Source organism: Streptomyces sp. NPDC054783 (assembly GCF_053611725.1).
The window spans coordinates 193,822-306,385 of record NZ_JBSHAY010000007.1; the positions used below are offsets into that span (position 1 = coordinate 193,822).

Sequence of the window (112,564 nt, forward strand, 5' to 3'; positions counted from 1 at the left end):
CGGTCACACCCGCCGGGCGAGCACCTGCCCCGGCCAGTCGTTCCGCTCGCCGGCGGTGTACGTCTCCGTCGGGACGAACCCGTTGGCCTCGTAGAAGGCGACCAGCCTGCGGTCGCCACCCGCGTAGCAGTCCACCCGGAGCAGGCGGACACCGGCCCGCCGGGTCACCTCGGCCGCGTGGGCGAGCAGGGCGGCGCCGGCGCCGTGGCCCTTGAAGCGGCGGTCGGAGGCGAGCCAGTGGATGTACCGCTCGGGCTCGCCGGGCGGCGGAAGATGCGCCAGGTAGTCGCCCGGCGCGTCGCTGAGCGTGAGCGTGGCGGCCGGCACGCCGTCGACCTCGGCGACGTACGCGCTGCCCTCGTCCATGTACCCGGCGACCGATTCGGCCACCCTCGGGTTCTCCGACAGCGGCTTGCTTCCCCACTGGCCGGTGCGGCCCTGTGAGACCAGCCACTCCACACTGCTGTCGAGCATGGCGAGTATCACGGGGATGTCGCCGGGGCCGCCTTCGCGGATGGTGATCGTCATTGACCCATCATGCCCACCGCCGTCTGCCAAGGTGAAGGCATGAGACTCTTCGCCGCGGTGCTCCCCCCGGAGCCCGTCGTCCATGAACTCGCCCTCGAGGTCGCCAAGTTGAAGCGGCTGCCCGGCGCGGAGCGGCTGCGCTGGACCAACCGGCCGGGCTGGCACTTCACCCTGGCCTTCTACGGCGAGGTCGCCGACGACCTCGTACCGGACCTGTCGGACCGCCTGGCCCGTGCGGCCGGCCGTACTGCGCCCTTCGACCTGGCCCTCTCCGGCGGCGGCCAGTTCGGGCACGGCAAGGCCCTGTGGACCGGCGCCTACGGCGAGGTGGAGGGGATGCGGCTGCTGGCCGACCGGGCGGAGTCGGCGGCGCGGAAGGCGGGCCTGCCGATGTCGGAGCACCGGCGGTACAAGGCCCACCTGACGGTGGCGCGGAGCCGGGACTCGGTGGACGTACGGCCGTATGTCGATCTGCTGCGCGAGTTCACCAGCCGGACCTGGACGGTGAACGAGCTGGTGCTGGTGCGCAGCAACCTGCCGCGGTCCGGGGTGGTGGGGGAGCAGCCGCGGTACGAGGCGGTCGCGCGCTGGGCACTGGGGGCGTCCGGTTAGGCTCGATGGCGTGGACCCGAAAACCCGGAACCGGATCATGGCCGGTGCGCTTGTTCTGATGTTTGTGGTGGTGGCCTTGGCTGCGGCCCTCAGGTAGATCCCGGCCGGGCCGGGGAACCGCGGCCGGTTCGTCGACTGCGCGGCCGATGTGGCTGGTCGCGCCCGCGCGGCGGAGCCGCACATCAAGTGCAGCCCCGCCGCCCTGCACGGGGCGCTCACCAGGCGAAGGCCTCCGGGGACGGGCCCGGGCCCGGGAAGACCTCGTCCAGGCCCGCCAGCAGCTCCTCGCTCAGCTTCAGCTCACAAGCCCTGATCGCCGACTCCAGCTGTTCGGCCGTGCGCGGGCCGACGATGGGACCCGTCACACCCGGCCGGGTGAGCAGCCAGGCCAGGGCTGCCTCGCCGGGCTCCAGGCCGTGCTTGTCGACCAGGTCCTCGTACGCCTGGATCTGGGCGCGGGCGGCCGGATCCTTCAGGGTGTCGGCGGCCCGGCCGGTGGCGCGGCGCCCGCCCTGGACCTCCTTCTTGATGACCCCGCCGAGCAGACCGCCGTGCAGCGGCGACCACGGGATGACCCCGAGGCCGTACTCCTGCGCGGCCGGGATGACCTCCATCTCGGCGCGCCGCTCGGCCAGGTTGTACAGGCACTGCTCGCTGACCAGGCCGATGGTGCCGCCGCGCCGGGCGGCGATCTCGTTGGCCTGGGCGATCTTGTAGCCGGGGAAGTTGGAGGAGCCGGCGTAGAGGATCTTGCCCTGCTGGACCAGGGTGTCGATCGCCTGCCAGATCTCCTCGAACGGGGTGCTGCGGTCGATGTGGTGGAACTGGTAGAGGTCGATGTAGTCGGTCTGCAGCCGCTTGAGGCTGGCATCCACGGCTCGGCGGATGTTCAGCGCGGAGAGTTTGTCGTGGTTGGGCCAGACGGCGGCGCCGTCGGGGGCCATGTTGCCGTAGACCTTGGTGGCGAGGACGACCTTGTCGCGGCGCTCGCCGCCCTTGGCGAACCAGTTGCCGATGATGGCCTCGGTGCGCCCCTTGTTCTCACCCCACCCGTACACGTTGGCGGTGTCGAAGAAGTTGATGCCCGCGTCCAGCGCCGCGTCCATGATGGCGTGGCTGTCGGCCTCGTCGGTCTGCGGCCCGAAGTTCATCGTCCCGAGGACGAGTCGGCTGACCTTGAGGCCCGTGCGTCCAAGCTGCGTGTACTTCATGGTCCTCTAGCCAACGGCTTCGAGTGCGCTCGATGCAAGGGCTTTCGGGGCCTGGAGGGTTTCCCGTCTCAGAGCCCGAGTCCGCCCGCGACCGCCAGCTCCTGCTTGGTGAACTCGCCCGTCAGCATGGGCATGGCCTTTGCGATCGCCGCCCTGGCCTCCGGCAGTTGCAGCGAGGCGTCGTGGTGCTCCTTGCTGCGCCAGACCTCGGTCACCCGGACCGTCACGTCGTCCTCGTCGGCGAGGCCCACGATGTACGCGTGGCAGCCGGCCGCGCGGAGGCCTCCGGCGGCGCCGAGGAGGATGGCCACGACCTCGTCACGGGAGCCGGGGGTGGTCTTCAGTGATGTGATGCAGCCGTATGTCATGGGCGGTCGCGGGGGAACTCGTCGGTCCCGAGGACGAGGTCGACGACGGTGCCGGTCAGGTCGATGTCGGTGCCGAAGTCCACAGGTGTCCTGTTCTCATAGTCGCCGTCCTTGGGGTCGGTGTAGACGTAGCACCGTCCCTGGTACGGGTCGGCGACGATGTAGAGGGGGACCTCGGCGACCGCGTAGGCGATCTTCTTGGGTCCGTAATCGTTCTGGGCCGTTCCCTCGGAGATGACCTCGGCGACGAACTCGACGTCCTGGTAGCGCCAGTGGCCCGTGTCGTCTTTCTTCGCCGAGTCCTTGAGCAGGGCGACGTCCGGGCAGAAGCCGTTCTCGTGGCCCGGGAAGTCGATGCGGACGTCCGAGAACACCTTCTCCATTCCGAACTTGGCCGCGACAGCCCCCGCGATCCGGAAGATGATGTTCCAGTGAGTGTCCCGCTGCGGCGTCATATGGACGTTGCCCCCGACGATCTCGACCCTGTATCCCTCGGGGACGGGCATACGCTCAAGACGCTCGAACCACTCGTCCAAACGCTCGGTGTTTGCGTCGGCGTCGGCCATCTCGATCCTGTCTTCAAGGACGGTCATCGTGGCGCTCCTCCCCGGCTGCCCCACGCACCGGTGCAGCCGCGCACTTCAACGATACGCACGGTGACGAGGAGACGCTGGAAATCGGTCAACCTGTTCCGGCCGCGTACGGCTGTCCGACTCCCCACGCCTCCCACATCGCCCCCGCGAACGCCGCCGCGATCCGGTGCTCCCCGCTCGCGTTGGGGTGCGTGCCGTCGTAGGTGTCGGCGTGGATGCCGTACGACTCCGGCCGCGAGGCCAGCAGGACGGGCGAGCGGGGCTCGTCCAGGTCGGCGACCGCCTTCGCCAGCAGGACGTTGAAGAGGTCCACCTGCGCGGCGAAGGGCGCGTCGACCTCGGCCCGGATGTTCGGGATCACCGGCAGCAGCACCATGCGGATGCGCGGGTTCGCCGCCCGGGCGCCCGCGACGAAGGCCCGTACGTTCTCCGCGGTCTGCTCGGCGTTGGTGTAGAAGCCCAGGTCGATCAGCCCGAGGGAGACCAGCAGCACGTCGGCCCGCTGCTTCCGCACCGCCTCGCCGATCAGCGGGGCCATGTGCAGCCAGCCCTCGCCCCAGCCGGCCAGGTGGCGGCGGGGGAAGCCGGGTTCGGCGTAGGCGTGGGACGTCGGGGCGTCGGCCGCCTTGTCGTACAGCTCCTCGCGGGGGCCGACGAAGGTGAACGGGCCGTCATGCGTGTCACGCAGATGCCGCCACAGCCGGTAACGCCACGTGTGTTCGCCCGCGCTCCCGATCGTCATGGAGTCACCTACGGGCATGAACCTGAGCATCCGCTCATGATGGACGATCGTGCGCACCGATGGGATGTGAGGCCCACCACGTCCGGCGAGTCCCGCCAGGCAGCCGACCGCTGAACCCCCTGAGCGAATGGCAGTCTTGGGGCATGCGTCGATCGTCCGCCGTCCTCGCCCAGTTGCTGCTCGCCGGCGCCTGCGCACTGCCCGCCTCCGCCGCCGGGAGCACGGGCGGGGCCGGCGACCACGGGTTCACCATCAAGGACCCGCGGATCGCCGAGTCCAGCGGGCTCGCCGCCTCCCGCCTCCACCCCGGCATCTACTGGACGCACAACGACAGCGGCGACGGGCCGTACGTCTACGCCGTGGACAGCGCGACCGGGAGGACCGTCGCCCGGATCACCCTGCGCGGCATCGGCGCCCCGCGCGACGTCGAGGCCATCTCCATCGGCCCGCACGACGAGATGTACCTGGGCGACATCGGCGACAACCTCGGCGGCAAGTGGCCGTACGTGTGGATCTACCGGCTGCCCGAGCCGAAGGAGCTGAAGGACCAGACGGTCACCGCCACGCAGTACGTCGTGAAGTACGCGAACGGGCCGCGCGACGCCGAGTCGCTGATCGTCCACCCGAAGACCGGGCGGGTCTACATCATCGACAAGAAGCAGGACGGCGGGCACCTGTACGAGGGCCCGCCCACCCTGTCCACCTCCGGCGCGAACGTCTTCCGGCCGATCGCCCCCGTCGACCTCTGGGCCACGGACGCGGCCTTCTCCCCGGACGGGCGGCAACTCGTCGTACGCGGGTACATCGGGGGGATCTCCTACGACTGGAACGGCGGCCGCATCAAGCGCGAGGGCCAGCTGGACGTGCCCCTGCAGGATCAGGGCGAGGGAGTCACCTACTCCGTCGACGGGACCAAGCTGCTGTACAGCAGCGAGGGGGCGGACAGCGAGGTCGTGGCGAAGGACGCGCCGGACTCCCCGGCGTCCAAGTCGCCTTCGGCGAGCGGTGGTTCGGCCTCGACCTCGGCCGGGGGCGGGATCGGGAGCGGGATCGGTGGCAGTGGTCTGAAGGTCGGTGCCGCCGTCGTCGCCGTCGGGCTGGCGGCCCTGTTCGGGTTGCGGCGGCTGCGGCGGCGCAACGCGAAGGGCGCCCGGTGATGTTCCGCCGGGCGCCCTTCGTTGCCGCAGGTGATGCCGTTACAGCTTCTCGATGACGTAGTCGACGCATTTCGTCAGCGCTTCGACGTCGGCGGGGTCGATGGCGGGGAACATGGCGATGCGGAGCTGGTTGCGGCCGAGTTTGCGGTAGGGCTCGGTGTCGACGATGCCGTTGGCGCGCAGGGTCTTGGCGACGGTGGTGGCGTCGATCTCGTCGGAGAAGTCGATGGTGCCGATGACCTGGGAGCGCTTGGCGGGGTCGGTGACGAAGGGGGTGGCGTACTTGGACTCTTGCGCCCAGGTGTACAGGCGGGTGGCGGAGTCCTTGGTGCGGGCGGTGGAGAAGGCGAGCCCGCCTTGGCCGTTGAGCCACTGCAGCTGCTGGTCGAGCAGGAAGAGGGTGGCGAGGGCGGGGGTGTTGTAGGTCTGGTTCTTGCGGGAGTTGTCGATCGCCGTGGGGAGGCTGAAGAACTCGGGGATGTGGCGGCCGCTTGTGTGGATGCGTTCGGCGCGCTCGATGGCGGTGGGGGAGAAGATGCCGATCCACAGGCCGCCGTCGGAGGCGAAGGACTTCTGCGGGGCGAAGTAGTAGACGTCGGTCTCGGCGATGTCGACGGGGAGGCCGCCGGCGCCGGAGGTGGCGTCCACGAGGACGAGGGCGTCCTGGTCGGCGCCGGTCACCCGGGTGATGGGCATGGCGACGCCGGTGGAGGTCTCGTTGTGGGTGAGGGCGTAGACGTCGACGCCGGTTTCGGCCTGTGCCTGGGGGTGGGTGCCGGGGTCGGTGGTGATGACGGTGGGGTCGGCCAGCCAGGGGGCGAGCTTTGCGGCTTTGGCGAACTTGGAGGAGAACTCGCCGAAGCTGAGGTGCTGGGACTTGTTCTCGATCAGTCCGTGGGTGGCGATGTCCCAGAAGGCGGTGGAGCCGCCGTTGCCGAGGATGACTTCGTAGCCCTCGGGCAGGGAGAACAGTTCGGAGATGCCCTCGCGGACCTTGCCGACCAGGTTCTTGACGGGGGCCTGGCGGTGGGAGGTGCCGAGCAGGGAGCTTCCGGTGGCGGCGAGGGCGTCCAGCGCCTCGGTGCGCACCTTGGAGGGGCCCGCGCCGAAGCGTCCGTCGGCGGGCTTGATGTCAGCGGGAATCTGGATGTCGGCCACGAGTCGGAGAGTATCGCGGTGGGCGAACCGGGACTGAGCCGTGTCCGTCCGATGAGACAAGATCGTCGAAGCGTGGACTTGTGAACTAGTACGACGATATGCGTGGGGCTGTGGAAAACTTTCGGTGACCGTCCGTGAGCGGATGCATCCTGGACGCATGACGGATCACTCGGGTCTCGAAGCGGAGCTGCGCGGCGCCGTCCGGGGAGAGGTCGGTTTCGACACCACCTCCCGGGCGCTGGTCACCATGGACGCGTCCAACTACCGGCGTGTCCCGGCGGGCGTCGTCGCCCCCGCAGACGCCGACGACGTGGCCGCCGTGCTGGAGGTCTGCCGGGCGCGCGGGGTGCCGGTGGTGGCGCGCGGCGGAGGCACGTCGATCGCCGGGCAGGCGACCGGCACCGGCGTGGTGCTGGACTTCACCCGGCACATGAACGGCCTGCTGGAGCTGGACACCGGCACCCGTACGGCCGTCGTCCAACCGGGGCTCGTCCTCGACCGCCTCCAGGAGGCCGCCGCACCGCACGGCCTGCGCTTCGGCCCCGACCCGTCCACACACAGCCGGTGCACGATCGGCGGCATGATCGGCAACAACTCCTGCGGCTCGCACTCGGTCGCCTGGGGGACGACCGCGGACAGCGTGCGTGAGCTGTCCGTCGTCACCGCACGCGGGCGCCGGCTGCGGCCCGGGCCGGGCTGGTCGGGCGCCCCGGACGGGCTGCGCGAGCTCGCGGAAGGGGAGCTGGCGCGGCTGCGCACCGGCTTCCCGGAGCTGCCCCGCCGCATCTCCGGGTACGCGCTGGACGCGCTGCTGCCCGAGAAGGGCGCCGACGTCGCCCGCTCCTTCTGCGGTTCCGAGGGCACCCTCGGAATCCTCACCGAGGCCGTCGTCCAGCTGGTCGAGGCCCCACGCACGCGTGCCCTGGCCGTGCTGGCGTACGGCGACGAGAGCGCCGCCGCCGAGGCCGCCGCCGGACTCCTCCCGTTCGGCCCGCTGACGGTGGAGGGCATGGCGGCAGACCTGGTGCGCGCGCCGGCCGGGCTGCCCAAGGGCGGTGCCTGGCTGTTCGTGGAGACCGGCGGGGAGTCGGCGGCCGAGGCACGCGCACGTGCCGAGGACATGGTCCGCGCGGCCGACGTGACCGACTCCCTGGTGGTGACCGACCCGGCCGCCCAGCGCACCCTGTGGCGCATCCGCGAGGACGCGAGCGGCACGGCCACCCGTATGCCCGACGGCAGTGAGGCCTGGCCCGGCTGGGAGGACTGCGCGGTGCCGCCCGCGCGGCTCGGCGCCTATCTGCGGGACTTCCGCGCCCTGCTGTCGGCACACGGCCTGCGCGGCACGCCCTACGGCCACTTCGGCGACGGCTGCATCCACGTCCGTATCGACTTCGACCTGCTCACCGAGACCGGTATCGGCCGCTTCCGCTGCTTCTCCGAGGAACTGGCCGACCTGGTGGTGGAACACGGCGGCTCCCTGTCCGGGGAGCACGGCGACGGACAGGCCCGCGCGGAGCTGCTGCCGCGCATGTACGGCGAGGAGACGGTGCGGCTCTTCGAGCGGGCCAAGGCGGTCTGGGACCCCGACGACCTGCTCAACCCCGGCATGCTGGTCCGCCCGGCGCGGTTGGACGAAGACCTCCGCTTCTCCGTCCTCCCGGTGAAGCCCGTCGACGTGGCCTTCGGCTACCCGGCCGACGAAGGCGACTTCCGCGCCGCCGTCCGCCGCTGCGTCGGCGTCGCCAAGTGCCGCACGACCACGGCGTCCGGCCCCGCCGTGATGTGCCCGTCCTTCCGGGCGACCGGCGAGGAGGAACACTCCACGCGCGGCCGGGCCCGGCTGCTGCACGAGATGCTGGCCGGTGAACTCGTCACCGACGGCTGGCGCTCGACGGAGGTCCGCGACGCCCTCGACCTGTGCCTGTCCTGCAAGGGCTGCCGCTCCGACTGCCCGGTCGGCGTCGACATGGCCACCTACAAGGCCGAGTTCCTGCACCACCACTACGCCGGCCGGCGCCGTCCCGCCGCGCACCTCAGCATGGGCCGGCTCCCGCAGTGGCTGCGCTGGGTCGCCGCCAGCCGCACGGCCCCGCTGCTCAACGCCCTCGCCTCGGTACGGCCGTTGGCCCAGATCGGCAAACGCCTGGGCGGGATCGCGGCCGAGCGGGAGATTCCCCGGCTGGCGACGCGGACGTTCACCGGCTGGTGGCGCGGCAGGAAGCCCGCCCACGGCGGCACCGCGGGGCCGGTGCCGGGGAGCTCTGGCCCGGGAGACCTGGTCGTGCTCTGGCCGGACACCTTCACCGAGCATCTGTCGCCGGACGTCGGCCGGGCCGCCGTCCGGGTGCTGGAGGCCGCCGGGCTGCGGGTGGCGCTGCCGCCGACGCTGCTGCCGCGCGGGCGGAGGATCGGCGAGGGCGGGATCGGTGACGGGCGGACCAGGTCGGCCGCCGCGCTGCTCATCGCCCACCGGGCCCGGGTCTGCTGCGGCCTCACCTATCTCTCCACCGGCCAGCTCGACCGCGCCCGCACGGTCCTGCGGCGCACGCTCGACCTGATGGAGCCGGTGCTGCGGGCCGGGGCCCCGGTCGTCGTCCTGGAACCGAGCTGTGCCGCGGCCCTGCGCACCGACCTGCCCGAGCTGCTCCACGACGACCCGCGCGCGGCCCGGCTCGCCTCCGCCGTCGTCACCTTCGCCGAGGCCCTTCAGCGGCACGCCCCGCACTGGACCCCGCCCGTCGTGGACCGCCCCGTCGCCGGCCAGACCCACTGCCACCAGCACGCGGTGCTCGGCGACACCCCCGACCGCCGGCTGCGCGAGGCCGCGGGCCTCACCGGCGAGCTCAGCGGCGGCTGCTGCGGCCTCGCGGGCAACTTCGGCTTCGAGAAAGGCCACTTCGAGGTGTCGAGGGCCTGCGCGGAGGAGCAGCTCCTGCCCTCGGTCCGTGCGGCCCCCGAGCGGACGGTGATCCTGGCCGACGGCTTCTCCTGCCGCACCCAGCTGGACCAGCTGGCCGGGGTCCGGGGCCGCCATCTGGCGGAGGTGCTGGCGGAGGCGCTGGACCAGGAGACCGGGGGCGCGGAGTGACCGTGCGGGGCCGGCATCGGGCGGGGGCACTGGACACGGCGACGGGGTCTGAAGCGACTGGGGAAACGGGGGGTTCGAAGTGACGGAGGAAACGGGGGGCTCGAAGTGACGGAGGAAACGGGGGGCTCGAAGTGACCGAGGAATACGGCAGGTTGGCCGTGCTGTCCGACATCCACGGCGTGCTGCCCGCCCTGGAGGCGGTCCTGGCGGAACCGGAGGTGGCGGCGGCCGACCGGATCGTCCTGACCGGCGACATCACGGCGGGCCCGCAGCCGGCCCAGGTGCTGGACCTGCTGCGGGAGCAGGGCGAGAGAGTGCTCTGGCTCGCGGGGAACGCCGACCGGGAGCTGGTGGAGTACCGGCGCGGCGAGCGCACGGACATCCCCGACCCGATCGGCCCGCATGCGGCCCGGGCCCTCCGCGAGGACCAGATCGACTTCCTCGCCGCCCTGCCCCGGGCGCTCACCTTGCGCGTCCGCGGCCTCGGCACGGTCCTGTTCTGCCATGCCACCCCGCGCGACGACGAGGAACTGGTGCTGGTGGACTCCCGCCCCGCCCGCTGGGCAGAAGTCTTCAGCGGCCTCGCCCCCGGCATCGGCACGGTCGTCTGCGGCCACACCCACATGCCTTACGTTCGTCTGGCGCACGGCCGTCTGGTCGTCAACCCCGGCAGCGTCGGCATGCCCTACGGCCGCCCCGGCGCCCACTGGTGCCTGCTGGGCCCCGGCATCGACCTGCGCGTGACGTCGTACGACATACCGGCCGCGGTCGCCCGGCTCGTGGCGGAGTGCGCCTACCCGGAGATCGCCGAGTGGGCCGACTACTTCCTGTACGCCCGGGCGACGGACACGGAAGTGCTGACGGCATGGGGACCGAAGGACGGGCGGGGTGCTTCGTAGGGTGAGGCGAACTGCGTTCTCGCGATGCTCAAGGAGCGCGCATGATCCTCACCCTCCGGACCATCAGCCGTGCTGAGCATCTCGCCTTCGTGACGGGCCGCCCCTCCGTCAGCCATGTGCAGGTGCCGTCGTGGGTGGATGCGAAGGCCGTCCGGGGCGGCTACGAGGACCTGCCGGCCTTTTACGAGCTCTAAGCCGGGACCGCCCGGCGCGACCGGTTCATCCCCTCCCCACTGCCGTACTTCCGGCGCATGTGGACCGCGCTCACCGCCGAGGACCCCGACCGGATGCGGCTGTACCTCGCCCAGCACGACGGCGATGTGCTCGCCGCGGCCACGATGCCGATCGTCGGCGGGCACGTCCGGTACTCCTACGGCGCCTCCACCGCCCGCAGGCGCGAGGTGTAGCCCAGCAACGCGATGCAGTGGCGCATGATGTGCGACGCCCACGAACTCGGTGCGCACGTCTACGACTTCCGGGGCATCACCGACACCCTCCAGCAGTCCGACCACCTCTTCGGCCTGCTCCGCTTCAAGGTGGGCGCGGGCGGCGAGGCCGTGGAGTACGTGGGCGAGTGGGACTTCCCGCTGAACCGCCTGCTGCACAAGGCACTTGACCTCTGCATGGCCCGGCGCTGAGGGCGCTCTCAGCTTCGCAAAGCAACACCCAGCATTTCCAAGGGGATTCACAGCGCCCCTTTGCCTTTTTTGCCGTTCGGGAAGATGGCGGGCGTGTAGTTTCTTGGGTGTCGGGTTCCGGACGCGGAATTCGGCACCCACACGTACAGTGCGACATTAGGAGTCGGAATGAGCCTGAAGAAGCTCGCCCCGCTGCCCCCGAAGCCGAAGAAGCATCTGCCGCCCCCGCCCCCGCCGAAGCACAAGAAGAAGCACGCTCCGAAGCCGCTGCCCAAGCCGCTTCCTGGCCAGGACCACTGATCCGGCGCTGAGCTGAAAGGGGCCGATGGTGCACCGTCGGCCCCTTTTTGTTTTCTTCAGGACGGTGATTCAGAAGGGAATATGTCGTGGATGAAGAGGGTGACGAATTCGGGTACGGCACCCCGGCCATTCCGGCCCGTACCGCATTCCGTCGTTTCTGGCCGCTGACCAAGGGGCTCAGAAAGTGGCTGCTGCTGGTCTGGCTGTGCACGGTCCTCGCCGCGCTCGCCGAGACCGAGACCATCCTGCTGTTCGGCGACCTCACCGACCACGCCCTGCAGAAGGGTTCACCGGCCGCGTTCTGGAGCCCGGCGGGCATGTGGCTGGGCGTCGCGGTGGTCGGCGCCGTCGTCGCCTACGCCGGCAACTCCCTTGCCGCCTGGGTGACCGAACGGTTCGTGATGCGGCTGCGCGAGCATGTCTTCGACCACGTACAGCAGTTGCCGCCGCACTTCTTCCAGCGCCACCGCCAGGGCGATCTGCTCTCCCGGCTGACCGGTGACGTCGAGGCGATCGAGACGATGGTCGTGTCCGGGCTGGTCGGCGCCGCCTCGGCCGCCTTCTCCGCCCTCTTCTACGCGGCTGCCGCGTTCTGGCTGCGCTGGGACCTGGCCGCCGCCACGTTCGTCCTCGCGCCCCTGTTCTGGCTGGCCGCGCGCCGCTTCTCCGGTGCCATCAAGGACGTCTCCCGCGCGGGCCGGGTCGCCGACGGCGCGATCACCTCCGTGGTGGAGGAGTCCCTCGGCAACATCGTGCTCACCCAGGCCTACGACCGCCGGGACGCCGAGCGCCGCCGGCTGCGCGAGGAGGCGAACGCCTGGTTCCGCGCCTCGGTCCGCTCCACCCGCCTGAACGAGGCCTACGAGCAGCTCGTCCAGGTCATCGAGACGGTGTGCGTCCTCGCCGTGATCGGCATCGGTGCCTGGGAGATCTCCACCGGCCGGATGACCCTCGGCCGGCTCCTCGCCTTCGCCGCCTTCCTCGGCTACCTCTATCCACCGGTGCGCGGCCTGGCCCAGCTCGGCCTCACCGTCACCGCCGCCACGGCCGGCGCCGAGCGGCTCATCGAGATCCTGGACGTCCGCCCCTCGGTCACCGACCCGCGTCGCCCTGCGGACACCGGCCGGCCGGACGGCACCATGGAGGTCAGAAACATCTCCTTCCGCTACCCCGGCGCCGAGAAGGCCGCCCTCGAAGACCTCTCCTTCACGGTCAGCCCCGGCGAGCTGGTGATCGTGACCGGCCCGAGCGGCGCCGGCAAGTCCACGGTCTCCAAGCTCCTGCTGCGCTTCTACGACCCGGACTGCGGAGACGTCCTCCTGGACGGCACACCGCTCCGGGACTTCCCGCTGGCCCGCCTGCGTGAGTACGTCACACTGCTGCCCCAGGAGACCCTGGTGCTGCACGACACGGTGCGCGCCAACATAGCCTGCGGCCGGCCCGGCGCCAGCGACCGCGCCATCGAGGAGGCGGCGAGGGCGGCCGACGCGCACGAGTTCATCTCGCGGTTGCCGGACGGGTACGACACCCGGGTCGACCCCAACTCGGCCCGCCTGTCCGGCGGCCAGCTCCAGCGCCTGGCCATCGCCCGCGCCATCCTGCGCGACGCCCCCGTCCTGGTCCTGGACGAGCCGACGACGGGCCTGGACGCGATGGCCGCCCGCCGCGTCGTCAAACCCCTGCGCCGCCTGATGACCGGCCGTACGACGATCATGATCACCCACGACCTCAACCTCGCCCCCGACGCCGACCGCATCCTGGTGGTCGACCGGGGCCGGATCGTCGAGACCGGCCGCCATGACGAACTCCTCGCCCGCGGCGGGGCGTACGCCCGGCTGCACCGCTCGCAGAACAACGCGGTGACGGACACGGGCGAGCTGCGCATGCCGCTGTGGGAGGAGGCGCGGACACCGGCGCCGGCGCACGGGCACGCACCGGCGTACCAGCAGCAGTACGGCTACGCCCCCTACACGGCCACCCCCATGCCCACCACCCACCCCACCACCCACCCCACCACCCACCCCTCCCCCCTCCCCGACGGCCGTCCCCTCTTCCGCGACGAGGAGGCGTGGCCGGGGGTCTGACTTCCAGCATCCGGGACAGTTCCTTAAAGGGTTCACGCACCTGTCAAAGTCCACTACCCTGGACCCAGTAGTACATCTAGATGAACGAACCCGATCAAGCACAGGATCGCCCGTGACCGCCACCTCCAGCACCGCAGCGCCGACACCGGTCACTCCCGCCGGAAGGCGCCGCCGCTTCGGCTCGTTCGGCTCGCTCGGCCCGGTCGGCCTGGTGCTGGCCGGCGGCATCTCGGTCCAGTTCGGCGGGGCCCTGGCGGTGACCCTGATACCGAGGGCCGGCGCGCCGGGCGTCGTCACCCTCCGCCTCCTCGCGGCGGCCGTGGTCCTCCTCCTCGTCTGCCGCCCCCGGCTGCGCGGCCACTCCCGCACCGACTGGGGCACGGTGATCGCGTTCGGTATCGCCATGGGCGCGATGAACGGCCTCTTCTACGAGGCGGTCGCCCGTATCCCGCTGGGCCCGGCGGTCACCCTGGAGGTGCTCGGCCCCCTGACCCTCTCGGTCCTGGCCTCCCGCCGCGCGATCAACGCACTGTGGGCGGGCCTGGCCCTGCTCGGCGTCTTCCTGCTGGGCGGCGGAGGCTTCGGCGACCTCGACCCCACAGGTGTCGCCTTCGCTCTGGGCGCCGGCGCCATGTGGGCGGTCTACATACTCTTCAGCGCCCGTACGGGCCGCCGCTTCCCCCAGGCGGACGGCCTGGCCCTGGCCATGGCGGTGGCGGCCCTCCTCTTCCTCCCCATCGGCATCACCTCGGCCGGCACCCGCCTCCTGAACCCCACCACCGTGGCCCTCGGGTCGGCGGTCGCCCTGCTCTCCTCGGTCCTGCCCTACACCCTCGAACTCCTCGCCCTGCGCCGCCTGCCCGCCTCCACCTTCGCGATCCTGATGAGCCTCGAACCGGCGATCGCCGCGACGGCCGGCTTCCTGATCCTCGGCCAGTCCCTGTCCCTGACGGAGGCCGCCGCGATCGCCCTGGTCATCGCGGCGAGCATTGGCGCGGTCCGCACCCAGGTGGGCCGAGGCAGGGCCAAGGTGGAACCGGTCCCGGAGGCCTGAGGGGCCGCCCTGGCGCAGTGCGGCCCCCAGGCCTGCCGGTGACGCAGAGTAACCTCCGGTGTGCGCAGCGGAGTTTGCTCTGTGCAAGAGTGGACGGTGTGACCGGCAACAGCGACACCAGCCCCCGCCCGCTGAAGATCACCTCCCGTGGCCGTGCCGTACTGGCCGACCCCCGGATCAACCGCGGCACGGCGTTCACCGAGGCCGAGCGGCGGGCCCTGGATCTCGTCGGACTGGTCCCGCCCCATGTGCTCACCCAGGACGAACAGGTCGAGCGCGCCTACGCCCAGTACCGGACACAGCCCAGCGACCTGGCGAAGAACGTCAATCTGACCGCCCTGCACGACCGCAACGAGGCGCTGTTCTACCGGCTCGTCGGCGACCACCTCGAAGAGATGCTGCCCATCGTCTACACGCCGACCGTGGGCACGGCCATCCGCCGCTACAGCAACGAGTACCGCCGCCCGCGCGGCATCTACCTCTCCGTGGACGCCCCCGGCGACATCGAGCGCTCCCTGCGCGCGAGCGGCCGCGGCGCCGACGACGTCGACCTGATCGTGGCCACCGACGGCGAGGGCATCCTCGGCATCGGCGACTGGGGCGTCGGCGGCATCGACATCGCGGTCGGCAAACTCGCCGTCTACACCGCCGCCGCCGGCATCGACCCGCGCCGCACCCTGCCGGTCATGCTCGACGTCGGCACCAACCGCAAGGAACTCCTCGACAACCCCCTCTACCTCGGAAATCGCCACCCCCGCGCCGACCGGGAGACGTACGACGCCTTCATCGACGCCTACGTCACAGCCGCCACCAGGCTCTTCCCGAACGCCCTGCTGCACTGGGAGGACTTCGGCACCGCCAACGCCCGTCGCATCCTGAACCGCTACCGCGACCAGGTGTGCACCTTCAACGACGACATCCAGGGCACGGGTGCCGTCAACCTCGCCGCCGTCCTGTCCGGCGTGCGCGCCGTCGGCGTGCCCCTGCCGCGGCACCGGATCGTCGTCTTCGGCGCGGGCACCGCCGGCATCGGCGTCGCCGACCAGCTGCGGGACGCCCTGGTCGCCGAGGGTCTGTCCCCGGCCGAGGCCACCGCCCGGTTCTGGTGCGTCGACCGGTACGGGCTGCTCACCGCCGACCAGGGCGACAAGCTCCGCGACTTCCAGCAGCCCTACGCCCGCCCCGCCGACGAGGTGGACGGCTGGCGGCGCGACGACAGCCTGCCCGGCATCCCCCTCGACGAGGTGGTCCGGCGGGTCCGGCCGACCATCCTCATCGGCACCTCCGGACAGAGCGGCGCCTTCACCGAGGCGCTCGTCCGCGAGCTGGCCCGGCACACCGAACGCCCCATCATCCTGCCCATGTCCAACCCCACCGACCTCGCCGAGGCGACTCCCGCCGACCTGCTCGACTGGACGGACGGCAAGGCGCTGGTGGCCACGGGCAGCCCGTTCGCGCCGGTCGAGCGGGACGGGAGGACGTACGAGATCGGCCAGGCCAACAACGCCCTGGTCTTCCCCGGCCTCGGCCTCGGCGTGATCGTCGCCCGCGCCTCCCGGGTCACCGACCGCATGCTCCGCGCGGCGGCGGACGCGGTCGCCCGCCGCACCGGCGGCGACACGGACGCCACCCGGCTGAACGCACCGGTCCTCCCGCCCATCCGGGACCTGCGCGGCACGTCGGAGGCGGTCGCCGTGGCCGTGGTCCGCGCGGCGACGGCGGACGGCGTCGCCCGGGCCGACCTGGACGGCGACGACATCGAGGCGGCGGTGCGCGCGGCACGCTGGGAACCGGTGTATCCGCCGGTGGAAGCGGTGTGAGGGGGCGGTCCCCGACCCCTGTGAAAACCAGCCGGCCAAATTAATGCAAGCACGCTTGATTGTTTCTGCGGCCACTGCCATGCTCCCCCCATGGCCGACCCGACGCCCGTCATCGACGACCTGCGTGCCGAGAGCGAGGAACTCGACCTGCTCGTGGCCGAGCTGAGCTCCGAGCAGTGGGCGCTGCCCACCCCCGCGCCCGGCTGGACCCTCGCCCACCAGATCGCCCACCTCGCCTGGACCGACCGCTCGGCCCTGCTGGCCGTCACCGACGCCGGCGCCTTCCAGGCGCTGGTCGAGAAGGCGCTCGCCGCCCCCGGCTCCTTCGTGGACGAGGGCGCGGAGGAGGGCGCTCGGCTCGCGCCCGCCGAGCTGCTGTCGACCTGGCGCGAGGGGCGCGCCGCCCTCGACCAGGCCCTGCGCAACGCCCCACCCGGCGCCCGATTCCCCTGGTACGGCCCGCCCATGTCGGCCGCCTCCATGGCCACGGCCCGCCTTATGGAGACCTGGGCCCACGGTCTGGACATCGCCGACGCCCTGGGTGTGGTGCTCCCACCCACCGACCGGCTCAAGCATGTGGTGCGACTCGGGGTACGCACCCGGGACTTCGCCCACACGGTCCACGGACTCACCCCTCCCGCCGAAGAGTTCCGCGTGGAACTGACCGCGCCGGACGGCGCGGTGTGGGCGTACGGCCCGGAGAGCGCCCCACAGCGCGTCACCGGCCCCGCCCTCGACTTCTGCCTCCTCGTCACCCAGCGCGCCCACCGCGCCGACCTCGCCCTGACCGCCGTCGGCCCGGACGCCGACCGCTGGCTGGACATCGCCCAGGCCTTCGCGGGCCCGCCCGGCGGCGGCCGCCCGCCGAAGGAGGATCCGGCGTGACCGGCCTGCGCATCGGCAACTTCTCCGGCTTCTACGGCGACCGCTTCGACGCCCTGCGCGAGATGCTCACCGGTGGCGAGGTCGACGTCCTCACCGGCGACTACCTCGCCGAACTCACCATGCTGATCCTGGCCCGCGACCGGCTGAAGGAACCCGGCGCCGGTTACGCCCGCACCTTCCCGCGCCAGCTGGAGGACTGCCTCGGCCTCGCCCACGAGCGCGGGGTGAAGATCGTCACCAACGCGGGCGGGCTCAATCCGGCCGGACTGGCGGGAGCCGTCGGGCAGTTGGCCGAGCGGCTGGGCATCGGTGTGCGGGTCGCACATGTCGAGGGCGACGACCTCACCGCCTCCCACCCCGGCGCGCTCGCCGCGCACGCCTACCTGGGCGGCTTCGGTATCGCCGCGTGCCTGCGGGCGGGTGCGGACATCGTCGTCACCGGGCGGGTGACCGACGCGGCCCTCGTCACCGGGCCCGCCGCCGCCCACTTCGGGTGGGGCCCCACGGACCACGACCGGCTCGCGGGCGCCGTCGTCGCCGGACACGTGCTGGAGTGCGGGACGCAGGCCACCGGCGGGAACTACGCGTTCTTCCGGGAGGGGGACGTACGCCGGCCCGGCTTCCCGCTCGCCGAGATCCACGCCGACGGCAGCAGCGTCATCACCAAGCACGCCGGCACCGGCGGCCTGGTCGACGTCGGCACGGTCACCGCGCAGCTGCTGTACGAGACCGGTGGCGGCCGGTACGCCGGACCCGACGTCACCGCCCGGCTGGACACCGTACGGCTGAGCCAGGACGGGCCGGACCGGGTGCGGATCGAGGGCGTGCGGGGCGAGGCACCGCCGCCGGCCCTGAAAGTCGGGCTCAACCGGCTCGGCGGCTTCCGCAACGAGGTCGTCTTCGTCCTCACCGGACTGGACATCGAGGAAAAGGCCGAGCTGGTGCGGGCGCAGCTCACCGACGCCCTCGCCAAGTCGCCGCCCACCGAGGTCCGCTGGGAACTCGTGCGCACCGACCGGTCCGACGCCGGTACCGAGGAGACCGCGAGCGCCCTGCTGCGGCTCGTCGTACGGGACCCGGACGAGCGGGTCGTCGGACGGGCGTTGAGCGGTGCCGCCGTGGAGCTCGCGCTGGCCAGCTACCCGGGCTTCCATGTGCTCTCCCCACCGGGGAAGGGCTCGCCTTATGGAGTCTTCGAGGATGTGTACGTCCCCCATGGCGCCGTAGACCATATGGCCGTCCTCCACGACGGACGCCGTATCCCTGTGCCGGTGCCCCAGGACACTCAGCCCCTGGACGACGTACCGGCCGCGCCGCTCCCCGACCCCCTGCCACCCGGTCCGACCCGCCGCGCACCCCTCGGCCTGGTCGCCGGGGCCCGCAGCGGGGACAAGGGCGGGAACGCCAACGTCGGCGTGTGGGCCCGCAGTGACGAGGCCTGGCGGTGGCTCGCGCACGAGCTGACCGCCGAAAGGTTCCGGCAGCTGATCCCCGAGAGCCGGGACCTGCCCGTCACCCGGCACCTGCTGCCGAACCTCCGCGCGGTCAACTTCGTCGTCGAGGGCATCCTCGGCGCCGGCGTTGCCGCGCAGGCCCGCTTCGATCCGCAGGCCAAGGCCCTCGGCGAATGGCTGCGCTCCCGCCACCTGGACATCCCGGAGGCCCTGCTGTGACCACCCTGACCTCGGCCCTGGACCCGGCCGGTCCCGACTACCGGGCCCACCGCGAGGCCATGCTCGCCAACCTCGCCGAACTCGACGCCGAGCACGCCAAGGCGCTCGCGGGCGGCGGTGAGAAGTACGTCCAACGGCACCGGAAGCGCGGCAAGTTGCTCGCACGGGAGCGGATCGAGCTGCTGCTCGACCCGGACACGCCCTTCCTGGAGCTGTCCCCGCTGGCCGCCTGGGGCAGTGACTACACGGTCGGCGCCTCGCTCGTCACCGGCATCGGTGTGGTCGAGGGCGTGGAGTGCCTGATCACCGCCAACGACCCGACCGTGCGTGGCGGTGCGAGCAACCCGTGGAGCCTGAAGAAGGCCCTCCGTGCGAATGACATCGCGCTCGCCAACCGGCTGCCCTGCATCAGCCTGGTGGAGTCGGGAGGGGCCGATCTGCCGTCCCAGAAGGAGATCTTCATCCCGGGCGGCGCCATCTTCCGCGACCTCACCCGCCTCTCCGCCGCCGGGATCCCGACCGTCGCGGTCGTCTTCGGCAACTCCACCGCCGGCGGCGCCTACGTCCCCGGCATGTCCGACCACGTGATCATGGTCAAGGAGCGGGCGAAGGTCTTCCTCGGCGGTCCGCCGCTGGTGAAGATGGCCACCGGCGAGGAGAGCGACGACGAGTCCCTGGGCGGCGCCGAGATGCACGCGCGCGTGTCGGGCCTCGCCGACTACTTCGCCGTCGACGAGCCGGACGCGCTGCGCCAGGCCCGCCGTGTCGTGGCCCGGCTCAACCACCGCAAGGCGTACCCGGATCCCGGTCCGGCGGCCCCTCCCAAGTACGACCCGGAGGAACTGCTGGGCATCGTCCCGGGCGATCTGAAGACCCCCTTCGACCCGCGCGAGGTCATCGCCCGGATCGTCGACGCCTCCGACTTCGACGAGTTCAAGCCGCTGTACGGGACCAGCCTGGTCACCGGCTGGGCCGCCCTGCACGGATATCCGGTGGGGGTGCTGGCCAACGCCCAGGGCGTCCTGTTCAGCGCGGAGTCGCAGAAGGCCGCCCAGTTCATCCAGCTCGCCAACCAGCGCGACATCCCGCTGCTCTTCCTGCACAACACCACCGGCTACATGGTCGGCAGGGAGTACGAGCAGGGCGGGATCATCAAACACGGCTCGATGATGATCAATGCGGTCAGCAACAGCAGGGTCCCGCACCTGTCCGTGCTCATGGGGGCGTCGTACGGCGCCGGCCACTACGGCATGTGCGGGCGGGCGTACGACCCCCGGTTCCTGTTCGCCTGGCCGAGTGCCAAGTCCGCCGTCATGGGCCCGCAGCAGCTCGCCGGCGTGCTGTCGATCGTCGCCCGGCAGTCGGCGGCGGCGAAGGGGCAGCCGTACGACGAGGACGCGGACGCCGCCCTGCGCGCCATGGTGGAGCAGCAGATCGAGTCCGAGTCGCTGCCGATGTTCCTGTCCGGGCGGCTGTACGACGACGGCGTCATCGACCCGCGCGACACCCGCACCGTCCTCGGCCTGTGCCTGTCCGCCATCCACACCGCGCCCTACGAGGGCGCGCGCGGCGGCTTCGGCGTCTTCCGGATGTGAGGCATCACGTGATTACGACACTGCTCGTCGCCAACCGGGGCGAGATCGCCTGCCGGATCTTCCGCACCTGCCGTGAGCTGGGAATCCGGACGGTCGCCGTGCACTCGGACGCCGACGAGAACGCGCTCCACACGCGCGTGGCCGACACGGCGGTACGGCTGCCGGGCGCGGCGCCCGCCGAGACGTATCTGCGCGGCGACCTCATCGTGAAGGCGGCCCTCGCCGCCGGCGCGGACGCCGTGCACCCCGGCTACGGCTTTCTCTCCGAGAACCCCGACTTCGCCCGCGCCGTCCTCGACGCCGGCCTGACCTGGATCGGCCCACCGCCGGAGGCCATCGAGGCGATGGCGTCCAAGACCCGCGCGAAGGAGCTGATGGGCCTCGCGCCCCTCGACGCGGCGCAGGTCACGGAGGCCGACCTGCCGGTGCTGGTGAAGGCGGCCGCCGGCGGCGGGGGGCGCGGGATGCGGATCGTGCGCCGGCTGGAGGAGCTGAGCGCCGCACTGCAGGCCGCACGCGCCGAGGCGGCGAGTGCCTTCGGCGACGGCGAGGTGTTCATCGAGCCCTACCTGGAGCACGGCCGCCACGTCGAGGTGCAGATCCTCGCCGACACCCACGGCACGATCTGGCCCCTCGGCACCCGCGACTGCTCCCTCCAGCGCCGCCACCAGAAGGTCATCGAGGAGGCCCCGGCACCCGGCCTCTCCGAGCAGCTCACGCAGGACCTGTACGCGCTGGCCGTACAGGCCGCCTGCGCCGTCGCCTACGAGGGCGCAGGCACCGTCGAGTTCCTGGTCGCCGACGGCCGCGCGCACTTCCTGGAGATGAACACCCGCCTCCAGGTCGAACACCCCGTCACGGAGGAGGTGTTCGGCATCGACCTGGTCGCGGAACAGATCCGCATCGCGGAGGGCGGGGCCCTCGAGAAGGACCCGCCACGCGCGCGTGGCCACGCGATCGAGGCCCGCCTGTACGCCGAGGACCCCGCCCACGACTGGACCCCCCAGACCGGCACCCTGCACCACCTCGCCGTACCGCCCGGCGTCCGCCTGGACACCGGCTGCACCGACGGCGACACCATCGGCGTCCACTACGACCCGATGCTCGCCAAGGTCGTCGCCCACGCACCCACGCGCGCGGAGGCGGTCCGCAGGCTCGCCGGAGCACTGGAGCGCGCCGAGCTCCACGGCCCGGTCACCAACCGCGACCTGCTGGTCCGTTCCCTGCGCCACGAGGAGTTCACCAGCGGGCGCATGGACACCGGCTTCTACGACCGCCACCTCACCGCACTGACCGAGTCCGCCCCCGACCCGTACGCCCCGCTCGCCGCCGCCCTCGCCGACGCCCACGGCCGCTCCCGCTTCGGCGGCTGGCGCAACCTGCCCGCACAGCCGCAGGTGAAGCGGTACGCGGTGGCGGGGGAGGAGCACGAGGTCCGCTACTGGCACGCGAGGCAGGGGCCTGCGGCCGACGGGGTGCGCGTCGTGCACGCCGACGCGCGACTGGTCGTACTCGAAGTCGACGGCGTGGAGCGCCGGTTCACGGTGGCGGCGTACGGCGACGAGGTCCACGTCGGCTCCACCCGCCTCACCGCCCTGCCCCGCTTCCCCGACCCCACCGCCCAGCTCGCCCCCGGTTCGCTGCTCGCACCGATGCCGGGCACGGTCGTCCGCATCGCCGAGGGCCTGGCGGAAGGGGCAACGGTTCAGGCCGGTCAAGGCCTCATATGGCTGGAGGCGATGAAGATGCAGCACCAGATCTCGGCGCCGGTCACAGGAACGCTGACCGCGCTGCATGCCAGGACCGGCCAGCAGGTGGAACCAGGAATGTTGCTCGCCGTAGTGCAGGAAACCTCTTCTTAGGAGCCTCATGTCTCCCGTCATCGAAACCGAAGAGCACAAAGCCCTCCGCTCAGCGGTGGCCGCCCTCGGCAAACGCTACGGCCGTGACTACCTCGTCCAGACCGTCGCCGCGGGCAAACCCCTCACCGAACTCTGGACCGAGGCCGGCAAACTCGGCTACCTCGGCGTCAGCCTCCCCGAGGAGTACGGCGGCGGTGGGGGCGGCGTCGCCGAACTGTCCATCGTGCTCGAAGAGCTGGGGGCAGCAGGCTCCCCCCTGCTCATGCTGGTGGTCTCCCCGGCCATCTGCGGCACGGTGATCTCCCGCTTCGGCACAGAGGCCCAGAAACGGCAGTGGCTGCCCGGAATCGCCGACGGCACCCGCCTCATGGCCTTCGGCATCACCGAACCCGACGCCGGCTCCAACTCCCACCGCATCACCACCACGGCCCGCCGTGACGGTACCGACTGGCTCCTCACCGGCCGCAAGGTCTTCATCTCCGGCGTGGACATGGCCGACGCCGTCCTGATCGTCGGCCGTACCGAGGACGCCCGCACCGGACGCCTCAAGCCCTGCCTGTTCATCGTCCCGACGGACGCCGAGGGCTTCCAGAAGCGGCCGATCGACATGGAGCTCAACGCCGCCGAGAAGCAGTTCGAGCTGGTCCTGGACGGCGTACGGCTGCCCGCCGACGCCCTCGTCGGCGACGAGGACGCCGGTCTGCTGCAACTGTTCGCCGGTCTGAACCCCGAGCGGATCATGACCGCCGCGTTCGCCATCGGGATGGGCCGGTACGCGCTGTCCAAGGCCATCGAGTACGCCCGCGACCGTACCGTCTGGAAGTCCCCGATCGGCGCCCACCAGGCCATCGCCCACCCCCTGGCGCAGGCGCACATCGACCTGGAACTGGCCCGGCTGATGATGCAGAAGGCGGCCCACCTCTACGACGCCGGTGACGACGTCGGCGCGGGCGAGGCCGCCAACATGGCCAAGTACGCGGCCGGGGAGGCCTGCGTGAAGGCCGTCGACCAGGCCGTGCACACCCTCGGCGGCAACGGGCTCACCCGCGAGTTCGGGCTCGCCTCGTTGATAACGGCCGCACGCGTGGCTCGTATTGCTCCGGTGAGCCGGGAGATGATTCTCAACTACGTCTCCCATCAGAGCCTCGGCCTGCCCAAGTCGTACTAGGCCGCCGCATCCGCCTGGAGGAACCGTGTTCCGCAGCGAGTACGCAGACGTTCCGCCCGTAGCCCTCCCCATCCACGAGGCCGTCCTGGGGCGCGCCGCCGAGTTCGGCGAGCGACCCGCCCTGATCGACGGCACGGACGGCACCACGCTCACGTACAAGCAGGTGGACCGGTTCCACCGGCGCGTCGCCGCCGGTCTCGCCGACGCGGGCGTCCGCAAGGGCGACGTCCTCGCCCTGCACAGCCCCAACACCATCGCCTTCCCGACCGCCTTCTACGCCGCCACGCGCGCGGGTGCCTCCGTCACCACCGTGCACCCGCTCGCCACGCCCGAGGAGTTCGCGAGGCAGCTCGGCGACAGCGGCGCGCGCTGGATCGTCACCGTCTCGCCCCTGCTGGAGACGGCCCGCCGCGCCGCCGAACTCGCGGGCGGCATACGGGAGATCTTCGTGTGCGACAGCGCGTCCGGGCACCGCTCCCTGATCGACATGCTCGCCACCACCGCCCCCGAGCCGCGGCCCGCCCTCGACCCGGCCGAGGACATCGCCGCGCTGCCGTACTCCTCCGGCACCACCGGCGTCCCCAAGGGCGTGATGCTCACCCACCGGCAGATCGCCACCAACCTCGCCCAGCTGGAACCCGCCGTTCCGGCCGCCCCCGGCGACCGCATCCTGGCCGTCCTGCCCTTCTTCCACATCTACGGCCTCACCGCCCTGATGAACGCGCCCCTGCGCAAGGGCGCCACGGTCGTCGTCCTGCCCCGCTTCGACCTGGAGACCTTCCTCGCGGCCATCGAAACGCACCGCATCACCGGCCTGTACGTCGCCCCGCCCATCGTCCTCGCCCTCGCCAAGCACCCGGCCGTCGCCCGCTACGACCTCTCCTCCCTGAAGTACGTCATCAGCGCCGCCGCCCCACTGGACGCCACCCTCGCCCGCGCCTGCTCGCAGCGGCTCGGCCTGCCCCCGATCGGCCAGGCCTACGGCATGACCGAACTGTCCCCCGGCACCCACGTCGTCCCCCTCGACCGGCTGCACGACGCCCCCGCCGGCACGGTCGGCAGGCTCATCGCCGGCACCGAGATGCGCATCGTCTCCCTGGACGACCCCGACAAGGACCTCGGCACCGGCGAGCCCGGCGAGATCCTCATCCGCGGCCCCCAGGTGATGAAGGGCTACCTCGGCCGCCCCGACGCCACCGCCGCGCTGATCGACGCCGACGGCTGGCTGCACACCGGGGACGTGGGACACGTCGACGAGGACGGCTGGCTGTTCGTCGTGGACCGGGTGAAGGAACTCATCAAGTACAAGGGCTTCCAGGTGGCCCCCGCCGAACTGGAGGCCCTGCTGCTCACCCACCCAGGCATCGCCGACGCCGCCGTCATCGGCTCCTACAACGACGACGGCAACGAAGTCCCGCACGCCTTCGTCGTCCGCAGGCCCGACGCCGAGGAGCTCACGGAGAACGAGATCATGCTGTACGTCGCCGAACGGGTCGCACCCTACAAACGGATCCGCCAGGTCACCTTCATCCACACCGTCCCCCGCGCCGCCTCCGGCAAGATACTGCGCCGGGAACTGAGGGAGCTGCCGTGACAATGATCAGCCGTACACGCGCGCGTGCCGTCGAAACCCTCAGCCTCGACGCCACCGGCACCCGCAACGCCCTCTCGGCGGCGCTCGTCTCCGACCTCGTGAACGCGCTCACCGACTGCGGCAAGGACCCGGACGTACGCGCCGTCGTCCTCACCCACACCGGCACCACCTTCTGCGCCGGCGCCGACCTGCGCGACCCGCCCCACCCGGATGCCCTCACCGGCCTGCTCCGGCAGATCCTCGAACTGCGCAAACCCGTCGTCGCACGCGTCACCGGCCACGTCCGCGCGGGCGGCCTCGGCCTGCTCGCCGCCTGCGACATCGCCGCCGCCTCCACCGAAGCCACCTTCGCCTTCACCGAGGTCCGCATCGGCGTCGCCCCCGCGGTGATCTCCCTCCCCGTGATCCCGCGCGCCGACCCCCGCGCCCTCGCCCGCTACTTCCTCACCGGCGAACGCTTCGACGCACCCGAGGCCGTACGCGTCGGACTCCTCACCGTCACCGGCGACGACGTGGACGACGCCCTCGCTCCGATCCTCGACGGCCTGCGCCGCTCCTCACCCCAGGGCCTGGCCGAGACGAAACAGCTGCTCACGGCTAGGGTGCTGGAAACATTCGACCGGGACGCGGCGGATCTGACCGCGCTCTCGGCCCGGCTGTTCTCCTCCGCCCAGGCCCGGGAGGGGATGACGGCCTTCCTGGAAAGACGGGACGCGGCATGGGTGGTGTGACCGGATGAGCACGACGGCGCAACGCGACGGCCTGCCCAAGGAGCGCGACCGCGCCCCCAAGCAGGACCGCAGCCGGGCCACCCGGCAGCGGCTCCTGGAGGCCGCCGTGGCCTGCCTGGCCGAACACGGCTGGGCGGGCTCCACCGTCGCCGTCGTCGCCGAACGCGCCGGAGTCTCCCGCGGCGCCGCCCAGCACCACTTCCCCACCCGCGAGGACCTGTTCACGGCCGCCGTCGAATACGTCGCCGAGGAGCGCTCCACCGCCCTCCGGGAACTCTTCCCGGCCGGCCCCGCCGACCGCCGCGCCGTCGTCGCCGCCCTCGTCGACCTCTACACCGGCCCCCTCTTCCGCGCCGCCCTGCACCTGTGGGTCGCCGCCTCCAACGAGGACCAGCTGGGCAGCCGCGTGACCGAGCTGGAGGCCCGCGTCGGCCGCGAGACCCACCGCATCGCCGTCGATCTCCTCGGCGCCGACGAGTGCCGCCCCGGCGTCCGCGAAACCGTCCAGGGCCTGCTGGACATGGCCCGCGGCCTCGGTCTGGCCAACCTCCTGACCGACGACACCACCCGCCGCACACGCGTCGTCGCCCAGTGGGCCGATCTGCTGGACCAGGCCCTCGGCCGAGCCGACGGACCGGACCCGCAGTGAAGCGGGCCACACCCGTATCCGGCACGGAGCGTTACCCTTGCCCCATGCTTCCGATGCTCGTCCGCCGCCGCCACGTGGACTACGTGCGCGTCACGAGCATGGGCTGTCGGCCTTCGGCCTGATTCAGCCTCTTTTCTTCCGCCTTCTTACGGCATCTTCTTACGGCACCCGGGGCGACGCCGCCCACACCCTCGGCGGCCTGCCCGTGGCCCACACAACCCTGTGGACGCACCCATGACGACGCACACCACGACGCACACCACGACGCACACTGCGATGCACACCACGACGGCGACCCCGTCGTACGACCAGCTCCCCATCATCGACCTGTCGGCCGCCGGCCAAGGCCCCCAGGCCCGCGCCAGGCTCCACGCCCAGCTGCACAGCGCCGCCCACGACGTCGGCTTCTTCCAGCTCGTCGGACACGGTGTGACCCGGGCCGAGACCGACGCGCTGCTCACCGCCATGCGCGCCTTCTTCGCCCTCCCCGAGGCCGACCGGCTCGCCCTGGACAACGTGAACTCTCCGCACTTCCGCGGCTACACCCGCACCGGCGACGAACGTACCGCCGGCGCCCGCGACTGGCGCGACCAGCTCGACATAGGCGCCGAACGCCCCGCCCGCGTCCCCGCCCCCGGCGAACCCCCGTACTGGTGGCTCCAGGGCCCCAACCAGTGGCCCACCGCCCTCCCCGAGCTGCGCACCGCCGCCCTGGCCTGGATCGACAAGCTGAGCTCGGTCGCGGACCGCCTCCTGCACGAACTCCTCGCCGCCATCGGCGCCCCCGCCGACTTCTACGACCCGGTCTTCGGCGACCGTGCCCACCCCCACCTCAAGCTCGTCCGCTACCCCGGCAGCGCGGGCGACGGCACCGACCAGGGCGTCGGCGCCCACAAGGACTACGGCTTCCTGACCCTGCTCCTGCAGGACACCGTCGGCGGCCTCCAGGTCCAGCGCGAGGACGGCCTCTTCCACGACGTCCCGGCCCTCGACGGTGCCTTCGTCGTCAACCTCGGCGAACTCCTGGAAGTCGCCACCAACGGCTACCTCCTCGCCACCAACCACCGCGTGGTCAGCCCGCCCGGAGCCACGGAACGCTTCTCGGTCCCGTTCTTCTACAACCCCCGCCTGGACGCAAAGGTCGAGCTCCTGCCGTTCCCGCACGCCTCCGAGGCACCGGGCATCACCACCGACCCCTCCAACCCGCTGTACGCCGAGTACGGCTACAACGAACTCAAGGGCAAGCTGAGGGCACATCCGCTGGTGGCGGAGAAACACCATGCGAGTCTGCTTGCGGCAGCATGAAAATCAGGGCCCTCAGGGCCCTGGTTTTCAAGGGGGGCGGGGCCGTGCCGGCATGCGGCTCCGCCGCGCGGGCGCGACAGGCCACGACCGGCCCGCGGCGCCCGCGCTCCGTGGCGCCCCTCTCAGTGGGCGATGTCCGCATACCCCTCGATGTCCTGCGGACTGCGCGGCCCGGGACCCACGTACCTCGCCGAAGGCCGCACCAGCCTCCCCGTCCGCTTCTGCTCCAGAATGTGCGCCGACCACCCGGCAGTACGGGCGCACGTGAACATCGACGTGAACATGTGCGCCGGCACCTCCGCGAAGTCCAGCGTGATCGCGGCCCAGAACTCCACGTTGGTGGCCAGCACCCGATCCGGCCGACGGTTGTGAAGCTCCTCCAGCGCGGCCTTCTCCAACGCCTCGGCGACCTCGAACCGCGGCGCGCCCAGCTCCCGCGCCGTACGCCGCAGCACCCGCGCCCGCGGATCCTCGGCCCGGTACACCCGGTGCCCGAACCCCATCAGCCGCTCACCCCGGTCCAGGGCCTGCCGGACGTACGCCTCCGCGTCCCCCGTCCGCTCGATCTCCTCGATCATCCCGAGCACACGCGAGGGCGCACCCCCGTGCAGCGGCCCGGACATCGCCCCGACCGCCCCCGACAGCGCGGCGGCGACATCGGCCCCGGTGGAGGCGATGACCCGCGCGGTGAAGGTCGAGGCGTTCATCCCGTGCTCGGCCGCGGACGTCCAGTAGGCATCCACAGCGGCGACATGCTTGGGATCCGGCTCACCCCGCCAGCGGATCATGAACCGCTCCACGACCGACTTCGCCTTGTCGATCTCCCGCTGCGGCACCATCGGCAGCGTCTGCCCGCGCGCCGACTGGGCGACGTACGACAACGCCATCACGGCGGCCCGCGCCAGATCGTCCCGCGCCTGGCGCTCGTCGATGTCGAGCAGCGGTTTCAGCCCCCACGCCGGCGCCAGCATTGCGAGCGCCGACTGCACGTCCACGCGGATGTCACCGGAGTGCACCGGGATCGGGAACGGCTCGGCGGGCGGCAGCCCCGGATTGAACGCCCCGTCGACCAGCAGCCCCCACACGTTCCCGAACGAGACATGACCGACCAGATCCTCGATGTCGACGCCCCGGTACCGCAGGGCGCCGCCCTCCTTGTCCGGCTCGGCGATCTCCGTCTCGAACGCTACGACTCCCTCGAGTCCGGGTACGAAATCGGACATCAGGCGGCTCCTCGTGATGTGATCGGCGGCGGTCACCCCGGTGATGCCCCGTTCAGCCGGTGGTCACCCAACCGCAAGGGGACCAGCACGATAACCCCCGGTGCCAGACTTGGGGAGTCCGTACGACACTGAGTGCCAGTGGCGTTCGATACGGCAAGATGACCGCGTGACCGACCGCGACCCGCTCCTGGATCCCGCCCTCGACCCCGCCGCCATGCGCAAGCAGTACCGGGCCGAGGGCCTCGCCGAACAGGATCTCGCCACGCACCCCATGGACCAGTTCGCCCGCTGGTTCGAGGACGCCGCCCGGGCGGCGCTGCACGGCACCATCTACGAGCCCAACGCGATGGTCGTCTCCACGGCGGACGCGGCCGGCCGCATCAGCTCGCGCACGGTCCTGATGAAGCAGTTCGACACCGAGGGCTTCGTCTTCTACACCAACTACGACTCCCGCAAGGCCCACGACCTCGCGGAGAACCCGCACGTCTCCCTGCTCTTCCCCTGGCACCCGCTGGCCCGCCAGGTCATCGTCGCCGGCACCGCCCACCGCACCGGCCGCGACGAGACCGCCGCCTACTTCCGCACCCGCCCGCACGGCTCCCGGCTCGGCGCCTGGGCCAGCGCCCAGTCCACGGTGATCGCCTCGCGCACCGAACTGGACACCGCCTACGCCGACCTTCAGGCCCGCTACCCCGAGGACGAACAGGTCCCGGTCCCACCGCACTGGGGCGGCTTCCGCATCACCCCGGAAACCATCGAGTTCTGGCAGGGCCGCGTGAACCGCCTCCACGACCGCCTGCGCTACGTCGCCCAGCCGGGCGGCACCTGGAAGGTCGAGCGCCTCGCCCCCTGAAGGCACGGGGCACGTGAACGCAGACGACCCGCGGGCTGGGTTCCTCGAGGAGGAGCCGGCCGGACGTACCGGCAGCCCGCGGGTCGGGTGACTGCGTTGGATTAGGGCCGGCTGCGTGTTTCGCACACACGCTGGTCCGGCACCGCACTGGGTGTGGTGGCGAGCCGCTAGCCCGCAGCCACCTCGCGCGTCCGGGTTTCACTCATTTACCCGATCACCTCCTTTCCGCTTGGGACACAGCCTAGGAAGCGGCTGGGGAGAGCTCAACTGTTTTTCGGAGATCCTGACGGAGGGGCTTCCGGCCGCGTCGGGTGGCCGTGGCCGTCGCCGCGCTGGAGCCGTCCTCGCTGCCCGGGCAGCGCTCTTGGCGTGACGACGACGGGTTCCGTTGCCGTGCCCGTCGGATGGTGAGCGGCCGTATTGACACCACACTGGTCCAGACCGCACGGTGATCCGCGACACAGACGCTGCGAAGGGGTACCGCATGAGCGACGGCACGCCTGCCGACCTGTTCTTCGACGCCGCGATCGGCCTGCTGCAACGGGTCCGTGAGGAGGAGGCCGAGCCGATCGCCGCGGCCGGCACCCTGCTCGCCGACACCGTCGCCGCCGGCGGCCGCCTGTTCGCCTTCGGCGCCGGGCACTCCTCCCTGGCCGCCCAGGACGTCGTCTACCGTGCCGGCGGACTCGCCCTGATGAACCTGCTCGCCGTCCCCGGCGTCGTCGGCGTCGACGTCATCCCGGCCACCCTCGGCTCCGCCCTCGAACGCGTCGACGGCCTCGCGAGTGCCGTCCTCGGTACCTCACCGCTCCGCTCCGGCGACGCCCTCGTGATCATCTCCCTCTCCGGCCGCAACGCCCTCCCCGTGGAGATGGCCCAGCACGCCCGCGCCCTCGGCGTGAAGGTCATCGGCGTCACCTCGGTCGCGTACGCCGCGCAGACCACGTCCCGGCACGCCTCCGGCACCTTCCTGAAGGACCACTGCGACATCGTCCTGGACTCGAAGATCGCCGTCGGTGACGCGGAGCTCACCCTGGACACCATCCCGGCGCCCTTCGCCCCCGCCTCCACGGTCGTCACCACCGCGCTGATGCAGGCGGTCATGGCGACCACCGCCGCCACCCTCGCCGACCGGGGCATCGAACCCCCGCTCCTGCGCTCGGGCAACGTCGACGGCGGCCACGAGTGGAACGGCCGTGTGCTGCGGGAGTACGGCGACCGGATCTTCTACCGGCGCTGAGACCGCGCGGGAGCCCCCGGAGGCCTACTTCCCCGCCACCGCGCCCGCCAGGTCCAGCGCCGCCGCGATGCGGACCGCCACGTCCTCCGCGTAGGCCGTGTCGGACCGCTCGAAGCGGCTGCGGCCGGAGCCGCGCAGGAAGGTCACCACGCCCAGCGTCCGCCCCCGGCTGCGCAGCACCGCGCACAGGGCGTGCACCGCGTCGCCGGGCCACTGCCGGGACAGCGCCCACTCCTGCGCCCGCTGCGCCGGGACCGACCCGGCGTCCGCGCGCACGACCCCGCACCGCTCCACGCACTGCAGCGCCGGATGGCCCGGCTCGTAGCGCACGGGCAGCCCGGCCGCGCCGGTGAGCAGGCTCGGTCCCGGCGCTCCGGCGGGCGTCGCGGCGAGGCGTACGAGCCGTACGGCCGCCTCCCCGCCCTCCGTGCGCGGGGCAGGCACCGCCCGGTCGATCAACGCGTGGTCGGCGAAGCCGGCGAGGGCGAAGTCCAGGTGGACGGTGGCCGCCTCGGCAGGGTCCTCGCACTCGGCGGCGGCACGCGCGGCGCGGTGCAGCTGGTTGGTGCGGAAGCGCAGCAGGGCCGCCTCCTGTTCGCCCTGCTTGGCCTCGGTGACGTCCTGGAACAGCCAGCCGACGCCGAGCGGCACCGGTTCCTCCGCGAGCGGCGAGGCCAGCCGCACGAACCCGCTCCGCCAGCAGCGCCGCTTCTCGCCCTCCCCGGTGCGCACGCTGACCCACATCTCGGCGGGCGCGGGCGGCGCGCCCTCGGCCAGCACATGGGTGAGCGCGGCCTCCAGTTCCTCCACGCCCTGCGCGAGCAGTTCACCGAGCGGCCGGCCGAGCGCGGAGGTACGTCCGATGCCGAGCGCACGGGCCGCGTGCGCGTTGACGACGGCGGGCCGCAGATCGGCGTCGATGAGTACGACCCCCCAGGCGGCGTCCTCGAACAGTGCCTCACTCAGCGCGATCGACCGCTCCAGATCGATCTGCGCGTGGACCTCGCTGAACGCGCAGTACACCCCGGCGGGCTCTCCGTCGGGCCCGCGCACGGCGGCCGACTGGGTCCGTACGAGCACCCGTCCGCCGTCCTTCGTGACGAGCGCGAACTCGTGCACCTGCCGCCCGGGGGCGTGCATCGCCGACATCAGCCGGGCCTGCACCTCCTCGGCGTCGGCACTGCGCACCGCCCATCCGGCGAACCCGTGCCGCCCGACCGCCTCGGCGGCCGTCCAGCCGAGGATCCGCTCGGCCTCCCGGTTCCAGTGCGTGACGACCCCGTCGGCGTCGAAGGCGCACAGTGCCGCGTCCATGCCGTCGAGCAGTGCGGCGAGCAGATCGGATCCCCCTGACTCACCGGGCTCGTCCGGCCCCAGCTCATCGGTGGTCCCACTCCGCCGGGAAGCACTCACCTGGACCCCCTGGAGGCTGCGTCGGCGCACATACGGCGCACGGTTCGCTCAGTGCCCATCATTCAACTGGAACGTGACCCAGCACACATCCTGTTCCCGCAAGATTGGTCCCACAAGATTGGACGCATCGGCCACCCACGGACCCGCACCCGTCAACGGCCGGAGCTCCACGGCTGCCCCCGTTTCCCGCGCGGCCCCCGCTTGTCAGTCCGATCCGGCAGAATTGGTGACAGGGCCAGCGCACGCGCCGGGGTGCCGGCAGAGGTAATCGAGGGGCACGTATGTCCGGACTGATCGACACCACGGAGATGTATCTCCGCACCATCCTCGAGCTCGAAGAGGAAGGCGTCGTCCCCATGCGCGCCCGCATCGCGGAGCGGCTCGACCAGAGCGGGCCGACGGTGAGCCAGACGGTGGCGCGCATGGAGCGCGACGGGCTCGTCTCCGTCGCCAGCGACCGGCATCTGGAGCTGACCGACGAGGGGCGCAGGCTCGCCACGCGCGTGATGCGCAAGCACCGGCTGGCCGAGTGTCTCCTCGTCGACGTGATCGGCCTGGAGTGGGAGCAGGTGCACGCGGAGGCCTGCCGCTGGGAGCACGTGATGAGCGAGGCGGTGGAGCGGCGCGTGCTGGAGCTGCTGCGGCACCCGACCGAGTCGCCGTACGGAAACCCGATCCCGGGCCTGGAGGAGCTGGGCGAGAAGGACGGCGCCGACCCGTTCCTGGACGAGGGCATGGTCTCGCTGGCAGACCTGGACGCGGGTACGGACGGCAAGACGGTCGTCGTCCGCCGTATCGGCGAGCCGATCCAGACGGATGCACAGCTGATGTACACGCTGCGGCGCGCGGGTGTGCAGCCCGGTTCCGTGGTGAGCGTGACGGAGTCGGCCGGCGGCGTGCTGGTGGGCAGTGGCGGCGAGGCGGCCGAGCTGGAGGCGGACGTCGCCTCGCACGTGTTCGTCGCCAAGCGCTGAACAGGAGAGGGCCCCGGCGCCTTGTGGCGCCGGGGCCTGTCCTCCCCTGTGCTGACCCGGAGCCCCGAGCTCTCAGGGTCATCCCCCTCGGACCGTTTTTCCCCGAGCGGTCCGCCTCCCGCCAGAAGAGATCCCCTCGATGGCGGCGATCATTCCTTGAGGGGTGTCACTCGAATGAGGGGTGTTGTCCGCAGAGACGGATTTTTCGAATGGGCATTCGATAGTCTGCGGCGGCAGGACGAGCACGACGACAAGCACGACGACAGCACGACAGCGACAGCAGCGAGTACGAGCGAGTACGGCAGTACACCGGTACGAGGCAGGCGGAGCTGGGGGGTGCCAGACCCATGGCACGGCGTATCGACGTGACGGGAGCGGGTGGCGTGCGCCTGGCCGCCTGGGAGTTCGCCGACCCTCCCAAGACGGGGCTCGACCCGTCGGAAAACCATACGGACCATCAGGTGGACGGCCGGCCGGACACGGCGTCCGGCGCTCCGGGCGTGCTGTTACTTCACGGCCTGATGGGCCGTGCCTCCCACTGGGCCTCCACCGCCCGCTGGCTCACCGCACGCCACCGTGCCGTGGCCCTCGACCAGCGCGGACACGGCCAGAGCGAGAAGCCGCCGCGGGCCGCCTACACCCGCGAGGCCTACGTCGAGGACGCCGAGGCCGCCCTGGAACAGCTCGGTCTCGCCCCGGCGCTTCTGATCGGCCATGCCATGGGCGCGCTGACCGCCTGGCAGCTCGCCGCCAAGCGCCCCGAACTGGTCGGGGGTCTGATCATCTGCGACATGCGGGCCTCCGCCCTGGGGGCCGCCTCGCAGCGGGAGTGGGCGGAGTGGTTCAGGGCCTGGCCCGTTCCCTTCGCCACACTGGCGGACGTACGCAAGTGGTTCGGCGAGGACGATCCGTGGGTGGAGCGGCCGAACCCGGCCCGCGGGGAGTTCTACGCCGAGGTGATGCACGAGGCCGCCGACGGCTGGCGGCCGGTGTTCGAGCCGGAGCAGATGCTCAGGTCCCGGGAGACCTGGGTGTACGACGCGCACTGGGAGGAGCTGGCCCAGGTGCGGTGCCCGACGCTGGTGGTGCGTGGGGTGGACGGGGAGCTGGGGCGGGCGGAGGCCCAGGAGATGGTGCGGGTGCTGCCGGCCGGTGAGTACGCGGAGGTTTCCGACGCCGGGCACCTCGCTCATTACGACATGCCGGGGGCTTGGCGGGGGGCTGTCTCGCCGTTTCTTGATCGGGTGTTCGGGGATTGAGCCCCCTACCCCTTGCTGACAGCCGTGAGGATCTCCGGCAGCCGTGCCGCCGTTCTCGGAGCCGCCAGGCGGAGGCCCGCAAACGTGAGCCCGGCCCCGTACGCCGCCCCCACCGGCAGCAGCAGCCACCTCCAGTCCGCCCCGCCCGTGCTCACGTGGAGCCAGATGGTCAGGGCGATGACGGGGGAGCAGAGCAGGGCCGCCGAGACCATGCCGCCGAAGATCGAGATCCAGGCGAGGCCCGCCTGGCCGGGGACGACGTTCTTGTGGCCCTCCTGGGGGATGGAGTAGGGGAAGCGGGCCGAGGTCCAGGCGCCGGTCGCGAGCATCGCTCCGAGTAGGGCGAAGGACAGCCCCAGCACCTCCGGCAGCCGGGTCCAGGCGCCGAGCAGGGCCGTCGTCGTCACCGTCACGAGCACGGCGTAGGGGAGGGTGATCAGCAGCAGGGCCAGGGCGCGGCCGCGCAGTTCCTCGTATGCGTCCCGGGGCGAGGAGACGGTCATGGCCACCATCCAGAACGCGGAGGTGTCCTGCCCGAACTGGTTGTACATCTGGATGCCGAGCATCCCGGCGGCGAAGCACGCGAAGTAGATCGACCCCGTGCCCTGCACCGCGTTGAACACCGGCACGATCAGTCCGATCGCCAGCGAGGTCACCCAGGCGGCCTTGGTCTTCGGGTCCCGCCAGATGTAGCGCAGGCTGCGTTCCATGACCGTGCCCGTGCGGCCCTGCGGCAGCAGGCGGCCGAGTCCGGTGGTCGAGCGTCCGTGGTCGCCGGCGTCGGCCGGCTGCAGTGTGGAGGCGTCGGGCGCGGTCATCAGCCGGGTCAGGCTCCGCGCCCACGCGGCGATCAGGGCCGCCAACCCGGCTGCCGTGACGGCGAGTTGGGTGGCCGCGATGCCGTACGAGCCCTGGCTCGCCGCGTGCACCGCCGCCACCGCCGAGGCCGGCGGCACCCAGGAGAGCACGTCCGCGGCGGGCTGCAACTGGCCGAGCCCGGCCGAACCCAGCTGCCGTGCACCGAAGTTGACCAGCTGCGCCCCGACGGCGATCACCAGACCGCTCAGCACGGCCAGATCGCGGCCCTTCCTGCTGGTCAGCAGCTGTACGTTGGCCGTGGCGACGGCCCGGGCCAGGGCCACGCAGACGAGCAGGGCGAGGGCTACGGCGACGACGGTGACGACGTACCCGGCCGCGCCCTGGGCCAGCGACAGCGTGCAGCCCGCCAGTACCAGCAGGGTGAACAGAGGGCCGATGCCGACCAGGGAGGCCGTGAGCAGTGCACGGACCAGCGGGCGGGGGCGCAGCGGGAGCATCACCAGCCGGGTCGGGTCGAGTGTCTCGTCGCCGGTCGGGAAGAACAGCGGCAGCACCGCCCAGCCCAGTGCCAGCACGGCCGTGCCCGGTACGGCGACGGCGTCGGCGTGCGCGTGTCCGTGCAGTGCGAGCAGGCCCAGCAGTTGCAGCAGGGCGAACAGGACCGCGATGACCGCGGAGACGACGAACGCGGCCCGCCGGCCCCCGGACTGCCGTAGTCCGCCCCGCAGCAGCGACAGTTTCAGCCGTACGACGGTGGAGGTGAGGTTCGTCATCGGGCCGCCCCGCCGCCCAGCCAGTCCAGATCGGACCCGGTGTCCCGGCCGCTCGCCCCGACCAGTTCCAGGAACGCCCCCTGGAGGGTGGGATGGGTGCCGCGCACGTCTGCCAGCGGGCCGGTCGCGCGGATGCGTCCGGCGGCCATCACGGCGACCCAGTCGCACAACGACTCGACCAGCTCCATGACGTGGGAGGAGAAGACGACGGTGGCGCCGGAGGCGGTGTACCGCTCGAGGACGCCGCGGATGCTCTGCGCGGACACCGGGTCGACGCCCTCGAAGGGTTCGTCCAGGAAGAGCACCTCGGGGTTGTGCAGCAGCGCGGCGGCGAGCCCGATCTTCTTGCGCATGCCGGTCGAGTAGTCGACGACGAGCTTGTGCTGGGCGCCGGCCAGGTCGAGGACGTCCAGCAGCTGCGTGGCCCGCTTGTCGACCTCGGTCCCCGGCAGTCCGCGCAGCCGCCCCGAGTACCCGAGCAGCTCCCGCCCCGACAGCCGCTCGAACAGCCGCAGCCCTTCGGGAAGGACGCCGATCCTCGCTTTGACGGCCACGGGATCCCGCCACACGTCATGACCGACGACCTCGACGGTCCCGCCGTCCGGCCGCAGCAGCCCGGTCACCATGGAGAGGGTGGTGGTCTTCCCGGCTCCGTTGGGCCCGACCAGCCCGATGAACTTGCCGGCGGGCAGATCCAGGTCGATCCCCCCGACGGCAACCTGCTGCCCGAACTGCTTCCAGAGCCCCCGCACCCGCACTGCGACCTCGGTCATGCATGAAGGTTACGGCCAGTGCGGAGCCCCGAAGGGCGCGGGGCCGTGAACGGCTACCGGTCCCGCCCGCACGCGTAGGCAAGCGGCGAGATCAACTCCTCCGCGTCCGGCAACCACCGATTGGCGGGAGTCGGCCGGCAGGCCCACTGCACGGCACCACGAGACCCGAACCGAGTGGGAGGAGCGGCCACATACGCCCCCTCGCCCAGTGCCATCAGGTCGAGAGACGACAACGTCCACCCGAGCTTGCGCACCAGGTCCGGCACCTTCGCGGCACCCCCCGGCAGCACGAAGAACTGCATGCGCCGGTCGGGAGACAAGGTGACCGGGCCCAGCATCAGCTCCATCCGCTCCATACGGGCCAGAGCCAGGAACCCCGCGCTCTCCGGGACGGACAACGCGTCGAACGTCCGCCCCGTCGGCAGCAGAATCGAAGCCGTCGGCTGCTTCTGCCACATCCGGCGCGCGACGGTCGCGCTGCCGGTCGCCAGGGTCGCCCAGTCGGGGCGCGCGGGGTGCGCACCCGGCGCAGGGCAGGAGGCGTCGGCGCAGGAGCAGCGCTGCACTCCGTCGACGGCTTCCAGCCAGGTGCCCGGGAACACGTCCCAGTGTCGCTCCTCGGCGTAGCGTACGGCGGTCTCCAGCAGCGATTCCCCGCGTTGCTGCGGAATCTGACCGGTCATCTGAGTGTTCTGGGCGCCCGCGATCGTCTCTTCCACGCTCCACTCAACTCTCGCGCCCACCTGGAGTTACGGCCATGGCGTGCGCGGGGGAGGAGCATCGATTCGGCAATCGGGGCGCATGGATGCACGGGTGGGGGCGCGCGGGGGGATCCGGGGCGTGGGCTGGGTAGCCAGGGGTGGGGTTGGCATCCGTCGTTACCCCGGCAAACGGCACATGTCGCGCATTGACGGTATGTCAGCTGGGCAGTGATCTTCCCGGAACGGTTACGCCCAGGGGACCGCAACGCAGGGGGTAGCACATGGCCGCAAGGCCTCTCGTGGCGAGGCAGCCGAACGAACGGCTGCAGGCACTCATCCAGGAAGCGGGGTGTTCGAACGCCGGGCTGGCCCGGCGGGTCAACATGTGCGGCGCCGAGCACGGCCTCGACCTGCGCTACGACAAGACGTCCGTGGCCCGGTGGCTGCGCGGACAGCAGCCCCGGGGCCGCGCCCCGGCGATCATCGCGGAGGCGCTCGGGCGCAAGCTCGGCCGTACGGTCACGATCGACGAGATCGGCATGGCCAACGGCAAGAACCTCGCCTCGGGGGTCGGTCTCCAGTTCTCGCCGACGGTACTGGGGGCCATCGAGCAGGTCTGCGAGCTGTGGCGCAGCGACGTGGGGCGCCGGGACTTCCTGTCCGGCTCCTCCGTCGCCGCCTCCGCGCTGGTCGAGCCCAGCCGGGACTGGCTGATCTCGGCGCCGGACGCCCAGGTGGCCCGGCAGGCCGGCCCGCGCGTGGGACAGGCCGACGTGGCGGCCGTACGGTCCATGACGCAGGCGCTGACCGATCTGGACCACCAGTTCGGCAGCGGGCATGTGCGCCCGGTCGTCGTGCACTACCTCAACAGCGTCGTCTCCGGGCTGCTCGCCGGCTCCTACCGGGAGACGGTCGGCCGGGAACTCTTCGCGGCGGTCGCCCGGTTGACCGAGCTGGCCGGGTACATGGCCGTCGACACCGGGCAACCGGGGCTGGCCCAGCGGTACTACATCCAGTCGCTGCGGCTCGCGCAGGCCGCCGGGGACCGCGGGTACGGCGGTTACGTCCTGGCCGCGTCCATGAGCCACCTCGCCGCCCAGCTCGGAAACCCGCGCGAGATCGCCCAGTTGGCGCGGGCGGCGCAGGAGGGGGCGCGCGGGCAGGTGACCCCGCGCGCGGAGGCGATGTTCCAGGCGGCCGAGGCGCGCGGGCACGCCCTGCTCGGCGACGTCCGCGCGGCGCAGGCGTCCATCGGGCGGGCGGTGACGGCGATGGAGCAGGCGGACGGCTCCTCCGGTGACGACCCGGTGTGGATCCGGCACTTCGACGAGGCGTATCTCGCCGACGAGTTGGCGCACTGCCACCGCGATCTCGGCCAGAGCGGTCAGGCGGCCCGATGCGCCGAGCAGTCGCTGGCCGGGCACCCCGAGACCCGGGCCCGGCGGCGCGCCATCGGCTATGTGCTGCTCGCCACGGCCCAGGTGCAGCAGCGGGAGGTCGAACAGGCCTGCAGCACCGGCCTGAAGGCGGTGGAGCTGCTGGAGACGCTCCGCTCCAACCGGGGCGCCGAGTATCTGGAGGACCTCCAGCAGCGCCTGGAACCCTTCCGGGAGGAGGCGGTGGTACGGGAGTTCGGGGCGCGCCTCGATCTCCAGCAGGCCGCGTGAACCTCGGCCCCGCGGTCGTGTGAACGCACGGCGAACGGCACCCGGATGCGTGCGGGTGCCAGGGTCGGCGTACTGCGGGGCAGTTGTGTTACCGCCGTCACAGGTAAGAAGATCACGACCTGAGCTGCATGGCACCCGGCTCGGGGGACCCGGTAGCGTGAGCCCGATTCACAAGGTCCCCCATTAGTAGGAGTCCCGGTGACGCAGAGTGGACAGGGCGAGGAGCCCTCGGCGCGGCCCGCGCGCGAAGGCATCGTGCTGCCCTCCGACGGAGGCGAGCCCGTGCTGCCGGGCATGACCGCCGCGCCCGCCCCCGCGGCCCCGGCAGGCGGGCAGGCCTGGGGCGGCTCCTGGGGGCCCGAGCAGCGGGCGCCCCAGCCGGGCGAGGGCTGGCCCCCGGCGGCGGCCCAGCAGTGGCACACGCCGGACGCCCCGGCCCAGCAGCCGCCCGCCGCGAACCCCGGCGCGCTGCCCCCGGAGGGCGCCCCGTCGTACGGCCACACGCCGTCGTACGACCACCCCGGCGCGCAGGGCGGTGGCTACGGCGCCGGTCAGCAGCCCGGGTACGGTGCGGCACCCGAGCCGTACCACCACCAGCCGCAGCAGCCTCTGCCGCTGCCCCACCAGCAGCCGTACCCGCAGCAGCCCGCCGGTGCCGCGCCGCTTCCGCCGGCCGCGCCCGACGCCTACGCGGGCGCCGGTGCCCCGCTGCCCGCGGCGGACGACGGCGCGACGCAGTACATACCGCCGGTGCAGGCGGCGGCACCCGCCGAGGGCGCCACCCAGTACCTGCCGCCGGTGCCGGCCGCTTCCGCCGACGAGGGCGCGACCCAGTACATCCCGCCGGTGACGCCCGGCGCGCTGCCGCCCGAGTCGAGCGGCGAGGAGACGCGCTACCTCGGCCGCGCCCGGCAGGCGCCCGCCCCGGCCTCGCCCGACGCGGAGGCCACCCAGTACATCCCGCCGTACGCCGCGCAGGCGCAGGCGCAGGGCGGCGCGGAGCGGCAGCCGCCGGCCGAGTTCGACAGCCTCTTCCGCGGCGGCCCGGCGGGCGGTGACGGCCCGGCCGGGGCCACCCAGCAGCTGCCGCGCGTCCAGCAGCCGGACGCCCACCCCGGCCCGGCGTCGTACGGCGCCACGCAGCCCTCCTACGGCGCCCAGCAGCCGTCGTACGCCCCCGCGCACGACGACGACCGGCCGCGCGGCCGGTCGCGCGTGCCGCTGATCGCCGCGATCGGTGTCGGCATCGTCGTCATCGGTGTGGGCGCCGGCGCTCTGCTCAGCGGCGGCGGCAAGGACCAGGGCGCCGACGGCAAGACGGTCGCGGCCACTTCCCCCGCTCCGTCCGGCTCGGCTGCCGCCGATCCGGCCCGGCAGCAGGCGGTCGAGCTGGACAAGCTGCTCGCCGACAGCGGCAGCAGCCGTGCCTCGGTGATCAAGGCGGTGGCCAACGTCAAGAACTGCGACAACCTCGACGGGGCCGCCACCGACCTGCGCAACGCGGCCGGGCAGCGCAACCAGCTGGTCACCCGGCTCGGCAAGCTGTCCGTGGACAAGCTGCCGGGCAACGGGGCGCTCACCGCGGCGCTGACCCAGGCCTGGCAGGCGTCCGCCGCGGCCGACAACCACTACGCGGCCTGGGCCGGCCAGGCCAAGAACCACAAGGTCTGCCGCAAGGGCCACGCCCGCGTCACGGGCGAGACCCAGGCCGGCAACCGGGCGAGCGGCACCGCCAGCGCGCAGAAGGCGAAGGCGGCGGCGCTGTGGAACGCGATCGCGCAGAAGTACGGCCTGACCCAGCGCCGGCCCACCCAGCTGTGAGGGACGCGCCGACGGGCGTCACTGCACGTCGGCGTTCTCCAGCGTCCGCGTCATGTCGGTGGTGCCGTCGAACCCGCCGACCCCCTTGCGGGCGGCGACCAGCTTGCCGTCCTGGACCACCTGCAGGGTGACGTCGGCGTTGACCATCCGCGGGAAGCCGACCGAGGCGAGCCGGCTCGAGTAGGACCACCGCAGGGGCGGGGTGAGACCGCCGGTGGAGACCTGCGGGCCGTCGTCGAGGGTGCGGCGCACGGAGTCGGCGCTCACCTCGCCGCCGCCGATCTTGTCCAGGACGGCCTTCAGCACGGTGTAGGCGATCCAGGTGGTCTGCACTCCGGCGTCCGCGGGGTCGATGCGGGTGTCGCCGAAGGCCTCCTCGTTGATCACCTTCTTCATCGGGTCCCACCGCGAGTCCGAAGCCGGCGGATACCAGCCGGTGATGTACGCCCCCTCGTACGGGCCGGACGCCCCGCCGGTGGCGTTGATCACGGTCTGGTCGACACTGCCGAGCACGGTCGCGAGCCGTACCGGGGGGAAGCTCCCGCGGTCCCGTCGGAAGGAGTCCAGGAAGGTGTCGGTGCGGTCCCCGAGCGCGGGGACCACGCAGCCCTTGCGGGCGGGGTCCTTGGTGGCGTACCGCAGCGCCTGGTCGGCCTGGTCGCCGTACTCGGTGGCGTCCTCCTCGGCGAGCTGGTCCCCCGCCTTGCTGTGCCCGCCCGCCTGCAGCCCGGAGTCGAGCAGCACCGGTAGCTCGTCGCCGGCGATGCTGTCGGGGCGGACCAGTGCGATGTTGCCGCAGGCGGCCGCGAGGGCCTTGCCGAGACCGGCGAGCAGGGCGGGCTGGCCGCCGTTGACCGGGTAGGACATCTGGCCGGTGAACTCGTCGTTGGTGACGCCGTAGCCGCCTATGTAGGGGATGCCGGCGCCTTCCAGCGGGGCTGAGTAGGAGTCGGTGAACTGGCTGTAGGAGCCGACGACCGCGACCACGTCCTCGTCGGCCGCGTACCGGGCGCACTTCGCGGCGCCCACGCTGTCGTTGTGGTCGTTGCAGGTCAGGACCTTCAGCTTGCGGCCGTTGATGCCGCCGTGCGCGTTGATCCACTTGGCGTAGGCGAGGGCCATCGCTGGCATGCCGGGCTTGTTGGTGGCGTCGGTGTCCTGCGGCGCCCAGGTCATGACCTTGATCGGGTCATCCCCGGAGCCCCCCGTGGCACCGGGGATGACCCCGCATCCGGTGGTGAGCGACGCACAGAGGGCCACGGCGCCCACGGTCAGCGCGGTGGCTCTGCCGGGGCGGAAGGACGAATGGAGGAAAGTACTAAAAGTGCGTCGCCTGCCGGTCATGTGCACGCACGATTCCCTCACACGACGAACCGGCGAGTGACCCTGAGTCAACGAGGGGTGACATCGAGGTGAATTGCAGGGGCCGGTGAGGCTGGTGTGACGGGGAACGTACGATCGATGACCGTGCAAGGTTCGGAGAACTCTTCCCGTCATGGCCGTCGCTCCTCCACCATGGGCGGCATGCCCCTAAGCGACATGCCGTGGTGGCGCTGGCGCAGCAATGTGCGCTCGGCGCTGCACATGCTCTCCGACCAGGCGTTCCAGCGGGACGTCTGGCTGGCCGGCGTGGACGGTTACGGCGACGTCACGGACGCCGTCTACCGGCTGGTGGAGGACACCTGGCTGGACAACTGGTCCGCGGAGAAGTACGTCGGCACGATATTCCGGGACTCACAGGAGGCGGCGCTCGTGGACACCGCCGTGCTGCGGGTGCTGCGGATCATGCACCAGGTCGGCCCGGACGCGCCGGTCGCCGCCTATCTCGACCACCAGGGGTGGCCGGAGGCGGTGCGGGCGGCGCGGGACGCCCACGTCCGGATGGCGGCGAGTGACGGGGAGGACCCGGACACGCCGCCGAAGAGTCTGGAAGTGCTGCGGATCCTGACCCGGACCGCGTAGACGTCCCGCACTGCGGGACAAACGCCCACGGCGCGCGGCCGACGTGAGAACCTGTAGTGCATGAATCAGCAGTCCGCGCCCGCCGCCGCCCCGGCCGACCAGTACGTCCTCACCCTCTCCTGCCCGGACAAGAAGGGCATCGTGCACGCCGTGTCGAGCTACCTCTTCATGACCGGCTGCAACATCGAGGACAGCCAGCAGTTCGGCGACCACGACACGGGTCTGTTCTTCATGCGCGTCCACTTCTCGGCCGATGCGCCGGTGACGGTGGAGAAGCTGCGGGCGAGCTTCGCGGCGGTCGGTGACTCCTTCCACATGGACTGGCAGATCAACCGGGCCGACGAGAAGATGCGGATCCTGCTCATGGTCAGCAAGTTCGGGCACTGCCTGAACGACCTGCTGTTCCGGGCGCGGATCGGGGCGCTGCCGGTGGAGATCGTGGGCGTGGTCTCGAACCACACCGACTTCGAGGAGCTGGTGGGCTCCTACAACATCCCCTTCCATCACATTCCGGTGACGAAGGACTCGAAGTCGCAGGCCGAGGCGAAGCTGCTGGAGATCGTGCGCGAGGAGGACGTCGAGCTGGTCGTCCTCGCCCGCTACATGCAGGTCATCTCGGACGACCTGTGCAAGCAGCTCAGCGGCCGGATCATCAACATCCACCACTCCTTCCTGCCGAGCTTCAAGGGCGCGAAGCCCTATCACCAGGCGCACGCGCGGGGTGTGAAGCTGATCGGGGCGACGGCGCACTATGTGACCGCCGACCTGGACGAGGGCCCGATCATCGAGCAGGAGGTCGAGCGGGTCGGTCACGGTGTGACGCCGGATCAGCTCGTTGCCGTCGGCCGCGACGTGGAGTGCCAGGCGCTGGCGCGGGCGGTGAAGTGGCACGCGGAGCGGAGGATTCTGCTCAACGGGCGCCGTACGGTGGTGTTCGCCTAGGAGCTCGGAGGCCTCGCGTCGTTCGGCGGCTGCGTGACAAGCCACAACGCACCCGCAGCCGCCCACGAAACCGCGACCCGCTCCTACAGCCGGCTCAACCCCGCCGTCGCGAACAGCACATCCCTGATCGCCTCCCGGTCGCCGGCCTGCCCCACCGCGGCCTCCTCCGGAGGAATGCGGCCGGCGGCCAGGCGGCAGAACTCCACGCCGTCCAGCGCCACGTGGGCCACCTCGAGGTCCGCCGAGGCCACCGCCGCCGGTGAGTCCAGCGGAATCAGCCACTCGCCGCCCGCCGCGCCCTCGATCTCCAGCCGCAGGCTGCGGCCGGGCTCGCCGGCGAGGCCGAGGTGGCGGCCGCGGGCGGGGGAGCCCAGGCCGGTCTGCCGGCGCCGGGCCAGCGCAGCGGGGAGCATCCGGGCCGCGAGGTCGATCATCTTGTTCAGATGGCGCGGCGCGGGCGGCTGGTACGGGTAGTCCACCGCCTCGGCGATGTCCTCGGCGTGCACCCAGCACTCGAAGGCCCGGTCCAGCATCGCGTCGTGCAGCGGCAGCTCGAAGTCGCCGTACGACACCGCCAGCCCGCCCGCGTGCCCGCCGGTGAAGGCCGCCGTCCGCACCAGACCGTGGCTCTGCTCCCGCCAGGGCCCCCGCACCGAGCGGGTGGGCGGGAAGTGGGAGTTCCGCCAGAACGCCTCGGTGCGCCCCTCCGGGCCCACCGCCTGCTGCCCGGCCGCGCCGGCGACCTCGGCCAGCGGGTCCTCCAGGCCGAGCCCGAGGGCGATCAGCCCGTCCACGGACAGCAGGTGCGCGATCACCCCGGCCACGGTCGTACGACGGCTCTGCGCCGCGTCGGACTCGAACCACCGCAGCCGCACCGGCGCGTGCCACTCCGCGTCCCCGAAGTCCTGCAGCAGGGCGTCCAGGCGGGCGGTCTCGGCGTCGTACGGCGCCGCCCACCCGGGGACCGGGATGCGCGGCGGGCGGCGTTCCAGACAGCTCGCCAGGACGCGGGCCCGCAGTCCCGGGTCCAGGTCGAGGCTCTCGGGCTGGTGCAGCAGGCCGACCGCCTCGCGCAGCCGGCGGGCCTCGTCGGCGCAGCTTCCGCAGGAGCCCAGGTGGTCCTCGACTGCGGCGGTCTCCGCCGCCGAGCAGGCGGCCAGCGCCCAGGCGCCGAGGAGCGATTTCAGGACGTCGTGCGGCAGGTCGAGCGGCACGGGTGCGGGGTCCCCCAGATCGGCGAGGTCGGGCAGCGCGCGCCCGCCGTCCTCGACGGAGGCGCGGGGCGTGGGTATGCGCGCCGGCCGGTCCGGCTCGGGACCGCCGGCCTGGCGCGGGTCCTGCCCCGAGCCGCCGCCGGCGCCCTTGCCCGTGTGGCCGTTCTCACCCCGGCCGCCGCCGTCCTCGTACGGCGGCACCGCGCGCTGCTCCTCGTCTCCGGGCCCCTCGTGCTCGTCGGCCGCCCCGAACCCTTCCGCTCCGCTCACACCGCACCCCCGGCTCCCGGTGGTGTCCCGGCGTCATGGGCGGTGGAGAGCAGTTGCAGGCCGAGGCGGAGCCGGCGGCGGGCCTCGTCCTCGGTGACGCCGAGGTCGACGGCGGTCTGGCGGTAGTCGCGGCGCTGGAAGTAGGCCAGGTCGAGGGCGGCGCGCAGCGGGGCGGGCATGGAGTGGACGATGTAGTCGGCGCGGGCGGCGACCGAGGCGCGGCGCACCCTGCGCTCCAGTTCGGCCAGGGAGCCGCCGCTGCTCTGCGGCAGTGCGGCGGCCTCGCTGTCGCGCAGCCGCTGCACGGCGAGCCGGTGGGTGACCCCGGCCACCCAGGTGCGCAGCGGGCCCTTCTTGGGGTCGTAGGTCTCGGGGTGTTCCCAGAGGTGGGCGAAGACCTCGCGGGTGAGGGTGTCGGCGGCCTTCTCGTCGCCGAGGACGCGGTGGGCGAGGCCGTGCACGAGCGAGGCGAAGCGGTCGTACAGCTCGCCCAGGGCGGCCGCCTCACCGCGGGCGAGCCGTTGCTGCATCTTGCGGTCCCAGCGGGGTGGTACGTCCTTCGTGGCCATGCGGTCCCCTCCCCTCACCCGTGTCCGGCCCGTCCAGCCTGTCTGCACCGTCTTCCCGAATGTAGTCGGCACGTCTGACACTGCACGCCCCTTTGTGTCAACGCGCGCCCCCGGAAGGGCTGCAGGTGATAGTGCCCTCTTCACATAATCCTCACACAAGGTGCGCACATCTCTGATCGAACAGGATCGATAGTGACCGAAACAAGCCCCTTGTCGATCACGTCTAGTTTGTGGCTCCACGTTTCAGGGAACGGCCGCTGGGCAGCCGCGCGGAAGGCAAGCGTAGGAACTGCTTCCGTTTCCGGGCGGTTCCGGGAGTTCCGGCGAGCGGAGGGGCAGGGACGTGGCATTCAAGGTGACCGGCGCCGAACAGGGCGATTGGTCCGTGCTCCGGGTGTCCGGGGAGCTGGACCTGATGACCTCGCCGATATTGCGTCAACGTGTGCACGACGTCGTCGCCGAGGGCCACCACAGCCTCGTCGTGGACCTCTCCGACGTGTTCTTCTGTGACTCCAGCGGGGTCGGCGTCCTCGTCGCCGCCCGCAGGCTGATCCGCTCCTGTCAGGGCCGGCTCCGGCTCATCCTGCCCGACCGGGGTGCCGACGACGGCTCGCACGTCAACCGGGTCCTCGGCGCGCTCGGCGTGCGCCGGCTCTTCGACGTCCACCCCGACCTCGAGACCGCGACGACGGACGAGGCGGGCCCGCTCTCGGCCTGACCCCCCGCCCGCGCCGCCTTTTCTCTGCGGCAAGGCCACACTGTTGTCGCAGAATTCCCCCGGTCTTGGCACAACCACCGGATTTCCGCCATCCGACGGCCACCCGCGTCATACGCTCCGTGCCAGGTCACCAACGCACCCGTAGGACGACTCGAACGACGCATACGTAAGGCGGCCCGAAAGACATGGTCAGTACCGACTACGAACGCAGGATCGCAGCCCGGTTCGCCACCTTCGACCAGGACGGCAACGGCTGGATCGACCGCGAGGACTTCAGCGCGGCGGCCAAGGCGCTCCTCGCCGAGTTCGCCGTGCCCGCACGCTCCGACAAGGGGCAGGCGCTGTACGCCGGCGCGGAGGCGTTCTGGCAGGGCATGGCCGGCATCGCCGACCGGGACGGCGACCAGCGCATCACCCGCGAGGAGTTCGTCACCGGCGCGGTCAAGCGCCTGCGCGACAACCCCGAACGCTTCGCCGAGATCGCCCGCCCCTTCCTGCACGCGGCGCTGGCGGTGGCCGACACGGACGCCGACGGCCGCCTCACGGTCGCCGACACCGCCCGCGTCCTGCGCGTCCTCCATGTCCCGGCCGACCTCGCCGACACCGTCGCCCACGCCCTCGACACCGACTCCGACGGCACCATCGCCGAACCGGACATCGTCCCGGCGTTCGCCCGGTACTTCACGGTCGCGGAGTAACGCGCGCACCGGACGGCGCCCGGCCGTCACCGTCACGGCCGTGATCAGTCGGACAGTGACGCCGGCCGGCCGGCGAACCGCTCCCGCAGCTTGTACTTCAGCACCTTCCGCAGGGTGTCGTTCCGAGGCAGCGCCTCCACGACCTCCAGCCGCTCCGGCAGCTTGTGCACGGACAGGCCCGAGGAGCGCAGGTAGGAGACGACCTCCGGCAAGGTCAACCCGCCCGCACCCGGCGGCTGTTCGACCACCGCGCAGACCAGCTCGCCCCGTTCCGTGTCCGGCAGGCCGATGACCGCCGCGTCCGCCACCAAGGGGTGTGCGGCGAGGAGGTCCTCGATCTCCCTGGCCGAGATGTTCTCGCCCTTGCGGATGATCACGTCCTTCAGACGGCCGGTGAGGACGAGATGGCCGGAGTCGGTGACATGGCCCAGGTCGCCGGTGCGCAGGAAGCCGTCGGGGTCGAAGGCGGCGGCCGTCTGGGCGGGGTCCAGATAGCCCTGGCAGACGGCCTCGCCGCGCAGCCGTATCTCGCCGTCGGCGACCCGGATCTCCATCCCGGCCGGCGGACGGCCCTCGGTCGCGGCCAGGTTCTGCGGGGTGTCCTCGGGGTCGCCCATGGTGATCATCGGGACCTCGGTCATGCCGTAGCCGTGGGTGAGCCGGACGCCCATCTCGCGGACCACGGCGTGGTACAGCTCGGGGGGCCTGGGTGCGCCGCCGCCCGCGAGCAGGCGCAGGGTCGGGATCAGCTTCTCGTCCGGCTGCCTGCGCTGCTCGGCGAGGAAGAGGGAGTAGAAGGCCGTGGAGCCGCCGGCCACCGTCACCTTGTGCCGCCGGTACTCCGCCAGCGCCTCCGGCAGCGCGAAGTGCTCGAACATCACCGCCGGGAAGCCGTACAGCAGCAGCATCACCAGGTAGTCGGGGCCGCCTATGTGGGCGTACGGGAAGGCGATCGAACCGACGTCGTCCGGCGCCAGGCGCAGGGCGTGGGCGAGGCAGGAGCCGCCGGCGATCAGGGAGCGGTCGGTGTGCAGCACGCCCTTGGGGTCGGAGGTGGTGCCGGAGGTCCAGTAGATCCAGCGGACCGAGGTGCCCTCGGCGGGCGGGGCGGGGAGCGCCGCCGGGTCGCCCTCGGGGAGGTCGTCGTACGCCTCGAAGACCCCCTTCGCGCCGAGCCGCCGCGCCATCTCCGTGTGGTCGTGGCCCCGCCACACACCAGGGACCGCGAAGAACTCCGCCTTCGACCCGCGCAGCGCGAAGCCGACCTCCCGGTCCCGGTAGAAGGGGATCACCGGGGACTGTACGGCGCCCAGGCGGGCCAGGGCGAAGGACAGTACGGCGGTCTCGACGCGGGTGGGCAGCTGCCAGGCGACCACCGTGCCGGGCCGCACGCCCATGTCGTACAGGCCCGCCGCCACCCGCTCGGCACGCGCGCGCAGTCCGCCGAAGGTCAGCCGGCGGTCGCCCTGGAGGAGGACGGGACGGTCGGGAGTGAGATCGGCACGGCGGGCGAGCAGGTCCCACAGCGTGCGGGAGGAACTCAGGGAGTGCGGGGTGTCGTTCACGTTGGCCCCCTCCTTGGCTGACGGCACGTCAGGTAGCATGCTATCTGACGGACCATCAGATAAGTACCGTCCGGCGGAGGGGACCCATGACCGAACTGCCCCGCATCATCAGCGTCGACGACCATGTGATCGAGCCCGCCCACCTCTTCGAGACCTGGCTGCCGGCCAGGTACCGCGAGCGTGGACCCAAGCCGCTGACCGCCGGGATCGGGGAACTGGCCTATGTCGGCGGCAAGTACCAGATCACCATGGACCCGGCCGGCCAGCCGACCGACTGGTGGATCTACGAGGACCTGAAGTTCCCGTACAAGCGCAACATCGCCGCCGTCGGCTTCGACCGGGACGAGATGACCCTGGAGGGGATCACCCGGGAACAGATGCGCCCGGGGTGCTGGGACCCCGCCGAACGCCTGAAGGACATGGACCTCAACCACGTCGAGGCCAGCCTCTGCTTCCCGACCTTCCCCCGCTTCTGCGGGCAGACCTTCGCCGAGGCCCACGACAAGGAGGTCGCCCTCGCCTGCGTGCGCGCCTACAACGACTGGATGGTGGAGGAGTGGTGCGGGGACAGCGGCGGCCGGCTGATCCCGCTGTGCCTGATCCCGCTGTGGGACGTCGAACTGGCCGTAGCCGAGATCCGGCGCAACGCCGAGCGCGGGGTGCGGGCGGTGACCTTCTCCGAGATCCCCACCCACCTCGGGCTGCCCTCCATCCACTCCGGCCACTGGGACCCGTTCTTCGCCGTCTGCCAGGAGACGGGGACGGTCGTCAACATGCACATCGGCAGCAGCTCCCAGATGCCGGCCGCATCCCCCGACGCCCCGCCCGCCGTCCAGGCCTCGCTGAGCTTCAACAACGCGATGGCCTCGATGATGGACTACCTCTTCAGCGGGGTCCTGGTGAAGTTCCCGCAGCTCAAACTCGCCTACTCCGAGGGGCAGATGGGCTGGATCCCGTACGCCCTGGAGCGTGCCGACGACGTGTGGGAGGAGCACCGCGCCTGGGGCGGGGTCCGGGACCTGATCCCCGAGCCGCCGTCGACGTACTACTACCGGCAGATCTTCTGCTGCTTCTTCCGCGACAAGCACGGCGTCGCCTCGCTGGACGTGGTGGGCAGGGACAACGCCACCTTCGAGACCGACTACCCCCACGTCGACTCGACCTTCCCGCACACCAAGGAGGTCGCCCTCGAGCATGTGAAGGGCCTGGACGACGAGACCGTCCACAAGCTGATGCGGGGCAACGCCATCCGCATGCTGGACCTGGACTTCGACAAGTAATGGACCTGTCGTACACGCCCGAGGAGGAGGACTTCCGCGCCCGGCTGCGCGAGTGGCTCGCCAAGGTGCTGCCGACGCTGCCGCCGAAGCCGTCCCCGGACGACTGGCCCGCGCGCAGGGCGTACGACCTGGGCTGGCAGCGGACGCTGTACGAGGCCGGGTACGCCGACGTCCACTGGGACGCCTCGCCGACGCTCCGGCTGATCTTCCTGGAGGAAACGGAGAGGGCGGGCGCGCCCTATGTGGGGGCGAACTTCGTCGGCCTGCTGCACGCCGGACCGACCATCGCCGCCGAGGGCACCCCCGCTCAGCGGGCGCGCTGGCTGCCGCCGGTCCTGCGCGGCGAGGAGGTGTGGTGCCAGGGGTTCAGCGAGCCGGACGCGGGATCGGATCTGGCGTCGCTGCGCACGCGCGCGTGGCGCGACGGCGACGACTACGTGGTCACCGGGTCCAAGATCTGGACCTCCCACGCCGAGGTCGCCGACTGGTGCGAACTGCTGGTCCGCACCGACCCGGACGCGCCGAAGCACCGGGGCATCACCTGGCTCGCGATGCCCATGGACGCCACCGGCATCACCGTACGGCCCCTGCGTACGCTCGCGGGGTCGGCGGAGTTCGCGGAAGTGTTCCTGGACGAGGTGCGGGTGCCGGTGGCGAACCGGGTCGGCGCGGAGAACGACGGCTGGCGCGTGACCATGGTGACCCTGTCCTTCGAGCGCGGCACGGCGTTCGTCGGCGAGGTGGTGGCCTGCCGCCGGGTCCTGGCCGAGCTCGCGGCCGGGGCCCGGCAGAACGGCCGCTGGGACGACCCGGTCCTACGGCGCCGGCTCGGCCGCCTGGAGGCGGAGTTCCGGGCGCTGTGGCGGCTGACCCAGTGGAACGTGAGCGAGGCGGAGGCGAGCGGCGGGGTGCCGGGCGTCGGCGGCTCGGTCTTCAAGCTCCGCTACTCGCACGCCCGCCAGGAGCTGTACGACACCGCCGCCGAGGTCCTGGGCCCCGACTGCCTCGACATGAACCGGCCCTGGGTCCTGGACCGCCTGTCCTCCCTGTCCTACACCATCGCCGCCGGCACCTCACAGATCCAGCGCAACATCGTGGCCGAACGGCTCCTGGACCTGCCGAAGGGGAGGTGAACGCGCGCTTGGCGGTGGGGCGGGGCCGGGGGTTCGTCGCCGGTGGCGGGCGGGGGCGGCGTGGCGAGGGCACGGCGGGGCGGTCCAGGGGCTGGTGGAGAGGGGGCGGTGTGGCCGGGTGCCGTCGGGTGCGGTGTCGGTCCGGTGCGGTGTCGGTCCGGTCGGAGGGAGATGAGCGTGCGTTTCCAACTCACTGAGGACCAGCGTGCGTTGAAAGCAGGCGTACGGGAGCTGCTGGACCGGCGGTTCGGGCGGGAAGCGCTGCGGGCGGCCGTGGACGCGCAGGGGCGGCTCGACCGCGAGCTGTGGCGGGCGCTCGGCGACGCGGGTTTCTTCGCCCTGCGGCTGCCGGAGGCGGACGGCGGGGTCGGGCTGGGACTGCCGGAGGCGGTGCTGGTCTTCGAGGAGGCCGGACGAGCCCTGCTGCCCGGACCGCTCGTGGCGACCCACCTGGCCGCCGGCAGCGTACCGGGCGCGGCCACCGGGGAGACGGTGGTCACGGCGGTGGACGGGCAGCTGGTGGAGTGGCTGGAGGCGGCGGACGTAGTACGGGGGGAGGCGGCGGAGGCCGTACCGCTGCGTTCCGTTGACCCGCTGACCCCGCTGCACCGGATTCCCGCACCCACCCGCAGCGAAGCCGCCGCAGGCCGGCGCCCACCTGGCGGCGGCGAGACGCACGCTGCTGCGGGCGGTCGTGCCGCTGGGGCGGCACGGGTGGGCGCTGGGGGTCCCCCCGCTCGAGCGAAGCCGGGAGTGGGGGAGGCACCTGGTGTGCGCCGGCAAGCGACCCAACCCTCGGCGGGCACCGGCACCGGCACCGACGCCGTAGGAACCGACGGCACCGGCGCGCCCGACACCGACGGCACCCCCGGCCCCGTGGCCACCCTCCTCACCGCAGCCGAACAGCTCGGTACCGCCGTGCGGGTGCAGCAGCTGGCCGTGCAACACGCCCGTACGCGGGAGCAGTTCGGGCAGCCGGTCGGTGCCTTCCAGGCCGTCAAGCACCTGTGCGCGGACCTGCTGGTGCGCACCGAGACCGCGCGCGTCGCCGTCTACGCGGCCGCCGTCACCGGCGACCCGGCCGACATCGCCGCCGCCCGGCTGCTCGCCGACGAGGCCGCCGTACGCGGGGCCCGTGACTGTCTCCAGGTGCACGGGGGCATGGGGTTCACCTGGGAGGCGGACGTGCATCTGCATCTGAAGCGGGCCTGGGTGCGGGCCCGGCGTGGTGGCGGGAGCACGGAGAGTGAGGAACTGCTCGCCGCGCGGCTGGCAGCCTGAGGAGGGCGCGGCTCCCTGGGCTGCACGGGCGACAAAGCCTTGGCCCAGGATGTCGCGGATTGTGGCACACCGGTATCACGGAGCGTCGATACCTGGTTGTGTCCTTCAACAGGCTCGTCACGACCCGGAGTCGGGCGTCCCCTCCGGTACCTTGTGTGGGATGCGAGTGGCTGCGAGCACGAGCCGAGCCGGCGGCGCCCCTGGGGCGGTACCGGGTCGCGCGGTGCGCATCGCTGCTCGCGGGGCGGTAGCGGCTTCGGCCGACGCCTGTTCGACTCCCCGGCACGCGCGTCGCACAGTATGCCGCACGCGTACTCCTTCACGCTGGAATATGCCCGAAGCGCTTGTTGGGGTGACTGTACGTCAACCATGCTGTCTACAAAGGGAATCACGTTCCGTGACCCTTGCTCGGGCCGTTGTTCTGAGCATGCAGAAAATGGCTACGATCGTGGCCCTCGTCATCGTCGTCGCGGCCGCTGCGGCCGGGCGGCGCGGGGTCATGTGTCCGCCGGTTCGGATGGTGTGAGCGGTGCAGGTGCTTCAAGTGCAGCTGGAGATCCGGCCCGACCCCACAGAGGTGGGGCGGGCGAGGAGGTGGGCCCGCTCGCGGCTTCCCGGGCTGGGCATAACGGCCGACGAGCCGCTGGCCGAGACCCTGATCCTGCTCGTCTCCGAACTGGTGACCAACGCGGTCGTGCACACCGGCCACGCGGCCGTGCTCCGGCTCTCCCTGCCCGGCGCGGCGGCCGAGACGGTCGGTGTGGCGGCCGAGACGGCCGACGTGGTGGTCGAGGCGGTCGGCGTGGTGGATGCGGCCGAGATGGCGGAGGCACCCGTGGCGGACACCGTGCGCGTCGAGGTCGCCGACAGCAGCTCCCGCGCTCCCGTGCCGCGTTGCGCCGCCGGTGATGCCACCGGCGGCCGGGGCCTGGCCCTGGTGGACTGTCTGGCCGATCGCTGGGGCTGGAGCCCGGAAGGCGCCGGCAAGAGCATCTGGTGCGAACTGGACCGCTGTTCACAGCCCAGGGAGAGCGCGGCGATGGCGTACGGGAGCGGACTGTCCGCGTACGAGGGTCTCGCCTTCGAAGCGGTGTAGTGCCCGGCGCGGCGGTGCGCCGGGGGTGCATCCGTGCGCGGGTGCCGCGAACAGGGCGTACGTAACAAATCCCCGTACCGGCGTTGACGACGCGTGACCGCCTGAACACGCTTGTGGGCGACGATTCGCCGCGAGGGGACGACGAGGGCCGGGGTGACGGCAGCCCTCGTCGAGTGTGGGTCGCATCCGGTGGGCGGCGCGTGTGCGCGACGGTGGGGGGAGGCGCGCCGCCGGCCGGTCAAGGTCTCACGTCTGGTTCTCAGAGGACGGCCACGGGTGCCACGGGTGTTCCCGTCGCGCCGACGAACGGCTCGGGCATCGCCGACAGCAGGAACGTGTACCGTCCCTCTTGTCCACAGGCTGTGGACAACTCTTCGAGATTCCAGTTCTGGCCCTGGAGCATCCCCATCTCCACCAGGTCCAGGGCGTGCACGGGCAGCCACAGATTCTCCGACTCGGGCGGAAATATCTCAAAAGTGAGGGTGTCGTTCGCGACCGCCGCCGCATCGCGCGCGTGGAACCACTCCGGCGTACGGATCGACAGCCCCGGCGACGGATAGCCGTACCCGTGCTTGTCCCCGGCCAGATACACCTGTACCTGCCCGGTGCGGACCAGCACGATGTCGCCGGCCTGCACCCGGGCCCCGCCGAACTCCTCGGCCCGCTCCAGATCCTCCGGCGTCACCGCGTGACCCCCCGCCAGCCGGTCCACGCCACGCGCGCGTGCCACGTCCAGCAGCACCCCGCGCGAGACGATGTGCCGCGCCTTGTCGATCCCGCCGAACCCGGCACCACCATGCGCGGTGACCGTGTGTGCCGGGCGGCCGTTGTAGAGCTTCCCGGAGTGCGAGACATGGGTGAGCGCGTCCCAGTGGGTGCCCGCCTGCAGCCCCATGGTCACCGCGTCGTCGCTGCACGCCACCGTGCCGGGGCCGAAGAGCTCCTGGTTGATCTGCACCATGGTGTGGAGGGGGTTGACGCGGCCGGGGATCATCCCGGTCTGCACGCCGTCCTGCTGGAGGGGGAGGGCGAGGGGAACGCGGCGGCCGGTCCGGATCGTGGCGGCCGCCGCGCGCACCACCTCGTCGGTGATCAGGTTCAGCGTGCCGATCTCGTCGTCCGCCCCCCAGCGCCCCCAGTTGTTCACCCGCTTGGCGATCTCGTGGAACTCCTCCGGCAGTGCCATTCGGTGCCTCCCCGGGGCTTGTGTCCGCGCATCCGGCGCGCCATAAAATCTAACGGTCCGTCAGAAACCGCGGGAAGGGGCCGGGCGTGGGGAACTTCTTGGCAGGAAAGGTCGTCGCCGTGACGGGCGCCGGGCGGGGCATCGGCCGGGCGGTCGCACGCGCGGCTGCCGCCGAGGGGGCGAAGGTCGTCGTCAACGACTACGGCGTCGCCGTGGACGGGGCCTCGCCCACGAGCGAGGTCGCCGAGGCCGTCGTCAAGGAGATCGAGGCCGCGGGCGGGGAGGCGGTGGCGGTCGCCGACGACATCTCCACGATGGCGGGCGGACAGCGGGTGGTCGACGTGGCGCTGGCCTCGTACGGCCGTCTCGACGGGGTCGTGTGCGTCGCCGGCATCCTGCGCGAGCGGATGCTGTTCAACATGAGCGAGGAGGAGTGGGACCCCGTGGTCGCCACCCACCTCAAGGGCACGTTCACCGTCTTCCGGGCGGCGTCCGCGGTGATGCGCAAGCAGCGCTCCGGCACGCTGATCGGCTTCACCAGCGGCAACCACCAGGGCTCCGTGTCCCAGGCCAACTACAGCGCGGCCAAGGGCGGGATCATCTCGCTGGTCCGCAGCGCGGCCCTCGGCCTGCACAAGTACGGGGTGACCGCGAACGCGGTGGCCCCGGTGGCTCGTACGCGGATGTCGGCGAACGTTCCCATGGAGCTCGCGGAGATCGGCGAGCCGGAGGACGTGGCCGCGCTGGTGGTGTACCTGCTGTCCGACGGGGCTGCCGCGCAGGGCATCACCGGGCAGGTGTACACCATCGCGGGGCCGAAGATCGCGGTGTGGGCCCAGCCGAGGGAACTCCGTTCCGTCTACGGGGAGGGGCCCTGGACTCCGGAGCGGATCGCGGAGTCTCTGCCGGGGTCGGTGGGGGTGGATCCGATGCCGATGCTGTCCCAGCTCCTGGCGATGGAGGAGGCGGCGCGGGGTTCTTCCCGGCCGAACGCCTGACGGCTCGGGGTGCGTTGTGGTTCGGCGGCCGCGGGCCGTGGGTGGCTTGTCGCGCCCACGCGGCGGAGCCGCATATCGATACAGCCCCGCGCCCCTTCGGGCGCGTCGATCTAAGGCGGTCTTCAATGGATTTCGGGTTCAGCCAAGAGGACGAGACGTTCCGTGCGGAGGTCCGCGCCTGGCTGGCCGCCCATGCCGACCCGGACATGGACAGACGCACTTGGGAGCGCACACTCGGCAAGGCCGGCTGGACAGGGCTCGGCTGGCCCGAGTCGGGATACGGCAACCGCACGGCCACCCTCACCCAGCAGGTCGTCTGGGCCGAGGAGTACGCCCGGTCGGCCGCGCCCCCGCGCTCCGGCCACATCGGGGAGAACCTGCTCGCCCCCACCCTCATCGCCCACGGTACCGAGGAACAGAAGTCCCGCTTCCTGCCTCCGGTCGCGGCCGGAGAGGAGCTGTGGTGCCAGGGGTACAGCGAGCCGGGGGCCGGGTCGGACCTGGCCGGGGTGCGGACGGTGGCGGTCCGGGAAGGGGACCGTTACCGGATCAGCGGGCAGAAGATCTGGACCTCGCTCGCCCGTGAGGCCGACTGGTGCTTCGTGCTGGCCCGTACCGACCCGGAGTCCCGGCGCCACCACGGGCTCAGCTTCCTGCTCGTGCCGATGGACCAGCCCGGCCGTGTCGAGGTCCGCCCCATCCGGCAGATGACCGGCACCAGCGACTTCAACGAGGTCTTCTTCGACGGGGCGCACGCGCGTGTGGAGCACGTCGTGGGAGGCGAGGGGCGGGGGTGGCCGGTGGCCATGAGCCTGCTCGGGTTCGAGCGCGGGGTGTCCACGCTCGCCCAACAGGTCGGGTTCGCCACGGAGTTGGCCCAGGTCGTGCAGGTGGCCGTGGAGACGGGTGCGGCGGCGGATCCCGTCGTACGGGAGCGGCTCGTGCGGCAGTGGGCCGAGCTGCGGACCATGCGCCGGCACGCCCTGCGCACCCTCGGCGGCTCGGCCGACCCGGGCGCGCCCAGCGTGGCCAAGCTGCTGTGGGCCGGCTGGCACCAGCGGCTCGGCGAGCTGGCGATGCAGGTCAGGGGCGCGGTGGCCACCGTCGGCCCCACGGACTGGTCCGCCTCCGCGCCGTACGAACTCGACGCCGGCCAGCACCTGTTCCTCTTCTCCCGGGCCGACACCATCTACGGCGGCTCGGACCAGGTCCAGCGCACGATCATCGCCGAGCGCGTGCTCGGCCTGCCCAGAGAGCCCAAGGGGGCCGTGTGATGCGTGGAGTGGTGTTCGACGGCAAGCAGGTGCAGGTGGTCGACGATCTCGCGGTGCGCGAGCCGGGGCCCGGTGAGGTGCTGGTGGCGATCGCGGCGGCCGGGCTGTGCCACAGCGACCTGTCCGTGGTGGACGGCACCATTCCCTTCCCGGTACCGGTGGTGCTGGGGCACGAGGGCGCCGGGATCGCGGAAGCGGTCGGTGCCGGCGTCACCCATGTCGCGCCCGGCGACCATGTGGCGCTGTCCACGCTCGCCAACTGCGGCACGTGCGCGGAGTGCGACCGGGGCCGGCCGACGATGTGCCGTCAGGCCATCGGGCGGCCGCAGAAGCCGTTCACCCGCGGCCCGGCGGGGCTGGTGCACCAGTTCGCCGCCAACTCCGCCTTCGCCGAGCGTACGGTCGTCAAGGCCGTACAGGCCGTGCGGATCCCCGAGGACATCCCCCTGGAGTCGGCCGCGCTGATCGGGTGCGGGGTGCTCACGGGCGTGGGCGCCGTGCTGAACCGGGCCCGGGTGGACCGCGGGGACAGCGTCGTCGTCATCGGGACCGGCGGGATCGGGCTGAACGTGCTGCAGGGCGCGCGGCTCGCGGGCGCGCTCAGGATCGTCGCCGTGGACGCCAACCCGGCCAAGGAGGAGGCGGCCCGACAGTTCGGCGCGACCGACTTCCTGACCTCGGCGGAGGGCGTGAAGGACATCCTGCCCACGGGGGCCGACCATGCCTTCGAGTGCGTGGGCCGGGTGGAGCTGATCCGGCAGGCGATCGACCTCCTCGACCGGCACGGCCAGGCCGTCCTGCTGGGTGTGCCTCCTGCCACCGCCGAGGCGTCCTTCCTCGTCTCCTCCCTCTACCTGGACAAGTCCGTCCTGGGCTGCCGCTACGGCTCCTCGCGCCCCCAGCGGGACATCGCCCTGTACGCCGAGCTGTACCGCCAAGGCCGCCTGCTGCTGGACGAGTTGGTGACGGCCGTGTACCCGGTGGAGGACTTCGCCAAGGCCCGCGCGGACGCCGAGGCGGGGCGGGTGGCCCGGGCGGTGCTCACGTTCTGACGCACGTTCCGACTCACGTTCCGACGCCGGTGCGGAAGGTCCGCCGGTACGCCGTCGGGGTCACCCCGAGCGCCTGCTGGAGGTGCTGGCGCATCGACTGGGCCGTGCCGAAGCCCGCCTCGCGGGCCACCTGGTCGATGGACAGGTCGGTGGTCTCCAGCAGATGGCGGGCGCGTTCCACGCGCTGCTGGGTGAGCCATTGTCCGGGGCTGATCCCGGCCTCCTCGCGGAAGCGGCGGGTGAAGGTGCGGACCGACATGGCCTCCTGCTCGGCCATGTCCCGCAGCTGGATCGGCTCGTGCAGGCGGCCCAGCGCCCAGGCGCGGGCGGCGGTCGTCGTGGCCAGCTGCGGGTCCGGGACCGGGCGCTCGATGTACTGCGCCTGGCCGCCGTCGCGGTGCGGCGGTACGACCGTGCGCCGGGCCACCTCGTTGGCGACCGCCGCACCGAAGTCGCGGCGCACCATGTGCAGGCACAGGTCGATCCCGGCGGCCACGCCGGCCGAGGTGAGCACGTCGCCGTCGTCGATGAACAGCACGTCCGCGTCCACCCTGATCCGCGGGAACATGCGCTGGAAACGCTCGGCGTCGGCCCAGTGCGTGGTCGCGGGGCGGCCGTCGAGGTGTCCGGCGGCGGCGAGGACGTAGACGCCGGTGCAGATGGAGGCGAGCCGGGTGCCCGGGCGGATGCGGGCGAGGGCGGCGGCCAGCTCGTCGGTCAGCCGGCCCTCCTCGAAGACCGGGCCGAGCTCGTAGGAGGCCGGCACGATCACCGTGTCGGCGTCGGCCAGCGCCTCCGGGCCGTTCGGGACGTGCACGGCGAAGTCGGCGTCGGTCAGGACCGGGCCGGGCGGCCGTACCGAGCAGGTCACGACCTCGTACAGGTGCCGGCCGTGCCGGTCCTTGGGGCGGCCGAAGATGCGGTGCGGGATGCCCAGCTCGAAGGGCAGCAACCCGTCGAGGGCGAGGACGACGATCCGATGCGGACGGAAAGAACCGGCGGTGGTGGCCGTGGCCCGATCGCTACTCATGGCCCGATCATAACGAATACTGTCCTCCGGGCCACTCGTTGTGCGGTCATGAAAAAAGCACGCTGTATGACGTGACTCAGACAAGCCCAGCCGCAGCCCCCGTCCAGGCCGTCCCGCCCGTCCGGCGCCGCCGAGTGCACCGGGCGTGGTTCGTCGCCGCCGTCACCTTCGTCACGATCATCGGCGCGGCCGCCTTCCGCTCCCTGCCCGGCCTGCTCATCGACCCGCTGCACCAGGAGTTCGGCTGGTCGCGCGGCACGATCGGCGCGGCCGTCTCCGTCAACCTCGCGCTCTACGGCCTCACCGCGCCCTTCGCCGCCGCACTGATGGACCGCTTCGGCATCCGCCGGGTGGTCGCCGTGGCGCTGACCGTGATCGCGGCCGGGTCGGGCCTGACCGTGTGGATGACGGCGGCCTGGCAGCTGTGGCTGTGCTGGGGTCTGCTGGTAGGCCTCGGCTCCGGCTCGATGGCCCTCGCGTTCGCCGCGACGGTCACCAACCGGTGGTTCACCGAGCGACGCGGACTGGTCAGCGGCATCCTGACCGCCGCGTCCGCCTCCGGCCAGCTGATCTTCCTGCCGGTGCTGTCCTGGCTGACCGAACACCACGGCTGGCGCCCGGCCGCCGTGACGGTCTCCCTGGCCGCCCTGGCCGTCGTCCCCTTCGTGTGGATCCTGCTGCGCGACCACCCCGCCGACGTCGGCCAGAGGCCCTACGGCGCCCGGGAGTTCGTTCCCAAGCCCCCGCCGGTCACCGGCGCCGCCCGCCGCACGCTGAAGGTCCTCTCGACCTCCGTCCGCACGGGCACCTTCTGGCTGCTCGCCGGCACCTTCGCGATCTGCGGCGCCTCCACCAACGGCCTGATCCAGACCCACTTCGTGCCCGCCGAGCACGACCACGGCATGCCGGTCACGACGGCGGCCTCGCTGCTCGCGGTCATCGGCGTGTTCGACGTGGCCGGCACGATCGCCTCCGGCTGGTTCACCGACCGCTTCGAACCACGCCGCCTGCTCGCGGTGTACTACGCCCTGCGCGGCCTGTCGCTCCTCTTCCTCCCCATGCTGCTGGGCCCGGCGGTCCATCCCCCGATGCTCTTCTTCATCGTCTTCTACGGCCTGGACTGGGTGGCCACCGTCCCGCCGACCCTCGCCCTGTGCCGCGAGCAGTACGGCGAGGACAGCGCCATCGTCTTCGGCTGGGTGCTCGCCTCCCACCAGGTCGGCGCGGCCCTCGTCGCCTACCTCGGCGGCGTCGTCCGCGACGTCTTCGGCACCTACGACCTCATGTGGTACGTCTCGGGCACGCTGTGCGCGGCGGCGGCGCTGATGTCCCTGGTGATCCGGCGGGCCCCGGCGCCCGCGCTGCCCGCCGTGTCCTGACCGCGTCGACGGGAAGCCGACGGGAAAGGGAAGCCGCGTCCGGGTCCCGGGGCGGGGCCCGGACGGGTCGATGGCTGATCGTGGTGTGAGTTCCTAGGAGCCGAGCCGGGCGAACCGCCCCCGGTGGAACAGCAGTGGCTCGCCCGGATCCTCCGTGCCGAGGGCGTCCACCCGGCCCACGACGATCAGGTGGTCGCCCCCGGTGTGCACGGCGTGGACGGTGCAGTCGATCCAGGCGGCGGTGCCGGCGAGGCGCGGGGAGCCGGAGGCGGGGGCCGGGTCGTACGCCACCCCGGCGAACTTGTCCGCGCCGCTCACCGCGAAGGCCCGGCACAGTTCGTCCTGGCCGGCGCTGAGGACGTTGACGCAGAAGACGCCCGCGCGGGCGATGCGGGGCCAGGTGGTCGACGTACGGCCCACCATGAAGCAGACCAGGGGCGGGTCGAGGGAGAGCGAGGCGAAGCTCTGGCAGGCGAAACCCGCGGGGTCGCCCTCTGCGTCGGCGGCCGGTGCCGTGATCACGGTCACCCCGCTGGCGAAGCTTCCCAGCACCCGCCGGAACTCCGCCTGGTCCACCGGCGCCCGCTCGTCCTCCCGCACGCACCGCAACTCCGGCCGCGGCAACGGCTCCACGGGCCCGCGCCCCAGATACCGGACGGCGGCGGCCGCCGCCCCTGCGTGTCCCATCACGCCAACCATTGAAGCTGACGGAGCGTCAGATGGGAAGGCCGGTGGCCGGGCCTCGTACGGGTACTTCGTAGGGTGCGGCCATGGGGTGGGAGAAGACGCGTGAGCGGGTCCGGGCGGCCCGCAGCGACCTGGCCGCGGCGGTCCCGGTGAACGCGGCGCAGCTGCCGGCCGCCGGCCTGCTGTGGTGGATCTGGAGCGCGAGCCGGGACCAGTACGAGACCGGCTACGGCGGCGCCTTCGGGATCCTCTGCCTGCTCGTGTTCGCCCCGCTGCTGCTGCCGCTCCTCGGCCTGCTGCTCTCCGCCGTGCTGACGCTGCCCGCGATCCTGCTCGCCCGCCCCGTGCTCCGCCGGTTCGGCGGGCCGGAGTGGGCATGCCGCACGGTCGCGGCAGCCGCCACGGCCGTCGGATGGGGTGCGGTGACGACGGCACTCTTCCGGTGGCCGTTCGTCGCCACGGCCTCGGTCCTCACCGTCCTGGGACTGTTGCCCGCGCTCGGCATCGCGTACGTCCGCACGCGTTCCTGGTCGCAGTGGGGCCTTTGGTGGCGCTCGGCACTCGCCTGCGTCGGCCTCTTCGCCCTGACCCTCGGCGGCGGGCTCGCGGCCTCCGCGGCCGGCCTGATCCCGCAGTACGAGCCGCCCGAGCTGACCCGCGACCAGCTCACCGGCGTCTGGCGCGGCGACAACGGCGCCGAGCTCCGCCTCACCCGCGACGGGCGGGCCGAGGCCCACGGCCTCCCCACCGAACCCGTCGACCGCGACTGGACGGCCCCGCACTACCTGGACCACGTCGTCTGCGCGGGCGCCGGCACCTGGAAGCCCGACCCCGGCACGGACGACAACGACCGCGCCGGCATCCTCCTGCACCTCCACACCGACTGCGGCCGGGACACCCGCTGGTCCGTCAGCGGCACCGAGTCCGCTCCCCAGTTGTACGTGCTCTTCGGCGACCCGGACGCAGGCACCCTCCGGACCCCGGACCGCGCCGGGGACTGACCCTCACCGCCCCCGGAACTCCGCCCCCCGCCGCTCCGCGAACGCCCGCAGGCCCTCCCGGGCGTCCTCGGTCGTCAGGTTGAGCTCCTGGGCCCAGGCCTCCGCGGTGAAGGCGGTGGCCCGGTCCGACTCCAGGGAGGTGTTGACCAGGTGCTTGGTCAGGGCCAGGGACCGGGTGGGGCCGGACGCGAGGCGGGTCGCCCACTCGCGGGCCGCCTTCTCCAGCTCACCGTCCGGTACGACCCGGTTGACCAGCCCCAGCCGCTGCGCGTCCGCCGCCGGCACCGCGTCGCCGAAGAACATCAGCTCCTTGGCCCGCTGGGGGCCCACCAGGCGGGGCAGCAGGTACGCCCCGCCCGCGTCCGGTACCAGCCCGCGCCGTACGAACACCTCGATGAAGCGGGCCGACTCGGCGGCCAGGACCAGATCGCAGGCGAACGCCAGGTGCGCGCCGAGGCCCGCCGCCGTGCCGTTCACGGCGGCGATCACCGGCTTCTCGCAGTCCAGGACGGCCGCGATCAGGCGTTGGGCGCCTCGGCGCAGCATCCGGGCCACGTCGCCGGGCTGCCGGTCGCCGCGGTCGGTGCCGCCCCGCAGGTCCGCGCCCGCGCAGAAGCCCCGGCCCGTGCCGGTCAGGACCACCGCCCGGACGTCAGGGGCGGAGGACGCCTCGGAAAGGCGGTCGGTCAACTCGTCCCTCATCGCGGGAGTCAGGGCGTTCAACGCCTCGGGGCGGTTCAGGGTGAGGTGGACGACCTGGCCGCTGCGCTCGGTCTGCAGCTCGCTCATCGGCACACCACCAGTGCGTCCAGTGCGACGGCGCCCTGGCCCCGGGGCAGCACCATCAGGGGGTTGATGTCCAACTCCGAGACGGACTCGCCCAGTTCCAGCGCCATGCGCTGGACCCGAAGGATCACCTCGACCAGCGCCTCCCGGTCGGCCGGCGGGCGGCCCCGGACGCCGTCCAGCAGGGCCCGGCCGCGGAGCTCGGTGAGCATGGCGCGGGCCTGGTCCTCGCCGAACGGGGGGACGCGGACGGCGGCGTCGTGCAGGACCTCCACCAGAACTCCGCCGAGGCCCACCGTCACCGTCGGGCCGAACAGGTCGTCGTGGGTCATCCCGAGCACCATCTCCACGCCCTGCTCGACCATCTGGCACACCAGGATCCCGTCCAGCGCGACGCCCTCGTAGCGGGCGATGTCGGTCAGCTCGCGGTAGGCCTCCCGGACCTGGCTGGCCGACGTCAGGCCGATCTTCACCAGGCCCAGTTCGGTCTTGTGGGCGATCCGGGCGCCGGAGGCCTTCATCACCACCGGGTAGCCGACCTGGGCCGCCGCCCGTACGGCCGCCGCCGCGCTGGTCACCAGCTGCTCGCGCGGCACCCGGATGCCGTAGGCGCGCAGCAGTTGCTTCGCCCCGTGCTCGCTGAGCTGCTGGCCGGGGTGCATCAGGGCCTCGGCCTTGCGGAAGGAGAGGGAGGGGGTGCGCGGGGCCTCGTCGAAGGGGGAGCGGTAGTCGCTCACGAAACGGTGGTGGTCCAGCCAGGCGCGGACGGCCTTCAGGCAGTTGCCCAGCGTGCGGAAGGTGGCCACGCGGGAGGAGCCGAGCAGGACCTCGCGGTACGCCGCCTCCGTGCCGACCGGCGAGCCCCACACCACGCACACCAGCTTGTCCGTCTCCTCCGCCGCCTCGACCAGGTCCGCCACGAGCTTGTCGCTGAGCGGCGGGAACGGGCCGGTGACCGGGCAGATCAGGACGCCGATCGACGGGTCGGCGAGGATCGCGTCGATGATCTTCCGGCCGCGCCGGTCGCCCACCGGATGCCCGCCGTTGTCCACCGGGTTGGCCACGCTCAGGTACTCCGGAATCCACTGGTGCAGCTCGGCCTGCTTGGCCTCCGGCAGGCGGGGCAGCGGTAGCCCGGCCGCCGTGGCCAGGTCGGCGGCATGCGCGCCGGTGCCACCGGAGATCGAGTACACCGCGACCCCGTCCGCCAGCGGCGCCCGGGCCCGCGCCAACAGGGCCGCGGTGTCCTGGAGTTCGTCGAGACCGTCGACCCGTACGACCCCGAACTGGCGCATCGCCGCGTCCACCACGTCGTCGGCGCCCGTGAGCTTGCCGGTGTGCGAGGCCGCCGTACGCGCGCCGGCCTCCGTGCGGCCCACCTTCACCGCGACCACCGGCACCCCGCGGCGGGCGGCGCGGTCGGCGGCCAGCAGGAAGGCACGGCCGTCCTTCAGGCCCTCCACGTAAGCGGCGATGGCGCCGACCTCGGGCTGCTCGGCGAACCAGGACAGGAAGTCGGCGGTCTCCAGGTCGGCCTCGTTGCCGGTGGGTGCCCAGTGGGAGAGGCGGATGCCCAGCTCCTGGAGCGAGAACACGGGGCGGCCCTGGTGGCCGGACTGGGTGATCAGGGCGATCGCGGGGCCGGTCAGGTCCTCGCGGAAGTGCTCGAAGGCGTTGAGGTTGGTGTTCGGGCCGAGGAGCCGGATCCCCGAGCGGCGTACGGCGTCCGCGAGCCGCTCCTGCGCCTCGGCACCGGCCTCGCCGGTCTCGGCGAATCCGGAGGCGAAGGCGACCGCGAACCTGACCTTTGCGTCGGCCAGTTCCCCGATCACCGGCAGCGGGTCGGCCACCAGCAGCACGGCCAGGTCGACCTGTCCGGGCGGCAGTTCGGCGACGGAGGCGGCGCAGGGGATGCCGAAGACCGAGGGGCGGGTCGGATGCACCGGATACACCTGCGCCCCCACCCGCTCGGCCCAGGCCAGCAGCTGCCGCGTGATCCCGGTGTTCGGGCGTCCCTCCGCGTCCGAGGCGCCGATCACGGCGACCGACCCGGGCCGGAAGAAGCGGGTCAGGTCCGGTACGTCCGCGTACAGCGGCCGCCCGCTGACGTCGAGGTCGTCGACCCGGTCGTGGACGACGGGTCCGGGCCGCTGCTCGCCGCACGCGATGACCCGGGCCCGGCGGGAGTCGGTGGTGAGGGTGCCGTGGGTTGATCCAAGCATCGGTCCGCCCGCTCCTGTGAGACAGCACAAGTAAACTGACGCACAGTCAGATTACTGAACTGACGCAATGTCAGGAACTGGTCGGACCCGCAAAGTTACCGACGGGTGCGCGGGTGGTGCCGCGCGCCACCAGGGCCGTGGTCGGCCCCGAAGGCAGACGGCGGCGGTAGTTCTGCAGGGACGGCACATCACCGGAGTGTCCGAACCGGCACTCCTCCTGTGCGGCTGCGCGGGTACCGCGCCTGACCCATGGCCGGATGACGTGGCGCCGTCACCTCGGTAGCCGGGACGGTCCTGTGCCGGTGTCCCGGGCGATGGCCTTCGCGATTTTGCGTGCGTCGATGGCCAGTTCGCGGAACATGCCGCTGATGGGGTTGGTGTAACCCTGGAAGTAGAGGCCTGGCGCATTGGCCGGCGTGCGGGCGCCGTGGACGACCGGCTTGCCGTGTGCGTCGAGCACGCTGAGGTGGCCGACGAGGTCTTCCAGGGCGCGGACGTAGCCGGTGGCTGCGATGGTGACGTCCGGCCCGACGCGGCTGCCGTCGGTGAGGAGGACGTTGTCGTCCTCGAAGCCCTCGACCGCGGGCACGATCTCGATCCGGCCTGTGCGGACGGCGTCGATGATGCCGACGTCCTGCACCGGGATCGACCCCTCGTTGACCCGGCTGTAGAGACCGGTGTCGGGGCGGGGCAGGCCGTGGCCGGAGAGGTCCGGGACGCTCAGCCTGGCCATCGGCTTCGCCAGCCGGTCGACGAGACCGGTCGGCAGCCGTCGTACCAGCACGCCCGTGTACTGGGCAGCCCAGCCTGCGGTCGAGCGGCGCACGATGTGCGGGGCGGTGCGCACGGCCAGCCGCACGCGTGAGGCCCCGCCCTCCACCAGGTCGACGGCGATCTCGGCGCCCGTGTTGCCGACGCCGACAACGAGGACGTCGCGGTCGGCGAACGGCTTCGCGTTGCGGTACTCGGAGGCGTGCAGGAACTCGCCGCCGTACTCCGCGAGGCCCGGCCAGTCGGGGACGCGGGGGGTGTGGTTGTAGCCGGTGGCGACGACCACCGCGCTGCCGGTCAGTTCGCGCCCGCCGGAGGCGTGCAGCAGCCAGCCGGTGCCGTCCGCGGCCCGCTCGACGCGGAAGACCTCCACACCGGTGACGATCTCCAGCTCGTGGTGCTCGGCGTACTTCTCCAGGTAGCGCACCACGTTGTCGCGGGACACCCAGCGCCCGAACTTCCGGGGGATCCTCAGGCCCGGCAGCGCGGACAGCGGCCGGGTGGTGTGCAGGTGCAGGCGGTCGTAGTGGCGGTGCCAGGAGGCGCCCACGTGGTCGGCCTTCTCCAGCACCACGGCCCGTATGCCCCGTGCCCGCAGCGCGTACGCGGCGGCCAGGCCGCCCGGACCGGCGCCGATGACGTACACCGGGCGGTCGGCGGGCGTGGCGGAGAGCTGTACGGAAGCGGAACGGGAGTCGGTCATGCTCGGGAGCGTAATCACGCACCCGATTGATGGGTCTCGGTCAAGACCGGAATTGGTTGCGGATTGATCACGGGTGTACGGAAAGCGGGAACGGCTGGTGAAGAAAAGGCCGCCGGGCCCGGGTGCGTGGGGGCCCGGCGGCGCACGCCGTGCCGGGTCACCGCACTCGCGGGTGTGTCTCACGGGTGGGCTTCGCCGAATATCTGACGTACCGTCAGATACCATGGACTCGATATGGCTCGGCGGTGCGGAGTGGCTGGCGGTGCTGCGGATCGGTCTCGGTCTGTGGTGGCTGGAGAGCTGGCGGCACAAGGACAAGAAGGCCTGGTTCGAGCGGGGTACCGGCATCGCGTGGGCGGCGGAGATCGCGGAGAAACACCGCTGGGCGCCGGTGCGGACGGGGTTCGGGACGGTGGTCGAGCCGCACCCGAAGCTGATGGCGTACGTCGTCGCCTACGCCGAACTCTCCCTGGGCCTCGGCCTGATCCTCGGCTTTCTGACCCCGATCGCGTTGCTGGGCGGACTGCTGCTGAACGCGATCTACTTAGTGCTGATGATCCACGACTGGGCCGAACAGGGCCAGAACTCGATGATGGCGCTGGTCTCGCTCGTCGGGTTCTTCGCGATGGCCTGGCAGACCTGGTCGGTCGACGCGTGGCTGGGGTGGTTCCGATGAGGTCGACGGCTCTCTTGGGCGGGTGGTCCTGATGGCCGCGGTCCGCCACGACCTTCCGGAGCCCGACGCCTTCACGCGCCCCTACTGGGAGGCGGCCGCGCGGGGCCGGCTGCTGGTCCGCCGCTGCGGGGCCTGCGGCCGGGCCCACCACTACCCGCGCGAGTTCTGCCCGCACTGCTGGAGCGAGGAGGTGACCTGGGAGGAGGCGAGCGGCCGGGCCGTGCTCTACACCTGGTCCACGGTCCACCGCAACGACCTTCCACCCTTCGGCGAACGCACGCCGTACGTGGCCGCGGTGGTCGATCTGGCGGAGGGCCCACGGATGATGACGCGGGTGGTGGAGTGCGCGGGGGACGACCTGCGTGCCGGGCTGCGGCTACGGGTGACGTTCGCGGAGGGGATGCCGGTGTTCCGCCCGGAGGGCTGAGGTTCCCCAGGGAAAGTCGGCGTGCCGCCCGGAGGGCTGAGATCCCGGGGAAAATCGGTGTGCCGCCTGCAAGTCCGCGCCGATCATGGCCGTATGCGCCCTGAGAACTGGTATCTCACCGAAGACCTGGACGAGTTCCTCTCCCGCGCGGGCGACTTCCTGCGCTCCCGACCCGCCCTGCACACGGTGCCGCTGACGGTGACGGACGCGCTGCGCCGCCGCGGGCTGCACCTCTACGGCGAGGAAGCCCCCCTCTTCGGCCTGCTGGAAGCAGACGACGGTACCGTACGGGCCGTCCTGCTCCACACCCCGCCCTTCCAGATCAACGTCACCACGCTCACCCCGCGCGAGGCCGACGCCCTGGCGGTCCGGTTCGCCGAGCTGGGCCTCTCACTCCCCGGAGTGTCCGGGCCGAAGGACGCGACGGAGGCCTTCGCGGCGGCCTGGCAGCGGCGCACCGGTACGGCGGCCGCCGTCGACAAGCGGCAACGGCTCTACCGGCTGGGCGAGTTGACCGTACCCGAGCCCCGGCCGCAGGGGCGGGCGCGGATCGCCGGGCGGGCGGACCGGGATCTGCTGATCCGTTGGTTCGAGGAGTTCAAGGAGATCACGAGCGGCGTCGGCCAGGACCCGGGCAACTGGGCCGACGCCCGTATCTCCTACGGCGGCGTCACCCTCTGGGAAACCCACGACGGCACCCCGCTCGCCATGGCCGGAGCCACCCCCGAGACGGCCGGCCAGGTCCGTATCGCCCCCGTCTACACCCCCGCCGACCTGCGCGGACGCGGATACGCCGGTGCGGCCACGGCGGAGGTGAGCCGGGCCGCGCGCGAGGCCGGGGTTTCGGAGATCCTTCTCTTCACCGACCTCGACAACCCGACGAGCAACGGGCTGTACCAGCGGATCGGCTACCGGCCGGTGGCGGAGTTCACGGTGTGGAGGTTCGGGGCCTGACGCGGCAGCACCGCCCGGGCGCCGCTAGCCGCGCCCTGCCCCTACCGCACCCGCGCTCGGCGTCACGACCAGGGCGATGGCCAGGCGCTGGGTGGCCGACAGGCTCTGGTCGAGGACCAGGAAGCCGGCCAGGGCCGCGATCGCCGGGGCGAGGCTCATCAGGATCGCGAAGGTCGGGTCGGGCAGCCGGCGCAGGGCCAGCAGTTCCAGGGTGTACGGCACGCCGGAGGACAGCAGGGCCACGGCCGGCCCGAGCCCCAGCGTCCCCGGCCGCAGCAGCGCGGTGCCGGCCGAGGCGATGCCCAGTGGCAGGCTCGGCAGCGCGGCCACGGCCATCGCCACGGCCGGCCCGTCGAGCCGCGGAAAGCGGGCGCCGGTCCGGGCCGGCGCACCGGCTCAAGGCCAGAGCAGCGCCTTGCTCCAGCCGAACTCCGTGCTCCGGTACTCCAGCCGCACGTGCCGCCTGTCCGCATCCCCCTGGAAGAACTCCACCGTCTCGGGGCGAAGCCGGTAGAGGGTCCAGGTGGGAGACGGTTCGGTCGGGTTCTCGCGGGCCCGCTCCCACGCGGCCTGCGACGCCCGCCGCAGCTCCTCCAGAGAGGACAGCTCCTCGCTCTGCCGCCCGGTGAGCGCCGCGGCCAGCGCCCCCGTCGAGCGGGCCTGCAGGTCGGCCTGGCTCTCCGGGGACGGCGCCGCGGTCACCGGCCCGCGCACCCGGACCTGGCGGCCCAGCACCGGCCAGTAGAAGGCCAGGGCCGCGTACGGGTGCGCGCTCAGGGCGCGGCCCTTGCGGCTCGTGGCGTGCGTGCCGAAGGACCAGCCGTCCGGGTCGGCGCCGTGCAGCATCACGATCCGTACGTCCGGCCTCCCCTCCTCGTCCACCGTCGCCAGCGACATCGTGTGCGGCTCCGGCTGCCCGGCCTCGACCGCCTCCGCGAGCCAGCTCGTGAACAGGGGCAGCGGGGTCGGCGGGGCGGTGTCCGGGGCGAAGGGGCGCAGGTCCGTGACGTCCGGGTCCCATACCCGCAGCGACCTCAGAGTTGCGTGGAGATCCGTTTCCATGTGCCGAGTATCGCCACGGGCCCCGTCATCCGTTCGGCAGGCGTCCCGCGACGCACACGAGTGCCTCCGCGTGCGGGAACGGCGCGGGCCGGGAACGCTCGGAGCCACGGGCTCCGGGAATGACGGTGAGGGGCGATGATCGTTACGGTGGTGTCGATGCCTGAAGGGACCATCACCCGTACGGATATCCCGGAGGCGCGTGAGCGGCTGGCCGCCGACTCCTTCCTGCTCGTCGACGTCGAGCTGCCGGAGGAAGCGCCGGCGCCGGGGGAAGCACCGGCGCAGGGCACGCCGATCGCCGGTCAGCTGGGCCTGGATGGTGAGGAACTGGACTGGTTCGGCAGGAAAGGTGAGCCCCCGCGCGCCGAGTTCCTGGGGGACCGGGCCGCTTTCGTGGTGCCGGTGGTCCACGGGGAGGAGATCACCCACGTCCACGTGGTGGCGACCGAGCGGTTCCTGGTCGTCGTGCACCGGGGGCAGGCCGGGCTGGCGAAGAGCATCGCCGCGGCGCTGCGGCACGAGCGGCCCGACGACTCCGTGGCCGTGCTCTTCCTCCTGCTCCAGGAGGCTCTGGACACCTTCCGCCGGGCGGCCGTGCGGGCTCTGCTGCAGACCGAGGAACTCGAGGACGACATGTTCGAGAACCGGCGCACCGAGCACGTCTACCGTCTGGCGCAGCTGCGGCGGCGCTCCGCGCTCCTGCACCACACCCTGCTGCCCTACCTCCAGGCGACCGACGAGATCCTCACCCGCCGGATGATGAGCCCCGCCTTCCCCGAGGACCGGCAACGGCGTGCCCAGGGGTTCCAGAACGCCGGAAGGCTGCTGCTCGCCGACATCGAGTCCCTTCAGGACGCCACCCGCCGGGCCTTCGCCAGCTACTCCTCGCTCGTCGCGGGTGAGCAGAACGGCGTGATCAACCGGCTGGCCATCGTGTCCGTGATCTTCCTGCCGTTGTCGTTCCTGACCGGGTTCTTCGGCATGAACTTCACGTTCCTGACGAACAGGCTGGAGACCAAGGACGAATTCTGGCTGCTCGCCGTGGGGCTGCAGATCCTCGCCCTGATCGGGTCCTTCTACCTCCTGCACCGCACCCGCATCTGGCGCACGTTGCGGGACGACGACTGAAGGGGACCGCTCACCGGCCCAGAACCACCGTCCCCGAGGAGCAGAACCAGCCCCCCGTCCCGGAAGCCACCCCCAGCCTCGGCAGCTGCCCGTCCCGCGTCCGCACCTGCCGCTCCCCGGCCTCCCCGCGCAGTTGCCGTACCGCCTCCACCAGCAGGAACAGCCCCCGCATGCCGGGGTGTTGGGCCGAGAGGCCACCTCCGTCCGTGTTCACCGGCAGCTCCCCGCCCCGCACCAACAGCCGGCCCTTCTCCACGAACGCCCCGCCCTCGCCCTTCCCGCAGAAGCCCAGGTCCTCCAGGGTCACCAGGGTCATGTAGGTGAAGGCGTCGTAGATCTCGGCGAAGTCCATCTCGGCCGGTCCCACGCCCGCCCGTCCGAAGGCCAGCCGGCCGCTCACCGCCGCCGGGGACACGGTGAAGTCCGTCCACTCGGACATGGCCGCGTGCGAGACGTGCTCCCCGGTGCCGAGGATCCAGACGGGGGCCGTACGGCAGTCCCGCACGTACTCCTCGGCCGCCAGCAGGACCGCCGCGCCGCCGTCCGAGCGCAGGCAGCAGTGCAGCCTGGAGAAGGGGTCGGCGATCATCGGGCCGGCCAGGACGTCGTCGACCGTGATCGGGTCGCGGAACATCGCCTCCGGGTTCAGTGCGGCGTTGGCCCGGGCCTGGACCGCGACCTCGGCCAGCTGCTCGACGGTCGTGCCGTGTTCGATCATGTGGCGGCGGGCGGCCATCGCGTACTTGGCGATCAGGGTGTGGCCGTAGGGGACCTCGAACTGCAGGGGTCCGCGGGCGCCGAAGGAGAGGTCGCCCGTCCTGCGGCCCGCCCTGATGTCGGCGCGTGCCGTCGAGCCGTAGACGAGGAGGACGGCGTTCGCGTGGCCCGCCGCTATCGCGTCCGCCGCGTGTGCCGCCATGACCTCCCAGGTCGAGCCGCCGACCGAGGTGGAGTCCACCCAGGTGGGGCGCAGGCCCAGATACTCGGCCACCTCCACCGGGGCCAGGGTGCCCAGGCCCGCTGAGGCGAGGCCGTCGACCCGGGTGCGGTCGAGCCCCGCGTCCGCGAGGGCGCGGCGGGCCGCCTGCGCGTGCAGGGCGTACGGGGTGGCGTCGTCCACGCGTCCGCAGTCGGAGAGGGCCACACCGACCACGGCTGCCTTCCTGTTCCCAGCCGTCATGAATCTGACGGTACATCAGATGTGGCGGCCCGCGGCAGGTGCCGGGACCCTGGGCATCCGCGCGCCCGCGCCCTAATATGACGGCCCGTCAGATCGGCTCGGGAGGGATGAGGGACCCGCCATGGACACGCGCCTGACCGCCGAGCAGGACGAGATCCGCCGCACCCTGCGCGAGCTGCTGCACAAGCGGTGCGGCCCGCCCGAGCTGCGGACCGCCGTCGACAGCCCGGCCGGACACGACCCCCTCCTGTGGTCGGCCCTGGCCGACCGGCTCGGCCTGCCCGGTCTCGCCCTGCCCGAGCGCTACGGCGGTGTCGGCTGCTCCCTCACCGAACTGGCCCTCGCCGCCGAGGAGACCGGCCGGGCGCTCGCCCCCTCCCCGCTGCTCGCCACCTCCGTCCTCGCCGCCCCGCTGGTCCTCGCCCTCGGTACCGGGGCCCAGCGCGCCGAGCTGCTGCCCCGCCTGGCCGCCGGAACCCTCACCGCCACGCTCGCCGTGCCCGGCCCGGCCCTGACCACGGCCCTCGCCCTGACCTGCGACAACGACACCTTCGCCGCCGGCGGCGGACGGGCCGGGGGCGTCCAGGCCCGGCGGGGCGACGGCGACTGGCGGCTGTACGGGCAGGTCGACCAGGTGCTGTACGGGCACAGCGCGGGGCTGCTGGTCGTCGCCGCGCACACCGGGGGCTTCGCGCGGTCGCGGACCCTGCTGTTCCTGGTCGCCGGGAACGCGCCCGGCGTCGTACGGGCCCGGCAGACCGCGCTCGACGCCACCCGGCCGCAGGGCCGCGTCCAACTGCGCGAGGTCCGTGCGGAGTTGCTCGGCGAGGAGGGTGTGGACGTGTTGCCCGCCCTGGCGGTGCTCGGTGACGGGGTCGCCGCGGTGCTCGCCTGTGAGGCAGTCGGGGCGGCGGAACGGGTGCTGGAGCGGACCGTGGAGTACGTCGGGCAGCGCGAGCAGTTCGGTCGGCCCGTGGGATCCTTCCAGGCGGTGAAGCATCGGCTGGCCGACGTGTACGTGGGGGTGCAGGCGGCTCGGTCGGCCGCGTACCACGCCGCGTGGGCCTGCGGCGCTGGTGCCGGGTCCGCCTCGGCTGCGCCTTCGGCGTCCGGGCCCCCGGGCGCTCAGGGCGAACGAAGTGGTGGGCTCGCGCTCGCCCAGGCCCTGGAGGCGCTGCGGGGGGCAGCCGCCGAGGGGATCCAGTTGCACGGCGGGATCGGGTTCACCTGGGAGCACGACGCACAGCTGTACTTCAAGCGGGCCGCCGGGGACGAGCTGCTGTTCGGGCCGGTGCACCGGCTGCGGGACCGGGCCGCCGTGGCCGCCGGTCTCTTCGCGGGCGGGGAGGTGACGGTGTGATCGGCGTCCGGCTGGTGCAGAAGGTGTCCTCGACGCGCGGGTTCGCGAAGGTCGCGCCCCATGTGATCCCGGCGCTCGACCGGGCGGTCCACCGGCTGACCCGGGGGCGGTACCTGCTCAGCACCCGGATGCTGCCCGGGGTGATCCTCACCACCACCGGTGCCCGCAGCGGCCTGCCCCGCCGCACCCCGCTGGCCTGCATGCCGGAGGAGGACGGCAAGAGCTGGCTGCTCGTCGGCTCCAACTTCGGGCGGCCCGGGCATCCCGCCTGGAGCCACAACCTGCTCGCCCGCCCGGACGCCGTGATCAGCTGGAAGGGCCGGGACATCCCCGTCATCGCCCGGCTGCTGGAGGGGGAGGAGCGGGCGCAGGCCTGGACGGCACTCCTGGAGTTCTGGCCGCCGTACGCCACCTATCAGGCGCGGGTCGCGCGGGAGATCCGCCTGTTCCGGCTCACGGTCCGCTAGCGCCCCCGCAAGGGGCGCGGGGCTGTGTCGGGTGATGCGGCTCCGCCGCGTGGGCGCGAACAACCACGACGAACCCGCACCCGAAAGACGGCCGAACCTACAGCGTGGCCAGGCGCTCCGCCAGGAGGACCGCGCCGATCCCCAGCATCGCCGCTCCCGAAGTCCGCGTCACCGCCCGGGCCGCCGCCGGCCTCGCGGAGAGCAGCGCACGCGACAACGTGCCGACGGTGAGGTAGACGGCGGCGCAGCAGGCCATGTGGAGCAGGCCGAGGACCGCCGTCTGGGCGGGGACGGGCAGGTGGGTGCCGCGCAGGGTGAGGAACTGGGGGAGGACGGAGAGGTAGAGCAGCAGGCCCTTGGGGTTGAGGCCGCTGATCGTGGCGCCGCGCAGGAAGAGACGCCCGTCGGGGGAGGCCTCCTCCGTGGCCCCGGGCACCGCAGGGCGGCGCAGCACACCCCAGCCGAGCCACAGCAGGTAGCCCGCGCCCGCCACCGTCAGGGCCGTCAGCAGCCTCGGCGAGCCCGCCACCAGGACCGCGAGGCCCGCCGTCGCCAGGGCCGTGTGCAGGGCGTAGCCGCAGACCAGGCCGGCCACCGCGCGCGGCACCGAGCCCCGGCGCACGGCGGTCGCGATCACGTACGCCCAGTCGGCGCCCGGCACGCACACCAGCAGCAGGTCCACGGCGAGGAAGGAGAAGAGCAGTCCCGAGTCCATGTCGGCGACATTAGGCGTGAATGGCCCGAAAGTGTTCCCGAAGTTTGCCCGCTGCCAGCGGTTCTGGGGGAAGATCTGCCTCATGGACGACGTGGACCGGAAAATCCTTGCCGAGCTGCAGCAGGACGGGCGACTGACCGTGACCGAGCTGGCCGCACGGGTGCGCCTCAGCGTCACGCCCTGCCACCGCCGGCTGCGCGAGCTGGAGCGCTCCGGTGCCATCCAGGGCTACCGTGCGGTGGTGGACGCGGCGGCGCTCGGGCTGAACTTCGAGGCGCTGGTCTTCGTGTCGATGCGGCAGGAGGACCGGGACACGGTCGCCGAGTTCGAGCGGGCGGTCGGCGAGCTGGAGTACGTGCTCGACGCCCAGCGGCTGTTCGGCGAGCCCGACTATCTGCTCCGGGTGGCGACCGCCGACCTCGCGGCCTTCCAGCGGCTGTACGACGAGCGGCTGGCGACCCTGCCGGGAGTGCAGCGGCTGACCTCGACGCTGGTGATGAAGCACGTCGTACGGGACCGTCCGCTGCCCGCATAGCAGTGCAGGCGGTGGCTCACCGCGAGCGAGACGCGAGTGAACCACCGCCTGCCAGACAGGACTTGGGTACGAAAAAGGGTGCAATAAGGGTTGCGGCAGCGGCCGTTGTTACTTGCTCGGCTTCTTTCCCGTCACGCCCAGGTGCACCAACAGCGCCAGGTTCGGCTTGAGTTCGGCCTGTTTCACGCCCCAGGACTGGAAACCCTTCTGGTGTGCCGCCACCGCCGCGAGCATCGCGACCAGCGAGCCGGCCACCGCCGCCGGGTTCACGTCCTTGTCGACCCTGCCCTTGGACTGCAGCTCGGCGATGGAGTCCACGAGGGAGTTGTTCACCGAGTTGAGGATCTTCATGCGGATCTTGTAGAACCGTTTGTCCCCCTCTGCCGCGCCGAGGTCGACGACCCGCAGGATCGCGTCGTTCTTGCGCCAGAACTCCAGGAATCCGTCCACGAGTTCCTGCGCCGTCTGCCATCCCGACTTGCCGACCCAGGACCGCCCCTGGAGCAGTTCGGTCAATCCGGCGCCCTCGGCCGCCATTTGTTCGGCGATCTCCAGGACGGCGCCTTCGACGTCCGGGAAGTACTGGTAGAAGGTCGCGGGCGAAGTACCCGCCTTCCGGGCGACATCGATGACCTTGACGTCCCGGTAGGGGGAGGAGCTGAGCATCTCGCTGAGGCAGTCGAGCAGCTTCTGCCGGGTCGCCTGCCCACGCCGGCCGGCCACACGGCCGTCGACGGTACGCACTTGTCCTGTCATGCCGTCAGCTTACCGAGGGGTGATCGGAGCGCGATTCGGCCGACTGCAAATGGGGTGCACGGGTGCTCTGAGGGTGGTGTGCCTGGTCTGCGCGGTGCGTGCGGCCCGGTTACTTTGACGGCATGGCCGAAAACAGGGCATCCGGGAACGAAGAGGCGGAAGAGGCCTCAGAGTCCGAAGAGGTATTTGACGCAGAAGTCGTGGAAGAGGCATACGGGGAAGGTGTGCCCTGCTGGGTGGACGCCCAGCTCGCCGACGTCGAGGCGGGCAAACGGTTCTACGGTGAGCTCTTCGGATGGACCTTCGAGGCCGCGTACGGCTCCTCGGTGTGGGCCCGGCTGACGGGGGAGCTCGTCGCCTCGCTGGCCCCCAAGATCGACGGCCGGATGCCCACCGTCTGGACGGTGTCCTTCGCGACCCCGGACGCCGAGGCCCTCGGCCGGCGGATCACCGCGGCCGGCGGACAGGTGGTCATGGCCCCGTTCCCGGTGGGCGACCTCGGGGTGGCCGCCCTCGCCGCCGATCCGGACGGTGCGGTGTTCGGTCTGTGGCAGGCGGGTCGCCACCGGGGCTTCGGGCGGCGGCACGAGCCCGGCACCTTCGCCTGGGCCCAGCTGTACACGCGGGACACGACCGCCGCCAACGCCTTCTACGGCGGCCTCTTCCACGACGCCCTGTTCGGCGCCGAGGCCCGGCCCGACTTCGGCCGTGCCGAGGTCACCGAGGTCTTCCCGGCCGAGATGCCGCCGCACTTCCTCACCCACTTCCGCGTCACGGACCTGGACGACGCCCTGGGGGCCGTGCAGCGGCTCGGCGGCCGGGTACAGGCGCCACCCTTCGAGACGTCGTACGGACGAGTGGCCGTCGTCACCGACAATCAGGGGGCGTCGTTCGCACTGCTGCACCGCTGATCCGTCCGCTTTGGGATGATTGGTAAGGAGACACCCCGAATGTCACCGGGTTCGCAACCAGCCGCCCGGCCAGGAAGAATCGGGGTGCGTGCCGCCACGGCGGTGCGGTGGTGAGACGCTGCACTTCGGTCGCGTACATATGGAGAGTGGCGCGGCTCGTACGGGGAGGTGGCAGGCAAGTGGTGGATCAGCTGACGCAGCACGATCCGCGGCGGATCGGGCCGTTCGAGGTGCTGGGCCGGCTGGGCGCCGGCGGCATGGGGCTGGTCTATCTCGCGCGCTCGGCGTCCGGCCGGCGCGTGGCGATCAAGACGGTGCGCACCGAACTGGCCGAGGACCAGCTCTTCCGGGTCCGCTTCACCCGTGAGGTGGAGGCGGCCCGCGCGGTGTCCGGCTTCTACACGGCGGCCGTGGTCGACGCCGACCCGCGCGCCGCCGTGCCGTGGCTGGCGACCGCGTACGTCCCGGCGCCCTCCCTCGAGGAGATAGTGAACGACTGCGGGCCGCTCCCGGCCCAGGCCGTGCGCTGGCTCGCGGCGGGCGTCGCCGAAGCCCTCCAGTCCATCCACGGCGCGGGGCTGGTCCACCGGGACCTCAAGCCGTCCAACGTGCTCGTGGTCGAGGACGGCCCCCGGGTGATCGACTTCGGCATCGCCTCCGGGGTCTCCAACACCCGGCTGACCATGACGAACGTCGCCGTCGGCACCCCCGCCTACATGTCCCCCGAGCAGGCCAAGGACTCCCGCAGCGTCACCGGCGCCAGCGACGTCTTCTCGCTCGGCTCCATGCTGGTGTTCGCGGCCACCGGTCACCCGCCCTTCCACGGCGCCAACCCGGTCGAGACGGTCTTCATGCTGCTGCGCGAGGGCCCGGACCTCACCGGGCTGCCCGACGAGCTGCGCCCGCTCATGGAGGTCTGCATGCAGATGGAGGCCTCCGCCCGGCCCACCCCGGCCGACCTCCAGGCCCAGCTCGCGCCCCATCTCTTCGGCTCGGGCTCCGACGACAGCGGCACCGCCTCCGCCTGGCTGCCCGAGAAGGCGGTCGCCCTGATCGAGGCCCGCCGCGGCGGCCGCCCCGCCGCCAAGCCCTCCCCGGCACCGACCGGCGGCCCCAGGAGCGGCGGCCGCGCGGCCGTACCCCCGCCGCCGCCGTACGACCCGCCCGCCCCGGCCCCTGTCGGCGCCCCCGACACCGGCCCGGTCCGGCTGGCCGGCGCCCAGGTCCCCATCGGCCCCGGCCCGCGCGTCGCCGACGCCCGCGCGGCCGCCGTCAAGGCGCCCCCGCCGGAGGCCGGCCTGGTCGCCAGCTGGTCCCGCCCGCGCCCCGGCGTCGCCGGCGTCGACCCCGCCGTACCGGCCGTCCCGCCCCAGCCCCCGGAGACCGCGAGCGGCTGGCGGCCCTGGCGGTTCCGCATGTCGAACGAGGTCTGGGGCACCCCCTCGGTCGACGGCGACCTGGTCTACGTCACCTCCTTCGAGGTGCACGCCCTGGACGTGGCCACCGGCCGGCGCCGCTTCAAGACGCGGGACGTCGCCTGGTCCATGGCGGTGGCGGACGGCCGTATCCACGCCTCCGACGGCCCGACCCTGTTCGCCCTGGACGCCCGCGAGGGCACCGACCTGTGGCGGCTGTCCACGGACGCCTGGGTGTACTCCCTGCACGCCGACCACGGCACGGTCGTCACCGGCACCCGGGGCGGCGGCGTGCAGGCCTGGGAGGCCGCGCACGGGCAGAAGCTGTGGGAGATCAGCGGCTGCCAGACCGACTTCGAGTCCCCCGAGGCGGGCCCGCTCGTCCACGACGGCACGGTCTACGTCTGGCAGGACGCCCGGCTGCGCGCCCTGGAAGCCCGCACCGGCGAGGAGCGCTGGTCGTACCCGGTCGGTGATGCGGCCGCCTGCGGCGGCGTGCCGGTCCGCCTGACCCCCGCCGCAGACGGGTACGTCTACGTCTCCGCCGGCACCCGCGTCCTCGCCATCGAGGCGGCGAGCGGGATGGTCCGCTGGCACTTCGAGGCCCCCGCGGTCTTCCTCTGCCCGCCGGCCTTCACTCCCGGCCCGGCGGTGACCGGCGGCGGCGTCTACCTGGCGGACTACCTGGGCACCGTCTACGCCCTCGACGCCACCGACGGCCGCGACCGCTGGCGCATCGCCACGGAGGCCCGCTCCTCCATCGAGCCGGTCCTCGTCGCGGCCGGCCATGTCCACGTCGGCAGCGGCAAGGGCCTGTACACCCTGGACGCGGTCACCGGCACGCCCAAGTGGCGCTTCCAGGCGGGCGGCGACGTCGTGGGCGCTCCCGCGGTGGCGGAGGGCCGTATCCACTTCGGCTCGACGGACCACCTGCTGTACACCCTGAAGTCCGACGACGGCCGCCTGCGCTGGAAGCTCGCGACCGGCGGCGAGATCACCGGCTCCCCGGTGGTCAAGGACGGCGTGGTGTACGCCTGCAGCAAGGACCGGTGCGTGTACGCGCTGGACGCGGAGAAGGGAACGGGCACGGCCCGCACGGCGTGAGGGGCGCCGGGACTGAGTGACGGCCGTCGTACCGGTGTGTCACGGAAGGGCTCCAGACGGCGGCCGTCCCAGGGCTGACGCTACCGCGGGTGCGGGTTCCGCGCCATGCGGTCACTCACCGTATCCGCGGCTCGGTACGGTCCCTGTTCCTGAACAGCTGTGCCTGCCGTTCGGCCGGCAGGCTGCCGAGGGCGATGAGAGACGGGGCCTGGGCGAACGCCTGGGCCAGGGCCGCCTCCCTGGCCGCCCACAGCGCCCGCACCGTCCCCTGCACGCCCTCCGGTGGATGCCCGGCCAAGACGGCGGCACAGCGCACGGCGCCCGCCAACGCCCCGCCCTCCTCCGTGACCTCCGACACGAGCCCGATCTCATGGGCCCGCCGGGCGGAGATCCGCTCGGCGTTCCCCATGAGCGCCATCCGGGCCGCCTCCCCGTACGGCATCCGCGCGGCCATCAGCATCGACTCGTAGGCGCTGACCATGCCGTACGAGGTGTGCGGATCGAAGAAGACGGCCGTCGGATCGGCGACGACGAACTCGCACTCGCCCAGCAGATAGAAGGCACCCCCGCAGGCCAACCCGCGCACGGCGGCCACGACCGGCTTCCACAGGTCGTTCGCCTTGGGCCCGACCGTCAGCAACGGATCGTCCTGCATGTACGGCGACGAGGGCTGCGGCACGACGGCGTCCCGGTCGATCCCGGTACAGAACGCCCGCTCCCCGCCCCCGGTGAGCACCACGGCCCGCACGGAGTCGTCGAACCGCAACGCCCGCCACACACCGGTGAGTTCGCGAGCCATGTCCAGGTCGACGGCGTTGAGCCGGTGCGGCCGGTCGAGGGTGACGACGGCGACCCCGCTGTCCTTGTCGGCGTCGACCCGTACGGCGCTCACGCCGGCACCCACTGCGGCAGCCCGCCGTCACCGAAGACGACGTGTACCCGGGCGCCGATCCTGGGGCTCTGCGGATCAACGGAGTTGAGAGGCGCGCCCGCGTGGGCGACCAGATTCCCGGCCAGCCGGATCCGCGGGCAGTCCTCCAACTCCACCACGACGACGTTGTACGGCGCCTGTTCCGCGTAGTCGGGCAGCAGGGGTGGATGTGGCACGACGTACGACCAGATCCGTCCGCGCCCGCTGGTGAGCCGCCACTCGCTCGCGAAGGACTGGCAGTGCGGGCAGCACGGGCGGGGCGGGAAGCGGGGTTCGTGGCAGTCGTCGCAGGCCTGGACGCGCAGTTCACCACGGGCGGCGTACTCCCAGAAGGGCGCGCCGTCGGTGTCGGTGACGGGGTTCAGCATGATCAACTCCTGAGCAGGAGAGCGGAGGTGGGCACGCCTTCGCCGGCCGTGACCAGGCAGGTGGCGGCGCCGGGCACCTGGGCGGTGCTGGTCCCGCGCAGTTGCCTCACCCCTTCGTTGATGAGGTTGAAGCCGTGGACGTAGGCCTCGGAGAGCCCGCCGCCGCCGGTGTTGAGGGGCAGCCGCCCGCCGATCTCCAGGGCGCCTTGCTCGGTGAAGGCGCCCCCTTCCCCGCGCCCGCAGAAGCCGTACCCCTCCAGCGAGAGCGGTATGAGGACGCTGAAGGCGTCGTAGATCTGCGCCACGTCCACGTCCTGCGGCGTGAGGTCGGCGTGCTTCCACAGATGCCGGGCGGCGGTCCAGGCGGGGCCGGTGAGGGGGTCGTCGTTCCAGTAGTTGACCATGCCGTGGTGCTGGGCGGGCAGCCCCTGGGCGGCGGAGTGGACGTACACGGGCCTGGTACGGCAGTCCCGGGCACGCTCTTTGGACACGAGGACACAGGCGAGGGCTCCGTCCGTCTCCAGACAGTTGTCGAAGAGGCACAGCGGCTCGCTGATCCAGCGCGAGGTCATGTACATCTCGCGGGTCAGCGGCCGTTCGTACATCACGGCGGCCGGGTTCTGGTTGGCCCGGTTCCGGCAGGCGAGGGCGACGTTGAAGAGGTGATCGCGGGTGGCGCCGTACTCGTGCATGTACCGCCGCGCCAGCATGGCGATCTCGTCGACGGGCCGCAGGAGCCCGAAGGGCCGCGTCCACTGGGCCGGAGTCGGGAGCTGTACGGCGGTGTTGGTCCACGGCCGTGGCCCGCTGCCCCGCTTCCGCGACCGCCAGGCGACGCCGACGCCGGCCTGTCCGGCGGCGATGGCGGCGGCGAGGTGCGCGACGGTCGCACAGGAGCCGCCCCCGCCGTACCCCACCTTGCTGAAGAAGGTCAGGTCCCCGAACCCCACGGCCTTGGCGAGCTCGACCTCGTCGGTCTCCTCCATGGTGTAGGAGGCGAGTCCGTCGACCTCGCTGGGCGCGATCCCCGCGTCCTCCAGCGCGGCGAGCACGGCCCGGCAGGCGAGCGTCTTCTCGTCCTCCGGAAGATGCCGGGCGAACGGGGTCTGCCCGATCCCGACGATGGCGGTGGCGTCCTTGAGCCCGGTTGCGGCTACTGCCATGGCGTCCCCCTCACAGCGTCCTGACAGTGCGTCAGATTACAGCTAATCTGACGGTCAGTCAGCTATGCCGGTACAGGGGGCCTGTGATGAGCGACTGCGACTGGGACACCATCCCCGATCTGGTCCGGTGGTCGGCCGAGCGGTACGCGGACACGGAGGCGGTGGTCGAGGGCCGCACCAGGATCACCTACGCCGAACTGGGCGCCCGGGTCGAGCGCGCGGCGGCGGCCTGCCTGGCCGGCGGGGTGCGCGTCGGCGACCGGGTGGCGGTCTGGGCCCCCAACTCCCTGGACTGGATCGTGTCGGCCCTCGGCGCGGTGACGGCGGGCGCGGTCCTGGTCCCGCTGAACACCCGCTTCAAGGGCACGGAGGCGGCGGACGTACTGCGGCGCAGCGGGGCCCGGCTGCTGTTCGTGACGGGCACGTTCCTCGGCACGTCGTACGTGGCGAGCCTGCGCCGGGCGGCGGGGGAGGGGGTGGCGGACGGCCGGGCGCCGCTGCCCGGGCTGCCGGAACTGGAGGAGGTGGTGGTCCTGTCGGAGGACGCGCCGCCGGACTTCCGGACCTGGAAGGACTTCCTGGCGGGCGGCGAGGGGGTGGGGCTGCTGGAAGTGGCGTCACGGAGACGGGAGTTGGACGGCTCGGCCCTGTCGGACATCATCTACACGTCGGGCACGACGGGCCGCCCGAAGGGCGCGGTGATCACGCACACCCAGACCCTCCGGGCGTACGAGATCTGGGCGGACCTGGCCGGACTGCGGGCGGGCGACCGCTACCTGATCATCAACCCCTTCTTCCACACCTTCGGCTACAAGGCCGGGGTGATCGCCTGCCTGATGCGCGGGGCGACGATGATCCCGCAGCCGGTGTTCAGCGTGGCGACGGCACTGGCGAACATCGCGGCGGAACGCATCTCGGTCCTGCCCGGCCCGCCCACGCTCCACCAGTCGCTGCTGGACCACCCGTCCCGGGACGCGTACGACCTCTCGGCGCTGCGCCTGGTGGTGACCGGCGCCGCGGTCGTGCCGTTGCGCCTGGTGGAACGCCTGCGCGGCGAACTGGGCGTGGACACGGTCCTCACGGCGTACGGCCTTTCGGAGGCGAGCGGCATCGTCACGATGTGCCGGCGCGGCGACGCCCCGTCGGTCATCGCTTCCACCTCCGGCCGGGCGATCCCGGGGACGGAGCTACGGCTCGTGGACGCGACGGGCACGCCGGTACGGCCCGGTGAGGCGGGCGAGGTGCTGGTCCGGGGGTTCAACGTCATGCGCTGCTACTACGACGATCCCCAGGCCACCTCCGAGGTGATCTCGGCGGACGGCTGGCTGCACACGGGTGACGTGGGCGTCCTGGACGAGGCGGGCAACCTGCGCATCACCGACCGCATCAAGGACATGTTCATCGTCGGCGGCTTCAACGCCTACCCGGCGGAGATAGAGCAACTGCTGGGCACCCACCCGGATGTGGCCGACGTCGCGGTGATCGGCGTGCCCGACGCCCGGCTGGGCGAGGTCGCCAAGGCGTACGTGGTGCGCAGACCCGGCTCGCCCCTGACCTCCGACGACCTGATCGCCTGGTCCCGCCGCGAGATGGCGAACTACAAGGTGCCGAGGTCGGTGGAGTTCGTGCGCGAACTCCCGCGGAACGCGAGCGGGAAGGTGGTGAAGGGGGTTCTGCGGGGGCGGGATGAGGGGTGGGTTGCACTCAGGGAGCCGTGAGGTTGCCGTGGGGCCGCCCGCTTCTGTGGCTCACGATCAGCCGGGGTTCGCGGAGCAGCACGGCCCGGAGGTGAGTGAGCAGGTCCGGGTCCCGCCCCGGCTCGGCCCAGGCGCCCTGCCGCAGCCGGGTCCAGCCCTCTGCCCGCAGCGCAGGCGTGAGACTGCGCCGGGGTCAGCCGGCCTCCACGGCACGCGAGGTGAGCAGGACGCTCCCGCCCGCCAGCACCCTCAACGCCATCCGCTCCACCCCGGCAAGATCGCAGAATCCGCGACTAGCCGCGTGGCCTGTGGATGACCGGGCGGGTCAGCCCTTCAGCGAGTCGAGGAAGACGCTCCAGGCGAGGGGGCGGAAGAGGAGTACGGGGCCGTCCTGGGCCTTCTTCGAGTCGCGGACGGGGACTGCGCCGGGCTGAGCGTCCGAGACTTCGACGCACTCGCCGCCGCTGCCGTTGCTGTAGCTGCTCTTGCGCCACAGGGCGGTGCTCAGGTCAATCCCGGTGTCTGCCATCTCGGTAGTCCTCTGCCGCTTGTTCGACCATGGCCAGGGACGCCTCTGGCGGGAGTGCCGCGGCCCTGAGCAGATCGTACGACCGTCGGTAGTCCTTCACGAGCGCCGGATAGTCGATGAGTTGGCCATTGTGGAGCCCCTCGGTGTAGGCCACAGGAGGGGCATCCGGGAAGGTCATCACCCTCATCATGCCCATCATGAACGGGTGAGCGTGAGCCGTTTCCGGGAGGATCTGCAGAACACCCTGCGTGGAGCGGATCACGTGAGCGATGTGCTCCAGCTGTTCGGACATCCCCGTCGGAGACAGAAGCGGTTTGCGGACGAGTGACTCGTGCAGCACTGCCCAGAACGAAGGCCGATCTTCACGTTCCCAGATCTCCGCGCGCTGCAGTCGGGCCCGGACCTGCTTGTCGACGGTCTCGGGCGGCAGCCAGGGCAGCGACGTGTGCACGACGGCCTCGGCGTACGCCTGGGTTTGGAGCAGCCCCGGCACAAGCATCGGCGCCCAGTCTTCGATCGTCTCCGCATGGCGCTCCATCTCCGCCACATCCGCGAAGTACTCCGCATGCCCCGACTGCCGTGCCCGGCGGGCGTCTTCACAACGCCGCTCGAAAAACCCGTCCGTCCCGAGGACCTTGTCGACGTGCCGGGCCAGATCCACCGGCATGCGCCGCTCGCCGCGCTCGATCTGGCTCAGGAAGGGAACGCCGCGAAAGCTCCCCTCGGCCAACTGCTCCAGTGTGAGGCCCGCCAGTTCCCGTCGGTAGCGCAACTCGGCGCCGTAGAAGGAGGGGACGTTGGCCGAGGCGTCAGGGTCTTTTCGTGGGGGCACAACTCATCACCGCCGTTTGCCAGTTGCGCTGCGTAGCCGAAACCTCTTCAGAAGGTACCGACAAAGGCGCCACTGTGTGACCGTTTCATCACAGAGAGCACAGAAAGGCGTACGCAACCGTGTCGTCCTCGAATCCCCCCTCCGCCCACCGCCCCAACTCCGTCTTCGACACCACCCGTGTGGTGCGAGCTGGGCGGGGTGGATTCCGCCCCTTGAAAACACGTCGGCCGCGACGGCTCCCCCTCGGTGCCGTCGCGGCCGGTCCCCCGTGCGGGAGGTGGCTCAGCTGGGTTCGGACGTCACGTGGGTGTTGTCCGGAGTCACCGTGCCGTCGGCGGCCACCGCCGGGGCGTCCGTGACGTGGGTGTTGAGCGGCTGGACCGTCTCGTCCGCCGGGGCGTCCGTGACGTGCGTGTTGAGCGGCTGGACCTTCCCGCTGGCCGGAGCGTCGGTGACGTGCGTGTTGTCCGGCTGGACGATCGTGTTGTTGTCGGTGTTGCTCATGGGTGCCTCCCCTGGTGGATCACTGTGGAACGTGAGGGCCCGCCCGGTCACTCCCCCGTGGGCGGCCGGGCGGGCCGCTCGGGCCGCCCAACCCTAATCCCCCGTTGTTGTGGCGGCCCTCACCGCGGTCCGTCTGCCCCCCGACGCGACGGATCGACAACAAGGAGAGTGCCGTGCGGCGATAAACGAACGATGAACGCCCCGGCAGAGGCTCAGGCGGCCGCCACCGGAGTCAGGAGCTTGCGGACCTCGTCGGCCTCCGGGGCGTTCAGGTGCTCGTAGATCTCCAGGGCTTCACGCCAGCAGACCTGGGCCCGGCCGGAGTGGCCGATGCCGTTCAGGGCTCGGCCCAGCACGGTCAGGACGTGGCCGCGGCGCCATTCGCCTCCGATGCCCCGAAGGACGGTGAGCGCCATCTCGGCGTTGCTCGCGGCCTGTGACGGCCTGCGCGCGTCCAGGTCGACCTCCGCGAGCCGGCAGAGCGTCATTCCTTCCCACAGGCGCTGACGGCTGTCGCGGAAGACACGCAGGGCCTCTTCCAGCTGCTCGGCCGCGCTGTCGTGCCGGCCGGACTTGCCGAGGGCCAGGCCGAAGGCGTAGCGCCCGTTCGCTCCCCTGAGGGTGTGGCCGAGCTGCTGGTAGATGTCCGTACCCTGGCGGGCGAGGACGACCGCGGTGTCGGCGCGGTCCGTCGCAAGGTGCAGACGTGACAGGTTGCACAGGGCGGCAGCCGTGCCCGCGAGGTCGCCGCAGCTGCGGAACTTCTCGATGGCCTGGCTGAAATAGCCTTCGGCGTCCTCGTGCCGGTTCTGGTAGAACGCCGTGCTGCCCAGCACGTTCGCCGCCCAGCAGGAGGGCAGCGGGTCGTGGGCCGCTTCCGCGAGCTGGAACGCCTCCAGCGCCTCGCGGTACGCCTGGTCGAACACCCCGGAGAACAGCCGCGCATTGCTCAGAACGACGGAGGCCCTGCCCTCGGCACGCACATCGCCGACGGCCCGCGCGACTGACCTCAGCGCGGCCGCGGCCGCCTCGTACTCCCTCGAGTTGGCGCCGGATTCCGCAAGGTCGACGGACGCCCACAGAAGATCGATCGCGCGCCGCAGCGTGCTTCCGCCGGCGGACTGCCGTACGCAGGCGAGCAGACAGACCGCCTCCGCGTACAGCCAGTCCTGTGCGCCGTGCCGGTCCTCGAAACTCAACCCCCGGTACCCGGTCGGTTCCAGGTGATCCACCAGCCGGTCCCCCGGCCGCTCCATCGCATAGACCTGGGCCGCCGTGGCCAGGTAGAAGTCCAGCAACCGCGACATCGCAGCCTCCCGCTCGCTCGGTGGCTGCTCGTCCCTCTCCGCACAGGCACGCGCGTAGAGCCGGACCAGGTCGTGGAAGCGGTAGCGACCCGGCGCCGCCGACTCCAGCAGCGACGTGTCCACCAGGGACTCCAGCAGGTCCTCGGTCTCCTCCACGGGCAGGTCGAGGACCGCGGCCGCGGCGGCCAGGGAGATGTCCGGGCCGTCGGCCAGGCCCAGCAGGCGGAACGCCCGGGCCTGGGCCGGCTCCAGCTGGCCGTAGCCCAGCTCGAAGGTGGCCTTCACCGCCAGGTCGCCGGCCTGCAGTTCGTCCAGGCGGCGGCGTTCGTCCGCGAGCTTCGCCGCCAGGACCGAGACCGTCCACGTCCGCCGGGCGGCGAGCCGGGACGCCGCGATGCGGATCGCCAGCGGGAGGAAACCGCACGCCGCCACCACGTCCAGCGCCGCTTCCCGCTCCGCCGCCACCCGCTCCTCGCCCACGATCTTGGTGAAGAGAGCAAGAGCCTCGTCGGGGGACATCACGTCCAGGTCCACCAGATGTGCGCCCGCCAGGTCGACCATGCGGACGCGGGAGGTCACCAGGGCCGCGCAGCCCTCCGTGCCGGGCAGGAGCGGGCGTACCTGTGCCGCGTCCTTCGCGTTGTCCAGCAGCACCAGGACGCGGCGGCCGTCCAGGACCGAGCGGTAGAGCGCCGCCCGTTCGTCCAGGGAGTCCGGGATCGCCGAGTCCGCCGTGCCCAGGGCGCGCAGGAAGGAGCCGAGGACCGTTTCCGGTTCCGCCGGTCTCGGGCCCGCGCCCTGCAGATCCATGTACAGCTGGCCGTCCGGGAAGGCGCCCCGCGCCCGGTGGGCGACATGGACCGCCAGGGTCGTCTTGCCCACGCCGCCGATGCCGGCCAGTGCCGACACCGCCATCACCCGGTCCCCGGCGTCCGGGGACTCCGAGGCCGAGGACAGTACCTCGCTCAGTTCGGTCACGAAGGACGCGCGGCCCGTGAAGTCGGGGACGGAGGCGGGGAGTTGGGCCGGGCGGACCGGGACCGCCGCCGGCTCCGTCGCCGGGGACGACGGTTCCGCCAGGGCCGGGTCCGCCTGCAGGATGCGCTGCTGGAGCTCGCGCAGCCCGGGGCGCGGGTCCACGCCCAGTTCCTCGGCCAGCAGGCGGCGGGTGTCGGCGTAGACCGCCAGGGCCTCCGCCTGCCGGCCGCTGCGGTACAGGGCCAGCATCAGCAGCTCGCGCAACCGCTCACGCAGGGGATGAGCGGCCGTCAGCGCCGTCAGCTCCGACACGGCCTCCGCGTGGCAGCCCTGCTCCAGGTCCATGTCCAGGCGGGACTCCAGCAGGCCCAGGCGCCACTCCTCCAGGCGGACCCGCTGGGTCTCGGCGTACGGGCCGGGGACGCCGGCCAGCACCTCGCCGTCCCACCTGCCGAGGGCCTGGTTCAGCAGCTCGCGAGCGCGGCACAGGTCGCCGGCCGCCCGTGACTTCTCCGCCTCCGCCGCCAGGTCCTGCGCGACGGTCAGGTCCAGGGCGCCCTCGGCCGGCACCCGCACCGCGTAACCGCCGGACTCGCTGACCAGCACCCCGGGGGGCAGGACCTTGCGCAGGCGGGACGCGTACGTACGCACCGCCGCCAGCGCCTGCGACGGGGGCTCGGCGCCCCACAGCGCGTCGATCAGCTCCGCCGCCGTCGCCGTACGGCCCTCGCGCAGCAGCAGGGCGGCCAGCAGGGCGCGCTGCTGGGGCGAGCCCGTGCCGATCTGCTCCGCGCCGCGCCAGGCCCGCACCGGACCGAGCACGCCGAACCGCAGCGCCTCCGGCTCCGTGACGGTCACGGAGCCGGGACGCCGCTGCTCAGGCACTCGCGGCCCACCGTCCATGCGTTCGTCCCCCTCGGCATCACGAACAACCCCGTCAGTTTGCCTTGTTCCGGGCGGTTCCGTCAGCCGTGGGAGACGCCGATCACAGGGCGGTGCTTCCCAGTACACAAACCCCTCACACCCTCTTCGCAGGCACCCACTAGCTGACGGACCGTCAGATCAGCGCTACCGTGAGGGCTATGGAGACCACACAGTTCCCGCTGATCATCTCCGTCGACGACCACACCGTCGAGCCCGCCGGCGTCTGGCAGGACCGGCTGCCGAGGAAATACCTGGACGTCGGGCCCCGGATCGTGCGCGCCCCGCTGAAGGAGATGACCTTCCTGGGCGGGCGCTTCAAGCCCGTCATGGGCGAACCCGGCAGTACCGACGGACCCCTCGGCGACTGGTGGGCCTACGAAGACCTGCGGAGGCCCCTCACCCGGCTCGACACCGCCGTCGGATACGACCGGGACGAGGTCAGGCTCGAGGTCATCACCTACGAGCAGATGCGGCCGGGGTCGTACGACGTGTCCGCCCGGCTCGCCGACATGGACGTCAACCACGTCCAGTCCGCCGTCTGCTTCCCCACCTTCCCGCGCTTTTGCGGGCAGACCTTCGCCGAGGCCGCCGACAAGGACCTCGCCCTGCTGTGCGTGCGCGCCTACAACGACTGGATGGTGGAGGAGTGGTGCGGACCGAAGGCGCACGGGCGGCTCGTGCCGCTCACCCTCATACCCCTGTGGGACGCCGAGCTGGCCGCCGCGGAGGTACGGCGCAACGCGCACAGAGGAGTGCGGGCCGTCGCCTTCTCCGAGATACCCCCGCATCTCGGCCTGCCGTCCGTCCACTCCGACGACTGGGACCCCTTCCTGGCCGCCTGCGACGAGACCGGCACGGTCGTGGCGATGCACATCGGCTCCAGCAGCCGTATGCCCTCCACCTCCGCCGACGCGCCGCCCGCCGTCGGCTCCACCATCACCTTCGCCAACTGCTGCTTCTCGATGGTGGACTGGCTGATGAGCGGCAAGTTCGAGCGGTTCCCGAACCTCAGGGTCATGTACGCCGAGGGGCAGATCGGGTGGATTCCGTACATCCTCGAGCGCGCCGATGTCGTGTGGGAGGAGAACCGGGGGTGGGGCGGGGTCGCCGACAAGGTCACCCGGCCGCCGTCCGAGACCTTCGCCGGGCACGTCTACGGCTGCTTCTTCGACGACGCCTTCGGGCTCAGGAACCTGGACGCCATCGGGGTCGGCAACGTCCTGTACGAGACCGACTACCCGCACTCCGACTCCACCTGGCCCAAGTCCCGCGAGGTCGGTGAGGCGCAGATGGGGCACCTGCCGGCGGACGTGGTCGAGCGGATCGTGCGCGGCAACGCCATCGAGCTGCTGGGGCTCACCCCCGAAGGGCTCTGGCGGTGAGTGCCCTGGCGTACGGCATCCAGCTGCCCGTGCAGGCGCAGAGCGCCCTGTTCGCGGAAGGCTGGGAGGCCGGGGCCGGTCCGCAGGACCTGGTGGCCGTCGCGCGGGCCGTGGACCGGGCCGGGTTCGACTACCTCGCGGCCTGCGATCACGTGGCGATCCCGCGCCGGCTCGCCCCCGCCATGAGCACGGTCTGGTACGACCCGGTCGCCACCCTCGCCCACCTCGCCGCCGTGACCGAGCGGGTACGGCTGCTCAGCCATGTGGCGGTCGTGGGGCTGCGGCACCCGCTGCTCACCGCCAAGCAGTACGCCACCCTCGACCACCTCTGCGGCGGCCGGCTGGTCCTCGGGGTGGGGGCCGGGCATGTGCGGGAGGAGTTCGAGGTGCTCGGGGCCGACTTCGAGCGGCGGGGGGCGGTGCTGGACGAGGTGATCGACGCGCTGCGGGCCGCCCTGGGAGCGGAGGAGTTCCCCGAGCACCACGGGAAGACCTACGACTTCGCCGGGCTCGGCCAGCGCCCCCGGCCGGCCCAGCCGCGGGTCCCCCTCTGGGTCGGCGGCTCCTCGCCCGCCGCCGTGCGCCGGGCCGCGCTGAAGGGGGACGGCTGGCTGCCGCAGGGGGATCCGCGGGACCGGCTGCCCGCGCAGATCGAACGGATCCGGCGACTGCGCGCGCAGGCGGGCGTCGAGGGGCCGTTCACCGTCGGCGCGATCGCGGAGCCGCTGTACGTCGGGCGGGCCGGATGGGACGTCGGACGGCGGACCCTCACCGGGGCGCCGGAGGCGATCGCCGAGTCGCTGCGGGCCTACCGGGCGATGGGCGTGAACCAGGTCCAGGTGCGGTTCCGCAGCCGGAGCCGGGCCGAACTCATCGAGCAGATCGGGCTGTTCGGGGCGGAGGTCGCCCCCCGGCTGAACTGAAGGAGGACGCCATGGGCAAGCTGGACGGGCGGGTTGTCATCGTCACCGGGGCGGCACGCGGACAGGGCGAGCAGGAGGCGCGGCTGTTCCGGGCGGAGGGGGCGCGGGTGGCCGTCGCCGACGTGCTGGACGAGCAGGGCGAGGCCCTGGCCAAGGAGATAGGCGCGCTGTACGTCCATCTCGACGTCGGCACCGAGGAGGGCTGGCGGGAGGCCGTCGGGGCGGTCAAGGAGGCCTACGGGCACGTCGACGGGCTGGTGAACAACGCGGGGATCCTGCGCTTCAACGCGCTCGTGGACACCCCGCTGGACGAGTTCATGCAGGTCGTGCAGGTCAACCAGGTCGGCTGTTTCCTGGGCATGAAGGCGGTGGCGCCCCAGATGGCCGACGGCGGGACCATCGTCAACACCGCCTCCTACACGGCCCTGACCGGCATGGCGGCCGTGGGGACGTACGCCGCCACCAAGCACGCCGTGCTGGGGCTGACCCGGGTGGCCGCGCTGGAGCTGGCGGGCCGGGGCATCCGGGTCAACGCGATCTGCCCGGGCGCCGTCGACACCGCGATGTCCAACCCGGCGCGGCTCGACCCGGACGCCGACCCGGAGGAGATGAGCCGGGCCCTGGACGAGCTGTACCGCAAGCTCGTGCCGCTCGGCCGGGTCGGGCAGCCGGAGGAGGTGGCGCGGCTGGCGCTGTTCCTCACCTCGGCGGACTCGTCGTACATCACCGGGCAGCCGTTCGTGATCGACGGGGGGTGGCTGGCGGGGGTCAGCGTTATCTGACTCATCGTCAGCTATTGACGGTCGGGGCGGCCGATGCGACAGTCGGCCAACAAGAGAACTGACGGAGCGTCAGAAAAGACTGAGGACGGTGAACCGCCTTGGAATTCGGGCTCTTTGTACAGGGATACGTGGGCAAGCGCGCCGAGACCGACCCGCTGGCCGAACACAAGGCGCTGATGGAGGAGACCGAGTACGTCATCCAGGCGGACAAGTCCGGCTTCAAGTACGCGTGGGCCTCCGAGCACCACTTCCTGGAGGAGTACTCGCACCTGTCCGCCAACGACGTCTTCCTCGGGTATCTCGCCCACGCGACCGAGCGGATCCACCTCGGCTCCGGGATCTTCAACCCCCTGGCCCAGGTCAACCACCCCGTGAAGGTCGCCGAGAAGGTCGCCATGCTGGACCACCTCAGCGAGGGGCGCTTCGAGTTCGGCAGCGGGCGGGGCGCCGGCAGCCACGAGATCCTCGGGTTCATTCCGGGTGTGACCGACATGAACTACACCAAGGAGATCTGGGAGGAGACCATCGCGGAGTTCCCGAAGATGTGGCTTCAGGACGAGTACGCCGGCTTCCAGGGCAAGCACTGGCAGCTGCCGCCGCGCAAGGTCCTGCCGAAGCCGTACGGGAAGTCGCACCCGGCGATGTGGTACGCGGCCGGGTCGCCGCCGTCGTACGCCATGGCCGCGAAGAAGGGGCTCGGCGTGCTCGGCTTCAGCATCCAGAAGGTCTCCGACATGGAGTGGGTGCTGGAGCAGTACAAGACGGCGGTCGTGAACGCGGAGCCGGTGGGGGACTTCGTCAACGACAACGTGATGGTCACGACCACGGCGATCTGCGCGCCGACGCACGCGGAGGCGATCGAGATCGCGGTGAACGGCGGGCTGCACTACCTTCCGTCGCTCGTCTTCCGTTACCACGACACCTTCCCGCGTCCCGAGGGCTTTCCCGTGTGGCCGGAGACGCTGCCCCCGTACACGCCGGAGTTCGTGGAGCTGCTCGTGGAGGAGGAGCTGCTCATCTGCGGTGACCCCGACGAGGTGCTGCGCCAGTGCAAACGGTGGGAGCAGGCGGGCGCCGACCAGTTGAGCTTCGGGCTGCCGGTGGGGGTGCCGAAGGAGGAGACGTTGCAGACGATCCGGCTGATCGGGGAGCACGTCATTCCCAGGATCGACACGGACCCGGTGCACCGGACGTCCAGGTTCCGTCAGGCCGTCTGAGGGGGTTTCCGGGCATGTTGGACCATCTCATCAAGGGCGCGTCCGTCGTCGACGGGACGGGCGCCCCCGCCCGCACTGCCGATGTCGGCATCCGCGGCGGCCGTATCGCCGCCGTCGGAAGGATCACCGAGGGCGCCCGTACGACCGAGGACGCTTCCGGCCTGATCCTCACCCCCGGCTTCGTCGACCCCCACACCCACTACGACGCCCAGCTCTTCTGGGATCCGTACGCCACGCCCTCCCTCAACCACGGGGTGACGACGGTCGCCGCCGGGAACTGCGGTTTCACCCTCGCGCCCCTGAACCCCGCCCGTCCCGAGGACGCCGACTACACGCGCCGGATGATGTCCAAGGTGGAGGGGATGTCCCTGGTGGCGCTGGAGGAGGGGGCGCCCTGGAGCTGGCACTCCTTCGGGGAGTACCTGGACGCCCTCGAAGGGCGGATCGCCGTCAACGCCGGATTCATGGTCGGTCACTGTGCGCTGCGGCGGTACGTCATGGGGCCGCGGGCCGTCGGGGGGCAGCCGAGCGAGGAGCAGCTCGCGGCGATGCTGCGGCTGCTGCACGAGGCCATGGACGCCGGGGCCTGGGGACTGTCCACCACGCAGTCCGGTACGCACTCGGACGGGGACGGGCAACCGGTCGCGTCCCGGCATGCGCAGCCGGCGGAGCTGCTGGCGCTGTCGAAGGCCGTCGGCGAGCACGAGGGCACGCAGATCGAGGCGATCGTCGCCGGCTGTCTGGACCAGTTCAGCGATGACGAGATCGATCTGCTCGTGGAGATGAGCGCGGTCGCCGGACGACCCCTCAACTGGAACGTGCTCACCATCGACGCCTCCGTACCGGAGCGGGTGCCGCGGCAGCTGAGCGCGAGCGAGCGGGCCCGGAAGGCCGGCGGGCGGGTGGTGGCGCTCACCATGCCGATCCTCACCCCGATGAACATGTCACTCGGCACCTTCTGCGCCCTCAACCTCATACCGGGGTGGGGTCCGATCCTCGGGCTCCCCGTGCCGGAGCGGATCGCCAGGCTCCGGGACCCCGCCGTCCGGGCGGAGATGCTGCGGCGGGCCCGGTCGAAGGAGGCGGGCGTCTTCCGGCGGCTGGCGAACTTCGGCCGGTACGTCATCGGGGACACCTACAGCGAGGCCAACCGGGGGCTGACCGGCCGGGTCGTGGGGGACATCGCCGAGGAGCGGGGGCAGGACCCGTTCGCCTGCCTGGTGGACATCTGCGCCGGCGACGAACTGCGTACGGTGCTGTGGCCGATGCCGCCCGACAACGATCCCGCCTCCTGGGCGCTGCGCGCGGAAACCTGGCAGCACGAGGACGTGCTGCTGGGCGGCTCCGACGCGGGCGCGCACCTGGACCGGATGTGCGGGGCGCCGTACACCACCCGGTTCCTCGGGGACTGTCTGCGCGGCCGGAAGCTGGTCGGGCTGGAGCAGGCGGTGAAGATGCTGACCGACGACCCGGCCCGGCTCTTCGGGCTGCGCGAGCGGGGGCAGGTGCGGGAGGGCTGGCACGCGGACCTCGTCCTGTTCGACCCGGAACGCATCGACGCCGGCCGGGCCCGGCTGGTGCACGACCTGCCGGGTGACAGTCCCCGCCTGGACTCCAGGGCGCTCGGCGTGCGGGCCGTGTGGGTCAACGGGGTCGCGGCGATCCGGGACGACGTGGTGACCGGGGCCGTACCGGGGCAGGTGCTGCGGTCGGGGCGGGACACGCGGACGGTGAGTACGAGGTGAAGGGAGAACGGCTGTTCGTCGGCGGGGAGTGGGTGGCCCCGGACGGCGGGCACTACCCGGTGACCGACCCGGCCACCGAGGAGACCGTCGGCTGGGCGCCGGAGGCCTCGCCGGAACAGGTGCGGGCGGCCTGCGCGGCGGCCAGGGAGGCGTTCGGGGCGTGGTCGCGGACCCGGCCGGAGGAGCGGGCGGCGGTGCTGGGCCGGGCGGCCGACATCATCCGTGACCGGATGGGGCCGTACACCGAGCTCGCCCGCGCGGAGACCGGCGCGACCACGGCGACCGCCCGGGCGATGCAGGTCGGGGTGGCCGCTGCCCGGTTCCGGCGGTACGCGCGCGTGGAGCCCGCCGAGTGGCCGGTCGGGCCGCAGATCAACGAGGCCGGGCCGATGGGGAAGGCCGCGGTGATGGGCGCGCTGGCGGTACGGCAGCCCGTCGGGGTCGTCACCTGCATCACCTCCTACAACAACCCGTGGGCCAACCCGGCCGGCAAGGTCGCGCCGGCGCTGGCCATGGGCAACACGGTGGTCGTGAAACCCGCCCCGCAGGACCCGCTGTCCGTCTACCGGATGGCCGAGGCACTTCAGGCGGCCGGGGCGCCGCCGGGGGTGGTGAACGTCGTCTCCGGCCGGGAGGTGGCCGTCGGCGAGGCGGCGGTGGCCTCCGACGACGTCGACATGGTCAGCTTCACCGGGTCCACCGCCGTCGGCCGGCGGATCGCGGAGGTGTGCGGCCGGGACATGAAACGCCAGTTGATGGAGCTGGGCGGCAAGGGCGCGGCGGTCGTGTTCGACGACGCCGACCTCGGCTCGGCCGTCGCCGGCATCGGCACCACCTTCTCCTTCTACAGCGGGCAGATCTGCACGGCACCGACCCGGGTGCTGGCCCAGCGCGGGGTGTACGGCCGCCTGGTCGAGCAACTCGCGGGGTACGCCCGCAGGCTGAAGGCCGGGGATCCGCGGGAGCCGGACACGGTCGTCGGGCCGGTGATCTCGGCGGCGCTCCGGGCGCGTGTCGAGTCGTACGTCGAACTCGGCCGCAAGGAGGGCGCGTCGGTGGTCGTGGGCGGCGAACGGCCTGCCCTCGACCGGGGGTTCCATGTGGCGCCCACCCTCCTCGCCGACTGCGCCAACGACATGCGGGTGGCCCGGGAGGAGATCTTCGGGCCGGTGGTCGCGGTGATCCCCTTCGACGAGGAGGACGAGGCGGTCGCCCTCGCCAACGACTCCGAGTACGGGCTCATCGACTACGTCTGGTCCGGTGACGTGGCCAGGGCGTTCCGGGTGGCCCGGCAGCTGCGGGCCGGCGGGGTCGGCATCAACACCGTCGGCCGCAACATGGAGGCCCCGTTCGGCGGCTTCAAGAAGAGCGGGGTGGGCCGGGACGTCGGCTCCTACGCGCTGCACGCGTACAGCGAGGTGCAGGCGATCGTGTGGCCGGGGTGAGCGGGACCTGCCGCGCTCAGTCCGCCAGGTCCACCCGGACCGTCAGCAGGTCGGTGCCGAACGCCCGTACCGCCGCGCTGTTGAAGCGGGGCAGGGAGCGCAGGCGGGCCACCGGGTCGTCGTCGGGCAGGAGGTGGGCGGTGCCGTGATGCCAGCGGCCGCCGATGCGGACGCGGACCCTCGGGTCGGCCTGGATGTTGCGCACGTACTGCGACTTGTGGCCGAACTCGGAGACCAGCCAGAAGGATTCGCCGACCCTGCGCCCGCCGACCGGCGTCCGCCGGGGCAGCCCGGAGACGCGGCCGGTGGTCTCCAGGAGGACCTGGAACGGCAGCCGCCGGTTGAGCGGGTTGGCGAGATGCCGCTGGAAGCCGGTCACGAGGCGGTGCTTGAGGTCGGTGCGGGCTGACATCTGTCTGCTCTCCCGGTGTCTCGCGTGGATGCTGTGCCGGCCCCGTGCGGGGCCTGTGATGCGCGCGGGGTCGTACGACGGACGCGTGTTAGCCTCCCCCGCGGTCATGTTCGAGCGCAAACGGGGGAGCGTGATGGGCGCGTCTTCGGACGGCTACACAGTCCGGTCCGGCATGTCCGGGCAGGCGAAGGAACTGGACGGCGCGGGCGACGACGCTGACCACATCCACAAGGCGATCGTCACCGACCAGTGCTACGGGCAGGACGCCCTGGGCGGCGCCGAGTCGGCGGAGGCGTTCAACGCGTTCGCCGCGGCCTGGCTGGAGGTCGGCAAGCCGGTGCCCATCGCCGTCGGGGGAACCGACGCGACGGGCACGTACTACGGGCACGCCTTGATGGTCGTCGGCCAGCAGGGTGACAAGTTGGAGATCTACAACCCGTATGGCACCACCACCTGGGTGAGCGAGGACGACTTCGTCAACGGCGGCATGGCGAAGGCCGCCAACAGCTGGACCCCCAACACGGTCGAAGTTCACCTGCCCCAGGACTGAGAACCCCAGGACCGAGAACATTGCGAACCGCCATGACCTCATCACGTGTACCGCCCGCACCAGCCCTTCCGGCGCTCCCGGCGCCGCCCAGCGCGACCGGCAAGGCCGCCGGCACCGAGTACGGCTTCGGCCACCGGACCATCACCGTCGCACCGGGCAAGGAGTTCTCCCTCACGGTGCGGTCGGCGGCGACCCTCGAGTCCTTCGACTTCACCGCCCTCGCGCAGGGCAGGGCCACGGTACGGCTGCTGCTGACCGCCACCCCGCGCGCCCGAGCCGGCTTCTACGTCTTCACGATCACCGTCCGCTGACCCGTGACCTGGACCGGAACCGAGGCCCCCATGCCGCCGGCCCCAGAAGGCCGCACCGACGACGAGGTCCTGGCCGACACCGACGTCACCCTGCTGCTGCGTTACGGACTGACCCAGGAGGCCTTCCGCACCGCCCTGTTCGGTGACGGCGCCATCGCGGCCGCGGTCACCCTGGACCGGCTCGGCGTGCTGCCGCGCTCGCTGGTGTTCGTCGGCGAGATCGTCCGGGCGGGCGGTCTGGCGTACGCGGCCGAGCTGCCCGAGCCGCTGCCGTCCCCGGAGCCGGCCGCGATCCTGCGGGACTGGCTGAGCGGCGCCGCGCAGACCTCGACCACCCCGGAGGCCGAGACCCGCGCCGCCCGCTGGCTGGACGCGGTGGCCGAGATCGTCGCCCTGCGCCGGGCCACGCGCGAAGGCACCGCTTAGCCGTCCGGGTCCGCCAGCCAGTTGCCGTGGAAGCCGAACGGCACCCGGGCCGGCAGATGGATCACGGCGACCGGGGGCGCGGTGAGGTCGCCGGCGTCCAGGACTGCCAGGTCACTGCGGTCGCTGGCGGCGTCGTACACGTACGTCATGAGCCAGCCGGGGCCGCCGGGCATGCCGTCGGCGGGGGCGAAGGCGGCCTCGCCGGGGGTGCGTCCGGGCCCGAAGTCGTGCGCGGCGCCGGCCCCGGTGGCCAGGTCGTAGCGGACCAGGCAGGTGCCGCTCGTCATGTGCCCGTGTCCGGCGGCGAGTCCGGTCAGCCGGTCGTCGACACGCGGGAACTCGCCGGGCCGGTCGTCGCACTGCTCCTCACGGACCGTGCCGGCCGCCGGGTCGATGGTCCACTTCCACAGCACGGCCTGCTGCGGCCGCGTGCCGCCGTTCCCGTCGCGGCGCCAGATCTCCGGGTAGCGCATCACGTGCAGCACGATGGTGCCGTCCGGCGCGTCATGGGCGTTGAGGGTGTGGAAGACGTAGCAGGGATCGACGGCGAACCAGCGGACCTCGCCGTTGGGGTCGTCGCGGCGCAGCACGCCGAGCCGGGCGCCGTACCCGTCGTCCCAGCTGTAGGGCATCGTGCCGCCGGCCAGGGCGAGTTCGACGTCGAGGACGACGGGCAGGTCCATGAGGACGACGTGCCCGGCGGTGAGCGCGAAGTCGTGCAGCATGGTCGGCCCGGGCACCTCGACCGGCCGGCTGAGCACCAACTCGCCGGTGGCGTCGGCCCGGTGGTAGGTGAGGTGGGTGGGCTCCAGCATGCCGTAGCCGAAGAAGTGGAGTTCGCCGGTGGCCGGGCAGGTCTTCGGGTGGGCCGTCATCGCGGTGGCGAGGCGGCCGTCGAAGTCGTACGGGCCCTTGGTGTCCAGGTCGGGGGTCAGCTCGTAGGGCAGGGCGATCTCGGCCAGGGCGAGGGTGCGGCCCGCGTGCCGGACGACGTGGGTGTTGGCCGGTCCTGCGGTGAGGTCGCGGCGGCCCCGGTCGTCGTACAGCCGTGCACCGTCGGTCAGTTGGCGCGTGCGGACCCAGCGGTTGCGGTAGGAGACGGCCCGCCCGCCCTCCAGGCGCACCCCGTGGACCATGCCGTCGCCGAAGAACCAGTGCCCGGAGGCGGCGTCGGCCGGGTTCGGGCCGTTGCGCAGGTACCAGCCGGTCAGCTCGGGCGGAATCGTGCCGGTCACCGGCAGGTCGTGCGCGGTGAGTTCCTCGGTGACCGGGGCGTAGTTGCCGCTGAGGTGCTTCGGGGTGGCGGTCATCGGGCCACATGCCCGGCGGCCTGGGCCTTCGCCTGGACGTGGGCGACATAGCGGACGGTGAAGAGCATCGGGACGACGAAGCCGGCGATCTGGACGAGGGTCGCGGGCGTCGAGTGGGCGTGCCCGGAGTGTGCCAGCACCGCGAGGACGACGGCGGTCAGGACGAAGGCGGCGGTCCACACGGACGTGATGACGACGTTGACCCGGATGAAGGGCTTCAGGTCCCAGAACTCGCGCGGGGTGGTGCGCTTGGCGATGCCCAGGGTGAAGGGCCGGCCGACCGCCAGCGAGAGGCCGGCGATGACGGCGAGGGTGCCGGAGGAGAGGGCGGCGGAGTAGGCGTGCACTCCCGAGCGGGGGTCGGCGAAGGCGATGGCCGCGAGGACCGCGAAGAAGACCGCCGAGCCGGCCTCGATGAGGAGGGCGTCGAAGCCGGTGCCGGAGCGCTTCTGCTGGGCGATGATCCCCACGGCCACCACCAGGGCGGCCAGGGCGCCCCACTGCCAGTCCCCCGAGGGGATGGCGGCGAAGACGATCCACGGCAGGAACGTGCGCAGGTAGGACATGGATTCCCCCGGTCAGTGTGTACCCCAGTCTTGACATGTCAAAACTAGAAGGTCGGCTCGCGACATGTCAAGAGTGGAATGTAGGATGCGGGCATGAGCCTCAGACACGCCCTGCTCGGCCTGCTGTCGGACCGGCGCGCCAGCGGCTACGACCTGCTGAAGACGTTCGAGACCTCGCTGGCCAACGTCTGGCCGGCGAACCAGAGCCAGATCTACACCGAGCTGACCAAACTGGCGGGCGCCGGGCTGATCGCGGTGGCCGCCGAGGGCCCGCGCGGCCGCAAGGAGTACGAGATCACCGACGAGGGCATGGCGGAGCTGCGTCACTGGCTGACCGAGGTCCCTCCCCAGCGGGTCATCCGCAGCGACGTCCTGCTGCGGGTCTTCTTCCTCGGTGTGCTCAGCCCCGAGCAGGCCCGCACCTACCTGGCCGACCTGACCGACCTGTCCCGGGCCGGACACGAACAGCTGCGGCGGCTCGTCGACTCCATCGACTGGGACGAGGGCAACCTCTCGGTCTACGGCCGCATCGCGCTGGAGTACGGTCTGCGCTTCAACGCGATGCGGCGCGAGTGGGCCGAGTGGGCCGCGGAACAGATCAGATAGCCCCGAGGAAGATCGGGTTGGTGAAGGCGGCCAGCGCCCCCGGCACCGGCCCCGCCGCCGTCTCGTGCCGCAGCTCGGCGCGTACGTACGCGGCGTAGGAGGGCGTCGTACGCCACTCGGCCGTGCCCGTGCCGGACACCGGCAGCGGATCGCTGGTGAACAGCACGCCCTGGTCGGTGACGAAACGGATCGAGCAGCGCGGGGCGCCCGAGACCTCCAGCCGGACGGTCACGGGGGTGTCGGCGGCCACGTCCAGCCGCTCGCCGATACCCGCCTGCTGTCCGCGCCCGCCCGCCACCGTGAAGGCGAGGGTCACGTTCTTGGACTCGGCCACGTAACTGCGTCCCGCGCGGATGCCTTCCTGGATCGCCTCCCGGGTCAGGTCGTCGGCGAGGACGACCGTCTGGGGACTGCCGACCGCGTCCGGGTCGCGGTGGGCGTCGCTGTTGCCCATCGCCGGGAGCCAGGGCCGCCCCTGCCGCACGGAGGCGACCAGCTGGTTGTCCCAGTCGGCCAGCGTCACCTCGTCGTCCGGGGTGTAGGGGCCGTTCCACACCTCCACGGCGTCCGCCTCGCCGAAGCCGAACTTCCAGCCGCAGCCGACGCAGGTGGCGTGCGGGTGGGCGGGGACGACCAGGCCGCCGGCACGGCGGATGTCCCGCGCGAAGCGGGCCCAGCGGTTGTCCCGGGCCCGGTAGCGCCAGTCCACGAACGTACCCGGATCGGTGCCGAGCGCCACCACGTGGCCGTTGCGGGTGGTGACCTCCTCGCCGAGCATGATCAGCAGGTCGTCGCCGGCCTGGTCCGCCCAATGGGCGTGCGCGGAGTGGGTGTTGTGGTCCGAGGAGTTGATGAAGTCCAGGCCCGCCGCCCGCGCGAGGGCCGCGATCTCGGCCGGGGTGCGGCGGCCGTCGGAGTACCAGGAGTGCAGATGGCAGTCGCCCCGGTACCAGTCCCGGCCCCGCCCCTTGGCCCGGGAGGGCGGATACACCGGCCGTGGGGTCTCGCCCGCCTCGCCGTAGGTCAGCGTGATCGTCAGCTCGTACGCCAGCCCCTGCGGCGCGACCGTGTAGGGGCCCAGCGCCACGTACCAGGTGCCCTCCCGCACCGGGCCGGGGATGTACCCGGGGGTCGCGTCGTCGGCCCGGACGAAGAACTCCGTCCGCGCTCCGCCCGACCAGCCGCGGAAGCCCCGGCCGCCCAGCTCGGTGCCGTGCCAGTCGAACAGGCCGATGTCGAGTGCGTTGCCCGTGGTGCCGGCCGGGACCGAGGGCCTGTCGTAGGTGTAGGAGACCTTGATCTCCCGTACGCCGGCCGGGACTTCGACCGGCACGTACACGAAGTCGGGGGAGCCGGGCGGCAGGGTGCCGCGAACCGACCGGGTCTCCTGCTGCTGACCGTCCGCCGCTGCGAAGCTCACGCTTCCCAACGTAAGGGCAGCGGCGGCGCCCGTCACGAACAGCGCGCGTCTGCCGATGCCATGAGCCTGACCGTGCGTGTCTTCAGCCATGGCGGTCAGTCTCCCGCGCGCGCGTGAACACTCGTGAAAGAGCGGGCGATTGGCATCCGACAGGTGTCGTGCACGCGACGTCACGGCCACCGGCGCGGGCTGTGCCGACCAGTCGGTATGGACAGTGGAGGCCCGGCCCGGTACAGATGGGCCATGCGTATCGCCGTCACCATCTTCCTCACCGACGAGACCATCTCTCCGGTACGGCTCGCCCGCGAACTGGAACACCGCGGTTACGCCGGTCTCTACCTCCCCGAACACACCCACATCCCGGTCGAGCGGACCACCCCCTACCCGGCCGGCGGCGACCTGCCCCGCGAATACGGCCGCACCCTCGACCCCTTCGTCGCCCTCGGCCAGGCCGCGGCCGTCACCGAGCGCCTCGGCCTCGGCACCGGCATCACCCTGCCCGCCCAGCACGACCCCATCGCCCTGGCCAAGCAGATCGCCACCCTGGACCACCTGTCCGGCGGCCGTTTCACCCTCGGCCTCGGCTACGGCTGGAACGTGGAGGAGGCCGCCGACCACGGCGTGCAGTGGCGCACGCGCCGGGAGCTGGTCCGGGACCGGGTGCGGCTGATGCAGGCGCTGTGGGCCGGGGAACCGACGTCCTACGACGGCGAGTTCGCCGCCGTACGGGCCAGCCACGCGCATCCCAAGCCCGCGCAGAAGCCGCGTGGCCCGGTGACCGGCCCCCGCACGCTCGTCGGCGGGGCGGCCGGGCCGAAGCTGTTCGCGCACATCGCCGAGTACGCCGACGGCTGGCTGCCGATCGGCGGCCGGGGTCTCACCGAGTCCCTGCCGGTGCTGCGCACGCTGTGGGCGGACGCGGGCCGCGACCCGGCCGCGCTCCAGGTCGTTCCGTACGCGGTCCAGGCGACCCCGGGCAAGCTGGCCCACTACGCGGACCTGGGCATCGAGGAGGTCGTACTGCAGTTGCCGCCGGCGGGGGAGGCGGAGGTGCTGGCGGTGCTGGACGAGTACGGAAGCTTTCTGTAGGCCGAACTTCCGGTGGGCCGGGCGGAGCCCCTTGCTCTGATCACCCCGAACGTATGGTTGAGGGATGACGACTTCCGCGACCTCCGGAACCGGACCGACCGAGAACTCCATGCGTCGCGCCCTCAAACGCGCCCGGGACGGCGTCGCCCTCGACGTCGCCGAGGCGGCGGTGCTGCTCCAGGCCCGTGGCGAGGCCCTGACCGACCTCGCCGCGTCCGCCGCCCGGGTGCGCGACGCGGGTCTCGAACAGGCGGGCCGTCCCGGCGTCATCACGTACTCGAAGAGCGTCTTCGTCCCCCTCACCCGGCTGTGCCGGGACAAGTGCCACTACTGCACCTTCGTCACCGTCCCCGGCAAACTGCGCCGGGCCGGCCACGGAATGTTCATGTCCCCGGACGAGGTGCTGGACATCGCCCGCAAGGGCGCCGCCCTCGGCTGCAAGGAAGCCCTGATCACCCTCGGCGACAAGCCGGAGGACCGCTGGCCCGAGGCGCGCGAGTGGCTCGACGCGCACGGCTACGACGACACCATCGCCTACGTCCGCGCGATCTCCATCCGCATCCTGGAGGAGACGGGCCTGCTGCCCCACCTCAACCCGGGCGTCATGACCTGGACGGACTTCCAGCGGCTCAAGCCCGTCGCCCCGTCCATGGGCATGATGCTGGAGACGACCGCGACCCGGCTGTGGTCCGAGCCCGGCGGCCCGCACCACGGCTCGCCCGACAAGGAACCGGCCGTACGGCTGCGGGTGTTGGAGGACGCCGGCCGCTCGTCCGTCCCCTTCACCTCCGGCCTGCTCATCGGCATCGGGGAGACGTACGAGGAGCGGGCCGAGTCCCTCTTCGCCCTCCGCAAGGTCTCCCGGGCCTACCACGGCATCCAGGAGCTGATCATCCAGAACTTCCGCGCCAAGCCGGACACGGCGATGCGCGGCATGCCGGACGCCGAACTGGACGAGCTGGTCGCCACGGTGGCCGTGGCCCGCCACATCATGGGCCCGTCCGGCTGCCTCCAGGCCCCGCCGAACCTGGTCGACTCCGAGTACGAGCGGCTGATCGGCGCCGGCATCGACGACTGGGGCGGGGTGTCGCCCCTGACCATCGACCACGTCAATCCCGAACGCCCCTGGCCGCAGATCGAGGAGCTGGCCGCGAGATCGGCCGCCGCGGGCTTCGAGCTCCGCGAACGCCTCTGTGTCTACCCGGAGTTCGTGCGTCGCGGCGAGCCCTGGCTGGACCCCCGCTTGCGCCCGCACGTGAGGGCGCTGGCCGACCCGGAGACCGGCCTGGCCCGCCCGGACGCGACCGTCGAGGGCCACCCGTGGCAGGAGCCCGAGGAGGTCTTCGTCCCGGCCGGCCGTACGGACCTGCACCGCACGATCGACACCGAGGGCCGCACCGCCGACCGGCGTGACGACTTCGACGAGGTGTACGGCGACTGGGAGGCGCTGCGCGAGGCGGCCGCCCCCGGTATGGCGCCGGAGCGCATCGACACGGACGTACGGCAGGCGCTCGCGACCGCGGCCGACGATCCGACCCGCCTGACCGACGCCGAGGCCCTGGCCCTGCTGCACGCGGACGGCCCGGCGCTGGACGCGCTGTGCCGGGTGGCCGACGACGTGCGCAAGGCCGCGGTCGGCGACGACGTGACGTACATCGTCACCCGCAACATCAACTTCACCAACGTCTGCTACACCGGCTGCCGCTTCTGCGCCTTCGCCCAGCGCCGTACGGACGCCGACGCGTACACGCTGTCGCTGGAGCAGGTCGCCGACCGCGCCCAGCAGGCCTGGGACGTGGGCGCGGTCGAGGTGTGCATGCAGGGCGGCATCCACCCGGACCTGCCGGGCACGGCGTACTTCGACATCGCGAGGGCGGTGAAGTCCCGCGTCCCGGGCATGCACGTGCACGCCTTCTCCCCGATGGAGGTGGTGAACGGCGCGACCAGGACGGGCATGTCGATCCGCGAGTGGCTGACGGCCGCCAAGGAGTCCGGCCTGGACACCGTCCCCGGCACGGCGGCGGAGATCCTGGACGACGAGGTCCGCTGGGTGCTGACCAAGGGCAAGCTGCCCACGGCCACCTGGATCGAGGTGGTGAAGACGGCCCACGAGCTGGGCATCCGCTCCTCCTCCACGATGATGTACGGCCATGTCGACCAGCCCCGCCACTGGCTGGGCCACCTGCGCACGCTGGCGCGGATCCAGCGGGAGACGGGCGGCTTCACGGAGTTCGTCACCCTCCCCTTCATCCACACGAACGCACCGGTGTACCTGGCGGGCATCGCGCGCCCGGGCCCTTCCACGCGTGACAACCGCGCGGTGACGGCGATGGCCCGGCTCCTGCTCCACCCCTGGATCCCGAACATCCAGACAAGCTGGGTCAAACTGGGCGCGGAGGGTGCGGCGGAGATGCTCCGGTCGGGAGCGAACGACCTGGGCGGAACCCTGATGGAGGAGACGATCTCCCGCATGGCGGGCTCCTCCTACGGCTCGTACAAGTCGGTCCGCGACCTGGTCGCCGTGGCCGAGGCGGCCGGCCGCCCGGCGAAACCGCGCACCACGCTCTACGGCGAGGTGCCGCAGGAGCGTCGGCGGGCGGCGGAGGCCTCCGACGGCCACCTGCCGGAATTGTTGCCGGTCCTGGACTGAGTACGATGATCCGACCCCCGACCTGAGGCGGGGCCCCGTAGCGGAGGAGATGCGTACCCGTGGCTGCCCGACTGCCCTCCTGGGCCTGGGTCACCGGCCTGACGGCGGGCGCGACCGCGGCCGTCGTCGCCCTCGCCGTGCAGGCGGACCACGGGCCGCGTCCCACGGCCGTCGCCGCCGCGGCCAGGCCGAGCTCGTCGGCGTCGGCGAGCGCCCACGCGTCCACCGCGCCGCACTCCCCGGCCGTCCCCGCCCTGCCGGACGGGTCGGGCGGGGGCCGCCGGATCGTGTACTCGCTCGGCGAGAAGCGGGTGTGGCTGGTCGACGCGACGGGCAGGGCGACCCGCACGTTCACGGTGTGGCCGGGCACGGTGAGCCCGCAGCCCGGCCGTTACTCGATCATCGCGCGCCGGCAGTCGCTGAAGGGGTCGGACGGCGTCGAGATCGAGCACGTCATGTACATAACCAAGGTGCAGGGCGTGAACGTCGCCTTCTCCAACGCTCTGGACGGCTCCTCGCCGCCCCCGGCGGGCGGTCAGAAACTGGGCGGCATCCGTATGCACAAGGAAGACGGCGCCGCCCTGTGGTCCTTCGGCGACACGAGCACGAACGTGACGATCGTCAAGTAGCGTCCGACTGCCGCGTGGGCAGCTGGTTGACGATCAGCGCGACTCCGGCGAGCAGGAAGACACGGGTCGCGGCGTCCAGCCCGTTCCAGGCCTTGGACTGCCACATCGAGAACCACTCACCGCCGATCGCGATGAACCCGGCGCCGAAGAGCAGCAGGAGCATCAGCAGCCCGTAGGTGGAGATGCGCCGGGCGAGGGTGCCGTCCGTCCGCCGCGCCCAGAGGTACGTGCCCCAGATCAGGACCAGGGCGGCCACCGTCTCCCACGCGATGATCAGGACGTAGGCGGTGTCCTGAAGCCCGGTGCTGGTGATCGCCCGCCACATCAGGTCCTTGTCGTGGAAGGTCGTGTCCATCGCCAGCACATGCCGGACGAACTGCTGGTTCGTCCCGAAGTCGGTGATGTTCCCGAGGGCGACGAGGGCGATGTAGAGGGCGAGTATGCCGGTGAGCACTCCGGCGGCCAGGCCGAGACCGGCGTGACGTGTGGGGGTGGTGGTCATGGCTGAATTCTCCCCTGTTCCAGGCCCGGTTATCGCGTGGCGATCAGGCCAGAATGGGAGGGCGGACAGGGGAGGGGCTGACGGATGGCGCAGGCACGGCCGTCGATGCAGGAGCTGATCGGGCGGCGCAGACGAGCGGGTTTCGTCGGCCGCGGCGACGAACGGGCGGCATTCCGGACCAACTTGGAGCTACCGCCCGAGGACGAACGGCACCGCTTCCTCTTCCACGTCCACGGCAACGCGGGCGTCGGAAAGACCTTCCTGATCCGGGAGTTGGAACAGATCGCGCGGGAGCGCGGGGCGCTGACGGCGTACGTGGACGAGAGCGTGGGCAGCGTGCCGGAGGCCATGGCGGCGGTGTGCGACCAGCTCGGCCGGCAGGGCCACCGGTGCAAGGAGCTGGAGCGGCTGCTGGCCGCCTACCGGGAGCGGCGGCACGAGGCCGAGGCGGCCGCCCTCGCCCTCGACCCGGAGGCGGCGCCGCACCCGTCGGCCGGTTCGCTGGCCGTGGCGCGGGCCGGCCTCGTCGGGCTCGGCATGGTGCCGGGCGTCGGGCCGTTCGCCGGTGCGCTGGACGCGGCACAACTCGCCCAGAGCGCCGACCGGTTGCGGGCAGGGCTGAGCGCGCGGCTGCGCAACCAGGAGGACGTGCGCCTGGTGCTGTCGCCGGAGCGGGTCCTGACCCCGGCGCTGCTGGGCGAGCTCGCGGCCTCCGCCACCGCCGCCCCGTGGATCGTGCTGCTCTTCGACACCTACGAGCGCACCGGCGCGTTCCTGGACGGCTGGCTGCACGAGATCATGACGACGGACCGGTACGGCACCCTGCCGGCCAACGTCGTCCTGGTGACCGCGGGGCAGCTCCCGCTCGCCCCGGCCCGCTGGGCCGGATTCGCGGACTTCGTGGCGGACGTACGGCTCGGCCCGTTCACGGAAACGGAGGCGCGCGGACTCCTCGCGGACAAGGGCGTCCGGGACGAACCGGTCGTCGCCGAGGTGCTGCGGCTGACCGGGGGCCTGCCGGTGCTCGTCTCCACCCTGGCCGAGACGCGCCCCGCCGACCCGCGGGACGTGGGCGATCCCAGCGGAACGGCCGTGGAACGGTTCCTGAAGTGGGAGCAGGATCCGGTGCGCCGGGCCGCCGCACTGGCCTGCGCGCTGCCCCGCACGCTGGACGCGGATGTGTTCCGGGCCGTGGTCGAGTGCCCGGAGGAGGAGTTCGACGGGCTGTACGCCTGGCTGCAGGGCATGCCGTTCGTCAGCGGGCGCGGGGACCGGATGCGGTACCACGACCTCGTGCGGGCGCCGATGCTGCGGCTCCAGCGCCGGCAGTCGCCGCGGGGCTGGGCCGAGCGGCACCGGCGGCTCGCGGGGACCTTCGCACGGTGGCGCACGGAGACCGAATCGGCCCTGGAACCGGGGGAGTTCTGGAAGGAGGAGGACTGGCGGGAGCTGCGCCTCGCCGAGTCCTACCACTCGCTCTGCGCGGATCCCCGCGCCGCGCTGCCCGCCGTGCTGGCGGACGTCGTCACCGTCTGCGACCACGGGGACGACGTCCTGTGGCGCTGGGTGCGGCTGCTGGTGGAGGCAGGCGAAGACACGGGTGCCACGGGCGCGCGGAGCCCGGCGAGCTGGGGAAGCGGGCTGGCGGAGGCGTTCGCGGCGGACGCGGCGGCCGGGGTGGCCGGTCTGCTGCTGGACCGGGCTCGGGGTGAGGAGCCGTGGCGGGCGACGGCATGCGCGGTGCGGGGCGACGCCCTGGCGCGCGGCGGTGACCAGCAGGCCGCGCTGGACGAGTACGACCGGGCCCTCGCCCTCGACCCCTCCCTGGTGCGGGCCCTGCGGGGCAAGGCCCTGGCGCGCAGCTCGCTCGCCGACTACCGGGGGGCCCTCGAGGACCTGCGCCGGGTGCTGGAGCTGGAGCCGGACAATCCGTACAACATGTTCCTGCACGGTGAGCACCTGCGGATCCTGGGCCGGTACGAGGAAGCGGTGGCCGACCTCGACCAAGGGATCCGGCTCGACCCCGGCCAGGCCTTCGCCTGGGCCTCCCGGGGCGCCGCCCGCCTGGCCCTCGGCGAGCTGGACGACGCGCACGCCGATCTGGACCGGGCGCTCGAACTCAACCCCGACTACGCGTGGGCGCTCGCCCGCCGGGGCCGTCTCTGGCGCGCCCGCCGGGACCGCACCCGGCAGCTCGCCGACCTCGACCGGGCCCTCGCCCTCCAGCCGGACTGGGCCTGGGGCCGCTGCGAGCGCGGTGACGCGCTGCGGGGGGCCGGCCGGGACGAGGAGGCCCTCGTCGACTACGACCGGGCGCTCGCCCTGGACCCCGACTACGCGTCGGCGTACGCGAGCCGCGGCGCCTCCCAGGCGAACCTGGGCCGCCTCCAGGAGGCCGTGGCCGACCTCGACCGCGCCCTCGGGCTCAACCCCGTCTATGTCTGGGCGCTGGAACGCCGGGCTGAGGTGCACCGCCGCCTCGGCGAGGACGCCCTGGCCGAGGCGGACGAGGCGCACGCCGCCCGCCTCTGCGCCCCGACACCCCCGCCACCGCGCCACCACCCGTCCTCCGTCAACTGACCTGCTCCCCGGTCACCACCGGCCGCACCTTCGTCAGCAGCAGGTCCAGGAAGCGGTCGGGGTGGCGGAAGGACGCGAAATGGCTCGCCTCCCGGATCAGGGCGAAGTCCTTTACGGGAGCGGTGACTTCGTCGTAGAAGCGGCGGGCCGGCCCGGGTGGGGTGAGGACGTCGCTCTCGCCCTGGAAGACGAAGAAGGGCAGGCGGAAGGCCGTGCCCTCGGCGTACTCGTCGATCGTCGTCGCCTGCGGGCCGAGCGGCTCGGAGAAGGTCTGGGCCTTCAGGAAGGTGCGCAGGTCGCGCAGGGTGTGGAGCGGGGAGAACCAGAGGGAGCGGATCACGACCGTCTTCATGGTGTCGTAGGTGAGGGGGTCGGTGGTGACGACCGTCTTCGCGTACTCGGCCCACTCGTGGGACGACCAGGCCGAGCGGTCCGGGCCGATGGCCGTCATCTGCGCCAGCTGCTTCTTCCTGCCCGCCTTCGCCAGCCGGGCCAGCAGCGCCTCGTAGCCGGAGTGGTCCCGGCCGCCTTCGACGATGTTCTGGTCGGTGCCGACGTAGGCCGAGTACCGCTCGGGGTGGTTGCGGGCCAGGCGGAGGCCGGTGACCGTGCCGAAGCTGTTGGCGAGGAGGAGGACCTTGTCCACGTTCAGGCGGGCGCGGACGTGGTCGGTGACCTCGAGGGCGTCCGCGTAGAGGCGGTCGAGGGTCAGCTCGCCCTGGCCTTCCGGGCCGCCCGCCGTGAAGGTCCGGCCGGCGCCCCGCATGTCCCAGCGGACGATCGTGAAGTGCCGCTCCCAGGCGCGGGTGCGCGGGGTGAAGATCAGGTTGGAGGAGCCGGGGCCGCCGTGGACCTCCAGGAGCACGGGGTTGGTCCGGTCCTCGCCGCGGACGGAGATCCACTGGTCGATGCCGCCGATGCGGACGTACGAGGACTCGTCGATGCCGTTCGGGGTGGTGATCGCGAGCTTCCTGGCGAGGGCGCGGCGCTTGAGGGCGCGGTAGGTGAGCAGCATGGTGTTCCCCCTAAACTGTTTATGCCGTCAGCTGTTGTGTTTACGGTATATACAGTTGAGGGGCGGAGTCAACGGGCTTCGCCGGAGCCGAGTGGGAGGGCCTCGTGGCCGGACGGAACGCCAGAAGCGGCAAGGAGCAGCAGGACAAGCCGCGCGACCCGCAGGCGGTGCTCGCGCTGCTGTGGGGCGAGCAGGAACAGCCCACCCGCGGGCCCAAGCCGACGCTGTCCCCGCAGCGCATCGCCGCGGCCGCCGTGGAACTGGCCGACGCCCAGGGGCTGGACGCGGTCTCGATGAGCAAGGTCGCCGCCGGGTTCGGCGTCTCGGCCATGGCGCTGTACCGCTATGTGCCCGGCAAGGCGGAACTGGTCGAGCTGATGATCGAGTCGATGCTCGCCGAGGTCCCCGACCTCTCCGCCGCCGAGGGCGACTGGCGAGCCGCGACACGGCTGTGGGCCCGCCGCTGCCTGGATCTGTACCGGGCCCATCCCTGGGTGCTCGCCGCCACCGCGATGCGCCGCCAGGTCATGGGTCCGCACCAGCTCCGCTGGCTGGACGCGGCGCACGCCGCCCTGGAGCCCACCGGCCTGCCGGCGGCCCAGCGGCACCAGGTCTTCGTCCTGGTCGTCGGCCTGGCGCGCAGCCTCGCCCAGCAGACGGCCGACTTCGACGCGGACCAGGACCGGGAGTGGAACCGGCTCACCGCCGAGGTGCTCCAGCGCCACGCGGACCGGTTCCCGGCCCTGACCCGGGCCATCGCCGAAGGCGCCTTCGAACCGGACGGCACCGACCCGCTCGACTTCGGGCTCGACCGGATCCTCGACGGGGTCGAAGCACTCGTCGCCGGGCGTCCGTAGCTGAGCGGGAATGACCACTGGGGGGCGATTTGCCCCCGTGAACGGACCGTTCCGCGTCGATTACAGTGCTGAACGTCGTACGGGCGGACGGTGCCGTGGGGAGGTCTGGATGAGTGCGACATCCGGCGCCGTCTGGGGCCGAGCCGAGCAGCAGGACTACCGCAGCAGGGTGCGCGGCACCCTGCTGGGGGCCGCCGTGGGCGACGCGCTCGGCGGGCCCGCCGACCCGCTGTCCCTGGAGGAGATCAGGGCCGCGTACGGCCCCGAGGGGCTGCTCGACCTGGCCTTCGGGCACGGGCGGCGCGGCACGGTCACCCATCACACCCAGCTCACCCTGTTCAGCACGGACGGGCTGATAAGGGCCCAGGTGCGCCGCGACACCGGCGCCTGGCATCCGCCGACCGATCTGCACCGGGCCTACCGGCGCTGGGCGGCCACCCAGCGGGACTGGGGACCCGACGAGCGCCGCAAGGACGACGGCTGGCTCGCCCGTGAGGAGTGGCTGTACGCCCGCCGGGAGCCGACCCGGGCCCTGCTCGTCGGGTTCGGCGACGACACCATGGGCACGCTGGAGTCACCGAAGAACCCCGGCGAGCTGGGGCCCGAGGCGGTGACCCGGTCCGCGCCCTTCGGTCTGCTGGTCGGCTGGGAGCCGCAGCTCGTCGCCCAGCTGGCGGTGGAGTGCGCCGCCCAGAGCCACGGGCACCCTCTCGCCTACCTGTCGGCGGGCGCGTACGCCGTGATCGTGCATGCGCTGGCCCGGGGCGAGAGCCTGGACGGCGCCGTGCAGCGCGCCCTCGCCCTGCTCGCCGCCCGGCCCGGCCACCAGCCCGTCTCGGACGCCCTGCAGCATGCCCTCGGGGCGGTGCGGCAGGGAATCCCGAGCCCGACCCGCGTGGAGGAACTGGCCGGCGACGGTACGGCGGACGGGCTGCTGGCGGCGTCGGTGTACTGCGCCCTGGTGGGGGAGGACGTCCGGCACGGACTGTGCCTCGCGGTGAACCAGAGCGGGCCCTCGGCCGCGGCGGGCGCGCTCACCGGCGGCCTCCTGGGCGCCCTCCACGGCGAAACGGCCCTCCCCCCGGCCTGGGTGGCCGAGCTGGAGGGCCGCCCGACGGTTCTGGAACTCGCCGACGACTTCGCGATGGAGATGACCCAGGGCCCGGCGCTTCATGGT

General features: G+C 72.2%; 100 protein-coding genes and 2 pseudogenes (1 of these 102 cut by a window edge). 63 read left to right on the plus strand and 39 right to left on the minus strand.

All coding sequences use genetic code 11. The features are described 5' to 3' along the window. Positions 1-3 precede the first annotated feature (3 nt). Entirely contained in the window at positions 4-528 is a 525-nt protein-coding gene (locus ACWGJ5_RS15665) for a GNAT family N-acetyltransferase (RefSeq protein WP_453310260.1), read from the minus strand. A gap of 39 nt (positions 529-567) precedes the next feature. Here ACWGJ5_RS15665 and thpR point away from each other — a divergent pair, with 39 nt between their 5' ends. Then, positions 568-1,140, plus strand: coding sequence for an RNA 2',3'-cyclic phosphodiesterase (gene thpR / locus ACWGJ5_RS15670; RefSeq protein ID WP_453310261.1), 573 nt, complete (start codon positions 568-570; stop codon positions 1,138-1,140). Positions 1,141-1,355: 215 nt separating this feature from the next. Here the strand turns inward: thpR and ACWGJ5_RS15675 are convergent, their stop codons facing one another. The 4 genes from ACWGJ5_RS15675 to ACWGJ5_RS15690 form a co-directional block, all read right to left on the minus strand. Further along, positions 1,356-2,351 carry an aldo/keto reductase gene (locus ACWGJ5_RS15675; RefSeq protein ID WP_453310262.1) on the minus strand — a complete coding sequence of 332 codons (996 nt, stop codon included), beginning with the start codon at positions 2,349-2,351 and terminating at the stop codon, positions 1,356-1,358. A 68-nt stretch (positions 2,352-2,419) separates the two neighbouring features. Further along, a complete protein-coding gene (locus ACWGJ5_RS15680) occupies positions 2,420-2,719 on the minus strand; it encodes a putative quinol monooxygenase (RefSeq protein ID WP_453310263.1) in 300 nt (99 codons plus the stop codon). Further along, positions 2,716-3,312: a Uma2 family endonuclease gene (locus ACWGJ5_RS15685; protein ID WP_453310264.1), complete on the minus strand. Its 597-nt coding sequence runs from the start codon at positions 3,310-3,312 to the stop codon at positions 2,716-2,718. The genes ACWGJ5_RS15680 and ACWGJ5_RS15685 overlap by 4 nt, the downstream gene beginning before the upstream one ends. Positions 3,313-3,400: 88 nt before the next feature. Next, positions 3,401-4,084, minus strand: coding sequence for an SGNH/GDSL hydrolase family protein (locus tag ACWGJ5_RS15690; protein ID WP_453310265.1), 684 nt, complete (start codon positions 4,082-4,084; stop codon positions 3,401-3,403). A gap of 113 nt (positions 4,085-4,197) precedes the next feature. Between ACWGJ5_RS15690 and ACWGJ5_RS15695 the strand changes: the two genes are divergently transcribed. After that, complete coding sequence (locus tag ACWGJ5_RS15695) at positions 4,198-5,211, plus strand: WD40 repeat domain-containing protein (RefSeq protein ID WP_453310266.1); 1,014 nt, start codon at positions 4,198-4,200, stop codon at positions 5,209-5,211. A 39-nt stretch (positions 5,212-5,250) separates the two neighbouring features. On the opposite strand, the gene serC is transcribed toward ACWGJ5_RS15695, so the two are convergent. Next, complete coding sequence (gene serC, locus ACWGJ5_RS15700) at positions 5,251-6,369, minus strand: phosphoserine transaminase (protein WP_453310267.1); 1,119 nt, start codon at positions 6,367-6,369, stop codon at positions 5,251-5,253. A gap of 157 nt (positions 6,370-6,526) precedes the next feature. Here serC and ACWGJ5_RS15705 point away from each other — a divergent pair, with 157 nt between their 5' ends. The 16 genes and pseudogenes from ACWGJ5_RS15705 to ACWGJ5_RS15780 all read left to right on the plus strand — a co-directional run bounded on the left by ACWGJ5_RS15705 (position 6,527) and on the right by ACWGJ5_RS15780 (position 27,714). Further along, entirely contained in the window at positions 6,527-9,457 is a 2,931-nt protein-coding gene (locus ACWGJ5_RS15705; RefSeq protein ID WP_453310268.1) for an FAD-binding and (Fe-S)-binding domain-containing protein, read from the plus strand. A 131-nt stretch (positions 9,458-9,588) separates the two neighbouring features. Beyond that, on the plus strand, positions 9,589-10,356 hold the full coding sequence (locus ACWGJ5_RS15710; protein WP_453310269.1) for a metallophosphoesterase family protein: 768 nt from the start codon (positions 9,589-9,591) through the stop codon (positions 10,354-10,356). 143 nt (positions 10,357-10,499) lie between these two features. Beyond that, positions 10,500-10,994 (plus strand): annotated as a pseudogene (locus ACWGJ5_RS15715) (lipid II:glycine glycyltransferase FemX); the annotation flags it as partial. Positions 10,995-11,162: 168 nt separating this feature from the next. Continuing rightward, positions 11,163-11,294, plus strand: coding sequence for a hypothetical protein (locus ACWGJ5_RS15720; protein ID WP_283844209.1), 132 nt, complete (start codon positions 11,163-11,165; stop codon positions 11,292-11,294). A gap of 86 nt (positions 11,295-11,380) precedes the next feature. Further along, entirely contained in the window at positions 11,381-13,378 is a 1,998-nt protein-coding gene (locus ACWGJ5_RS15725) for an ABC transporter ATP-binding protein (protein WP_453310270.1), read from the plus strand. A gap of 112 nt (positions 13,379-13,490) precedes the next feature. Then, positions 13,491-14,432 carry an EamA family transporter gene (locus tag ACWGJ5_RS15730; RefSeq protein ID WP_453310271.1) on the plus strand — a complete coding sequence of 314 codons (942 nt, stop codon included), beginning with the start codon at positions 13,491-13,493 and terminating at the stop codon, positions 14,430-14,432. Between the two features lie 98 nt (positions 14,433-14,530). Further along, complete coding sequence (locus tag ACWGJ5_RS15735) at positions 14,531-16,252, plus strand: NAD-dependent malic enzyme (RefSeq protein ID WP_453310272.1); 1,722 nt, start codon at positions 14,531-14,533, stop codon at positions 16,250-16,252. Between the two features lie 90 nt (positions 16,253-16,342). Next, positions 16,343-17,137, plus strand: a complete 795-nt coding sequence (locus tag ACWGJ5_RS15740) for a TIGR03084 family metal-binding protein (RefSeq protein ID WP_453310273.1) — start codon at positions 16,343-16,345, stop codon at positions 17,135-17,137. Then, complete coding sequence (locus ACWGJ5_RS15745; RefSeq protein ID WP_453310274.1) at positions 17,134-18,810, plus strand: acyclic terpene utilization AtuA family protein; 1,677 nt, start codon at positions 17,134-17,136, stop codon at positions 18,808-18,810. The genes ACWGJ5_RS15740 and ACWGJ5_RS15745 overlap by 4 nt, the downstream gene beginning before the upstream one ends. Continuing rightward, the gene (locus ACWGJ5_RS15750; protein WP_453310275.1) at positions 18,807-20,405 is read left to right on the plus strand and encodes an acyl-CoA carboxylase subunit beta; all 1,599 of its coding nucleotides are present in this window, start codon (positions 18,807-18,809) and stop codon (positions 20,403-20,405) included. Before ACWGJ5_RS15745 ends, ACWGJ5_RS15750 begins: the two co-directional genes overlap by 4 nt. An 8-nt stretch (positions 20,406-20,413) precedes the next feature. After that, positions 20,414-22,267: an acetyl/propionyl/methylcrotonyl-CoA carboxylase subunit alpha gene (locus tag ACWGJ5_RS15755; protein WP_453310276.1), complete on the plus strand. Its 1,854-nt coding sequence runs from the start codon at positions 20,414-20,416 to the stop codon at positions 22,265-22,267. A gap of 7 nt (positions 22,268-22,274) precedes the next feature. Next, the gene (locus tag ACWGJ5_RS15760) at positions 22,275-23,435 is read left to right on the plus strand and encodes an acyl-CoA dehydrogenase family protein (protein WP_453310277.1); all 1,161 of its coding nucleotides are present in this window, start codon (positions 22,275-22,277) and stop codon (positions 23,433-23,435) included. Positions 23,436-23,460: 25 nt separating this feature from the next. Further along, on the plus strand, positions 23,461-25,029 hold the full coding sequence (locus ACWGJ5_RS15765) for a 4-coumarate--CoA ligase family protein (protein WP_453310278.1): 1,569 nt from the start codon (positions 23,461-23,463) through the stop codon (positions 25,027-25,029). Beyond that, complete coding sequence (locus ACWGJ5_RS15770) at positions 25,026-25,760, plus strand: enoyl-CoA hydratase family protein (protein WP_453310279.1); 735 nt, start codon at positions 25,026-25,028, stop codon at positions 25,758-25,760. The genes ACWGJ5_RS15765 and ACWGJ5_RS15770 overlap by 4 nt, the downstream gene beginning before the upstream one ends. Positions 25,761-25,764: 4 nt before the next feature. Beyond that, positions 25,765-26,409, plus strand: a complete 645-nt coding sequence (locus tag ACWGJ5_RS15775; RefSeq protein WP_453310280.1) for a TetR/AcrR family transcriptional regulator — start codon at positions 25,765-25,767, stop codon at positions 26,407-26,409. A gap of 276 nt (positions 26,410-26,685) precedes the next feature. Further along, positions 26,686-27,714, plus strand: a complete 1,029-nt coding sequence (locus ACWGJ5_RS15780; protein WP_453310368.1) for an isopenicillin N synthase family dioxygenase — start codon at positions 26,686-26,688, stop codon at positions 27,712-27,714. 122 nt (positions 27,715-27,836) lie between these two features. On the opposite strand, the gene ACWGJ5_RS15785 is transcribed toward ACWGJ5_RS15780, so the two are convergent. Beyond that, positions 27,837-28,937, minus strand: a complete 1,101-nt coding sequence (locus tag ACWGJ5_RS15785; protein ID WP_228623145.1) for a citrate synthase 2 — start codon at positions 28,935-28,937, stop codon at positions 27,837-27,839. Positions 28,938-29,103: 166 nt separating this feature from the next. Between ACWGJ5_RS15785 and pdxH the strand changes: the two genes are divergently transcribed. Together pdxH and ACWGJ5_RS15795 are read left to right on the plus strand one after the other, a co-directional pair. Beyond that, complete coding sequence (pdxH, locus tag ACWGJ5_RS15790; RefSeq protein ID WP_453310281.1) at positions 29,104-29,790, plus strand: pyridoxamine 5'-phosphate oxidase; 687 nt, start codon at positions 29,104-29,106, stop codon at positions 29,788-29,790. A gap of 484 nt (positions 29,791-30,274) precedes the next feature. Next, a complete protein-coding gene (locus tag ACWGJ5_RS15795) occupies positions 30,275-31,030 on the plus strand; it encodes an SIS domain-containing protein (protein ID WP_453310282.1) in 756 nt (251 codons plus the stop codon). A gap of 24 nt (positions 31,031-31,054) precedes the next feature. On the opposite strand, the gene ACWGJ5_RS15800 is transcribed toward ACWGJ5_RS15795, so the two are convergent. Further along, the gene (locus ACWGJ5_RS15800) at positions 31,055-32,443 is read right to left on the minus strand and encodes a PAS domain-containing protein (protein ID WP_453310283.1); all 1,389 of its coding nucleotides are present in this window, start codon (positions 32,441-32,443) and stop codon (positions 31,055-31,057) included. A 281-nt stretch (positions 32,444-32,724) separates the two neighbouring features. On the opposite strand from ACWGJ5_RS15800, the gene ACWGJ5_RS15805 reads away from it, so the two are divergent. Together ACWGJ5_RS15805 and ACWGJ5_RS15810 are read left to right on the plus strand one after the other, a co-directional pair. After that, complete coding sequence (locus ACWGJ5_RS15805) at positions 32,725-33,417, plus strand: metal-dependent transcriptional regulator (protein ID WP_020940714.1); 693 nt, start codon at positions 32,725-32,727, stop codon at positions 33,415-33,417. Positions 33,418-33,764: 347 nt separating this feature from the next. Further along, positions 33,765-34,676: an alpha/beta fold hydrolase gene (locus tag ACWGJ5_RS15810; protein ID WP_453310284.1), complete on the plus strand. Its 912-nt coding sequence runs from the start codon at positions 33,765-33,767 to the stop codon at positions 34,674-34,676. A gap of 5 nt (positions 34,677-34,681) precedes the next feature. On the opposite strand, the gene ACWGJ5_RS15815 is transcribed toward ACWGJ5_RS15810, so the two are convergent. From ACWGJ5_RS15815 to ACWGJ5_RS15825, 3 genes are read right to left on the minus strand one after another with little or no spacing between them, the layout of a single operon-like run. Beyond that, entirely contained in the window at positions 34,682-36,268 is a 1,587-nt protein-coding gene (locus ACWGJ5_RS15815) for a transporter (protein ID WP_453310285.1), read from the minus strand. Then, positions 36,265-37,041, minus strand: coding sequence for an ABC transporter ATP-binding protein (locus tag ACWGJ5_RS15820; RefSeq protein WP_453310286.1), 777 nt, complete (start codon positions 37,039-37,041; stop codon positions 36,265-36,267). The genes ACWGJ5_RS15815 and ACWGJ5_RS15820 overlap by 4 nt, the downstream gene beginning before the upstream one ends. Positions 37,042-37,094: 53 nt before the next feature. Beyond that, positions 37,095-37,760 carry a bifunctional DNA primase/polymerase gene (locus tag ACWGJ5_RS15825; protein WP_453310287.1) on the minus strand — a complete coding sequence of 222 codons (666 nt, stop codon included), beginning with the start codon at positions 37,758-37,760 and terminating at the stop codon, positions 37,095-37,097. Between the two features lie 263 nt (positions 37,761-38,023). On the opposite strand from ACWGJ5_RS15825, the gene ACWGJ5_RS15830 reads away from it, so the two are divergent. Together ACWGJ5_RS15830 and ACWGJ5_RS15835 are read left to right on the plus strand one after the other, a co-directional pair. Further along, positions 38,024-39,409 carry a transcriptional regulator gene (locus ACWGJ5_RS15830; RefSeq protein ID WP_453310288.1) on the plus strand — a complete coding sequence of 462 codons (1,386 nt, stop codon included), beginning with the start codon at positions 38,024-38,026 and terminating at the stop codon, positions 39,407-39,409. Between the two features lie 198 nt (positions 39,410-39,607). Next, a complete protein-coding gene (locus ACWGJ5_RS15835; protein ID WP_453310289.1) occupies positions 39,608-41,230 on the plus strand; it encodes a hypothetical protein in 1,623 nt (540 codons plus the stop codon). 18 nt (positions 41,231-41,248) lie between these two features. Here the strand turns inward: ACWGJ5_RS15835 and ACWGJ5_RS15840 are convergent, their stop codons facing one another. Next, a complete protein-coding gene (locus ACWGJ5_RS15840) occupies positions 41,249-42,574 on the minus strand; it encodes an ABC transporter substrate-binding protein (protein ID WP_453310369.1) in 1,326 nt (441 codons plus the stop codon). Positions 42,575-42,691: 117 nt separating this feature from the next. On the opposite strand from ACWGJ5_RS15840, the gene ACWGJ5_RS15845 reads away from it, so the two are divergent. Together ACWGJ5_RS15845 and purU are read left to right on the plus strand one after the other, a co-directional pair. Then, on the plus strand, positions 42,692-43,192 hold the full coding sequence (locus ACWGJ5_RS15845; protein WP_453310290.1) for an SCO4402 family protein: 501 nt from the start codon (positions 42,692-42,694) through the stop codon (positions 43,190-43,192). A gap of 60 nt (positions 43,193-43,252) precedes the next feature. Next, the gene (purU, locus tag ACWGJ5_RS15850; RefSeq protein WP_228623156.1) at positions 43,253-44,134 is read left to right on the plus strand and encodes a formyltetrahydrofolate deformylase; all 882 of its coding nucleotides are present in this window, start codon (positions 43,253-43,255) and stop codon (positions 44,132-44,134) included. 83 nt (positions 44,135-44,217) lie between these two features. Here purU and ACWGJ5_RS15855 read toward each other — a convergent pair whose 3' ends face one another. Beyond that, entirely contained in the window at positions 44,218-45,549 is a 1,332-nt protein-coding gene (locus ACWGJ5_RS15855) for a zf-HC2 domain-containing protein (protein WP_453310370.1), read from the minus strand. A gap of 65 nt (positions 45,550-45,614) precedes the next feature. Next, the gene (locus tag ACWGJ5_RS15860) at positions 45,615-46,187 is read right to left on the minus strand and encodes a sigma-70 family RNA polymerase sigma factor (RefSeq protein WP_453310291.1); all 573 of its coding nucleotides are present in this window, start codon (positions 46,185-46,187) and stop codon (positions 45,615-45,617) included. Positions 46,188-46,530: 343 nt separating this feature from the next. Between ACWGJ5_RS15860 and ACWGJ5_RS15865 the strand changes: the two genes are divergently transcribed. Continuing rightward, on the plus strand, positions 46,531-46,905 hold the full coding sequence (locus ACWGJ5_RS15865; RefSeq protein ID WP_453310292.1) for an STAS domain-containing protein: 375 nt from the start codon (positions 46,531-46,533) through the stop codon (positions 46,903-46,905). 185 nt (positions 46,906-47,090) lie between these two features. Continuing rightward, a complete protein-coding gene (locus tag ACWGJ5_RS15870) occupies positions 47,091-47,603 on the plus strand; it encodes an EF-hand domain-containing protein (RefSeq protein WP_453310293.1) in 513 nt (170 codons plus the stop codon). Between the two features lie 44 nt (positions 47,604-47,647). On the opposite strand, the gene ACWGJ5_RS15875 is transcribed toward ACWGJ5_RS15870, so the two are convergent. Further along, positions 47,648-49,168 carry a class I adenylate-forming enzyme family protein gene (locus tag ACWGJ5_RS15875; protein ID WP_453310371.1) on the minus strand — a complete coding sequence of 507 codons (1,521 nt, stop codon included), beginning with the start codon at positions 49,166-49,168 and terminating at the stop codon, positions 47,648-47,650. Between the two features lie 86 nt (positions 49,169-49,254). Between ACWGJ5_RS15875 and ACWGJ5_RS15880 the strand changes: the two genes are divergently transcribed. The 4 genes from ACWGJ5_RS15880 to ACWGJ5_RS15895 all read left to right on the plus strand — a co-directional run bounded on the left by ACWGJ5_RS15880 (position 49,255) and on the right by ACWGJ5_RS15895 (position 53,958). Continuing rightward, positions 49,255-50,448 carry an amidohydrolase family protein gene (locus tag ACWGJ5_RS15880; RefSeq protein WP_453310294.1) on the plus strand — a complete coding sequence of 398 codons (1,194 nt, stop codon included), beginning with the start codon at positions 49,255-49,257 and terminating at the stop codon, positions 50,446-50,448. Next, positions 50,448-51,581, plus strand: coding sequence for an acyl-CoA dehydrogenase family protein (locus ACWGJ5_RS15885; protein ID WP_453310295.1), 1,134 nt, complete (start codon positions 50,448-50,450; stop codon positions 51,579-51,581). Before ACWGJ5_RS15880 ends, ACWGJ5_RS15885 begins: the two co-directional genes overlap by 1 nt. Positions 51,582-51,752: 171 nt before the next feature. After that, complete coding sequence (locus ACWGJ5_RS15890) at positions 51,753-52,862, plus strand: acyl-CoA dehydrogenase family protein (RefSeq protein WP_453310296.1); 1,110 nt, start codon at positions 51,753-51,755, stop codon at positions 52,860-52,862. Positions 52,863-53,406: 544 nt separating this feature from the next. Further along, positions 53,407-53,958, plus strand: a complete 552-nt coding sequence (locus ACWGJ5_RS15895; RefSeq protein ID WP_453310372.1) for an ATP-binding protein — start codon at positions 53,407-53,409, stop codon at positions 53,956-53,958. 259 nt (positions 53,959-54,217) lie between these two features. Here the strand turns inward: ACWGJ5_RS15895 and ACWGJ5_RS15900 are convergent, their stop codons facing one another. Further along, positions 54,218-55,144 (minus strand): cyclase family protein, encoded by a 927-nt coding sequence (locus ACWGJ5_RS15900; protein WP_453310297.1) that lies wholly within the window; start codon positions 55,142-55,144, stop codon positions 54,218-54,220. 86 nt (positions 55,145-55,230) lie between these two features. On the opposite strand from ACWGJ5_RS15900, the gene ACWGJ5_RS15905 reads away from it, so the two are divergent. The 3 genes from ACWGJ5_RS15905 to ACWGJ5_RS15915 all read left to right on the plus strand — a co-directional run bounded on the left by ACWGJ5_RS15905 (position 55,231) and on the right by ACWGJ5_RS15915 (position 58,468). After that, the gene (locus ACWGJ5_RS15905; RefSeq protein ID WP_453310298.1) at positions 55,231-56,142 is read left to right on the plus strand and encodes an SDR family NAD(P)-dependent oxidoreductase; all 912 of its coding nucleotides are present in this window, start codon (positions 55,231-55,233) and stop codon (positions 56,140-56,142) included. A gap of 125 nt (positions 56,143-56,267) precedes the next feature. Next, positions 56,268-57,416 carry an acyl-CoA dehydrogenase family protein gene (locus tag ACWGJ5_RS15910; RefSeq protein ID WP_453310299.1) on the plus strand — a complete coding sequence of 383 codons (1,149 nt, stop codon included), beginning with the start codon at positions 56,268-56,270 and terminating at the stop codon, positions 57,414-57,416. Continuing rightward, on the plus strand, positions 57,416-58,468 hold the full coding sequence (locus tag ACWGJ5_RS15915) for a Zn-dependent alcohol dehydrogenase (RefSeq protein WP_453310300.1): 1,053 nt from the start codon (positions 57,416-57,418) through the stop codon (positions 58,466-58,468). Before ACWGJ5_RS15910 ends, ACWGJ5_RS15915 begins: the two co-directional genes overlap by 1 nt. Before the next feature lie 13 nt (positions 58,469-58,481). On the opposite strand, the gene ACWGJ5_RS15920 is transcribed toward ACWGJ5_RS15915, so the two are convergent. After that, positions 58,482-59,498: a GlxA family transcriptional regulator gene (locus ACWGJ5_RS15920; protein ID WP_453310301.1), complete on the minus strand. Its 1,017-nt coding sequence runs from the start codon at positions 59,496-59,498 to the stop codon at positions 58,482-58,484. A gap of 71 nt (positions 59,499-59,569) precedes the next feature. Between ACWGJ5_RS15920 and ACWGJ5_RS15925 the strand changes: the two genes are divergently transcribed. Further along, entirely contained in the window at positions 59,570-60,877 is a 1,308-nt protein-coding gene (locus ACWGJ5_RS15925) for an MFS transporter (protein ID WP_453310302.1), read from the plus strand. 93 nt (positions 60,878-60,970) lie between these two features. Here the strand turns inward: ACWGJ5_RS15925 and ACWGJ5_RS15930 are convergent, their stop codons facing one another. Continuing rightward, entirely contained in the window at positions 60,971-61,564 is a 594-nt protein-coding gene (locus ACWGJ5_RS15930) for a flavin reductase family protein (protein WP_453310303.1), read from the minus strand. A gap of 83 nt (positions 61,565-61,647) precedes the next feature. Here ACWGJ5_RS15930 and ACWGJ5_RS15935 point away from each other — a divergent pair, with 83 nt between their 5' ends. Beyond that, on the plus strand, positions 61,648-62,565 hold the full coding sequence (locus ACWGJ5_RS15935) for a hypothetical protein (protein WP_453310304.1): 918 nt from the start codon (positions 61,648-61,650) through the stop codon (positions 62,563-62,565). A 3-nt stretch (positions 62,566-62,568) separates the two neighbouring features. On the opposite strand, the gene ACWGJ5_RS15940 is transcribed toward ACWGJ5_RS15935, so the two are convergent. From ACWGJ5_RS15940 to ACWGJ5_RS15950, 3 genes are all read right to left on the minus strand, one after another. After that, positions 62,569-63,354, minus strand: coding sequence for an enoyl-CoA hydratase/isomerase family protein (locus ACWGJ5_RS15940; RefSeq protein WP_453310305.1), 786 nt, complete (start codon positions 63,352-63,354; stop codon positions 62,569-62,571). Continuing rightward, a complete protein-coding gene (locus tag ACWGJ5_RS15945; protein WP_453310306.1) occupies positions 63,351-65,573 on the minus strand; it encodes an acetate--CoA ligase family protein in 2,223 nt (740 codons plus the stop codon). The genes ACWGJ5_RS15940 and ACWGJ5_RS15945 overlap by 4 nt, the downstream gene beginning before the upstream one ends. 271 nt (positions 65,574-65,844) lie before the next feature. Further along, positions 65,845-67,047: a flavin-containing monooxygenase gene (locus tag ACWGJ5_RS15950; RefSeq protein WP_453310307.1), complete on the minus strand. Its 1,203-nt coding sequence runs from the start codon at positions 67,045-67,047 to the stop codon at positions 65,845-65,847. 223 nt (positions 67,048-67,270) lie between these two features. Here ACWGJ5_RS15950 and ACWGJ5_RS15955 point away from each other — a divergent pair, with 223 nt between their 5' ends. From ACWGJ5_RS15955 to ACWGJ5_RS15965, 3 genes are all read left to right on the plus strand, one after another. Then, positions 67,271-67,723 (plus strand): DoxX family membrane protein, encoded by a 453-nt coding sequence (locus tag ACWGJ5_RS15955; protein ID WP_453310308.1) that lies wholly within the window; start codon positions 67,271-67,273, stop codon positions 67,721-67,723. A gap of 31 nt (positions 67,724-67,754) precedes the next feature. Beyond that, positions 67,755-68,150, plus strand: coding sequence for a Zn-ribbon domain-containing OB-fold protein (locus ACWGJ5_RS15960; RefSeq protein ID WP_453310309.1), 396 nt, complete (start codon positions 67,755-67,757; stop codon positions 68,148-68,150). A gap of 93 nt (positions 68,151-68,243) precedes the next feature. After that, positions 68,244-69,104 (plus strand): GNAT family N-acetyltransferase, encoded by an 861-nt coding sequence (locus tag ACWGJ5_RS15965; protein ID WP_453310310.1) that lies wholly within the window; start codon positions 68,244-68,246, stop codon positions 69,102-69,104. Positions 69,105-69,128: 24 nt separating this feature from the next. Here the strand turns inward: ACWGJ5_RS15965 and ACWGJ5_RS15970 are convergent. Then, positions 69,129-69,488 (minus strand): annotated as a pseudogene (locus ACWGJ5_RS15970) (EamA family transporter); the annotation flags it as partial. A gap of 12 nt (positions 69,489-69,500) precedes the next feature. Next, a complete protein-coding gene (locus ACWGJ5_RS15975; RefSeq protein WP_453310311.1) occupies positions 69,501-70,166 on the minus strand; it encodes a pyridoxine/pyridoxamine 5'-phosphate oxidase in 666 nt (221 codons plus the stop codon). 156 nt (positions 70,167-70,322) lie between these two features. On the opposite strand from ACWGJ5_RS15975, the gene ACWGJ5_RS15980 reads away from it, so the two are divergent. Beyond that, complete coding sequence (locus ACWGJ5_RS15980; RefSeq protein WP_453310312.1) at positions 70,323-71,294, plus strand: magnesium transporter CorA family protein; 972 nt, start codon at positions 70,323-70,325, stop codon at positions 71,292-71,294. Positions 71,295-71,304: 10 nt separating this feature from the next. Here ACWGJ5_RS15980 and ACWGJ5_RS15985 read toward each other — a convergent pair whose 3' ends face one another. Continuing rightward, complete coding sequence (locus ACWGJ5_RS15985) at positions 71,305-72,474, minus strand: thiolase C-terminal domain-containing protein (RefSeq protein WP_453310313.1); 1,170 nt, start codon at positions 72,472-72,474, stop codon at positions 71,305-71,307. Positions 72,475-72,595: 121 nt separating this feature from the next. Between ACWGJ5_RS15985 and ACWGJ5_RS15990 the strand changes: the two genes are divergently transcribed. Together ACWGJ5_RS15990 and ACWGJ5_RS15995 are read left to right on the plus strand one after the other, a co-directional pair. After that, on the plus strand, positions 72,596-73,834 hold the full coding sequence (locus ACWGJ5_RS15990; RefSeq protein WP_453310314.1) for an acyl-CoA dehydrogenase family protein: 1,239 nt from the start codon (positions 72,596-72,598) through the stop codon (positions 73,832-73,834). After that, positions 73,831-74,301, plus strand: coding sequence for a nitroreductase family deazaflavin-dependent oxidoreductase (locus ACWGJ5_RS15995; RefSeq protein WP_453310315.1), 471 nt, complete (start codon positions 73,831-73,833; stop codon positions 74,299-74,301). Before ACWGJ5_RS15990 ends, ACWGJ5_RS15995 begins: the two co-directional genes overlap by 4 nt. 97 nt (positions 74,302-74,398) lie before the next feature. On the opposite strand, the gene ACWGJ5_RS16000 is transcribed toward ACWGJ5_RS15995, so the two are convergent. Beyond that, complete coding sequence (locus ACWGJ5_RS16000) at positions 74,399-75,016, minus strand: LysE family translocator (protein WP_453310316.1); 618 nt, start codon at positions 75,014-75,016, stop codon at positions 74,399-74,401. An 82-nt stretch (positions 75,017-75,098) separates the two neighbouring features. On the opposite strand from ACWGJ5_RS16000, the gene ACWGJ5_RS16005 reads away from it, so the two are divergent. Then, complete coding sequence (locus tag ACWGJ5_RS16005) at positions 75,099-75,551, plus strand: Lrp/AsnC family transcriptional regulator (protein ID WP_453310317.1); 453 nt, start codon at positions 75,099-75,101, stop codon at positions 75,549-75,551. A 108-nt stretch (positions 75,552-75,659) separates the two neighbouring features. Here ACWGJ5_RS16005 and ACWGJ5_RS16010 read toward each other — a convergent pair whose 3' ends face one another. After that, positions 75,660-76,307, minus strand: coding sequence for a TetR family transcriptional regulator (locus ACWGJ5_RS16010; RefSeq protein WP_453310318.1), 648 nt, complete (start codon positions 76,305-76,307; stop codon positions 75,660-75,662). A gap of 236 nt (positions 76,308-76,543) precedes the next feature. Here ACWGJ5_RS16010 and ACWGJ5_RS16015 point away from each other — a divergent pair, with 236 nt between their 5' ends. Next, positions 76,544-77,218: a VOC family protein gene (locus ACWGJ5_RS16015; protein WP_453310319.1), complete on the plus strand. Its 675-nt coding sequence runs from the start codon at positions 76,544-76,546 to the stop codon at positions 77,216-77,218. 179 nt (positions 77,219-77,397) lie between these two features. Beyond that, complete coding sequence (locus tag ACWGJ5_RS16020) at positions 77,398-79,737, plus strand: outer membrane protein assembly factor BamB family protein (protein WP_453310320.1); 2,340 nt, start codon at positions 77,398-77,400, stop codon at positions 79,735-79,737. Between the two features lie 115 nt (positions 79,738-79,852). On the opposite strand, the gene ACWGJ5_RS16025 is transcribed toward ACWGJ5_RS16020, so the two are convergent. Genes ACWGJ5_RS16025 through ACWGJ5_RS16035 form a run of 3 tightly spaced genes read right to left on the minus strand, consistent with a single transcriptional unit; the run spans position 79,853 to position 82,199 of the window. Then, positions 79,853-80,629, minus strand: coding sequence for an enoyl-CoA hydratase/isomerase family protein (locus tag ACWGJ5_RS16025; RefSeq protein WP_453310321.1), 777 nt, complete (start codon positions 80,627-80,629; stop codon positions 79,853-79,855). Next, complete coding sequence (locus ACWGJ5_RS16030) at positions 80,626-81,036, minus strand: Zn-ribbon domain-containing OB-fold protein (protein ID WP_453310322.1); 411 nt, start codon at positions 81,034-81,036, stop codon at positions 80,626-80,628. The genes ACWGJ5_RS16025 and ACWGJ5_RS16030 overlap by 4 nt, the downstream gene beginning before the upstream one ends. Positions 81,037-81,038: 2 nt before the next feature. Beyond that, complete coding sequence (locus tag ACWGJ5_RS16035) at positions 81,039-82,199, minus strand: lipid-transfer protein (RefSeq protein ID WP_453310323.1); 1,161 nt, start codon at positions 82,197-82,199, stop codon at positions 81,039-81,041. A gap of 86 nt (positions 82,200-82,285) precedes the next feature. Between ACWGJ5_RS16035 and ACWGJ5_RS16040 the strand changes: the two genes are divergently transcribed. Beyond that, a complete protein-coding gene (locus tag ACWGJ5_RS16040) occupies positions 82,286-83,917 on the plus strand; it encodes a FadD3 family acyl-CoA ligase (protein WP_453310324.1) in 1,632 nt (543 codons plus the stop codon). 304 nt (positions 83,918-84,221) lie between these two features. Here ACWGJ5_RS16040 and ACWGJ5_RS16045 read toward each other — a convergent pair whose 3' ends face one another. From ACWGJ5_RS16045 to ACWGJ5_RS16060, 4 genes are all read right to left on the minus strand, one after another. Then, on the minus strand, positions 84,222-84,425 hold the full coding sequence (locus tag ACWGJ5_RS16045) for a DUF397 domain-containing protein (RefSeq protein WP_453310325.1): 204 nt from the start codon (positions 84,423-84,425) through the stop codon (positions 84,222-84,224). Then, positions 84,406-85,257, minus strand: a complete 852-nt coding sequence (locus ACWGJ5_RS16050; RefSeq protein ID WP_453310326.1) for a helix-turn-helix domain-containing protein — start codon at positions 85,255-85,257, stop codon at positions 84,406-84,408. The genes ACWGJ5_RS16045 and ACWGJ5_RS16050 overlap by 20 nt, the downstream gene beginning before the upstream one ends. Positions 85,258-85,539: 282 nt before the next feature. After that, positions 85,540-85,761, minus strand: coding sequence for a hypothetical protein (locus ACWGJ5_RS16055; RefSeq protein WP_453310327.1), 222 nt, complete (start codon positions 85,759-85,761; stop codon positions 85,540-85,542). A 212-nt stretch (positions 85,762-85,973) separates the two neighbouring features. After that, on the minus strand, positions 85,974-88,949 hold the full coding sequence (locus ACWGJ5_RS16060; RefSeq protein WP_453310328.1) for a BTAD domain-containing putative transcriptional regulator: 2,976 nt from the start codon (positions 88,947-88,949) through the stop codon (positions 85,974-85,976). 179 nt (positions 88,950-89,128) lie between these two features. On the opposite strand from ACWGJ5_RS16060, the gene ACWGJ5_RS16065 reads away from it, so the two are divergent. From ACWGJ5_RS16065 to ACWGJ5_RS16090, 6 genes are all read left to right on the plus strand, one after another. Then, entirely contained in the window at positions 89,129-90,352 is a 1,224-nt protein-coding gene (locus ACWGJ5_RS16065; RefSeq protein ID WP_453310329.1) for an amidohydrolase family protein, read from the plus strand. 5 nt (positions 90,353-90,357) lie between these two features. Then, entirely contained in the window at positions 90,358-91,275 is a 918-nt protein-coding gene (locus ACWGJ5_RS16070) for an LLM class F420-dependent oxidoreductase (protein WP_453310373.1), read from the plus strand. Positions 91,276-91,286: 11 nt separating this feature from the next. Then, positions 91,287-92,057 carry an SDR family NAD(P)-dependent oxidoreductase gene (locus ACWGJ5_RS16075; protein ID WP_453310330.1) on the plus strand — a complete coding sequence of 257 codons (771 nt, stop codon included), beginning with the start codon at positions 91,287-91,289 and terminating at the stop codon, positions 92,055-92,057. A gap of 98 nt (positions 92,058-92,155) precedes the next feature. After that, on the plus strand, positions 92,156-93,274 hold the full coding sequence (locus ACWGJ5_RS16080; protein WP_453310331.1) for an LLM class flavin-dependent oxidoreductase: 1,119 nt from the start codon (positions 92,156-92,158) through the stop codon (positions 93,272-93,274). A gap of 14 nt (positions 93,275-93,288) precedes the next feature. Further along, the gene (locus tag ACWGJ5_RS16085; protein ID WP_453310332.1) at positions 93,289-95,019 is read left to right on the plus strand and encodes an N-acyl-D-amino-acid deacylase family protein; all 1,731 of its coding nucleotides are present in this window, start codon (positions 93,289-93,291) and stop codon (positions 95,017-95,019) included. After that, on the plus strand, positions 95,016-96,464 hold the full coding sequence (locus ACWGJ5_RS16090; protein ID WP_453310333.1) for an aldehyde dehydrogenase family protein: 1,449 nt from the start codon (positions 95,016-95,018) through the stop codon (positions 96,462-96,464). Before ACWGJ5_RS16085 ends, ACWGJ5_RS16090 begins: the two co-directional genes overlap by 4 nt. A gap of 16 nt (positions 96,465-96,480) precedes the next feature. Here ACWGJ5_RS16090 and ACWGJ5_RS16095 read toward each other — a convergent pair whose 3' ends face one another. Next, positions 96,481-96,876, minus strand: coding sequence for a nitroreductase family deazaflavin-dependent oxidoreductase (locus ACWGJ5_RS16095; protein WP_453310334.1), 396 nt, complete (start codon positions 96,874-96,876; stop codon positions 96,481-96,483). Between the two features lie 85 nt (positions 96,877-96,961). Here ACWGJ5_RS16095 and ACWGJ5_RS16100 point away from each other — a divergent pair, with 85 nt between their 5' ends. Genes ACWGJ5_RS16100 through ACWGJ5_RS16110 form a run of 3 tightly spaced genes read left to right on the plus strand, consistent with a single transcriptional unit; the run spans position 96,962 to position 98,163 of the window. Further along, positions 96,962-97,426: a hypothetical protein gene (locus ACWGJ5_RS16100; protein ID WP_453310335.1), complete on the plus strand. Its 465-nt coding sequence runs from the start codon at positions 96,962-96,964 to the stop codon at positions 97,424-97,426. A gap of 32 nt (positions 97,427-97,458) precedes the next feature. Next, the gene (locus ACWGJ5_RS16105) at positions 97,459-97,737 is read left to right on the plus strand and encodes a hypothetical protein (RefSeq protein WP_453310336.1); all 279 of its coding nucleotides are present in this window, start codon (positions 97,459-97,461) and stop codon (positions 97,735-97,737) included. 3 nt (positions 97,738-97,740) lie between these two features. Beyond that, on the plus strand, positions 97,741-98,163 hold the full coding sequence (locus tag ACWGJ5_RS16110; protein ID WP_453310337.1) for a hypothetical protein: 423 nt from the start codon (positions 97,741-97,743) through the stop codon (positions 98,161-98,163). Here ACWGJ5_RS16110 and ACWGJ5_RS16115 read toward each other — a convergent pair. After that, the gene (locus ACWGJ5_RS16115; RefSeq protein WP_453310338.1) at positions 98,160-99,473 is read right to left on the minus strand and encodes a carotenoid oxygenase family protein; all 1,314 of its coding nucleotides are present in this window, start codon (positions 99,471-99,473) and stop codon (positions 98,160-98,162) included. The genes ACWGJ5_RS16110 and ACWGJ5_RS16115 overlap by 4 nt on opposite strands. Further along, the gene (locus ACWGJ5_RS16120; protein ID WP_453310339.1) at positions 99,470-100,039 is read right to left on the minus strand and encodes a hypothetical protein; all 570 of its coding nucleotides are present in this window, start codon (positions 100,037-100,039) and stop codon (positions 99,470-99,472) included. The genes ACWGJ5_RS16115 and ACWGJ5_RS16120 overlap by 4 nt, the downstream gene beginning before the upstream one ends. Positions 100,040-100,132: 93 nt before the next feature. Between ACWGJ5_RS16120 and ACWGJ5_RS16125 the strand changes: the two genes are divergently transcribed. Further along, positions 100,133-100,645: a PadR family transcriptional regulator gene (locus ACWGJ5_RS16125; protein ID WP_453310340.1), complete on the plus strand. Its 513-nt coding sequence runs from the start codon at positions 100,133-100,135 to the stop codon at positions 100,643-100,645. Here ACWGJ5_RS16125 and ACWGJ5_RS16130 read toward each other — a convergent pair. Then, a complete protein-coding gene (locus ACWGJ5_RS16130; protein ID WP_453310341.1) occupies positions 100,638-102,155 on the minus strand; it encodes a CehA/McbA family metallohydrolase in 1,518 nt (505 codons plus the stop codon). The two genes, ACWGJ5_RS16125 and ACWGJ5_RS16130, sit on opposite strands and share 8 nt — an antisense overlap. A gap of 153 nt (positions 102,156-102,308) precedes the next feature. Between ACWGJ5_RS16130 and ACWGJ5_RS16135 the strand changes: the two genes are divergently transcribed. The 3 genes from ACWGJ5_RS16135 (at position 102,309) to ACWGJ5_RS16145 (ending at position 106,433) form a co-directional block, all read left to right on the plus strand. Beyond that, entirely contained in the window at positions 102,309-103,154 is an 846-nt protein-coding gene (locus tag ACWGJ5_RS16135; RefSeq protein ID WP_453310342.1) for an LLM class F420-dependent oxidoreductase, read from the plus strand. Positions 103,155-103,218: 64 nt separating this feature from the next. Next, entirely contained in the window at positions 103,219-105,804 is a 2,586-nt protein-coding gene (locus tag ACWGJ5_RS16140; RefSeq protein ID WP_453310343.1) for a bifunctional FO biosynthesis protein CofGH, read from the plus strand. A gap of 59 nt (positions 105,805-105,863) precedes the next feature. Further along, the gene (locus ACWGJ5_RS16145) at positions 105,864-106,433 is read left to right on the plus strand and encodes a hypothetical protein (protein ID WP_453310344.1); all 570 of its coding nucleotides are present in this window, start codon (positions 105,864-105,866) and stop codon (positions 106,431-106,433) included. On the opposite strand, the gene ACWGJ5_RS16150 is transcribed toward ACWGJ5_RS16145, so the two are convergent. Then, the gene (locus tag ACWGJ5_RS16150) at positions 106,426-106,935 is read right to left on the minus strand and encodes a DUF2165 domain-containing protein (protein WP_453310345.1); all 510 of its coding nucleotides are present in this window, start codon (positions 106,933-106,935) and stop codon (positions 106,426-106,428) included. The genes ACWGJ5_RS16145 and ACWGJ5_RS16150 overlap by 8 nt on opposite strands. A gap of 84 nt (positions 106,936-107,019) precedes the next feature. On the opposite strand from ACWGJ5_RS16150, the gene ACWGJ5_RS16155 reads away from it, so the two are divergent. After that, a complete protein-coding gene (locus tag ACWGJ5_RS16155) occupies positions 107,020-109,515 on the plus strand; it encodes a tetratricopeptide repeat protein (RefSeq protein WP_453310346.1) in 2,496 nt (831 codons plus the stop codon). On the opposite strand, the gene ACWGJ5_RS16160 is transcribed toward ACWGJ5_RS16155, so the two are convergent. Next, positions 109,508-110,530, minus strand: coding sequence for an alpha/beta fold hydrolase (locus tag ACWGJ5_RS16160; protein ID WP_453310347.1), 1,023 nt, complete (start codon positions 110,528-110,530; stop codon positions 109,508-109,510). The genes ACWGJ5_RS16155 and ACWGJ5_RS16160 overlap by 8 nt on opposite strands. 104 nt (positions 110,531-110,634) lie before the next feature. Between ACWGJ5_RS16160 and ACWGJ5_RS16165 the strand changes: the two genes are divergently transcribed. Together ACWGJ5_RS16165 and ACWGJ5_RS16170 are read left to right on the plus strand one after the other, a co-directional pair. After that, a complete protein-coding gene (locus ACWGJ5_RS16165; protein WP_453310348.1) occupies positions 110,635-111,387 on the plus strand; it encodes a TetR/AcrR family transcriptional regulator in 753 nt (250 codons plus the stop codon). Positions 111,388-111,496: 109 nt separating this feature from the next. Continuing rightward, positions 111,497-112,564 carry the 5' portion of an ADP-ribosylglycohydrolase family protein gene (locus tag ACWGJ5_RS16170; protein ID WP_453310349.1) on the plus strand. 48 nt of this gene lie beyond the right edge of the window, so 1,068 of the gene's 1,116 nt are visible here — the first part of the coding sequence; the start codon lies at positions 111,497-111,499; its stop codon lies beyond the right edge, outside the window.

Excerpts from the sequence above, each read along its gene's own strand:
- ACWGJ5_RS15665 (WP_453310260.1), bottom strand. The coding sequence starts at position 528 with ATGACGATCACCATCCGCGAAGGCGGCCCCGGCGACATCCCCGTGATA.
- thpR (WP_453310261.1), top strand. The coding sequence starts at position 568 with ATGAGACTCTTCGCCGCGGTGCTCCCCCCGGAGCCCGTCGTCCATGAA.
- ACWGJ5_RS15675 (WP_453310262.1), bottom strand. The coding sequence starts at position 2,351 with ATGAAGTACACGCAGCTTGGACGCACGGGCCTCAAGGTCAGCCGACTC.
- ACWGJ5_RS15680 (WP_453310263.1), bottom strand. The coding sequence starts at position 2,719 with ATGACATACGGCTGCATCACATCACTGAAGACCACCCCCGGCTCCCGT.
- ACWGJ5_RS15685 (WP_453310264.1), bottom strand. The coding sequence starts at position 3,312 with ATGACCGTCCTTGAAGACAGGATCGAGATGGCCGACGCCGACGCAAAC.
- ACWGJ5_RS15690 (WP_453310265.1), bottom strand. The coding sequence starts at position 4,084 with ATGCTCAGGTTCATGCCCGTAGGTGACTCCATGACGATCGGGAGCGCG.
- ACWGJ5_RS15695 (WP_453310266.1), top strand. The coding sequence starts at position 4,198 with ATGCGTCGATCGTCCGCCGTCCTCGCCCAGTTGCTGCTCGCCGGCGCC.
- ACWGJ5_RS15705 (WP_453310268.1), top strand. The coding sequence starts at position 6,527 with ATGACGGATCACTCGGGTCTCGAAGCGGAGCTGCGCGGCGCCGTCCGG.
- ACWGJ5_RS15720 (WP_283844209.1), top strand. The coding sequence starts at position 11,163 with ATGAGCCTGAAGAAGCTCGCCCCGCTGCCCCCGAAGCCGAAGAAGCAT.
- ACWGJ5_RS15740 (WP_453310273.1), top strand. The coding sequence starts at position 16,343 with ATGGCCGACCCGACGCCCGTCATCGACGACCTGCGTGCCGAGAGCGAG.
- ACWGJ5_RS15760 (WP_453310277.1), top strand. The coding sequence starts at position 22,275 with ATGTCTCCCGTCATCGAAACCGAAGAGCACAAAGCCCTCCGCTCAGCG.
- ACWGJ5_RS15775 (WP_453310280.1), top strand. The coding sequence starts at position 25,765 with ATGAGCACGACGGCGCAACGCGACGGCCTGCCCAAGGAGCGCGACCGC.
- ACWGJ5_RS15780 (WP_453310368.1), top strand. The coding sequence starts at position 26,686 with ATGCACACCACGACGGCGACCCCGTCGTACGACCAGCTCCCCATCATC.
- ACWGJ5_RS15785 (WP_228623145.1), bottom strand. The coding sequence starts at position 28,937 with ATGTCCGATTTCGTACCCGGACTCGAGGGAGTCGTAGCGTTCGAGACG.
- ACWGJ5_RS15795 (WP_453310282.1), top strand. The coding sequence starts at position 30,275 with ATGAGCGACGGCACGCCTGCCGACCTGTTCTTCGACGCCGCGATCGGC.
- ACWGJ5_RS15805 (WP_020940714.1), top strand. The coding sequence starts at position 32,725 with ATGTCCGGACTGATCGACACCACGGAGATGTATCTCCGCACCATCCTC.
- ACWGJ5_RS15810 (WP_453310284.1), top strand. The coding sequence starts at position 33,765 with ATGGCACGGCGTATCGACGTGACGGGAGCGGGTGGCGTGCGCCTGGCC.
- ACWGJ5_RS15815 (WP_453310285.1), bottom strand. The coding sequence starts at position 36,268 with ATGACGAACCTCACCTCCACCGTCGTACGGCTGAAACTGTCGCTGCTG.
- ACWGJ5_RS15820 (WP_453310286.1), bottom strand. The coding sequence starts at position 37,041 with ATGACCGAGGTCGCAGTGCGGGTGCGGGGGCTCTGGAAGCAGTTCGGG.
- ACWGJ5_RS15830 (WP_453310288.1), top strand. The coding sequence starts at position 38,024 with ATGGCCGCAAGGCCTCTCGTGGCGAGGCAGCCGAACGAACGGCTGCAG.
- ACWGJ5_RS15840 (WP_453310369.1), bottom strand. The coding sequence starts at position 42,574 with ATGACCGGCAGGCGACGCACTTTTAGTACTTTCCTCCATTCGTCCTTC.
- ACWGJ5_RS15845 (WP_453310290.1), top strand. The coding sequence starts at position 42,692 with ATGACCGTGCAAGGTTCGGAGAACTCTTCCCGTCATGGCCGTCGCTCC.
- purU (WP_228623156.1), top strand. The coding sequence starts at position 43,253 with ATGAATCAGCAGTCCGCGCCCGCCGCCGCCCCGGCCGACCAGTACGTC.
- ACWGJ5_RS15860 (WP_453310291.1), bottom strand. The coding sequence starts at position 46,187 with ATGGCCACGAAGGACGTACCACCCCGCTGGGACCGCAAGATGCAGCAA.
- ACWGJ5_RS15870 (WP_453310293.1), top strand. The coding sequence starts at position 47,091 with ATGGTCAGTACCGACTACGAACGCAGGATCGCAGCCCGGTTCGCCACC.
- ACWGJ5_RS15880 (WP_453310294.1), top strand. The coding sequence starts at position 49,255 with ATGACCGAACTGCCCCGCATCATCAGCGTCGACGACCATGTGATCGAG.
- ACWGJ5_RS15885 (WP_453310295.1), top strand. The coding sequence starts at position 50,448 with ATGGACCTGTCGTACACGCCCGAGGAGGAGGACTTCCGCGCCCGGCTG.
- ACWGJ5_RS15890 (WP_453310296.1), top strand. The coding sequence starts at position 51,753 with ATGAGCGTGCGTTTCCAACTCACTGAGGACCAGCGTGCGTTGAAAGCA.
- ACWGJ5_RS15900 (WP_453310297.1), bottom strand. The coding sequence starts at position 55,144 with ATGGCACTGCCGGAGGAGTTCCACGAGATCGCCAAGCGGGTGAACAAC.
- ACWGJ5_RS15910 (WP_453310299.1), top strand. The coding sequence starts at position 56,268 with ATGGATTTCGGGTTCAGCCAAGAGGACGAGACGTTCCGTGCGGAGGTC.
- ACWGJ5_RS15915 (WP_453310300.1), top strand. The coding sequence starts at position 57,416 with ATGCGTGGAGTGGTGTTCGACGGCAAGCAGGTGCAGGTGGTCGACGAT.
- ACWGJ5_RS15920 (WP_453310301.1), bottom strand. The coding sequence starts at position 59,498 with ATGAGTAGCGATCGGGCCACGGCCACCACCGCCGGTTCTTTCCGTCCG.
- ACWGJ5_RS15930 (WP_453310303.1), bottom strand. The coding sequence starts at position 61,564 with ATGGGACACGCAGGGGCGGCGGCCGCCGCCGTCCGGTATCTGGGGCGC.
- ACWGJ5_RS15935 (WP_453310304.1), top strand. The coding sequence starts at position 61,648 with ATGGGGTGGGAGAAGACGCGTGAGCGGGTCCGGGCGGCCCGCAGCGAC.
- ACWGJ5_RS15940 (WP_453310305.1), bottom strand. The coding sequence starts at position 63,354 with ATGAGCGAGCTGCAGACCGAGCGCAGCGGCCAGGTCGTCCACCTCACC.
- ACWGJ5_RS15945 (WP_453310306.1), bottom strand. The coding sequence starts at position 65,573 with ATGCTTGGATCAACCCACGGCACCCTCACCACCGACTCCCGCCGGGCC.
- ACWGJ5_RS15950 (WP_453310307.1), bottom strand. The coding sequence starts at position 67,047 with ATGACCGACTCCCGTTCCGCTTCCGTACAGCTCTCCGCCACGCCCGCC.
- ACWGJ5_RS15955 (WP_453310308.1), top strand. The coding sequence starts at position 67,271 with ATGGACTCGATATGGCTCGGCGGTGCGGAGTGGCTGGCGGTGCTGCGG.
- ACWGJ5_RS15960 (WP_453310309.1), top strand. The coding sequence starts at position 67,755 with ATGGCCGCGGTCCGCCACGACCTTCCGGAGCCCGACGCCTTCACGCGC.
- ACWGJ5_RS15965 (WP_453310310.1), top strand. The coding sequence starts at position 68,244 with ATGCGCCCTGAGAACTGGTATCTCACCGAAGACCTGGACGAGTTCCTC.
- ACWGJ5_RS15975 (WP_453310311.1), bottom strand. The coding sequence starts at position 70,166 with ATGGAAACGGATCTCCACGCAACTCTGAGGTCGCTGCGGGTATGGGAC.
- ACWGJ5_RS15980 (WP_453310312.1), top strand. The coding sequence starts at position 70,323 with ATGCCTGAAGGGACCATCACCCGTACGGATATCCCGGAGGCGCGTGAG.
- ACWGJ5_RS15985 (WP_453310313.1), bottom strand. The coding sequence starts at position 72,474 with ATGACGGCTGGGAACAGGAAGGCAGCCGTGGTCGGTGTGGCCCTCTCC.
- ACWGJ5_RS15990 (WP_453310314.1), top strand. The coding sequence starts at position 72,596 with ATGGACACGCGCCTGACCGCCGAGCAGGACGAGATCCGCCGCACCCTG.
- ACWGJ5_RS16000 (WP_453310316.1), bottom strand. The coding sequence starts at position 75,016 with ATGGACTCGGGACTGCTCTTCTCCTTCCTCGCCGTGGACCTGCTGCTG.
- ACWGJ5_RS16005 (WP_453310317.1), top strand. The coding sequence starts at position 75,099 with ATGGACGACGTGGACCGGAAAATCCTTGCCGAGCTGCAGCAGGACGGG.
- ACWGJ5_RS16010 (WP_453310318.1), bottom strand. The coding sequence starts at position 76,307 with ATGACAGGACAAGTGCGTACCGTCGACGGCCGTGTGGCCGGCCGGCGT.
- ACWGJ5_RS16030 (WP_453310322.1), bottom strand. The coding sequence starts at position 81,036 with ATGCTGAACCCCGTCACCGACACCGACGGCGCGCCCTTCTGGGAGTAC.
- ACWGJ5_RS16035 (WP_453310323.1), bottom strand. The coding sequence starts at position 82,199 with ATGGCAGTAGCCGCAACCGGGCTCAAGGACGCCACCGCCATCGTCGGG.
- ACWGJ5_RS16040 (WP_453310324.1), top strand. The coding sequence starts at position 82,286 with ATGAGCGACTGCGACTGGGACACCATCCCCGATCTGGTCCGGTGGTCG.
- ACWGJ5_RS16045 (WP_453310325.1), bottom strand. The coding sequence starts at position 84,425 with ATGGCAGACACCGGGATTGACCTGAGCACCGCCCTGTGGCGCAAGAGC.
- ACWGJ5_RS16055 (WP_453310327.1), bottom strand. The coding sequence starts at position 85,761 with ATGAGCAACACCGACAACAACACGATCGTCCAGCCGGACAACACGCAC.
- ACWGJ5_RS16060 (WP_453310328.1), bottom strand. The coding sequence starts at position 88,949 with ATGGACGGTGGGCCGCGAGTGCCTGAGCAGCGGCGTCCCGGCTCCGTG.
- ACWGJ5_RS16065 (WP_453310329.1), top strand. The coding sequence starts at position 89,129 with ATGGAGACCACACAGTTCCCGCTGATCATCTCCGTCGACGACCACACC.
- ACWGJ5_RS16075 (WP_453310330.1), top strand. The coding sequence starts at position 91,287 with ATGGGCAAGCTGGACGGGCGGGTTGTCATCGTCACCGGGGCGGCACGC.
- ACWGJ5_RS16085 (WP_453310332.1), top strand. The coding sequence starts at position 93,289 with ATGTTGGACCATCTCATCAAGGGCGCGTCCGTCGTCGACGGGACGGGC.
- ACWGJ5_RS16095 (WP_453310334.1), bottom strand. The coding sequence starts at position 96,876 with ATGTCAGCCCGCACCGACCTCAAGCACCGCCTCGTGACCGGCTTCCAG.
- ACWGJ5_RS16105 (WP_453310336.1), top strand. The coding sequence starts at position 97,459 with ATGACCTCATCACGTGTACCGCCCGCACCAGCCCTTCCGGCGCTCCCG.
- ACWGJ5_RS16115 (WP_453310338.1), bottom strand. The coding sequence starts at position 99,473 with ATGACCGCCACCCCGAAGCACCTCAGCGGCAACTACGCCCCGGTCACC.
- ACWGJ5_RS16120 (WP_453310339.1), bottom strand. The coding sequence starts at position 100,039 with ATGTCCTACCTGCGCACGTTCCTGCCGTGGATCGTCTTCGCCGCCATC.
- ACWGJ5_RS16125 (WP_453310340.1), top strand. The coding sequence starts at position 100,133 with ATGAGCCTCAGACACGCCCTGCTCGGCCTGCTGTCGGACCGGCGCGCC.
- ACWGJ5_RS16130 (WP_453310341.1), bottom strand. The coding sequence starts at position 102,155 with ATGGCTGAAGACACGCACGGTCAGGCTCATGGCATCGGCAGACGCGCG.
- ACWGJ5_RS16135 (WP_453310342.1), top strand. The coding sequence starts at position 102,309 with ATGCGTATCGCCGTCACCATCTTCCTCACCGACGAGACCATCTCTCCG.
- ACWGJ5_RS16140 (WP_453310343.1), top strand. The coding sequence starts at position 103,219 with ATGACGACTTCCGCGACCTCCGGAACCGGACCGACCGAGAACTCCATG.
- ACWGJ5_RS16150 (WP_453310345.1), bottom strand. The coding sequence starts at position 106,935 with ATGACCACCACCCCCACACGTCACGCCGGTCTCGGCCTGGCCGCCGGA.
- ACWGJ5_RS16155 (WP_453310346.1), top strand. The coding sequence starts at position 107,020 with ATGGCGCAGGCACGGCCGTCGATGCAGGAGCTGATCGGGCGGCGCAGA.
- ACWGJ5_RS16160 (WP_453310347.1), bottom strand. The coding sequence starts at position 110,530 with ATGCTGCTCACCTACCGCGCCCTCAAGCGCCGCGCCCTCGCCAGGAAG.